We start from the raw sequence: 90,725 nt of genomic DNA, 5'->3' as shown, positions 1-90,725 counted from the left end.
GGCTTATTACGTTCAAACTTAGCCTTAGCCATGTTTATAGTCCTCGTTTACGTCGAACACAATTCTGAGCAAAAACCCAGCATCGACATATCGCCAAAAAAATCAAACACCCAATACTTGAAAAGCAGACTAATAAGCCTGCTTTTTAAATCTTTGTAGAAAATCTACTAAACTGTATCTGGAGCTCTTATCGAGATTTGAACTCGAGACCTCTCCCTTACCAAGGGAGTGCTCTACCACTGAGCTATAAGAGCGATTATCCTTCGATGGAGCGGGAGACGAGGATCGAACTCGCGACATGCAGCTTGGAAGGCTGCCGCTCTACCAACTGAGCTACTCCCGCACTGTGTTGGTATATATACCACTTCAATCGAAGTTAATGGTGGTGAGAGAAGGATTCGAACCTTCGAAACTTTCGTAGCGGAGTTACAGTCCGCCCCCTTTGACCGCTCGGGAATCTCACCATATCACACTTATTTCAGTGTTGTTCTTTACTTCACAACCACACACCTTTAAGATGGTGCCGGCACACGGATTCGAACTGTGGACCTACTGATTACAAGTCAGTTGCTCTACCAACTGAGCTATGCCGGCTCTTCTTAGTGTTTCGTACGTTTCGTATCGGAACGGTGTGCAGTTTAGCAAAACTTCCAAACGATGCAAGCGGTTTTTTTAAAAAAACCGCTAAAAACTTATAAAATCAATCCGTTTGACGATAATTCAACCGCTTTGATCACTGCGCGAGCTTTTATTTGCGTTTCATTCCATTCAGATTCAGGATTTGAGTCCGCAACCAGACCTGCTCCAGCCTGTACATAGACTTTTTTATCTCGGATAACACAAGTACGGATTGCAATCGACATATCCATTTCACCGTGCCACCCTAAATATCCTACTGCCCCACCAAAGACACCTCTTTTTACAGGCTCAACTTCATCAATAATTTCCATTGCACGAATTTTTGGTGCACCTGACAAAGTACCTGCAGGGAAAGTCGCCTTAAATACATCTAGCGCATCAATATCATCACGAACTTCACCTTGTACATTTGAAACAATGTGCATGACATGCGAATAGCGCTCAATCACCATTTGATCAGTCACTTGGACCTTTCCAATTTTAGAAACTCGCCCGACATCATTTCGACCAAGGTCAATCAGCATTAAATGCTCTGCGATTTCTTTTTCATCCGAAAGTAAGTCTTTTTCTAAAGCAATATCTTCTTCTTTAGTTTTTCCACGAGGTCTGGTACCTGCAAGCGGACGTACTGTCGCAATACCATTTTCGAGGCGAGAAAGAATTTCTGGTGATGACCCTACAATATGAAATGGCTTTTTATCTGTAATGGTTTGTCCTTGTACCAAAAATAAATAAGGCGAAGGATTTAAATGACGCAAAGCACGATAGACCTGTAAAGCTTCCCCATCAAAATCAGAAACCATACGCTGGCCCGGAACAACCTGCATCACATCACCTGCACGGATGTATTCTTTAACCTTTTCTATGGTCTCTAGGAATTTTTCTTTGCCGGTAATTGATTCAAAATGTGGAGGTGTATGTGGCTTAGCTTGCAAACTTACTGGTGTAGCCAACAATTGCTCTAATTGATCTAACTTTTGTTGAGCATCTTCATAAGCATTTGGCTGGGTAGTGTCGGCATGAACAATTAAGAATAAAGTATCTTTAAGGTTGTCAAAGACAATAACCGTCTTTGATAGCATTAACCATAAATCTGGCAATGTAATTGGATCAGCCGCAGGGACATTTTTTAAACGTGGTTCTATGTAGCGAACCGCATCATAGCCCAAATATCCCACTAATCCGCCCGTAAAACTCGGTAAGTTTGGTAACAGTTCAGCAGAAGGCACTTTAAACTGCTTCTGGAATTCACGAATATATTGAAATGGATCTTGGCAATCTTGTTGTGTGATTGAACCATCAGCATGCTGTATAGATAGAATACCAGCATTACATGAGAACACCGTCGACTCGCCTAAGCCAATCATAGAATAGCGCGCCCAATTTTCACCGCCTTCGACGGACTCAAATAAATAAGCCTGTGTCTGGTCTTTAAAACGAGCAAAAACAGATAAAGGAGTTTCTGTGTCTGCTAAGCGTTGGCGATAGACTGGAATCGTGTTGTAGCCTGAAGCCTTAAGTTGTTCAAATTGCGCTAATGTAGTCATGAATTCTTCTCTAATATGGTTTCGATTTAAAAGGGTGTTTTTCTAGATTCGATTTAGACACGCCATCGAAAAACCATACGCTTATTCATGCTGATCTCCATTTCATTCATTAGATAATTAACTCAGCCAAACTATCAACAACTTGCTGAGGTTGGCAATTATAGATATTTTCTCCATGATTATAGCCATAGCTAACTACAATACAATCAATTCCCGCGCGACGCGCAGCCTCAATATCATTACTTGAATCGCCAATCATTAATGATTGTGAAGAAGATATTTTTAGACTTTGCATGCAATGCAATAATGGCAATGGATGAGGCTTTCTCTCAGGTAAGCTATCCCCACCAAGTACGACTTGAAAATATGAAGAGAGCTGTAAAGCATCAAGCAAACCTTGGGCAAGTTGTACAGGCTTATTGGTAACGCATGCCATCTGTATATTTAAAGTTTTACAATGTTTTAAAAACTCGGTTACACCAGGATAAATTTGAGTATTTACACAGAGTTCTACACTGTATATATCAATAAATTTCTGTAATAAGAGTTTATGTTGTTCAGAGTCTAATATTCCAAAAATATGAAGTAGAACACTTTCACAGAGTTTTGATGCTCCTTTACCCACCCATTCTCGTATTTGTTTCTCTGTTACTAAAGGCCATTCTAGTTCTTCTAAACTTAAATTCATTGATCGATATAAATCAGCAGCAGAGTCAACTAGCGTCCCATCTAGATCAAATAAAATTAAATTACGTTTATTTAGTTGTGCAACAGACATCTTTTTCTACTCAAAATTAAAAAGGCATGCGTTTAGCATGCCTTGATTGTAAAAGCAGCAACGGATTATTTAAAGAATAACCATGCTAATACAGCTAAAATTACCAAAATAATAATCGTGATTAAACCAACTGAAGCATTTTTCTGTTGCTCCTTTTCTTCAGCAACACGAGAAACTGGCTCATCAAAAGCGATAGGCGTTTGTTGTTGTGCATTGATATCTACACCTTCTGGAATAGGTGCAGGTTTTGGAATAGAAATATTCTGCGGCATACCATCGCGACGAACTTCTACTTCTGCAGCACGCTCTGCAAGGCTCGGCATTCCTTGATCGCTTAAATCTGGAGATGATGTTGTATTTACAGGCTCGGCTTCAATTTCAGGTAATTCTGTGATTGCCTGTGCAGGTGCGAATACAGAAAATTTAAAACTAGCGAACTGAACAATGTCACCATCATGCAGCTGCTTTTCTTGCTCAATACGAATATCGTTTACAAATGTGCCATTCGATGAATTAAGGTCTTGCACCCATAGCGCCTGATCTTTTAAAAGCAATGCAGCATGGCGACGTGAAATCTCAGCAGCTTGTAACAATACATCGGCATCTTGATGACGCCCTACTAACATATCACGATCAACACTAATTTCTTGGCCAGTAATTTCACCAGTAATTGCTTGTAGTTTCCAAGTCATGCGTATATCCCATTCATTTTTTATCAATCATAACATGCTACTACTGTGCTGTGCTTGGGCGCAGTGTCGTTGTTGTTACTGTATTTTTAGTACGATTAACTTCAGGATTAGGTAACTGTAATGTTTGCTTTTGAACTGCTGGCTCTACCGCTACAGGTGTAGTTACCGTCGAGGTTTTTCCACCCGAAGGAACCTGTTGATAATTTTTTGACTGAGGAGCAATACTTGGTGGTGTCATCTTTTGATTATAGACATCATCAACCTGCTCAGGCAGTTTTGCAAAATTGCCATTTTTATCCATAGCCAATTGCAAACTATAAAGCTGGTTATAGCGCTGCTGAGACAAACGGCGCACATCATTTGCATCACCCACAATTGTTGGATGAATAAAAACAAGAAGGTTACGTTTTACATTGCTTCTATTATCTGAGCGGAACAATCGCCCAACATAAGGGATACTGCTCAGCCCAGGTATGCCTTGTCTTGAAAGTGACGTATCGTCCGATACCAAACCACCCAGAACCACTGTCTGTCCATGTTCGGCCAAAACAGCAGTTTTAATGGCACGTTTACTTGTCACTAAGTCAGCTGCTTGTCCACGACTGTCTTGAACAGCAGAGACTTCTTGTTCAACTTCCAGACGAACTGTACCGCCTTCACCGATATGTGGAACAACTTTTAATGTCACACCAACATCTTTTCGCTCAACAGTTGTATAGGGATTAATACCTGTACTATTGGTAGTAACCGATCCCGTTACAAAGGGTACGTTCTGACCGACAACAATATAAGCTTCTTCATTATCCATCGTCACAATGGATGGCGTCGAAAGTAAATTTGATTTGGTATTCGTTTTAAGCGCTTGAATTAATGCACCATAAGCCTTACGGGAATTCTCAAAATTACCCAGAGCCAAAGTTGCCCCATTACCTTTATTGGCTCCCCCAGCGATAGCAGATGCCGCTCCAGCCGAACCACCTGATAAATAACCAGCAGCAATAGAAGATAAACTAGCACCGACATTACTAAAGCTAAGTAAACCAATCCCACTAGATAAATCACCTAGCGCCCATTGAATGCCAAGTTGATCTGCATCATCTCCTGATACTTCAATAATCGCAGCTTCAATCAGAACTTGCTGACGGCGAACATCGAGCTGCTGAATAGCAGATTCAATTTCACGCATCAATTGAGGATCTGCCTTAACCACTAATGAGTTTTGGGCATTATCCGCAATAATGCTCACGCCATTTTGGCTAAAGCTAGAGATACTGTTCTGATTACTATTATTTGAATTACCATTTAGATTAATAGATGGCGTAGAAATTGAGCTACCATTTGAACCAGAAGAATTTGAACTGGAATTCTGGTTATTACCCATCAAATTATTGATCGGATTCGATGTATTAGAAGAACTGTTATTACTATTCGATGAAGAAACGGCCTGTCCCGTCACAAGACCTTGTAAAATCTCAGATAAATTTTTTGCACTTGCATATTTCAAGCGAAAAACTTTTAAACCACCTAAACGGTCCGCCGAAGGTACATCCAGCATTTCAATCATATGGCGAATGCGCTTACGCGTTTCAGGATCGCCCTTTACTAAAATACGATTGGTACGGTTGTCTGCAATAATACGGATACGGGCACCGTTAAAATCTTTAGATGCCCCCGTAGCACTCATCGCCTCAAGTTGGGTAATGATTTCTTCAGCTTGGCTCGATTGAAGACCTATTGCCTCAATATCATTCTGGCCAGTACCATCTAGATTACGAATAATATTTTCAAGTTGATAAATATTGGCCGCACGGTCCGAAACAATCAGCGCATTAGTCCCTGCAATTGCAGCCATATGCGCAAATTGTGGCATTAAAGGACGAAGTGCTGGAATTAAATCATTAGGATTGGTGTTTTCAAGCCAAATGACTCGAGTAACAATCTGATCACCACGCAATTTATTTCGCGAATCGTAAGGAATTCCCGAGTTTTTAACATTGCTATCCGGAACCAATTTAATGGTATTCCCCGAAGGAATTGCTACCACTCCATTCACATTTAAGACCCCAAGAAACAGGTCATAAACTTCATTTTTATTGAGGGGCTTATTCGATATTACTGTGACATTGCCACGCACTCGCGGATCTACTGCAAAGTTTTTACCCGTAATGTCTGCCACTTCATTAATAAATGCAGTTAAGTCAGCATCACGTAAATTGATCTTCCATGTTTGGGCATAGACGCTGCTGCTCACTGTCGCAATCAATGGGGCTGCTGCAAGTAATGCCCAAAGTGGACGTTGATGATTCAATAAAGCCATAACTTGCGATAATTCCTAACTCTTATGGTGACGTGTTATCACTAAAAATTTTGTTGTATGGTCATCACTTGATCACCACGTTTTATTTCTATTTTCACTTGCCCAGCTCGACGAGCCTGTTCAAGTAACTGCACATCCGTTTGTCCCTGCCCAACCGTTTGACCGTTTAAAGAAACAATCCGATCACCCGGCCTTAAACCTAACTTATTTCGAAGCGCTGTGGGTGTACGTTCTGTAACTTCAAAACCCTCAGTAGAGTTCCCACTAACGCCCATGTCACGCAGATATTGTTCACGGTTGCCTTGCATTTGCTGAATAGCCTGTCCTAACGCCTCTTGAGTCGTATTGACAGGTGCCGATGACTGAGGCGCAGTAGTAGCAGGTTGTGAAGCATCTGGTGTCATAGGCTGATATAAACCATTTGGCAACCCTTTAAACTGAAGTTCACGAGTACTTCCATTACCTTGACGCAATATCACGTGATCCCAATAAACTTCCGCCAACTGATAAGAGGTAGAGCCTATTGTTTCTCCCACCCGATATCGATCAGCAATATTATCTAGCTTAATAACAGCCGAGGAAAAACGATTTGGATAACCCAGCATCACACCTTGTAATTCTAGGTTGACATTTTCCTGAGCTGCATTGGCTGAAGGTTCATTAAAAAGCGAAAAAGTACTAATGTTAGGAATTTGTGGCTGCTGCGATCCTAACTCTACCCGATCAAATTGCATCATTTGAGGAGGCGCAATTACCCACCAAAATAATGAAGCTAACTTCCAACACAACCATAAAATCAAAAAGGCAAATACAACCACACTTAACCGGTCTAATTTTTGCCATTGTAGTTGCTGTAATTTCTCAATCCATACTTTCATTAGTTACCCCCTTGTATTAAGGGTTGACGAGAACTAATGACAAACGTATCTAAACCAGCTTTTCCATCATAAGATGGAATATTGAGCAATAATCTTTGCGTGAGCTGCACATCAAGCATCATATTGGCATCTAATAAAAGATTCGCCATTTTTTGACTGCGTTGATCACGTATATCAACTTGCAACTGTCCATTTTGATGCGTTAATTGCCCATTTAAAGAAGGCATATTCATACGGTCTTGACGATCACCGATATTATAAATTAAAGCACCGCCACCCCAATGCAATTGACCATCAACTGCGGCGAAACCCTGCTCTTTTTTATAATTAAACTCAATATCTTTAAGCTGAATACTGTTCGCAGGCCATTGCCAATTTACAATTTGTTTTAATGTTTCAGGCGCGACCTGACCATTCATAGCCTTTACAATTACTTTTTTCCCCACACCATAACCCATTACCCCAGATAATTGGGTATTTCCACTATGGATATCTACGTCAGCAGCGAACCGTAATAAAAATAGGTCTAGAGGTCTAGTTTTCCAATGAATCGAGCCTCTCAACGTACCACGCCGCCAATCTGCTTGGCCTTGCCAGATATTTCCGCTTACATTGTGTAGAGTTTGATTATTCTTTGAAAATTTAGAAATAAGCCACGTCGCTGGGATCTGTAAAATAATAAAAATTAAAAATGCAATGAGGGCAAAAAACCACCACTTCCATTGCTTAGACTTTTTCTTCATTCAGCCTTACCAACATGCAAATTATCGTCCTTATTTTGAGAGTAGCTCCCTAGTCTGACATTATGCATACTTTTTCAACATCGCCAATTCACTTCATATAAAAAAACCAAGCAATCTGGCTTGGCTTTGGTATTAAGACTATAAGTTGAACGTATGACAAAATCATGAAAACTTGGTGCTCATTGAACTAAATGCACATTTGATCTCAACAATTCATTTGAAGAAGAATTTAAACACTCATTTTTCAAATAATATTTATAGCAAGATTTTGAGATATCTTTATAAATAAAAAAGCCAAGCAAATTTGCTTGGCTTTTTAAATCGGCACTACGATTAGATTAAGAAATCTTCTAGTTTTGCGCCTTTTTCAATTTCAGCAACTAACCAGCGTGGTTGTTTACCACGACCAGTCCAAGTCTCTTCAGCATTGTTTTTGTTGCGGTAACGAGGCTCAACAGATTTACGAGTTGTTTTCTTACGTTTTTGAGCACCAAACTCAAGAAGTTGTTCAACACTGAAACCTACATTTTCAGCAATCTCGATAATTTGATTATAAGCATCTTCAATTGCTTGATCTTTTTTACTTGCAATTAAAGCTTCTGCTTCTTCTTGTAAGCGTTTTAACTCTTCAACAGATAATTCACTGATATCCGGTTTCATTAATAAATACTCCAGTCTTACAGACAATTCAAAATAATACAGACAAAATTTAAAAACATAAAATCAAGACCAATATTATTTATAATCTATTCAATAAGCAATAGTTTGAAAGCCGTGTTCATCAGAATAACTAAAAAAATTACCTTTTAATTACATTATCAATTATAAATGAAATATATTTTATTAATATTTATTTAAGATGAATGTATTAAGTCATGTCCTACTGATTTTTCTAGTTCAATAATTTTTTGTTTTATCTCCTGAGGTATTTCACATTTTCGTTCTGTTAATTTATCCATGCATACCAGAACAGCCTCAGCAGTAGCCACGATTTGTTGTTGGGTTTCACTCCATAATATATAGGCCATACGGAATGCGCTATTACGGATCTCTTCCACGCGAACCGCTACTTTCAATACATCGGGATAAAAAACAGGCCTTAAATATTTACACTGACTTGAAGCAACAACGGGATATATTTGGGGGGTTAATATATTTATTGCTTCCATATATAAAATACGTGAGCTTTCAATATATCGATAATATTGTACATTATTGACATGACCAAAAGCGTCCATATCTCCCCATGCGACTTTCTGTTCATATATTATCGGGTAGACAGACAGTTCTTTCATTTTTACCTCATATTTTAAACTTTAAAAAATTTGCATCATTTTCAAAGATTAGATTTAACTGTTTGATTAACACTTCATCTTCTTTAAGCGTAGACTTAATACGTAAATAGCTCATTAAAATATTATCTGGATATAATGTTAATAATGTTTCAGCTTCTGCTTGACGTCCAGTTGCCATATAGACATGCCATTTTGCGAAGGTCAAAACCGGCAGATTCATATATTGATTTTCAAATTGAATAATTTTTTCTTCAACATCAGCATAGTCAGGAACCTGTTTAAGCAGTTGTTGCTGAAACCATAAATAAAATACTTCTGGATCAAACTGCTCTTTTAACAAGTGAAGGGTTAAGGCCGCATGTTGCATACTCATATCTGGCATACGGGCTAATAGTTTTAGCCATAACAACTTACTGCTATAAGGTCGAGTTTGAATTTCAGACTCTAAATCTAAATAACGTTGCTGTAAGGCCTGTAAGTCATCAATAGAAGCTTGATCAAATTGCTGAAGAAGTTGCTGCAACCATAAATCACGGTGTTCCGCATCTAGCAAACCATATTTCATGGAACGTAAATATACCCATGGATGTTGCAGCGCTAATTGCCCCCACAGAGCAGTTAATCTTTGCTGGTAGGCAGTTTCTATTTCTTGTAACCAAGGCGATAACTGATGTTGGTATAAAAATTCGAGATGAGTTAATGCGCGGTCGGCTTCATTTTGAGCTAAAAAGATTTCAATTCGTTGTAACTCTGCCAATTCAAATGCCATAGGTGATGATTGATCGAGAGCAGCTAATGCTTTTGGATAGTCGCCACTTAAAACCAAAAATTTGGCATCAATAATATTTTTTAAAAGTCCTGATTGGGTAAAAACACGTTCAATAAATACACGTTGATCTTCGGCAGCCTCTAATAACCAGACAATACCTAATTGTTCATAGGGGTGAAGGTTTTTAAACTGGAAGATGTTTTCACTTTTTCTTTGTTCACGAGATGAATAACGTTTAATCCATAGCCATACGAGTTGAGCAATAAAACTCATCACTACAAAAGTAAGGGTTAACCCCCAGACATTTGTTTGCAACTGCAATTGTCGCCAATAAATATAAACATACCCCATTCCATAGCCATAACTAAATAAAGCTAATGCTGCAAAGAGTATTAAGCTGATTACGAAATAAACCCACAGGAGGTGTTTCATATATCCTCCTTATGAGCCAATGAGCCCAAGTGTAGAGAGTTTAGGAACTGGCACTACCGATAAATGTGCCACTTTAGCAATACGTTTTTTTAACTGCTGACTGGTTGCATCAGGCATTTCATCTAACTTTTGCATCACCGATTGCAACTCATTTTGATACTCAGTCATTTTTCCTTGATTGAGTGCCTGTTCGGCAATTAACAATCTTAATTGCACTTCTTTCAGCACGACACTTCGACTCATTAAATTAATAGACGGCGTTTCTACTTTTTCTATGCGGAACCATTTTTTCCACCAAGACACAGTCTCGGATTGATCCATTTCAAGTTTAGGCTGGGCTAAGGCTTGTTGAATATTCTTATCAATGTTCTGTAATAAATCATCAATTAATTGATGACGTTGATTTTGAGCCAAAGTGAACTGTTGAACTGCCTGTTTATCCTGCTCAAGCGATTGATTCAAGCTATGCTGCAATGCAGGAGCAATTTCATAGTGCACAAGCGATTGCTGTAACTGGTTTAATTGATCAACCGCATAAATCAATTGCTGCTGATCAATTGCAAATTGAATTAAATCTAACTTTTGTTTAATTAAAACTGTAGGGGCAATACCTATCGGTGGAGCATCTAGTTGAACCACTGAACTAGTTTTATTCCCTGTATTTACGGGTTGATTCTGCAACTGTCGCTGTAAAGCAACTAATTGATCATTTAAATTGGCATAGTGCTGTTCTGATTGCAGCAGACTTTGTTTGAGCTCGGGAACAGTACGAGAAATTTGCCACATATCGTAACTGAGCTTAGCCAACCAAGCTACGCCCAGTAAAATGATGATAGAAACAAGTTTTCTCATATGAATCCTTATAATGCCTGAATGTGATGAATCATCCCCGAAGGCGATAAATTTTCAAGTTGAATAATGTGAAAATGAGCCTGTTGCTGATCGCGATACTCTTTAACAATTTGAAAAAGACGAGGTCCTAAAACCAGATATACACCATCAGGTTGTACATTATTTTTTGAACAAAGCTCTAACCAATATTTCCAGCTGGCCTCACTGGTAATTAAGACCAGCCATTTATTTAAATTATAATTTGAATTCTGTGTCAGGTGTTTGAATGTAGAATATGAAGCTTCCGGGCACTGCCGATGATATAGAACAAAATTTAAAATCTGAATTCCTTGTTGTTGCAAGGTCTCCATCATAAATTGGCGACCACCTTCTCCCCGCCAAAAAGCCACACTACCCGTCTGGTGCATATTGTGCAGAATAGGTAGGTTCAACATTCCCTCAGAGGTTTCAACATCTGGGATATGTGCGTCTATTCCATATTCATTTAGACAATTTGCTGTTGCCTGCCCTACAGCAATCCATTGGATATGTTTTAAATCGCTAATTTTTAAGCCACTTTGTGCTAAATACTCCATGCCCATTTCAACAGCTGTTGGGCTGACAACAACAATAGCTTGCGCCTTAATTAATTGTTGGTAAAGCTGAAGTAAGTGTTCGGAAAAGGGTTTAGCAACGAGTTCTAAAAGAGGTAAAGACTCAACCTGATAACCTTCATTTTGCAAAGCATCTGTTAATTCAGCTGCACGAGAATCAGGTCGAGTATTAATAAACAACATGGTTTAGTAGAGGGCCTTTAATAGTTCACCCGCACCTTGATCAAGTAAATTTCGAGCAAGGTTCTCACCCAATTGCTGAGCATTATTGGCTTCATCTGTCATTTCCGCACGTAATAATGTTTGGCCATCAGGACTTCCAACACGACCTTCGATATGGATTTGACCATTTTGTAGTGTGGCATAACCTGCAATTGGGACCTGACAACCACCTTCAAGATAGGCATTAAATGCACGTTCAGCACGTACACAAACATCTGTTTCTTCGTGTAATAAAGGTTGAATTAAAGCCAATACATCTTGGTCAGCTGCACGGCATTCTAGACCCAATGCACCTTGTCCCACAGCAGGCAAACTAATATCTGGTGTTAAACAATGACGGATACGTTCTGACAAACCTAGACGCTTCAAACCGGCACTGGCCAGAATAATCGCATCGTATTGACCTTCATCTAGCTTCGCTAAACGTGTACCAACATTTCCACGCAAGTCAATAATTTGCAAATCAGGACGTTGTTTTAAAATCTGAGATTTTCGACGCAAGCTTGATGTGCCGACTTTTGCACCTTGTGGTAAATCAGCGAATGTTTCAAAATGATTTGAAACAAAAGCATCTAATGGATCTTCACGCTCACAAATCACTGCTAAGGTTAAACCTTCTGGCAAAGCCATCGGGACATCTTTCATTGAATGTACAGCCAAATCTGCACGCCCATCTAAAAGTGCTGCTTCCAACTCTTTAACGAACAACCCCTTGCCCCCAATTTTTGCTAAAGGCGTATCTAAAATTTTATCGCCCTGCGTGACAAATTTAACCAATTCCACTGTTAAATCAGGGTGAAGCTCCTGTAAACGGGCACGAATATGTTCTGCCTGCCAAAGAGCAAGAGGGCTTTGTCGCGTAGCAATTTTCAAGGTTTTCATAAATTCAAGCATGGGCTGGTCAAACAATACACCCTAAACTTAACTTGATCCCTTAAAATTGCAAGTAAAATCTCGCAAGTCCAAGATCACTCTTTTAAATTTAGAGCTGATGAATTCGCTCTCTAAGCGTAGACAAATGTCGACGGCTCACTGAAAGCCTTTCATCAAGACCTCGTAATCTAACCTGATATTGTCCCGAACTAACCAGCTCTAGCCCATCTAGATATGCAACTGCAACCAACGCGTTTCGATGAATACGAATAAACTGATCTGCAAATTCGGTTTCAAGTTCTTTTAATGTTTCATCTATTAATACACTGCCGTTTTGATGACGCACCGTGACATATTTCTGATCTGCTAAAAAATAATAGATATTCTCAACAGGAATCAGCTCAACGCCACGATAGGTTTTTGCAGCAATTTGATGGCGCTGTGTTTTTAGATCATGTAAAAATTCATGTGGTGGCAAAGCACTTAGCTGTGCTCGAGTAAGCTGTGTCAATTGTCCAAAAGCTTGTTCAAGTTCTACTGGATCAATCGGCTTAAGAAGATATGCTTGAGCCTGAGATTTAAAAGCTTCTAATGCATGCTGATCATAGGCGGTACAAAACACAATCGCAGGCCGAGGATTTAACTGGCTTAACTGTTCTGCACAGACGAGACCATTCATACCTGGCATTTGAATATCAAGTAAGATTACATCCGGTTGATGAAGCCGTGCCTGTTCTAAGGCCTCCTGTCCATGATGAGCCGTTGATACAACTTCATGTCCCATCTTTGAAACTAAACGTGACAAACGCTCCACTGCAAGTGGTTCATCGTCACAAATTAGCACCTTCATTCATCCTCCTTGTCACCGTTAACTTGGTCCATTTTTTTATGGTTAACTCTGACTGACTTATTATTTTGTTTGATATTGATAGCTCATAATAGTGGTATATAAAGCTTCGCCTTTATAAACCTGAAATCTAACGGTGTTCCCATAATACGCTTTCAGGCGCTGCTTAACATTTTCAAGAGCGATTCCATGCCCTTTCCGTGAATTTATTGTATCGTCTGTATATGGGTTGGTAATGACTATACTGACCTGATTTTGCAATATTTCAACCAATACCCCTATGGTTGCTTTACCCATCATTGGTTCTACCCCATGAAAAATACTATTCTCTAACAAGGGTTGTAATGTCAATAAAGGAATAGTGATCTGTTTGAGTTGCACAGGTGAAAGTTCGATCTTCCAATCTACTTTTAAACGCTCCCCCAAGCGAACCTGTTCAATCATTAAATATTGTTTACTGAGCTCGATTTCTTCATGCAGACTCACCAACTTCAATTCTTGGAAGCTCGCGCGAAATAGCCGCGACAAACTAATAAGCATGCTTTCTGCTTTATCTGGATCTATCGTAATTAAACTGACCACATTATTTAGACTATTAAATAAGAAGTGAGGATGAATTCGCGCTTGCATGGCCTGAATACGAGCATTTAATTCTGCATACTGCTGATGCAACCACTGTTCTCTGACATATAAATAACGTAAGCAGAAAGCCCCGAGTAATATTCCATAGCTTAGATATAAAGGTACATTGGTAAAGTAAATGCTCCAGTCCTGTGTTAAAGAAGCATGTTTATTTAAAAGACCAAACTGAAAAAAATTACTCATTAAAGTAGTCAAAACAACAATGCCTTGTAGCATCACAAAACCAATAGCCAAAGCAAACTCTTGACGTAAACTGCTAAAAAAACCTTGAAAGCGTTCAACCAAGGCAAAAAAAGACAATATTACCCAGTTAATAAAAATGATGTATTGAAAAAGTCTTCCCCCACTTAAGGCTTGCCAAGACTGCGCTTCAGCCAATGCCAAGACCAGTGCCAAAACATTACTTGCGATAATTAATTCGAATAAGTGTTGCCAACGCCCGCTTTTCGTAAAAAAATAGGAGGAATTTTGATTTCGGTATGCTGTAGGAAACAACTTTGTTTGTTGAGCTTCGGCAAGTGATATACTCTTTTTTATTTTACTGAGCCACCATGACCACATCTTCAAATCCCCCTAATTCAGTAACCCCAGACCAAACCTCAGGTATGTGGGGTGGTCGTTTTTCTGAAGCGACAGACGCTTTTGTAGCCGAATTTACCGCCTCTGTTCAGTTTGACCAACGTTTTTATAAGCAAGACATCGCTGGTTCGATTGCGCATGCTACCATGCTTGCGAAAGTTGGCGTACTTACAGAAGCAGAACGCGATGACATTATTGAAGGTTTAAGCACCATTCGCTCAGAAATTGAGGCTGGAAACTTTGAGTGGCGCATCGATCTTGAAGATGTTCACATGAACATTGAATCACGTTTGACTCAACGTATTGGCATTACAGGTAAAAAATTACACACAGGCCGTAGCCGTAACGATCAGGTTGCAACTGATATTCGTCTTTACCTGCGCGACGAAATTGATGATATTTTAAAATTATTAGAACGTTTACAAAAAGGCTTGTTAGGCTTGGCTGCCAAAAATGTAAATACAATTATGCCGGGCTTTACACACCTACAAACTGCTCAGCCTGTGACTTTTGGTCATCACTTGCTTGCATGGTTTGAAATGTTGGTACGTGACACTGAACGTCTTCAAGACTGTCGTAAGCGCGTTAACCGCATGCCACTTGGTTCTGCCGCTCTTGCTGGTACAACTTATCCAATTGACCGCGCATACACAGCAGAACTTTTAGGTTTTGAAGCTGTATCTGAAAACTCGCTTGATGCCGTATCTGACCGTGACTTTGCCATCGAATTTAATGCAGCTGCTGCACTGATCATGATGCATTTATCACGTATGTCAGAAGAACTCATTCTTTGGACTTCTGCACAGTTCAAATTTGTGAATATTCCTGACCGTTTCTGTACTGGTTCTTCAATTATGCCGCAGAAGAAAAATCCGGATGTTCCAGAACTTATCCGTGGTAAGTCTGGCCGTGTATTTGGTGACTTAATTAGCTTGCTTACGCTCATGAAAGGTCAACCATTGGCGTACAACAAAGATAACCAAGAAGATAAAGAACCTTTATTTGATGCGATCGATACGGTTCGTGGTTCACTCATGGCATTTGCAGACATGATTCCTGCATTGGTGCCAAATATTGAAATTATGCGTGAAGCTGCGCTTCGTGGATTCTCAACTGCAACCGATCTTGCTGACTACTTAGTGAAAAAAGGCGTTGCGTTCCGTGATGCGCATGAAATTGTAGGTAAAGCTGTTGCATTAGGTGTTGCTGAAGAAAAAGATTTATCTGAGTTAACACTTGAGCAATTACAACAATTCTCTGACCTAATTACAGCAGATGTATTTGATAAAGCCTTAACCCTAGAAGCTTCTGTAAATGCACGTGATCATATTGGTGGAACTTCACCAAAACAGGTTGAAGCTGCGATTGCGCGTGCCCATACACGTTTAGAACAGTTATACGCTTAAGGATAAAACATGAGTCGTCAAGTATTTTGCCGTAAATATCAAAAGGAAATGGAAGGTTTAGACTTCGCTCCTTTCCCGGGTGCTAAAGGCCAAGATTTTTTTGAAAATGTTTCTAAGCAAGCATGGCAAGAATGGTTGCAGCATCAAACTACGCTCATTAATGAAAAGCGTTTAAACGTGTTTGAACCAGAAGCTAAAAAGTTTCTTGAAGAACAACGTGAGAAATTCTTCAATAATGATGAAAGTGTAGAAAAAGCTGAAGGCTGGAAACCAGAATAATCGGTTTGTTTTAGCTTAATCATCATTAAAAAGGCGGGTCTATATACATAGACCCGCCTTTTTTTACGTGAAACTTACACAAACATAAAAAGCCTTACATAGAGAGCACAGGACTCTACATGACATCAAAAAGCGAAGAACTTAATATCACTCTATAGCAAGAAGAACACGATCCCTGTCGTGTTTATGCACTTGATTTTCTGTCCTGAACTTCCCCCCAAAGTTCGGGACATTTTTTTATCTATTATTTTTAAAAATAAAAAAGCCTTACTTGAAACAAGGCTTTTAAATATTTTCAGCTCACGATTACTTTTCGTGAACTTTTGCTTCAATTTCTTCAATTTTGGTATGACGAGCGTCAAAGCCTTTCGCCATATAAATCACCTGCTCAGCAATATTACGAGCATGATCGCCAATACGCTCTAATGAACGTAAAACCCACATCACATTAATCACACGAGCAATATGGCGCGGATCTTCGATCATATAGGTCATTAATGTACGTGTCGCAGACTGATATTCGCGGTCAATGTCAGCATCGGCTAAAAGTACACGTAAAGCTTGATCTGCATCTAAACGTGCAAAAGCATCAAGTGCATCATGAATCATGACACGAACTTGGTTACCAATATGACGTGTTTCCATGTAGCCACGAGGCGAACCACCCTCTTCACACAGATTTTGTGCAATACGGGCTATTTTTGCCGCTTCATCACCAATACGCTCAAGGTCAGTATTGGCTTTGCTCATGGCAATAACCATACGTAAGTCAATCGCTGCCGGATGACGACGTGCTAAAATTAGCGTCAAACCTTCATCAATATCACGTTCATATTGATTGACTGCATTATCTTTAAATTGAACATCAATTGCTAAATTTGCGTCTGTATCAAGTAAAGAATGAATTGCATTGGCAACCTGTTGTTCGACCAAGCCACCCATGGTCATAAACTTTGTGTTTACATCTTGCAAATCTTCATTAAATTGAGAAGAAATATGATGGGTTAACACCGGATTACTTGGACTCAAGGGAAGCCTCCAACATGATGGCGCAGGAATAAAATGATTGAGCATTAAAACACAGCAATCATTAAGTTTTTATGACAAAATTAAATTTCAGATAAAAGCATTTACTTACTGATAGGTTAACCAGCTATTAAGCTCGACCAAATCTTTTTCACCTAATTGGCCTACCGCTGCTTTTAAACGAAGCACATTCAATAAATAGTCATACTGAGCATTAAGATAATCCTGTTTTGCAGAAAAAGCATTACGTTGGGCCAATAAAACATCAACCATACTTTTCAAGCCTTCGTTATAACTCGCTTTTGAGGCTTGAGAAACTAAAGAAGAGGAATCCATTGCGGCCTTTCTTGCTTCAAGTTTGGCTTGATCTGTGTCCACCTGCATAAAGGCACTTTTCACATCGACATTAGCACGGCGAATGGCTGCATCAAGTTGTGCCTGCGCTTTACTGGCTTCTACAGTGGCTTTTTTAATTGATGTTCGGGTACGTCCACCATTGAATAAATTCCAGTTCATTTCTACCCCGACCTGATCAAATTTTCCGTCAGTCGAAATGAGTGTCTCTGGTGTTTGTTTAGTATAGCCATAGCTTGCTACAGCATCTATTTGAGGATAAAGCGCGGCCTTTTCTACACGGCGCTGATCTTCACTATATTTTTGCTGTAAACGGGCTTGCTGGATCTTTAAGTTTTTTTGCTGGGCCAAAGAAAGCCAGTCATTAAGTTCTGCCGGATAAGGCTTTTGAAAATTAAAATCACTTCGCAGTACAGCAAGTTTATCTTGATAAGAACCAATATATTCAGAAAGCTGCTCTTGGGCCAAAAGTAATTGAACATTGGTTGAAATACGATTGGCTCTGGCATTTTGATATTGAGCATTTGCTTCACTCACATCACTACGCGCCACCAAACCTTCTTTGAGTTTGGCATTCATCATATTGAGCTGTTCAAGCAAAGCTTTTTCTTCTTGTAAATATGCAACACTCAACGCCTGCTGACGCAACACATTAAAATAGGCTTCTGCCACATTTAAAACATGATCTTGTTTTTGCAGTCTTAAAGTTATTTCACTTAAGGCAACCGAAGTTTTAACTTGCTTATAACCTTCCCAAGCATCCATTCGAAATAGTGGCTGGCGTGCAGTGAGAGTCGCTTGTCGAGTCGTTGACGTGTTACTTACCAAAGCATCTGACAGGCCTTCTTGATCAACACCCGGAAAGTTTGAACGTTTTACAGTTTGTCGATTACGGGTAATGTTTCCAGACAATGTGACGGTGGGTAATAACGCTCCCGTTGCCAAGCCTAAATTTAGTTGATCTGCTTCATATTGTTGTTGATTGGCTTGCCATGTCGGGTCATTTTGTTTTGCGCGCTCATACGCTTCAACCAAATCTAGAGCAAAACTCGAAGATGCAAAACTCCAAAGGCCAACAGCGACCATTAATTTTATTTTCATTGTTCAAATCAACGATAAAACTTGTCCTTAAGACTAAGAAAAATTCTAATCAAACTCAAGCCATTAAAAGTTTTAGTTTTTTAAGAGTCCTTAGTTTTTGACAAAACCAAAATACAAATAAAAATCAAAAACATGCCTATCCACCCCACCCATGAAACATGCTCACCCACCAGAACAATCGCAAAAATCGCAGCGACTAATGGTTCAAATAAAGTTAAGGTGGTAGCCTTGCTAGCATTTACTGTTTTTAGTCCAAAACCGAAAAGTAAATAACCCAAAAACATAGGAATTAGCATCATATAGCCAGCCACAAGTAGATTGGTTGAGCTTTGCAATAACCCTCCACCTGTAACTAACAAAGTAGGCAATAAAATAACTGCTCCACCACCCATAATCATGCCCATTGCAGCTTTAGCTGCAACACCCCGATCTATTAATCTTTTTGCAGCCCATGAATAAAGTGAATAAGTTGTAGCAGCGACCAGCCCAAGGAAAATACCGAAGAATTTATTCCATTGATTTGTACTCTCTTGAACCGCATGACTTTCGCCCATCGACAACATCGTTACGCCAAGTACCCCACACACAAAACTTAGAAACCAGATAGCCGATAAAGCTTTGCGGTCAAAGAATCGTTCTAAAATTGCTGCGATCAATGGAGCAGTACCAATTGAAACCACGGTACCAATCGTAATGCCCGCATAATGCATCGAGGAATAAAAGGCCAAAGGATAAATACCAACCGCGGCTATACCTAACAGCAATATTGAAAGATTTTTTCTTATGAATTGTCGGTTTTCCCGAATTGCTCTTGAAGCGACCAAAGCTTGTAAAAGACCTCCTCCACCCATCGCTACAGCGCCAATAGCAAGTGGGCCAAGTGTCGGTGCAAATGCTGCGGCCGTACCAGTTGTTCCCCACAAAACGGAAGCAACTAAAATCGCAATTGTGCCTCCATAGCTACTATTTTTAATGAGGCTAATCATGTGGACATTCTCTATTTAAAATGTCTTCAGCCATTTGTTTTGCCAAGAGGAGTTGACGACTGTTGCCTTCTAAGCCTGCTCGTGCCATAGAGCCTTCTAAAAGAAAAGAAAGCTGTGTCGCCACATAGTTAACACGCTGTGAGTCTGGTATTAATTTTTTTAAATGCTCAGCAACAATAGCCTCGACTTCTTCTTTATGCTGTCTTACAGAGCTTCGCCCTGTACTATTCGCCGGAAACTCAGCCGCAGCATTCAATAACCCACAGCCTCGAAACCCTTTTTCATAGGCAAATTCTGCATGGTCTTGATAGGCATCAAACACAGCCAAAATAGCTTCTTTCGCTGTTTTTGTTTTTTCTAAACGTGTTTGATAGAGATCAAGCCACTCTTGATGTCGTGCAGCAATGTAGGCATCTACAAGATCACCTTTTGAAGAAAAATTATTATAAAGCGACATCTTAGCAACATCTGCTTTAGCCGTAACCGAGTTAATGCCCGTTGCAGTAATGCCATCGTTATAAAATAAGGTTGCCGCTGCATCGAGAATTTTCTGTCTTGCTGTTTTATCATTCATAGTTTTAATTTAAGTAGACCGACCTACCCAATAATAAAGATTTCTAACAATGATGCAATCTTTTTAAGCGTTATAATTTGAGCAATATTAATTTCTATAAAAGTACTATGATGAAAAAAGTTCTAATGATGAGTATGTGCAGTGCACTACTTTTAGCTGGATGTAATAAAACATCAGAGCAAGATCAGCCTGTGTCTAAAGAGCAAAAAACAACTGAACAAAAGGCTACTCAAAAACAAGACAGTAGCTGCTTACAGATCATGGCTGCCATGCAGAAAATCGACCAAAACAGTAAAATAGAAGATTTAAATCAAATTAATGAAAAGCTTAAAACTTGTGTTCCCTCTTTAAAAAATGAGGAACAGCTTAAGCTGATTAATGCATCAACTGCCATGTATCAACGTTTTCTTAAACAAGACTACACTGACAAAACAGCTAGAGCTTTTGAAGCATTTGGCTATGCTGTTTTAGAACAGAAACAAGACCTTAAAAAGGTCATTCAAATTCAGAAAAAACTCTTCGTCCAACTTAGCCCGCGTGATCAATATTTACTTCAACATGAAGGTCAAGCCTACATTGAACTCCTTTATCAAGGTGAAGGCATGTTTACCTATCGACGTCAGCCAAACTATTTAGTTGATGTTTTTTCTAAAGCCTTACCAGCAGACCAAAAAGAGTTCTTAACGCGTATGGCGAAAGACAATCAAAATATTTTTTATAACGATGGTGCGTTGGCTATTTCTTGGAAAGAGCTCACTGAACGCGCATTGTTTTGGGAAAAATTTATTCAAAAATATCCAAAGAGCCTCTTTATTAGTGATGCCAAATTCCTCTTTAACGAATATCGCTATTTTATTTTCTTTGGCTTAGACAACACCCCTGTGTCAGATGAATATGCCCCGAACACATGGTTTGATAAAGATGCGCTTCAACAAATTCGGTTTCTCTCTACACAAAATGAGTCGAGTTTAGCGAAACCTGCTCAACTATTTCTTAAGTTTATTGCCACTCCTGTAGCGGAACGCAATAAACAATTTAAAATAGATTTAACTGATAAAAATGGTGATAAAAAATCAAATTATCAGATTACGCATGAACAACTTGAGCAGTTATTGAAATTTGATTCGCCATGGAACACTGAAGTCTATCGTGACTGCCATTTAGATGCGGTTTGTATAGATACAAATTGACAATGCCAGCCAACCTAAAACATGTTAGTCTGTAATTCGCTTGACGGAGCGCGAGTAATAGCTCGCTGAGATTGTGTAAACTCCGTGTTATCGCAACACAAGTTTGATCACAAGTACCGTTGAACCTGATCAGGTTAAGACCTGCGTAGGAATCAAGCCATCTGAAAACTTAAAGCCCCCAATTTATCTCGTAAAGATAAATCCGCCATCGTTTTTGGTCGTGCTTGATTCGTTGATGTTATTCATAAGGATCATGTGATGAACCAGTTAACGAATCTCTCTTCTGCTGAAATTTCAGCACAACATGAACAAGATGCAAAAGATTTAACTCGCATCTTACCCGCTTCTAAAAAAGTTTATATTGAAGGCTCTCGTCCTGACATTCAGGTACCAATGCGAGAAATTTCTTTAACAGATACTCCAACTGGTCTTGGCGGCGAACATAATCCCCCTGTTATGGTCTATGACACTTCAGGTGTTTATACCGACCCAAATGTTCAAATTGATTTAGATAAAGGTTTACCTTCAGTTCGCCAAAACTGGATTGAAGAACGTAATGACACCGACGTACTTTCTGGCTTAACTTCAAAGTTTGGTCAAGAACGTTTAAAAGACATCCGCACCGCTGATATTCGTTTTGCCCATATTCAAAATCCGCGCCGCGCTAAAGCTGGCAAAAATGTCACTCAAATGCACTATGCCAAGCAAGGTATTATCACACCTGAAATGGAATATATTGCAATTCGTGAGAATCAACGCCAGCGTGAAGGTATTGATATGCGTCAACATGCTGGACAAAATTTCGGTGCAAAAAACTTAAAAGAAATTACACCTGAATTTGTTCGTCAAGAAGTTGCTGAAGGTCGTGCGATCATTCCTGCCAACATTAACCATCCAGAACTTGAACCAATGATTATTGGTCGTAATTTCTTGGTTAAAATTAATGCCAACATTGGTAACTCAGCACTTGGTTCTTCAATTGACGAAGAAGTTGCCAAAATGACTTGGGCAACTCGTTGGGGTGCCGACACCATTATGGATTTGTCGACAGGTAAAAACATTCATGAAACACGTGAATGGATTATTCGTAACTCACCTGTTCCAATCGGTACCGTACCTATTTATCAAGCGCTTGAAAAAGTTGATGGTGTTGCAGAAGACCTAACATGGGAAATCTTCAAAGACACACTAATTGAACAAGCTGAGCAAGGCGTTGACTACTTCACGATTCACGCAGGTGTATTGCTTCGTTACGTTCCACTTACAGCAAACCGTTTAACAGGTATTGTGTCTCGTGGTGGTTCAATCATGGCGCAGTGGTGTCTAGCGCATCATGAAGAAAACTTCTTATACACTCATTTCGATGAAATCTGTGAAATCATGAAAGCTTATGACGTTTCATTTAGCTTAGGTGATGGCTTACGTCCGGGTTGTATTCAAGATGCAAATGACGAAGCACAGTTCAGCGAACTTAAAACACTCGGTGAACTCACTCATCGTGCATGGGAACATGATGTTCAAGTCATGATTGAAGGCCCTGGTCACGTACCAATGCACATGATCAAAGAAAACATGGACCTTCAGCTAGAAGTGTGTAAAGAAGCCCCATTCTATACGCTTGGCCCTTTAACGACTGATATCGCTCCGGGTTATGACCACATTACCTCTGCAATTGGTGCAGCCATGATTGGTTGGTACGGCACAGCAATGCTTTGCTATGTCACACCAAAAGAGCATTTGGGTTTACCAAACAAAAAAGATGTTAAAGATGGGATTATTACCTACAAGCTTGCAGCACATGCCGCCGATCTTGCGAAAGGACATCCGGGTGCGCAGGTGCGCGATAATGCCTTATCAAAAGCACGTTTTGAGTTCCGTTGGGATGATCAGTTCAACCTAAGCTTAGACCCTGATACAGCACGTAGTATGCATGATGAAACCTTACCAAAAGAGGCTCATAAATCTGCACACTTCTGCTCAATGTGTGGTCCAAAATTCTGTTCGATGAAAATCACTCAGAATGTACGTGACTATGCCAACAACCTCACCAATAACGATTCAGAGGTTGAAGAAGGCCTCAAAGCGATGAAAGAGGTTTATCAGGAGCAAGGTCAAAAACTGTATCATAAAGTGTAAATATTCAAAAAAAACACTTGCCTAGCCCTGATTCTCGGTTAGGATGAAATAAATAGATTTCGTCCTGACCGAATCATGAGTATTGTTGAACGTCCAAGTTATACATCTAAAGATGTCGAAGTAACATCACGTGAATCTTTATTCCGTGGTTTTATTCAAGTTGAAAAAGTCAGCCTTCGACATCGTCTATTTAATCAACCTGAATATACTCATGTATTGCAACGTGAACTCGTTCATCGGCCTGAAGCAGCTGGTGTACTCCTCTACAACGATCAAAAACAACAGTTTGCATTGATTGAACAGTTCCGTGTTGGGGCTTTAGACGACTCTCAATCACCATGGCAACTGGAAATCATTGCAGGCGTGTTAGATGGTGATGAATCACCAGAAAGTTGCATTCGACGAGAGAGTCTTGAAGAATCAGGTTGTGAAGTTCAGGATTTAGAGCACCTATTTAGCTTTTATCCGTCAGCTGGTGCTTGCTCAGAGTTATTTCATCTCTATGTTGCCGAAACTGAATTGCCCGCTAAAGGTGGTATATTTGGCGTAGATGATGAGGGTGAAAATATTCAATTGCACTTATTTAATTATAGTGAAATCCAGACTCTACTCAACAGTGGACGTTTAAGAAATGCTCCTGTCATTATGGCATTACAATGGCTGGCCCAACACGGCAAAACGATAATAAATCCGAAGAGGTAGGACGGTGACTTTTCAAGTCTCAACACTTTCACAAAAAGACCATGTCATTATACAAATTACCGATACCCACTTATTGGAGTATCCACATTTAGAATTTGTGGGTATGAATCCTGAAGAAAGTTTTCATGCCATTATTCAGCAAATACGAAATAAACATCCTGAAATTGATGCCATCGTCCATACGGGTGATCTGGCTCAAGCACCGACGCCTATTACCTACAAACGTTATATTCAATATATGCAAACGCTTGGTCTGCCTTTTTTTCAGACCTTAGGTAATCATGACAATGTTGACCATTTTCCATTGCATAAAGAGAACCATCAGGAACCGGTGGTAATTGGCTTAGGAAAATGGCGCGTTATTTTATTAAATAGTGCGGTAAAAGGTCATATTGATGGGCATCTATCAGAAGAACAACTAGAGAAATTAACGGCTTTACTCGAAGAGTTTGCAGACAACCCGATTCTGTTGGCTTGTCATCACCATCCTTTTGCCATGAAGTCAAAATGGATTGATCATCACAAGCTACAAAATTCTAATGCTTTACTGAATACATTGGCGCCGTTTAAAAATGTGAAAGCTTTAGTCTGTGGTCATGTTCATCAGGATTCCATAAACATTTGGCAAGGGGTCGAATTTTTCTCGACTCCATCGACAAGCGTTCAGTTTAAACCGTTTAGTAATGATTTTGCTTTAGATCAAAATGCTCCCGGCTACCGTTACATTCGTCTAAAAAACGATGGTAGTTTTGAAACAGAAGTCTTCCGTCTTGAAAATTTTCAAGGCCATATAAATACCGATATTTCAGGCTATTAGGTCTATTTCTTATATGCTTATATATAATTATGACTGGGGTAAACACGTTTTGAAAATATTTACGGGGCGGAATGACTATCATCTTGCAGGAAAAATCTATATGATGACGACCCGATGGGAAAATCCCATCGATGGTTTTCTATAAAAACACTTGCATATCACCATATTTTTTGCGTATAGATAATACGTGTATGATGAGGAATGCCCTATTATGGCGAATGACAACCACAACCAAGTTTTGGATGAACATACAGAAGTTGTAGTGGAAGGCGACAAAGCTTCTGCAAAACGTGCACGTAAAGTGAAACCTAAAACATCTGACATAGGCACAACTGCAAGTTTATTTGGTATTGCACCTTATCAACCTAAGAAAAATGAAGAGTACATGTCTGAAGGACAGCTCGAGCATTTCCGACAAATTCTGCAAGCATGGAAAGCTGAATTAATGTCTGAAGTTGATCGTACGTTAAATACGATGCAAGACGAATCAACTGCACTGCCAGATGTAAACGACCGTGCGACCCAAGAAGAAGAATTTGCAATTGAATTACGTACACGTGACCGTGAACGTAAGTTGATTCGTAAAATCGAACAATCTATGGAAGCAATTAAAAACGAAGACTACGGTTTCTGTGAAACATGTGGTATCGAAATCGGTTTACGTCGTTTAGAAGCACGTCCAACTGCAACTTTATGTATTGATTGCAAAACTTTGGCAGAAATCAAAGAGAAGCAAAATAACGGTTAATATGACCGCTGTAGCTACTCAAGAGAAGCCTAGCTTTTCATACTCAGGCCGGTTTGCGCCCTCGCCAACCGGCCCTTTGCATTTTGGATCACTCATTACTGCTGTTGCCAGCTATTGCGACGCAAAAGCCCATCAAGGCAAATGGCTGGTTCGTGTCGAAGACACAGATATCCCTCGTATTTATCCCGGCAGTGAGGAGCATATTCTCACCTCACTCGAAGCCTTCCAGTTCGAACCCGATGCCGAGATCATCTTTCAAAAAAACCGTTTAGATATTTATGAAAGCGTATTAGACCAACTTAAGAAAGAAGGTCTGATTTATGCATGTCAATGTACGCGCAAAATGCTCGGATCAAATGCAATCTATGCAGGTACTTGCCGTGATCTCAATCTTGATTTTCAAGGTCAAGCGATACGGGTAAAAGTTCAAAATCAGCAGATCTGTTTTGATGATCGATTGCAAGGAATTCATTGCTCCAATCTACAACACGATCTCGGAGACTTCGTCCTTAAGCGCCGCGATGGGATTATTAATTATCAACTTGCCGTGGTCGTGGATGATTATCTACAAGGTATTACCCATGTCGTTCGAGGCGCAGACTTATTAGATAACACCGAACGTCAGATCTGGCTGGGACAGCTTCTAGGTTATCCTAAACTGAGCTATATGCACCTTCCCCTCGCCATGAATGATCAAGGACAAAAGCTCTCTAAACAAAATCTTGCGCAAGCACTCGACTTATCAAAAGCGCCTGAACTACTCCAAAAAGCAATACAAGCCTTAGGACAAGCTAAGGTTGATCTAGATCAACCTAGAGTGATGCTAAGGCAGGCTGTAGCGCAGTGGAATGTCGATTTAATCCCCCATGGGCAAGAGCTCAGCGGAACATATCTATAAATAATAAAAAAAGCCCGATATCAAATCGGGCTTTTTTAAACTTCTAAATACTCAATTAGAAGTTCGACTCTTCTCGTTCTGGGTTGACTTCTTGGGTTGAAGCATCAATCTTTAAGATTAAGCTAATCATCGCAGCACACATCATTAAAGACGTACCACCATAACTAATGAATGGCAAAGTCAAACCTTTAGTCGGCATCAAGCCCATATTCATGCCTGCATTTACCAAGATCTGGAGCAAGAAAATAATGCTAATACCGTAAGCTAAATAGCCTGCGCGAAGGTAATGATGTTTCAAAGCACGGTGACCAATTTTGATACAACATGCTAGCATCAAGAAAGACAAAGCAATGACAATGGAAATCCCTATGAAACCAAACTCTTCACCTAACACTGCCAACATAAAGTCAGTATGCGCTTCAGGTAAATAAGATAGTTTTTGTACACTATGCCCCAAGCCTGTACCAAACCATTCACCTCGACCAAAAGCCATTAAGGCATTTGATAACTGATAACCCACACCTAACGGATCTGCCCATGGGTCGGTAAACGAAATCAAACGTTGGAAACGGTAGGGTTCAAATAAGATCAAAAACACAATACCCGTGACAATCGCACCAAGCATGATTAAGAACTGAGTTGGAGGCGCACCAGCTAAAAAGAACACCCCAACCATCATCATGACAATAACGACCGTTGCCCCTAGGTCAGGCTCAGCAATAATCAAACCGACTGTGATTGCCATAACCCCACTTAAACGCAATAAGCCTTTCCAATGAGTACGAACCTCTTTGGCACGGCGTACAACGTAGTCTGCGGTAAAAATTGCCATCATGACTTTGGCAACCTCGGTTGGCTGCAAGGTAAAGCCACCAATCTTAATCCAACGCGTAGATCCGTTGACTTCCGAACCCACCACCAAAGCAGCAAGCAACAGAACCATGGTTAATAGCCACAGCGGAAAGGTATTTTTAAACCACGTATTAAGTGATATCCGATAGGTCAAATAAGCCACTACACCTGCAGCGACAATCGAAATACCATGACGAATCACATAGTGAAACGGGTTTTCATGCATATATTCAGCATAGGGCATCGAAGCAGATGCAACCATCACTGAACCGATACACAATAATGCAACGACACAGAAAATCAGGACATTACGTGGCGTCACTTCCGCTGGCCATTTAGGCAATATCCGTTCATACCAATGATTGATTTTCTGGATTGTGGTCTGAGCTAAGCCTGCCATACTACATTCCTAATCATGTTTTCTTTAAACCAACGAATTGACGCAGGCAACAAACTGCTGACCACGATCATTATAACTTTTAAACATATCAAAACTTGCACATGCTGGTGATAACAACACCACATCTTCAGCTTGTGTTTCACGTTGAGACAGCTCTACAGCTTCTTTAAGCGTTGCTGCATGTAAAATTTTGGTTGCACCTTGAATGGCTTGTTCAATAACCGGAGCATCCTCACCAATCAATACCACAACTTTGCCATATTTTTCGATAGAAGAACGCAATGGAGCAAAATCTTGACCTTTACCTTGTCCACCTAAAATCAGGGCAACCTTACCTTTTTTAACCTCAATTGCAGCGCCTAAACCATCAATCGCTGCAAGCGTAGCACCAACGTTGGTGCCCTTGGAATCATTGTAATAACGTACATCATGTACAGTTCTCACATACTCACAACGATGCTCTAATCCTTTAAATTTTTTTAAAGTCTCAAGCATCGATTCCATAGGCAGACCAATTGCTTCACCTAATGCTAGGCAAGCTAAAGCGTTAGCTACGTTGTGCATGCCTTGAATATATAAATCCGAGCTTTTAATTAAACGCTGCAAACCGCGTGCAAGCCAAAGCGTGCCATCACCATCTCTTAAAACACCATATTGATTTAAATCTGGTGCATTTAAACCAAAGCTTTGCATTGGTGTTGTATCTGGAACAAGAGGACGGCTTAAAGCATCATCACGGTTAAATACTACTTTTTTAACACCTTGGAAAATACGGTGCTTTGCTTGATGGTAACCCAACATATTGCCGTGACGGTCTAAATGGTCTTCACTCATATTTAGAACCACAGCAACTTCAGCATTCAAGTGAGACGTGGTTTCCAACTGAAAACTTGATAGCTCAAGTATAATTAATTCAGGTTGATCTTTTAATAAATCTAGAGCTGGGCGTCCAAGATTGCCACCCACAGCAACTTTCTTACCTGCATCTTTAGCCATTAAGCCAATTAAGGTCGTTACTGTACTTTTCGCATTAGAGCCAGTGATCGCAACAATAGGCATATCAGTTGCACGGCGTAATAATTGAATATCCCCTACTACCGATATCCCCTGAGCAATAGCGGCCTGAATTTCTGGTAATTGTGGTGCAAGGCCCGGGCTTAAAATAATTTCTTCTGCTTGTAATAATAATTCTTGGTCAAGTTGACCGAAACTTGTCTTTACTCCCGCCGGAATCTGATCATGCCCCGGCGGCGTAAGACGAGAGTCTGTTACTGCAACTTGGTAGCCTTGTTCATGCAGGAAATTTACAGCAGAAACGCCTGAGATTCCCAAGCCTGCAACAACTTTTAACCCACCACGTTGTATTAACATTTTTGCCCCACAATTTATCAATCGACAGAATGGCAAAAATGTTAGCACTTTGCTGTTTTGAATGCTTTTTCAGTTTGAACTTTATTCATCTTTTTTTGTGTCAGTGCGTAAAAAAGCCATCAATATGATGGCTTTTTAAACGAAACAAGAAATGGTGAATTTACTGCCATTTAATTGGCTTAATTTCTTGAACTGTATTGCTAGGTTTATCTTCGCTTGAACAGCCACAACCTCCAGCACAACCAAAGGTCATTTTTGGTTTAAGCCATTTTGCCAAAGTCGTCCAACCTTGCTTTTCGCAAAATAGAGAGAGTGAAGAAAAGACTGAGTTTGCTGTTTTTGGAAATACTTTCTTAAAAACAAATACAGCACTCCAAATCACTAAAACCGCAATGATCAGATATTGAACCATATACAACCTCCTTTATTGCTTTAACCCCAGTAGTGGGAAGCAATTTGATAGGTAACAAACGATGCAAAATAAGCTAAACCAAACAGATATGCAGTCATAGCTGCAACATGTTTCCATGAACCTGTTTCACGGCGTACCGTTGCTAATGTTGCCAAACAATGTGGGGCATAAATGAACCATACTAAAAGTGATAAACCTGTTGCCAAAGACCAACCTGTTCCATCTGCACTAATCAGATGCGACAGACCTTGTGCCACAGCATCGTCATCTGTTGCAGACAAGGCATAAACCGTACCTAATGCAGCCACCACAACTTCACGAGCTGCCATCGCAGGAATTAAAGCAATACAGATTTGCCAGTTAAAACCAACCGGAGCAAATAAAGGTTGGATAAGATGCCCAAGCATACCCGCAAAACTATAATCTATAGCAGGTAATGTCGCTCCTTCTGGCGGTTGTGGGAAAGTACACAAAAACCAGAGCAAAATAGAGAGCGCAAAAATAATTCCACCAACGCGTTTCAAGAAGATCTTTGCACGATCCAACAAACCGATTCCCACACTTTTTAAATCAGGGAAGCGATAACTTGGTAGCTCTAACAGTAAAGCATGCTGTGACTTATCTTTTTGCAAAAACTTCATTAAAAATGAAACACAAAGCGCACTCACTATACCAGCCATATACAGACCGAAAAGTACCAAACCTTGTAGGTTGAAAATACCCCATACTATTTTCTCTGGAATAAATGCAGCAATCAGCAAGGCATATACAGGTAAACGTGCCGAACAAGTCATTAAAGGTGCAACCATAATGGTCGTAAAACGATCACGAGGGTCACTAATACTACGCGTTGCCATAATTCCCGGTACTGCGCAAGCAAAGCTTGAAAGTAAAGGAATGAAAGCACGGCCACTTAAGCCAGCTTGGAACATTAATTTATCAAGCAAAAATGCTGCACGCGGTAAATAACCTGATTCTTCGAGTACTAAAATGAAGAAGAACAAGATCAAAATTTGTGGCAAGAACACCACTACGCCACCAGCACCCGCGATAATTCCGTCAACCACCAAACTATGCAGTAGTGGCTGTGTAATCACACTTCCTATGACTTCACCCAGCCAACCGAAGAAGCCTTCGATGCCATCCATGAAGGGAGCTGCCCATGCAAAAACTGCTTGGAACACAATAAACATCATGATAGCAAGGCTAAGTAGACCTAAAACTGGATGTAAGAAAATTCGATCTAGAAAATCAGTACGCTTATCTCCCTGATCAACATAATGAACCACATCTTTAAAAATCATATCGATTTTTTGATGATGAGTCCCAGTTAAACCACTAAGTTCAGTCTGTGGCACACTGTATTTTTCTTGATCAAGAGCATGTAATAAATTTTCAATACCCGCATTACGGACGGCAACAGTTTCAACAACGGGCACACCCAAACGCTGGGAGAGCTTTTGAGTATTAATTTGGATGCCACGACGACGCGCTTCATCCATCATATTCAGTACAAGTAAAATCGGACGACCTAGCTCGATCATTTCGAGCACCAGTCCTAGATGCAATTTTAAATTAGTGGCATCAACCACACATAAGAAAGCATCTTGCTGACCTTCTTCTGCAATTTGACCTAAACAAACGTCACGGGTAATAGCTTCATCAGGACTGGTCGCATTAAGACTATAGGTACCCGGTAAATCAAGTACACGTACTGCTCGGCCTGAAGGCAACTGAAAATGACCAACCTTACGCTCAACCGTTACACCCGCATAGTTTGCAACTTTTTGTCGAGTTCCAGTTAAATGGTTAAAAAGAGAGGTTTTACCACAGTTAGGGTTTCCCACAAGGGCAATACGTAACGCATCACTCATGCGGGTACTCCTTCTTCTATTTGAATTTCAATTTTTTCCGCTTCTGCTTTACGTAAAGCGAAGCGAGTAAAGCCAATTTGGATCAAGATCGGATCACCACCAAAAATACCCTTGGTGATCACTTCCACTCGTGTGCCTGGTACAAAACCCAGACTTTCCAAACGAATTGCGACCAAATCTTGTTCGGACTCTACTTCTATCCGATTCACTTTGGTGATGGTCGCCGCTTGCTTCACTTTTAAAGCTGATAAACGCACCGCATCCGATCCTAAACCTTTTTTAATAGTATACATATAAATGAGAATAATTACCAAATAAGGTTAAATTTCACTTCTTATTCAGTTTAATCGACAAACCTTAAAGTTTCTTTTACAGTACAGAAGTTTAGAGGATCTAGTGTATGTTGAATAAAAAACCGCGTATTCCAAGCCCTGTTCAAATTCCTGAACATTTAAGCTTTTTACAAGGTTTTCGCGACTATCTGGTTGCTCAGACAGTCAGTCCACATACACGTAACGCTTATTTATCCGACCTTATTCAATGCAGCGATCTTCATAAAAAATCGGCTCTTCCAGAGTGGACAAGTGATGATATTGCAGATGTTTTGATTGAGTTGACTAAAGTCGGAAAAAGCCCGCGTTCGATCGCCCGCTGCTTATCTGCCCTACGCCAGTTTTACAAATTTTTACGTGAACAGAAACTACGAAGTGATAATCCTGTAGCAACCCATCATTCTCCAAAAATTGGCAGAGCCTTACCCAAAGATCTATCAGAGGAAGATGTCGAAGCACTGATTCAGGCTCCTGATATTGATACGGCACTCGGTTTACGTGATCGGGCAATGTTTGAAGTACTTTATGCCTGCGGTTTACGTGTTTCAGAACTACTTAACTTACGCCTAGAACTCATTAATTTAAAACAAGGTTATTTACGAATTACCGGTAAAGGTAATAAAGAGCGTTTGGTCCCGTTAGGACAGTTTGCTTGTGAATGGGTAGAACGTTACTTGCATGATGCTCGGCCTCAACTCTACAAAAGCGCGACGGACTATCTCTTTTTAACTCAACATGGCGGAATTATGAGTCGTCAAAACTTCTGGTATGCCATTAAGCGTTACGCCTTACAAGCCAATATTCAAGCTGAACTTTCGCCTCACACCTTACGTCACGCCTTTGCAACACACTTGCTCAATCACGGTGCGGACCTACGCGTAGTACAAATGTTACTAGGTCATAGCGACTTATCCACTACGCAAATTTACACCCATGTGGCACAAGTAAGAATGCAACAATTGCATGAAAAACATCACCCTAGAGGTTAACTTATTATTTGAAATACGCCTAACAATCACTTGATTTCGTTCACAAAGGTTAAGAAAGTTTTAACAATACACGCTAGATTTTTTGTTATGCTTAGCAGCTTCTGACTATAAATACTGATGAAATAAGGGTTATCTATGTCTTTTACCCGATCTCAACTTTTTCTTGCCTGTGCGTTGGCTTCTAGCCTGTTATTCAGTGCTTGTTCTAAAGAAAACAAACCACAAAAAGAAGATGCGCTCACTGCGACCGCACCTGCTACTGGGGAAGCTTCAACCATTATTGAACGCAATGCCAAACAGCGTTTAATTGAGACTTTGCAAAAACAATTTAAGAATGCAAACATCAATGTCAAAATTTTAGATATCAAGCCAACTGAAGTTCCTAATCTATATTGGGTAAATCTCGAAGGCATGACATCGGTTTATACAACCAGTGATGGGAAATATTTAGTTCAAGGCGATGTGATCCGTTTAGGCGGTAAAGAACTTCACAATATTGGTGATAGCCTCCAAGCATCGGAAAATAAAAAGCACCTTGCGGCTTTAAAAAATGAAGATTTGATTGTCTACCCAGCTAAAGGTAAGGCTAAACACGTGATCTATGTATTTACTGATGCAAGCTGTCCTTATTGCCATAAGCTACATGAGCATTTACCTGAAATTAATGAAAAAGGGATTGAGGTACGCTATATCGCTTGGCCACGCGGTGAACAGTTTATGCCGACTATGGAAGCTGTATGGTGTAGTACAGATCGTAAAGCTGCCTTTAACCAAGCCGTACAAGGTATCAATATCCCACCTGCTCAATGTAAAAACCCTGTTCGAGAACAATATCAACTTGGTTTAAACATGGGTGTAAATGGAACACCAGCGATTTACAATGTGGATGGTGAGTACTTAGGTGGATACCTAACACCAGATGAATTAATTAAACGTCTGGATAAATAACACCCTTTAAGTTGATGAATGATTAATCATCTATCACTTTTAAAAAGCGCTGCTCTTACTGCAGCGCTTTGTTTTTCCAAGAATTAATATTTAACCAACCTCTGTTTAAAGACTGATCTACTCTTCTTTTCCAAACATCGCACTCTAATTCATTGAACGAGCACTAAAAGCGCTAGAGTCTGGCGTTTTTTTTAGCTATGATCTAGCTTCAACTAAATGATTAAATGATGATATGGAGTGTGACGTGAAACCAGTTCGCCTGGCAATACTCGGTTTAGGAACCGTAGGTGGAGGAGCCCTTAAACTACTACAAGAAAATGCCGCTGAAATTAAACGTCGCACCGGTCGAGAAATTCAAATTACCCACGTTGGAACCCGCCGCCCTCGTCCTGATCTTGAATTGGAAGGGATTAAACAAAGCGCCGATTTACTTGACATCGTTCGTCAACCAGACGTTGATGTAGTTGTAGAAGTTATGGGTGGGATCCACCCTGCTTACGAAATTATTATGGAAGCGATCAAACACGGCAAACAAGTCGTGACTGCAAACAAAGCACTACTCGCTGAACATGGCAATGAATTATTTAAAGCAGCAGAAGACAATGCTGTGCAAATTGCTTATGAAGCAGCAGTTGCTGGCGGTATTCCAATTATTAAAGTTATCCGTGAAGGTCTAGCTGCAAACCATATCGAATGGTTGGCAGGTATTATTAATGGTACAGGTAACTTTATTCTGACTGAAATGCGTGAGAAAGGTCGTGCATTTGATGATGTATTAAAAGAAGCTCAAGAACTCGGTTATGCAGAAGCAGACCCAACTTTTGACGTTGAGGGTATTGATGCTGCGCATAAGCTTACAATTTTAGCGTCTTGTGCGTTTGGTATTCCTCTTCAATTTGATAAGGTTTATACCGAAGGTATCAGCAAAATTACTGCACAAGATGTGAAATATGCAGAAGATCTTGGTTTCCGCATTAAACATCTCGGTATTGCACGTCGTGCTGAAAAAGGTATTGAGTTACGTGTTCACCCAACACTTATTCCAGATGAACAGCTTATTGCGAATGTAAACGGCGTTAAAAATGCTGTTTTAGTTCAAGCCAATGCCGTAGGTCCAACACTCTATTACGGCGCAGGCGCAGGCGCAGGTCCTACAGCTTCTGCGGTTGTTGCCGATGTTATTGATATTGTTCGCGACATCTCTTACACCGAAGACGGCGCAGGAACAATTCCTCAGTTGGCTTTTGAAGCATTAACCAATGTGCCTATTTTAAGCCGTGAAGAAATGACCACAGGTTATTATATTCGCTTAAATGCAGAAGACCAAACTGGCGTACTAGCAGATGTGACGACCATCTTAAGTCGCGCTGGAATTAGTATTGATGCGATTATGCAACAATCTCGTTTAAAAGACCTTATTCCAATCGTGATTCTGACCGATCCAATCGTTGAATCTAAAATGGATGATGCTCTTGCACAAATCCAAGCATTACCTGCAATTCGTGGCGAAATCGTAAGAATTCGTTTAGAATCGCTCGATAGTTAATCAGGTTGAGGGAAAGATTCCCTCTCCCGCTTCACCTCTAATTGGAACACCATCATGTCTAATGCCAATCGTTATACTGGTCTTGTAGATCGTTATCGTGACCGTTTGCCAGTTTCGGCAACTACTCGTGCTATCTCTTTGGGTGAAGGCAACACCCCACTCATTAAACTTGAGAATATTCCACGTATTATTGGCAAAGATGTTGAAATTTATGTGAAATACGAGGGCTTAAACCCAACTGGTTCATTTAAAGACCGTGGTATGACCATGGCTGTAACCAAAGCGGTTGAAGAAGGCTCTAAAGCGATTATCTGTGCTTCTACTGGTAACACTTCTGCTGCTGCTGCTGCCTATGCCGCACGTGCAGGTATCAAAGCATTTGTTTTGATTCCAGAAGGTAAAATTGCGATGGGTAAAATGGCACAAGCGATGATGTATGGTGCGATCACTATGCAAATTCGTGGTAACTTCGATGATGGTATGCGTCTTGTAAAAGAAGTCGCTGATCAAGCGCCTGTAACGATTGTAAACTCAATCAACCCTTACCGTTTGCAAGGTCAAAAAACCATTGCTTATGAAATCGTTGAAGCTTTAGGCCGTGCACCTGATTACCACTGCTTACCTGTAGGTAACGCAGGTAACATCACCGCTCACTGGATGGGTTATACCGAAGCTGTAGCAAACCAACCTGCTGATCAGTTTGAACAAGTGATTTATGATGCAGCTACTGATCAATTCACTGGTCCAAAACCAGAAGGTTTACCAACCATGGTAGGTTACCAAGCTTCTGGCGCAGCTCCATTCTTACGCGGTGCTCCAGTTGAAAGCCCTGAAACAGTTGCAACTGCAATCCGTATTGGTAACCCACAAAGCTGGAACCATGCAAAAGCTGTAGTACGTGACTCTAAAGGCTGGTTTGATGAACTTCAAGACAGCGAAATTTTAGAAGCTCAACGCTTACTTTCTATGTATGAAGGCGTATTTGTTGAACCTGCATCTGCTGCTTCTATTGGTGGTGCGATTCGCGATATTAAAGCGGGTAAAATTGCTGAAGGTTCTGTAATTGTATGTACAGTAACTGGTAATGGTTTGAAAGATCCTGATACTGCAATCAAACAATGTGCTGATGCGGTTATGTTGTCAATTGATGCAACAATGGACCAAGTAAAAGATTCGATTTTATCTAATATGTAAGATCTGATTTTTCAAAAACGGCTGTTCAACACAGCCGTTTTTTTATGGAAAAATTTTAAACGCCATAAAAAAAACGCTTCTTGATAGAAGCGTTTTTTAGAATATTGAGCTTAAATACGTTTTGGTAAATTACTTAACCAACCCAATAAGTTAGTTGCATCATTATTACGTGCCTGTGTACTTGGCTCGCCCAGCAATACAATAACTGCCGGACGCGAGTTTACAGTCGTGTGCATCACAACACAGCGACCTGCTTCATTAATATATCCAGTTTTTGACAGGTTAATGTTCCAACCGCCATTACGCACTAGGGCATTGGTATTATTAGATTTCAATACACGATAACCCAAATTAAAGTCATAAGTCGGTGTAGTTGAGAATTGACGAATCAAACCATATTGAGATGCGGTACTTACCAAAATACCTAAATCACGTGCCGAAGATACATTACGTGGATCTAGACCAGTTGATTCATAGTAATGAGTCGAATTCATACCCAAAGCACGAGCTTTAGCATTCATTGCAGCTACGAATGCAGGACGACCACCTGGATAAGTACGGGCTAAGGCAGCTGCTGCAGGGTTTTCAGATTTCATTAAAGCAAACAGAAGAACTTCTGCACGGTTCATCTTGTCGCCAACACGAAGTGTTGAACTTGAGTTTTTCCCACCAGCCCCAGCAAAGTCAATTTGCTCAAGTGTAATTTCTTCAGACATGTTTAAACGGGCATCCGCCGTTACAACCGCTGTCATCACTTTTGTAATAGATGCAATTGGCACAGAAGCGTTAGTATTTTTACTGTAGAGCACTTCACCAGTTTGCGCGTCCATTACAAGTGCAGCTCGAGCGCTTACACTCGGCTGGGCATTGTAACCAGACGTATCACGGATTGGAGCAACTCTAGGTGCAGATGCTACAATTTTCGGTGCGCTACTACCACGTAAAGTTGTGGTTACCGATGTTGAACCTTGCGGAGTAGGTTCATCATCTTCATCATTTAAAAATTGGCTAGCATCAGCTGAAGACCAATTTAAGCTTGCAGTACCACTATTCCCTGAGGACGGGTTATTGACGAGTTCTGCAAAGCTTGTTGAACTCAAACTAAGCAAAATAGACATGCTTAGCACATGCATTAAAGACTTTTTAGAATTTTTCACGGCACAATACTCGACTCAGGGTGATACACATTTGCGCTTACTATAATTATGCCTTACATTTGAGGTATAAGGTATAACGCTTTTACCGACACAATTGTGCACAACTATTCGCTCACTATATAAGAATAGGATTGCTAATTTTGTCATTCCATTGCAAGCTAATTTTGCTTTATGTAACAAAAAACTTGTTTTTTGAAAGAAAGGAGGTCTTCTTGATTACAGTTTTAGTTGTGGATGACCATGAACTTGTACGTACAGGCATCTGCCGTATGTTAGAAGATCATGCCGATGTAGAGGTCATTGGACAAGCCGAATCGGGTGAAGAAGCAATTGCTATTGTTCGTCAGAAACATCCTCAAGTTGTGCTACTTGATGTCAACATGCCAGGCATCGGGGGCGTAGAAACAACACGTCGTTTGCTGCAAACTGCACCAGATACAAAAGTGATTGCAGTCAGTGGTTTAGCAGAAGAACCTTACCCTTCTCTTTTGCTTAAAGCAGGAGCTAAAGGTTACATCACCAAAGGTGCTCCAATTACAGAAATGGTTCGTGCAATCAATAAAGTGATGCAAGGTGGCAAATACTTTAGTGCCGATATTGCTGAGCAGTTAGCGAGCTCATATTTATCCGATACTCAGCAATCACCTTTTGATTCTCTCTCTGAACGTGAAATGCAAGTTGCAATGATGGTTGTAAATTGTATTAGCGCTCAAGAAATTGCAGACAAACTTTTTGTAAGTGTCAAAACAGTGAATACTTACCGCTACCGTATTTTTGAAAAGCTAGCCATTGATAGTGACGTTAAACTAACTCATCTTGCGATTCGTTACGGTCTGATCAAACCTTAATCAGACTTACATGCAATTTCCCATAAACTCATCCTTGTCCCATACGATATTTCGTTTGGGCACGTGGTATGGTTTATATCGCCTTATTATTGCGGTTAGCCTGAATATTATTTTGGTTTTAACCGATGCTCAAATTGACACTAGTCTACAACAACCCGCTTTATATTCTTATACACTACTCGGCTATTCGCTCTTAAGCCTTCTTCAACTTTTATGCTTTAAGTTTATTGCCACTCAGGCAACAAAGCAGCTCATTTTATTTTTTGTAGTTGATATTATCTGTCTGAGTTTACTTACATTTTCTGTAGGTGAACCAAATTTACAACTCAGCTTGCTCTATGTTATTGCCATATTTACTTCAGCAATTTTACTTAGCGCAAGAATGTCGCTGGTCATTACATTACTTGCAGTTATTGCGGTTATTTACCAACGCTTCGTTGGCAGTTTATTTGACTACAATAATTTAAATACGATTGGTAACAGCGCCTTATTGGCTTTCTTGTTTTTCGTGGTACACGGCATCGGACAAATTGCGGTCCAGCGCTTTAAGTTACTTGAGGCACTGACTTTCCACCAATCAATAGAACTCTATCAATTACAAAATATTAACCGCTATATTTTGGAACAAATTGAAGAGGGCTATTTAGTTCTAGATGAAAACTACAACATTGTTTTAAGCAACCCAGCAGCATGTTCACTTTTAGGGATTCCACCTCAATTTGCCAGTGAAAAATATCCCTTAGCTAAATGGCATGCTGACTTATTTGAAATTCTTAAGTTTGATAACCTAAAAGAAGGTGACCGATTTATTTTTGAGTCTCGGCTTTCGGCCTACTCTATTAATATTAAAGTGCAGCATCTTTTAGTACCACAACAAGCGTTGACGCTACTCATTTTACAAGATGCGCAGCAAATTAATCAGCAAGCTCAACAACTCAAACTTGCCGCTTTAGGGCAACTCTCAGCAAGTATTGCCCATGAAATCCGTAATCCTCTTGCAGCGATTGTGCAAGCAAATGAACTACTTAAAGACAGTGATTTAGAACAACAAAATACTTTACGCCGTATGATTGGCAAGCAAACCAAACGCATTGATAGTATTGTTCAAGACACGTTAGGGCTTGCCCGTAGTGAAAGAACATATCCAATCCAGATTGAATTAAACGACTTCATAAAAACGTTATTAGATGAAGATTTATCTGATGTTAAACATGCGATCCAGCTTAAAAGCTCTGATTTATCTTTAAAGATATTGTTTGATGAAAAGCAGCTCAGACAAGTGCTGATTAACCTTGTTAGAAATGCTTTACGACACAATGCACCCGACTCGCCCTATGTTCTGATCAATATTCACTCACAAACAAATAAAATTTATATTGATGTGATCGATTACGGTGAAGGGGTTTCAAAACGTGATATATCTCAATTATTTAAACCATTTTTTAGTACCGAAATTAATGGAACTGGTTTAGGATTATATTTGTCTCATAGTTTTTGTGAGGCAAACCATGCAAAGCTCACTTATGTAGAGCAAAAACAAGGGGCATGCTTCCGAATAGCGTGCCCAATAATATATTGATTTTTTTATTAGGTTTTTGGGGAAATGGCAGAACAGCAACCACTCGTTTTGCTTGTAGACGATGAAGAAGATTTGTGCCTGTTAATGCAAATGACTCTTGCACGAATGGGGATTAAGACACATCTTGCTTATCGGGTTGAACAGGCCAAACAACTCTTTACTCAGTTTCATTACGATGCATGCTTGACCGATTTAAATCTACCTGACGGTAGTGGTTTAGAATTGGTTAAACATGTTTCTCAAACTTACCCCCACACCCCCATTGCAGTTTTAACTGCATACGGAAATATGGACATTGCAATTGCTGCATTAAAAGCGGGAGCTTTTGATTTTGTCAGCAAACCGATTAACCAAATTCATTTAGATCAGTTGTTAAAAAAGGCGCTTAACCAGCCAAAACCAGAGCATGAGTTTGGTGAAACAACATTAGAAAATGACTTATTAATTGGGCGTTCACCACCTATACAAAACTTACGGACAGCTATTAAAAAAATAGCCCGCTCCCAAGCGCCTGTATTTGTTACAGGCGAGTCTGGTACGGGTAAAGAAGTTGTTGCCAATCTTATTCACCGCTTAAGCAACCGCAGTGAAGGACCATTTATTGCTATTAACTGTGGAGCAATCCCAACTGAGCTCATGGAAAGTGAACTTTTCGGGCATAAAAAAGGGAGCTTTACTGGCGCGACTCAAGATAAACAAGGTCTTATTTTATCGGCACACGGCGGCAGTTTATTTTTAGATGAAATTGCCGAATTGCCGTTAACTATGCAAGTTAAATTGCTTCGCGCAGTACAAGAGAAAAAAATTCGCCCAGTAGGTTCTGATCAGGAAATTGATGTTGATTTTCGAGTAATTAGTGCGAGTCACCAAGATTTAGATTTGTTAGTCCAACAAGGTAAATTCCGTCAGGACTTATTTTTCCGTATTCATGTTATGGATATTATGTTGCCGCCACTGCGTGACCGTGGTGGAGATATTTTGCTATTGGCCAACCATTTTATTCAAAAGGTTTGTACGGAATGGGGAATTTCAAACAAGCAATTAACGGCGAGTGCTGAAACTTATTTATTACAGCAAGACTTTCCGGGTAATGTGCGTGAATTAAGAAATATGATTGAACGAGCTATTACTTTAAGTGAGGATGAATGTATTGATTTAACACATTTAGCACCTCCTCTTAGAGGTAGTAGTGTGAGCCCGCAAATCGTAACGAAACAATTAAATCAAACACCAAATGTTCAGACTCATCCAAAATTTCCAATGGAAGGTTTAGAACGCTACTTAGAAAATATCGAAAAAGATATTTTACTGAATGCATTAAATATGACGCATTGGAATCGCACTTTAGCAGCTAAAAAGCTGGGAATGACATTCCGTTCTTTGCGCTATCGACTCAAAAAGTTTGGCTTAGATACCGAAATGGGAGAGGAAGTATAAAAATTACTTCCTCTTTAGGAATAAATCTGCAACGCGCTCTAAATATACGTCTTCTTTCATTTCTGCGGGCAGTGGAAAGGTCTGGTTAGGTTGAATACCCTGCCCTTCAATCATATTGCCATTGGGCGTGTAGTAGTGTGAAACGGTCATCTGTAGAGCTGCTCCACTTGGTAAAGGAAATAGCTTTTGTACTACGCCTTTTCCATAGCTTTTTTCACCCATCACCCAAGCACGTTGGTGTTCTTTCATGGCCGCAGTAAAAACTTCTGCTGCAGATGCAGAGCGGTGATTAATTAATATACCCAGTTTTATATTCTGGAATTCATTGCCCGGTAGCGCCTGAAACTGCTGGTTACCTTCCGAACGGCTTTTGGTTGAAACAATAATTCCGTTATTTAAAAATAAATCTGCCGACTCAACCGCTGCCGATAACAACCCACCCGGATTGTTTCGCAAATCGATTAAAACAGCCTTTAAACGTTGAGAGCTATTTTCTTCAATTAATCTTTTAATTTCATTAGCAGTGTCTTGCTGGAATACTCTAATTTTTAGTACGAGTACCTGATTATGTAACATTACAGGTTCTATATCGGTTTCTATTTTTTTATTACGGACTAAGTTAATATTTCCGCTGAGTTCTTCTGCTTGTACTTGAAGTGTACTTCCGATAGAACCGTAAAGTAGTCCAAGCACCTGATCTTGGTTTAAATTTTTTAAATCTTGGTTATCAATTTTGAGAATCGTCTGACCATTTCGCAAACCTAATTTATAGGAATCAGAACCTGTTTTAAGATCACGAATCATCCATTTATGGAGATGTGATTCAGGGGTTAAGGCGAAATCAACTGAAGCAAGATCACCTTCGGTATATTGAATCAGTTGGCGATATTCTTCTGCCGACAAATAACGCGAATAACGATCCAACCCACTTACCAAACCTTTTATGGCTTGTTGAAACAAGGCATCGTCAGACTTCACGTCAACATAGTTATCTCGAACGATTCCATAGATTTGCACAAACTGTTGAATCGATTCAATCGGCACCTCTGCATAGCTATGTTCCGGTTCTTCCGAATCAGGGTGCAAAGGTGACATTTTTTCTTTTACAACTGGCGCTGCAAAAGTAAATTGGCTGCAACACAGCAACATACTTACAATAAGTTTTTTATATTTAATGTGTTGCAGCATCCAATCACCTTTAACTTATGCAGATAGTGTAATCAGATTACGTCCTTGCATTTCGGCAGGAACAGGAATCTGCATTAAATTGAGAATTGTCGGTGCTACATCTGCAAGCACACCACCTTCTGCAATTGTTGCTTGTGTTGGGCCAACATAGATAAATGGTACAAGCTCAGTTGTATGTTGAGTATGTACTTGTCCACTTTCGTAATCTTGCATTTGTTCAACATTACCATGGTCAGCAGTAATGAGCATATGGCCTTTTTTCGCCATGACTGCTTCATAGACACGACCTAAGCAAGTATCAACCGCTTCAACCGCTTTAACCGCAGCATCAAACACACCCGTATGACCGACCATGTCGCCATTCGCATAGTTCACAACTAATAAGTCGTATTCACCCGAATTAATTGCTTGAACTAACTCATCAGTGACTTCATAAGCACTCATTTCGGGTTTAAGGTCATATGTCGCAACGTTTGGAGATGGAATTAAAATACGCTTTTCACCCGGATATTCATCTTCACGGCCACCACTAAAGAAGAACGTTACATGCGCATATTTTTCAGTTTCGGCAATACGTAACTGAGTTTTACCTAAAGAAGATAAATATTCGCCCAATGAATTTTTAAGGGCTTCTGGCATATATGCAACTGGTGCATCAATGCTTGCTTGATAACGCGTTAACATCACAAATTTAGAAAGGTTTGGTACAACTTTACGTTCAAAACCAGCAAAGTCTTTTTCTACAAATGCGCGAGTAATTTCACGAGCTCGGTCAGCACGGAAATTCATAAATACAACGCTATCACCATCTTGAACTTTAGCGATATCACCAATACGAGTCGCTTTTACAAACTCATCATTTTCATTGGCTGCATAAGCTAGCTCTAACCCTTCAACTGCAGTTTGTGCAGTACGAAGTGCTTCACCTTCGGTTAACAAACGGTAAGCTTGCTCAACACGATCCCAACGGTTGTCACGGTCCATTGCAAAGTAGCGACCAATCATAGTTGCGATACGGCCTTGGCCCGGATATTGAGCAAATAATGCATCTAGTTTTTCTAAAGATGGTTGAGCACTGCGTGGAGGTGTATCACGACCATCAAGGAAAGCGTGTAAATAAACTTTTGCACCGCGTTTTAATGCAAGCTCACACATCGCCACAATATGATCTTCATGTGAATGGACTCCACCTTCTGAAAGTAGTCCCATAATATGGACAGCACCACCAGCAGCTTTGGCTTTTTCAACAGCGTCGATCAACACTTCGTGTTTGAAAAAGTCACCAGTACGGATATCTTTAGTAATACGGGTAAAGTCTTGATATAACACACGGCCAGCCCCAAGATTCATATGGCCGACTTCAGAGTTCCCCATTTGACCATCAGGCAATCCAACATCTTCACCTGAACCAGAAATTAGACTATTCGGATGCTTGGCTTTCATTGCCGCCAAATTTGGTGTTTTTGCTGCAAGAAAAGCATTATCTTCAATCGCTTCACGGTGTCCAACACCATCCATAATGACCAGAACGTGAGGGATCTTGCCAGCAGTTGCATCCGTCATAATCAATTTCTCTTTTGTCTACAATTTCGTCACAATATCTTACCGAATTTTCGGTCAAGACTCTATTTATTCCTATGGCTTTCACCAATATCCGCGATTGATGAAAACCATAAATATCATTTATTACTAACGAGCGCGGTAAAGCAAATAACTTCCCGCACCAAACATTAACAAGATAGGTACAAGTACGAACCATGCTGGAGATGGAGAATAAACCAAGCTCGCATAGCCCAAAAAGTCCTGTAAATAATAGAAACTCAAACCAATAAACAATGCGATCACCAAACGGAAACCCATCGATTGTTGGCGTAATGGTCCAAAAATAAAAGAACACGCTACGAGTACTAACGCGATAAGTGAAAATGGCGAAGCAACTTTTTGCCAGAAAGCCAATTGGTAAGTCTTTGGCACCTGACTATATTCATCCATATAACGCATAAAGCTAATCAGTTGGCTTGGTGATAGATCTTCAGGATCTAAAGTCACCATATGCACATATTTGGGCTGTAATGCTAAAGCAAGCGATTGTTCTTCATGATCAGTTTTGATGGCATTTCCTGCCGCCAAAATGTCCATTTGTTCAGCTTTTTTCAAAGCCCACTGACCATTTTTAATAAACTGTCCTTGCTGAGCATTAATTAATGATTGCAAGTAATAGTTCTGGTCAAAATCGACCACTTGAATGTCTTTTAAGTTACCCTGCGAATTAGCATAATCGATATAGATAAAGCGCTGCCCTTCACGGGACCAATACCCTTTAACTTCACCTAAAGCAGCTACTGAACGATGGCTTTTAACACTTTGTGCTTTTTCATTGGTATAAGGGATAACCCACTCACTTAAAGCAAACGACAAAATAATAAGCAGTAAAGCTGAGCGCATCACCCAACCGACAATACGCCATAAGCTAACACCCACTGAACGCATAACAATGAGTTCACTACTTGTTGCCAATGAACCTAACCCAATCACAGCCCCAATCAAGGCAGAAATAGGTAAAATTTCATAGAGATAGCGAGGAGCTCCCCACAAAACATAGATGAGAGCCTGCCATGCGTTATAGTCTGGTTTAAGCTCACCCAACTCGCCAAGATATGTAAATAAGACCTGTAGAATGGACAAAACAACTGTGGTGCCAAACATCGCAAGCGCAGTGGTTTTCGTCACATATTTGGCGACTATTCGACGTGCTAACATTATAATTTCACTCGCTTGATCTGTTTCTTGATTTTTGGTCCTAACTTTTGCTTACGTGAGAATAAGGCGGCAGCAACACCGTAAACAACTAACACGGCAGGATAAGCCCAAATATCGAGTTCTTCTTTACTAATACGAGTCTTGATTGCAATCATTAATACGATCAGACTGGAAAAAATAAAAATCGCCGGAATAAGACGGTAATAACGGCCTTGTCGTGGACTCACCTCAGACAATGCCACTGATAGCATTAACGCAATAACAATGGTAAATGGCCCAAATAAACGCCATCCCAACTCACTTCTAATGACTGGATCATTCGTTTTTGAAAAAAGTTTTGTTGTTGATAGAGCCTCTACATCGCCACTTTCAAACTTAACGTCTTTGTCATTTTCTAAACGTAGACGATAAGACTGAAACTCTGCTTGTGTATATTTTGGTTGTCCCGGGAATATTTCATAACGACGGCCTTGTACCAAATCAACGACATTGGCGGTGTCATTTGCAACTTCTACTCGAGTCGCTTCTTTTGCCAAAATCATAACATCTGGCTTATCTTCTTTAGCAGCACGCTGATAAAAGAAAATGTCTTTCAAATTCTTTCGGTCTTCTGACAATGAACCTGCATAGATCGTATATGGACCAGAAGAAATAAATTCTCTTGGCCGAACCAAATCGAAACCTGTACGCACTGCTTGTGTAGTTGTCAGCTTTTCAAACTCACGTAGTCCCCACGGCGTCATCCAAAGCATCAGCACAGACTGACACACCATATAAACAAGGGTCATTGGAATGAGTAATCGCGCTAATTGATGACGGCTTACACCACTACCATTCAATACAGCCATTTCATGGTCAACATATAAACGACCAAACACCAACATTAAACCAATGAAAAGACCCAGTGGTAAGATGAGTGTTAAAAATTCAGGTAAACGATATCCAATGATGCTAAACAAGATACCGGCATCTAAACGCCCCTGCGCCGCCACACCAAAGTATTTGATCAGACGACCACCCATCATGATTAGGGTCAGTAAAGAAATGACCACCAATGAGGTAGAGACAACTTGCTTGACGAGATAACGCCGAATAATCAAAGTAATACTTCCAAAAGGCTAATCGGGACGTGTGCTAGTTTACCCGAATGTTAAAAATATAAAACCGCACATTGCAACGCTATGCTTGAAAGTGTTTCAATGTTTTAATCCAACATAACTTTCTATAGGCAATCACGGCAGCCATGAAATTTACAACTTATACAACTTTTCCCGAACAGACATCTAATGAATCTTTGTGGGTTTTAGTTGATTCAGAACAGCTACAAAGCAACATCAACACATATCAAATCAATAACCTAGAAAGCGTCCTTACTGCCACCCAATTCAAAGGCAACTTCAATGAAACTCTGCCTTTATTCGGTCAGATTTCAAATCAACCTCATAGCCAATTACTTGGCTTAGGAAAAACAACCGAACTTCAGGCGGTTAAGCTCGCTAAACTTGCCCAAACCATTATCAAATCGACACAAAATAAATTTAAGCATATCGCGATTGATATTGCTGCGTTACCTGTCGAATACCATTATTTATTCGCTTTAAGCTTAACTCAAGCAGCTTATGGTTATGATGAGTTTAAATCGAAAAAAAATGAATTTGTGTTACAACAGGTTGATTTAATTAGTTCAACGACTAGCCTCGATGAAAAACAACTGGCTTTAGTGCATGCCGTACAGTCTGGTCAGTCGTATGCACGTGACCTCGGAAACCGTCCAGGTAACATTTGTTTCCCTGAATATTTAGCAGAACAAGCATTAGCTTTAGCTGCAGAATTCCCTGACCTACTCAAAGTTACTGTCTTAAATGAGCAGCAAATGGCTGATTTAGGCATGTATGCTTTTCTTGCAGTCAGCAAAGGATCTGAACGTCCGGGTCGTATCGTAACACTCGAATACCAAGCTGGAATCGATCAAGCGCCTGTTGTGCTGGTTGGTAAAGGCGTTACTTTTGATACAGGCGGCATTTCTTTAAAACCAGGCCTCGGCATGGATGAAATGAAATTCGATATGTGCGGAGCTGCCTCTGTTCTAGGGACTATTCGTGCACTATGCGAAGCGAAACTTCCGATTCATGTCGTTGGAGCAATTGCAGCCGCAGAAAACATGCCTTCTGGTAAAGCAACTCGTCCGGGCGATATTGTGACAACCATGAGCGGCCAAACTGTTGAAATCTTAAATACCGATGCAGAAGGCCGTTTAGTACTGTGTGACACATTGACCTATATCAAACGCTTCAATCCGGCAGTTGTGGTCGATATTGCGACCTTAACAGGTGCATGTGTAGTCGCTTTAGGTAAAGTGCTTAGTGGTTTGTTCTCACCTGATGATGCTTTAGCAGCTGAACTCCAACAAGCGGGTGAGCAATCATTTGACCGTGTATGGCGTATGCCAGTGATTGAAGATTATCAAGAATTACTTGATTCACCATTTGCAGATATTGCAAACATTGGCGGTCCATACGGCGGTGCGATTACGGCAGCTTGTTTCCTTGAACGCTTTACACGCGAGTATCGCTGGGCTCATTTAGATGTAGCAGGAACAGCATGGTTATCTGGCCCAGCTAAAGGCGCAACAGGGCGTCCAGTACCATTACTCATGCAATTTTTAGCGAATCGTGTAAATACGAATGGCTAAAGTTAGTTTTTATCTGTTTGAAACCAGTGAAGAACGGCAAGTCGATAGTGCTTGCCGTTTATGCCGAAAGATTTTACAGAAGCATCCTAAAATCTGGTGGTATTGCCCAGATGTGCAGCTACAACAAACTCTTGATGAAAGATTATGGGATTTCGACCCTGTAAGTTTCATTGCGCATGGGATTGATCAAGCTGAAGCTGCTGTATGTATTTCGGCTAAACAACCGCTTGAACAAGGCTTGTTAGTATTTAATTTTAACAATCATGCACTTGAACAAGTTGAGCATTTTAGCCACATTATAGAAATTGTTGAAAATAATGAAACAGCCAAGCAAATTGGTCGAGAAAAATTTAAAATGTATCGTCGTTTGGGTATAGAACCGCGGACCTTTAAATTATAACGCGCTAAAATGTAAATACTGTTGAACAAAGGAGAAGCATGGTGGCATTAAATGTCGGGCAAGATTTTAAAAAAAGATGGTTAAATGCGCCTGAAGCTGTCCGTCATGCCTATCAACAAGATCTGGCACGTATTTGCGACTTATTAGAACCTCAAACTCCGATTCAGCTTTGGGTTTTAAATGACGAAAAAGCGCAGTTAGAATCACAGCAAAAAATTGAAAAAGCTTACGCGGACCTTAAGGCAGAGCTGATTGAGCAAGCACGTATTCGTCGTCAGCTTGCTTTAGAGAAAGCACTTGCTGATAAACGAGCATTAGAAGCGGCATATGCTGCCGAATTGCAAGCCGATGAAGTTCGTCAATTTAGTGAACAGACTGAAGCACTTCAAACCATCCGCAGTCAGTTAGAACAAGAAGTTGCAGAGCAAACTGCGCGTTATCAGAAAAACCCCGAAACACCAGCAGTCAATTACTCTTCTGGCGTAAAACTTAGTATTACTGATGACCAAATCTTATCTGAGCTTGAAAGTTTACGCATTCGTTTAGAACTTGAAGCTGAGAACTTAATTGAAGAGTCTGTAACGGCTTTCCGAGCCAAACTACAGTCGGCAGCTCAAGAAGAAATTGAATATATCTTAAAAAATTCTAAGTTTTCTGATGAAAAATAGAAAAGTAAACTTTTAAAAGCCTCTTTGTCATAAAACTGACACTTATGTGTCACAAAATAGACACAAATATTATTCTTATAGATCAAATGATTATAAGAATAAAAAGTAGTGTTTTTAAGATAATTAATGAGGGTAAGAAATGGACATTCCGCATCAGATTTCAAAGCAACTTGAGCAGCTTAATCAAGGCGAGCAATGGACATTTTCAGCACAAGAACTTTATATGAGTCATAACGACTTTAATTCGCTCTCAATCTTGCTGACACGAGCATCAGAAAAAGGGGACTTTACGATTACTCGTACCCAACATCATAAAGCTTGGGTCGGCACACATTCAGTTACTCTCACCAAGCATTAATTTTTCAAAAATAAAAAACCGGAACATGTGTCCGGTTTTTTATTTTAATGAACTAGCTTTTATTTTAAAAAACCATTCTCAGCTAAAAAAGCCATACTAATATTTGACTCGGTTTTTTGCTCGGCAGTTTTATCGCCCAGCAATAATCGCTCGATATAACGTGCTAAAACATCAACTTCAAGATTTACTTTACTGCCTACTTGCCACGTTCCAATATTGGTACGTTCTGCGGTATGCGGAATCAGATTCAAGCTTAAAATATTTCCACGTAAGTGGTTAATCGTTAAGCTAATTCCATCGACGGTTACAGAACCTTTTTCCGCCAAATATTTAGCAAGTTCTGCTGGTGCTGTAACTTCATAATAGATTGAACGAGCGTCTTCTCGTACTACGGTAATTTCACCTACGCCATCAACGTGACCACTTACAATGTGCCCGCCAAAGCGCGTTGTCGGTAACATTGCCTTTTCAACATTGACACGTTGCCCAACTTTCCAGTTACCCAAAGTCGTTCGATTTAAACTTTCACGAGAAACATCCGCTGCGTACCAGTTATCGCCCCATTCAATCACTGTGAGACAAATACCATTGGTTGCAATCGAGTCACCCAAATGTACATCAGACATATCCAGATCAGTCTGAATCCGTAAACGTACATCGCCACCTACACTTTGCAGGCTTTCAACTTTTCCTAAACTTTCAATGATGCCTGTAAACATGGCTCAATCTCCAAATCTTTTTACACTGCTTAAGTTGCAGCGCTTACCAAAGTGCGAGCTGTGTACTATTACCTGAGGTATCTACACCACCTAGCTCGGCGAAGTGGTAAAGCTGGCCTAATAACTGACGTAATGGTGGTCCTGACTTGGCATGAGTATCAGTAATCACAATAAACTCAAGTACGCGTGCACGTTCAGACTGTCGTTGTTTACTCACTCGATAACGCGGAACATCTTGTGTTAACAAGGTGACTTTGCCCCGCTCCAGATTAGCCATAAGCAAATCTTTCGGCTCGATATTACCATCAGTTGAATAACTGGTCAGAATATAGCGCGCATTGATGGTTGAAAGTAATTTCTCATATGCATCTTTTGCATGTTTAGAAGAGTTATATGGGCTTGGACGCTCTTTACGCCATGCTCTATCAATACCACTCTTATAACCTTTGGTATCTGGTGAAGGTAAATCCACCTGATCCCATAAAGTTAATGCATTTAAAACGTGGTAATTACTACTATATGCGTGTTGGTTATACGGTGGATCAAGATAAGCAACATCGACTTCAAAACCACTCATTTGATTGGCTAGATGTTGTGAATCTACACACCACATTTCAGCAGCCGGACGTTTACGATCACCAATCTCGCAAAAACGGCTCGGTGTTAACCAAAGTAATGACTCAATTCGCTCTAACGCAGTTTGAGTACGTCCGCCCCACCCTTGGTGGAAACTTTTAAATACGCCACTCGTATTACTAACAAAACTGGCTGAATAGAGCAATGGCGCAAGTAAAGCACTCATCTCTACATCATTAATTGCACCTTGTGCCTGCCATGTTGCAATCTGCTGGCGAATTGCATCGATACGCATACCATTACGACGTTTAAAGAATAAACGGTCACGAGTTGGATCGTATACATCATCGTTACGTGGACAAAGGTTATGCGTTACCCAACCTTTAACTTCTGGTAAACGATTTAAATAATCGATTGCCTTTTGATAGCCACCCAATTCTTTAAAAGCAGGTGCATCTACACAAGCTAAAATCGCATGATTTAAAGCATGACTATAAGGTTCCCAGTCATTCGCAATCACACGGTAACCATTTTGACGTGCTAAACGAGATACAACGCCACTGCCGGCAAAAAAATCGGCAAAAATCGGTGGATTCTTTTTCTTGCTATTCAGCGTCCCTGTAATTTCAAGGGCTTCTAAAATTAGATGGAGCAATCGGCGCTTATTACCCAAGTACGGTACAAGCTGATGGAAAAGATATTCGTCTGTCGTACGGGCTGCATGACGACGTTTGTGATAAACCGAAGGCTCTGAATTCATACTTTCTCTTGCGTAGGGATTAACCTTAAGCGTATATCTTGATCAATTTGTGTCACATCAAGAAGTGTAAAACGAAGTTGCTCTGCCATATATTCAAATTCTGCATTGAACATGGCTCTTGCACTTTTCCCCAATAATGTCGGGGCAATATAACTGATCAATTCGTCCACCAAACCTTCTTGCAAAAAGGCAGTAGACAATGTTGCGCCAGCCTCAACCAACACATCATAAATTTGATGTTGCTTAGATAGGGTCTGTAACAGCATTTTTAAAGGCTGAATTTCTAATTGTATCACGCCTAAATCAGCAAGTTCTTGACGATACGGCCCCATCACCATCACAGCTTCAGGATTCTCTAAGATCTTAGCGTTAAGTGGCAAACGTCCTTGGCGATCTAAAACAACACGTTTTGGCTGCGCAACCGTCTCGATATCAATATTATGGAGTGAACGCACGTTAAGCTGACAATCATCGGCAATCACAGTTTCAATACCTGTAATCACTGCTCCAGAAATCGCACGCCAATGTTGTACATCTTGACGAGCAGCAGAACCGGTAATCCACTTCGACTCACCTGACGCCATTGCGGTACGCCCATCTAAACTTGAAGCGACTTTTAAACGTACATAAGGCATGCCTGTAGACATTGCTTTTAAAAAGCCTTGATTAAGTTTTGATGCTAAATCTTCACAAATGCCAACTTCTACTTCAATTCCGGCATTTTTTAAAATCTGAACACCCTTACCCGCAACCAGTGGATTTGGATCAGGACAAGCGACCACCACTTTTTTAACTTGGGCTTTCACCAATGCTTCGGCACAAGGAGGGGTTCTGCCATAGTGCGCACACGGTTCAAGCGTAACGTAAGCTGTTGCGCCTTGCGCATGTTCACCCGCCTCGCGTAAGGCAAAAACCTCAGCGTGTGGTTGACCTGCTTTAGGATGAAAGCCTTCACCAATTAACCGATCATCTTTGACAATCACACAACCAACATTTGGATTAGGCTTGGTCGAATAGAGTCCTCGTTTGGCAAGTTCAATGGCTTGCTGCATCCAATACTGATCTTGTTTCAACTCAGACATAAAAATCTCAAATGATTAATGTTCACGTTGCTGCATTTGCTCAATTTGACGGCGAAACGCTTCAACATCCTGAAAATCTTGATACACAGAAGCAAATCGGACGTAAGCAACATGGTCAAGGGCAAATAAAGACTGCATGACAATTTCGCCAATTGTTCTAGATTTCACATCACGCTCACCTAAACGGCGAATCTGCAACTGAATATCACTTAAAACTGTTTCGATCTGCTCTTGTGTGACTGGACGTTTTTGCAACGCATGCATTAACGAACGGCGTAATTTGGCCTCATCGAAAGGTTCATTTTTTCCATTCGATTTGATCACACGGGGCATTACCACTTCATAGCTTTCAAAAGTGGTAAAACGTTCACCGCAACTTACACACTCACGACGTCGACGAATCTGACAGCCTTCGGCGGCTAAACGTGAATCGATGACTTTACTATCTGCGGCGTTGCAAAATGGACAATGCATAGCGGATTTATAGGGTCGATTACTTTGACCTAGTGTAGCAAAATTTCTACACTTACAGAACCAGCATTCTATAAGACAAAAAAACAGTCCTGAGCAAGATCAAAACATCGCTTTGATCACAGCGCAAGACTGTTCTTTTAAGACAGCAGATTATTAATGATGATTATTCAATACGTTCGCCATGTTGGCTTAAATCGAGACCCATGCGCTCATCATCAGCATTCACACGGATACCAATCACAAGATCAATCACTTTAAGAATAACGAAAGTCGCGATACCGCTGTAAACCATGGTTGCCAATACGCCTTCAACTTGCACCCACAATTGGCCAGCGAATGTTGGAGCTAATGCAACGTTGGCTGCTTTAATAATTTCATCACTGTAGAATACGCCAGTTAAAATCGCACCGACAATACCACCTACCGCATGTAAACCAAATGCATCCAAAGCATCATCGGCTTTAAGTAAGCGTTTAAGTGCAGTAATACCCCAGAAGCACACGACACCACCGATAAGACCCATGACTAAAGCACCGCCTACACCGACAAAACCTGCAGCAGGTGTAATCACTACCAAACCAGCTACCGCACCAGAAGCACCACCTAATACAGATGCTTTGCCACGGATCATACGTTCAACAACTAACCAAGAGAATGCAGCAGCGGCAGCAGCAACTTGAGTCACTAAAATTGCCATACTTGCACGAGCACCAGCGCCTAGAGCACTACCACCGTTAAAGCCGAACCAACCCACCCAAAGTAAGCTTGCGCCGACTACAGTTAAAGTCAGGTTATGCGGAGCCATAGATTCACGGCCAAGGCCAATACGTTTTCCAAGCATGTAAGCAGCAACTAGACCTGCAACACCTGAGTTGATATGTACAACTGTACCACCAGCAAAATCTAATGCACCTGCTTTAAATAACCAGCCATCTGCAGCCCACACCCAGTGAGTAATTGGTGCGTAAACAACGAGCACCCAAACTGCAATAAACACCATGAAAGCTGAATACTTCATACGGTCTGCAATAGAACCGCTAAGGATCGCCACTGTAATAATGGCAAAAGTCATTTGGAAAATAACAAAGAGACTTTCAGGAATTGTCCCACTTAATGCATCAAACGCTACCCCGTTTAGCATTGCTTTAGACAAATCACCAAAAAATGCACCTGTGCCAGAGAACGCGATTGAATAACCAGCAATCACCCACAGCAAACTTACCAAGATTGCAGCTGAAAGGCTGAACATCATCGTACTTAGTACATTTTTTTTACGTACCATACCGCCGTAGAATAATGCCAATCCCGGAATGGTCATTAATAGAACCAATGCGGTTGAAACTAAAATCCAAGAGGTATCACCCGTATCAAGAGTAGGTGCCGGTGCTGGAGCTGCCGGAGTTTCAGCAACTGGTGCTTCTGCAGTAGTTACAGCAGCTTGAGATGTTGATGCAGCCGCAACTTCCGATGTTGGCGTTGTTACAGCTTCTTCTGCCCAAACGGCAGTACCACCCAAAAGAGCGCCTGATAGACTGAGCGCCATAAGTATTTTTTTCATTCGTGTCCCCCAACCTCATTTGCGAGTTATTTTCTACTCAGCAAGCTTTGTGCCAATTTAGACAGCATCCGGTCCAGTTTCACCCGTACGAATACGGATTACTTGTTCCAGGTTAGTCACAAAAATCTTACCATCGCCGATTTTTCCAGTGCTTGCTACACGGGTAATTGATTCAATTACCGCATCAACCATTTCATCACTAATCGCAATCTCGATTTTTACTTTAGGTAAGAAATCAACCACATACTCCGCGCCACGGTAGAGTTCTGTATGTCCTTTTTGACGACCAAAACCTTTAACTTCAGTTACGGTAATCCCTTGTACACCAATGTCAGAGAGCGCTTCACGCACATCATCCAATTTAAACGGTTTTACAATTGCAGTTACAAGCTTCATGTTTGTTTCCTTCGGCTTCTTTTCACCAGTAAGGTTTTATGTTCAATTTTCATGCCAATATTTCAAAGGTTGAGGGAAATGAATCTTTTGCATGAACTTTCTTTATAACCTATTTAGTGAACAAGATGTAGATGAGCTATTAAAAATAAAATGAATTTTCAGTATTGCTGAGTGCTGTTTTAATGTTCTATTTGCACTAAAAGAATTGAAGCCTGTATACAATGTTCAAGCAGTGTTAAAATGTAAACTATAAGGTAATACAACACTTTGGATATTTCATGCTAGAAACATTACTACAGGCCATTTTGGAACAAATTGATGAGCCTAAAAAAGATTTGGAAAAAAATTTACGTGCATTATTAAATGAAGCGGTCGAAAAGTTAGACCTTGTTTCCAAACAAGAGATTGACCGTCAAAAGACTGCACTTCAATCAGCCAATCAACGTTTAGAAGAGCTACAAAAACAAGTCAGTCTGTTAGAAGAAACTTTAAAGAATAAAAAATAAGCACCAACGTAGCGCATTTATACTTTACAACGATTAAAAATGAAGCACCACAATGGAACAATAAGATGTCTTTTTCTAAAATTTATACACGGGGACTTTTAGGTTTACATGCACCTTTGATTGAAGTTGAGGTACATGTAAGTCAAGGCTTGCCTTCTCTTACCATTGTCGGGCTAGCAGAAGCGGCGGTAAGAGAAAGTAAAGATCGGGTTCGCTCGGCCATTATTAATAGTGGATTTCAATTTCCAACTAAACGGCTGACCATTAACCTTGCACCAGCAGATTTGCCCAAAGATGGGTCACGTCTAGATTTACCGATTGCCGTAGGCATTTTAATTGCGTCTGGTCAGCTCCCAGAAAACTGTGCCGAAGATTTTGAATTAATTGGTGAATTAGCGCTCGATGGTCATGTAAGGCCAGTGTCAGGTACTTTAACTTTGGCCATGGCGTGTCAACAAGCCAAGCATAAGATGCTTTTTCCCCTTGATAATGGTCAAGATATTAGCCACTTACCTGACCTTGAATGTTATCCGGTGAACCACTTAAAAGAAGTGTGTGAACATTTTCTGGGCACAAAATCGCTATCTTTGATTGAACCTGCAACGACTTCAAACCAAATGCCCTATAAATTTGATCTGGCAGATGTGAAAGGTCAGCTACGCCCACGTCGCGCACTAGAAATAGCTGCCGCAGGAGGTCATTCTCTGCTCTTTAAAGGGCCACCAGGTACAGGTAAGACTTTACTCGCTTCACGCCTTCCTTCAATTTTACCGCCGCTTTCCAATCAAGAAACGCTTGAAGTTGCGAGTATTTATTCTATTTCAAATACACCGCATACGTTTGGCCAGCGCCCATTTCGCGCGCCCCACCATACAGCATCAGCGATTGCACTGGTTGGGGGCGGTTCACATCCTAAACCGGGTGAAATTACTTTATCTCATTTAGGTGTGCTCTTTTTAGATGAACTTCCAGAGTTTGATCGCAAAGTATTAGAAGTCTTGCGCCAGCCGCTTGAGTCAAAAGAAATCATTATTTCACGTGCAGCTCGGCAAATTACCTACCCTGCAAACTTCCAACTGATTGCAGCGATGAACCCTTGCCCATGTGGTTATGCGTTTAATCAAGACAGCCGTTGCCAATGTTCACCAGAGAGTATTAAACGTTATCAAAACCGTATATCGGGGCCGTTACTCGACCGTATCGATTTACATATTGATGTACCGCCTTTAAAAGCTCAGGAACTGCAAGATCCAACACCTGCTGAAGACTCTACGGCTGTAAGACAACGTGTGATTTATGCTTATGAACAACAAATGCAAAGACAAGATTGTTTAAATCAAGCACTTTCACCAAAACAACTAGAACAATTTGCTGTTCTAGATAATACGTCGCAACGCATGATTGAAATGGCTCAGCAACGTTTGAATCTGTCGGCTCGTGCTTATCATCGTGTTTTACGAGTAGCTCGTACCATTGCCGATTTAGCTAGAAGTGAGATGATCCAAAGTCCTCATCTTACAGAAGCGCTCTCTTATCGAGGCAATCATTCTTAAGATAAAACAGCGGATTATGAGTCCGCTGTTCTTTTATTAAGAGCTTCATTTAAAGTCTCAATTAAGGAAGTAATTTCTTTCTCTGATAAAGCAGCAAAGCCAAAACGGATACAATGATTGGTACATTCTTCCTGTTTAAACTTATGCTCTGTATCAATGTTAAATTCTTTTAATTTTATAAGCTGATCTTGAGTAAATGGTTTCTGGAATTTAACCCACAAAGCCATTCCCCCAGCGGGTGGCTGTATATGAACACTCTCTGCAAAAATTCGATGGAACTCAGCTAAGGCATGGTCACGGCGTAGTTGATATATTTTTTTCATTTTACGGATATGCCGCTTGATTTCACCTCGCTGCATTAAGTCCGCCAACGCAAGTTCAGTAATATTATTACCTTGTCGATCAATTAACAGAATATCTTCAGTAATGGATTGAATAATTGGTGACGATGCCACGATGTAACCCAAACGAATGCCAGGTGCAAAAACTTTAGACAATGAGCCAATATGAATGACTAATTCAGAATGAGGCAAACTAGCTAAGGGTGGCATAGGCCGACTGTCATAGTGGAATTCATGATCATAGTCATCTTCAATAATATAAAAGCCGTATTTTTTTGAAAGCTCTAAAAGCTGAAGACGGCGAAACATGATCATGGTGACAGTTGTAGGATATTGATGATGCGGAGTTGTATAAATGGCAGCAACTGCGTGCTCTTGTAAAATCCGTTCTAAATCTTCAATGACAATACCTTGTTCATCTAATTTAACAGAAACCACTTGAAAGCCATTTGATTGAAATGCTTTAAAAGCAGATGGATAATATAATTCCTCAACGACAATAACGCCCTGCCGATTAGGTAATGCTCGAGAGGCAAGAAAAATTCCCATCTGGCTACCACGTACAATACAAATCTCATCTTCGGCAACATTCATAAAACGTTCCATCGACAACATTTGTTGTAAAGCCTGTCTTAGCTCAACCATACCTCGCGGGTCACCATATCCCATGTACTGGTTTTGTGTAATTTTAATCAGTGCGTGACGATAGGCCCGTGAAAATAATTCGTATGGAATCAGTCTCGGATCTGGCACACCATCGTTATGTGGGCGTTGAATCACTTTTTGAATGATTGGTTTATCATTAACTTTTCGCTCAGATACTGGCTCTATTTGAAGCTGTTTTTCTGGCAAAACATCCGCCACAAATGTGCCTTTTCGGGGACGGGTCACAAGCCATCCTTGTGCTTCTAATTCTTCATAAACTGCTTGAACGGTTTTCCGATTAATTCCTAGTTCTTTTGACAGGCTACGAGACCCCGGCAGCATAGTCCCCTGCACTAAACGGCCACTTAAAATTTCCTGACTAATCAAGTTAGTCAGTTTTAGAAAAACCGTTTTTTCTTCTCTTTCATCGATACGGAAATGTATTTGCCAAGGTCTTAGCATATTCGCCCCATCTGGACCATATAACTTATAAAAACTGGATGTATTGATTCATCCAGTTGTTTTCTATTCTGCCTTCACCTACTTAATTTGGTCAACTGGACTGGAGAAGAGATGAAGACTGCTGCTGTAAACAAACAAGACCTGATGCAACACGCACAGCAAGACATGCAAAAGTGGATTAGCGACTCAGATTTAACTGACCGCCAAAAGCTTGCATTGACTTGCCGTATTTTATTTGACCATGGGCATGATGCTGGTTTAGCAGGTCAAATTACATGTCGTAGTGAAAATAAAGATTCCTTTATTACCCAACGTTTCGGTTTAGGCTTTGATGAAATTACTGCCTCAAACTTGCTTGAGGTGAATCAAGATTTAGAACCCATCAATCAAGAAGGTATGGCAAACCCAGCCAACCGTTTTCACACATGGATTTATAAGGAACACCCAGAGGTGAACTGCATTATCCACACGCATCCTACCCACGTAGCTGCCCTGTCGATGTTACAGATACCACTCATGATTTCCCAAATGGATGTCTGCGCACTTTATGAAGATTGCTCATTTGTAGGTCATTGGCTGGGTGTCCCTGTGGGTAATGAAGAAGGCATTTTAATTTCTTCTGCGCTGGGTAAAAACCGTGCCGTTTTGTTGTCTCACCATGGCCAACTGGTTACAGGAAAAACTATTGAAGAAGCATGCAACTTGGCGCTTTTAATTGAGCGTGCAGCTCAACTGCAACTACTAGCCATGTCTGCCGGACAAATCCAGCCCATCCCACATGCTTTAGCAACAGAAGCTCATGACTGGGTTTCTACCGATAAGCGCAACAAAGTGAACTTTGCTTACTACGCACGTAAAGCTTTGAAAAAACATTCTGACTGCATTTAAAAAAGAGACTTCGAACATGAAACTAAACGGGATTATTGGCTACCCTGTTACCCCATTTTCTGATGACAACAACGTTAACCTTGTTGTTTTAAAGGAAATGCTAGATTTACTTATTAAAAATGGCTGTGACGCGATTGCACCTTTAGGTAGTACTGGCGAAAGCGCCTATCTTGAATGGGATGAGTGGTGTTTAGTCGCGAAAACTTCAATTGAAAGTATTAATAGACGCGTGCCTGTCATTATTGGAATTTCAGAGCTCACGACTGATCAAGCCATCAAAAAGGCGAAAATCGCACAAAGCTATGGTGCAGATGCACTTATGGTAATTCCTATATCTTATTGGAAGCTAACAGACCAAGAGATTTTTGAATATTATCAAGCGATTGCTCAATCAACGAATTTGCCGATTATGATTTATAACAACCCTGCAACTAGTGGTGTTGATATGTCTCCTGAATTAATCGTGCGCATGTTTAACAACATTGCAAATATTACGATGGTGAAAGAAAGTAGCGGTGACATTCAGCGTATGCATAAAATTCAAGAACTCTCAAAAGGAGAACTTCCGTTTTATAACGGCTGTAACCCTCTAGCTTTAGAAGCTTTATGTGCTGGAGCAAGTGGTTGGTGTACAGCAGCGCCAAACTTATTAGGCCAAAGACCTCAACAGCTCATTAAACATGTAAAAAATGGTGAGTTAGAACAAGCTCAAAAGTCATTTTACCAACAACTTCCTCTACTACGCTTTATTGTAAATGGTGGCTTACCTAAAACGATTAAAGCAGGTTTGCAGCTAAAAGGTGTCTCTTCAGGTTCACCACGTAAGCCTCTGTCCAAAGCTGCGGATATTGAGCTTAACCAATTAAAACAGCTACTTTCTGAAATAGAAAACTAATAAAAAAGCGGGTTTATTTACCCGCTTTTTTTAAAACTCAAACTTAGAATGTTTTAGTTAAACTAAACACTAAACCTGTATCGTAAGGTTTTTTACCAGCATCAGTCATGCCAGAAGTGCTAATGTCTGTACCAACAACATCTAGCTCAGCGACAATACCTAAAATGTTATAGTTTACGCCGACTTTATAATCGATATAGCTATCGTCTTCACCTGGCCCACCTGCAACTACAAGTAAAGAATCTTTGTTTTTGAGTTTGTTATAACCAACTGAAGCAAGTCCAGTAAATCCTGTATCTGCAATTGGTGCTGAATAACCAACGTTGAAATACCAGAACTCGTCAGAGTGACCCCAGTAATCGTTAGAGTAGTTCACACCTACACTAAGTGCATCGCCTTTAAACAAAGAGTCTGCAAACGTTAATTTCCCGTAAAACTCAGTAAAGTCAAAACCAGTATCACCGTTGTATGGGTTAGTAAATTTTGAGTCAGAACCAATATAACCATAATGGATCACACCAACATCATAAGTCGGAGCCAATGTGTCTGACAGTTTTAAGGTGTTGGTATAACCTAACGAGATATCAGTTTCAGTTGAAACACCAGGTGTATTAAAGTCAACGCTTGAACCCCAAAGCGCAACATAAGCACCCGACTTATGAGAAAAAGTAAAACCACCTTGAATGGCTGGGTTATTTGATGATTGAGTCACACCACGGAAGCGATAGTCTGTGGTCGCTGCCACACTACCAGTTGCCGTGATTCCGTAAAAAGATGGTGCATCTTCAGCCATAGCCATGGTTGAGCCTGCTGCAAAGATACTAAGGCTCAAGGCCTTAAGTGCAAATTTCATCATTTTGATCTCCCCCACAATGAATGCACGATTTATATGAATGAAACAAATTGTGTTGATTAAGCTTTAGCAATTGCTGTGCCAAGTACAAATTTGCTATCGATGCACTTCACTAATTTTGAGATCAAATTTGTTCTACAATTAAGATACTGCTTATTTTTCAAAAATATATATTTATAAAAAACAATAAAATAAAACAAAATTATTGTAGTATTAAAAACAATAAACATACAAAAACCCCTTATCGGAAATTAATCATCGAGAGGGGAAGTATTCATTTGATGTACGTAAACTCTCTATTTAAATCTAGAGTCGGGCTATAAAAAGTCCGTAAATTTTTTGAAGGCAGTACTTGTAATGGTCTGTGAGTGAGCATTTCTACCAGTTAAAGTTCTTTATTCATTTCTAATTTAAAACTGATGAACCATTTTGGGTCTTTTTTAAGCAACAATATGGATAAAAAGAGTAATGCACAAAATACAAGCAATGTATTGCACTAAATTTGATCAACCCAAACATATTCTATTGACCAACTGTTAGTGATCTATTTTTGTACATTCCATTTTTAAAATAACGTTATATAGTAACAATTTAAAGAATACAAAAATAAAACTGAGTAAAAAAGAAACTTAAAATAAGATTAAAAAGTAAACATATCCAACAAAAAAGAGTAAAAAATGAACACAAGAATCAACTATTTTTTGATCTAAAAATAAAAAATAAATGGGAAAAATCCACTAAAAAATAAATTACTTTTTTTATTTTAAACAATATATTAAGTATAAAAGAGCAAGCACAAATTTAGTAAACAATCCCTAACACATTAATTAAATCCTGCATAGCATATATAAAATAAAATGAACAAAAATATATCTTTTTTATAGATTACTTATACAATTGATGGAAATCCTAGGCCCTGAACAATAACAAGGCACAGGATTTATCGTTTTTATGAGGTTCTTTAAATATGCTAAAAGCACAAAAACTTACATTAGCAGTTCTCATTTCTGCGGCAATAATTTCCTCAGCTCAGGCAAGCGAGCAAAGTGAGGCAAAAGGATTTGTTGAAGATGCGAACGGTTCTATTCTCTTCCGTACAGGTTACATCAGCCGTGACAAAAAAAATGGCGTAGATGACACCAGTTCATTTGCTCAAACAGCAATCGTAAATATTGAATCTGGCTTTACTCCTGGTATTGTTGGCTTCGGTGTTGGCGTTGTTGGTGATGGTTCATTTAAAATCGGCGAAAATAATAACGCTGGTAATAATATGATTCCACGCGAAACATTGAACGGTAAAGAAAACTCTGGTGATGCTTATGATCACTGGGCTCGTGGTGGTGGTAACGTAAAAGCGCGTTTCTCGAATACAACAGTACGTTACGGTACTCAAGTACTTGATTTACCTGTTCTGGCAAGTAACACTGCTCGTTTAGTGCCTGAGTATTTCACAGGTACATTGTTAACCAGCCATGAAATTAAAGATTTAGAAGTAATTGCTGGTAAATTCACTAAAAACCAATATTCTGACCAAGTTAATACCGACGGCCGTCGTCTTGATCGTGCAATTGTTTGGGGTGGTAAATACAAGTTTGATGATAATTTGAATGCATCTTACTATGGTTTAGATAGTAAAGATAAACTTGAACGTCACTACGTTAATGTAAACTATAAACAACCATTGGCGAATGACAGCTCATTAACTTATGATTTCAGTGGTTATCACACTAAGTTTGATGAAGGCGCTTCTACTTATTCACAAACTACTGATGACCTATCTAATCGTAAAAACAATATTTGGGCAATCTCTACAGCCTATAATACTGGTCCACACAACATCATGGTTGCTTACCAACAAAACAGTGGTAATGTCGGTTATGACTATGGGGAAAATGCTGACGGTGGCCAAAGTATTTATTTACCAAACTCTTACCTGTCTGACTTCATCGGTAACGATGAAAAATCTGCACAAATCCAATACAGTCTTGATTTTGGTAAGTTAGGTGTATTACCTGGTCTAAACTGGACGACTGCATTTGTATACGGTTGGGACATCAAAGTTAAAGGTTTAACTGATGATGCTGAAGAACGTGAATTCTTTAACCAAGTGAAATACACAGTTCAAAGTGGTTTCGCTAAAGATGCAAGTCTTCGTATTCGTAACTCATACTACCGTGCAAGCGATGCTTATCAAACCAATGCGTACATTGGCGATACCAATGAATGGCGTATCTTCCTTGATATTCCTGTGAAATTATTCTAATTCACAAATCTATCAAGCATAAAAAAACCTACGTCTGGCAACAGATGTAGGTTTTTTATTAAGCTCAGAATATCAATTGAGAAACTCTGAGCTTATAAATTAAAGCTTATTTAGCAGCTTCAATTGCTTTTAATACTTCTGCTTTAGCAACATCAGCACCTTCCCAACCACTGATTTTTACCCACTTACCTGGTTCTAAATCTTTATAGTGACTGAAGAAATGCTCAACTTGGCTAATCAATAACGGAGGAAGATCTGTATATTCCTTAACGTCTTTGTAAAGTGGAGATAATTTTTCGTGTGGAACAGCGATTAATTTCGCATCAATACCACCGTCATCTTCCATATTTAATTTGCCCACTGGACGGCAACGAATTACAGAACCAGCAGCAACAGGATGTGGAGTTACAACAAGTACGTCTAATGGGTCGCCATCTTCAGACAAAGTATTTGGAACATAGCCATAGTTCGCTGGATAGAACATTGCTGTACCCATGAAACGGTCTACAAACAATGCATCAGAATCTTTATCGATTTCATATTTAATTGGTGCTGCATTTGCAGGAATTTCAATGATGACATAGATGTCATTTGGCGCATCTTTACCTGCTGGGATATTGCTGTAACTCATATCAATACTCTTTCGTTATGAAGTCAGATGTAAAATCCACTCGATTATAGCGTGGATATCATCAAAATGATGCCGATTATACAATGGGCCCATGCGAAAGTAGATATGAATGATGACAGAATGACACTCAAGTCAGTTTTATCGTGACCACTAATAAGAAGATTGGGCACAATATAGATAAGAACCAAACAATCGAACGTAAAGTTGCCCAGTTACTTAAATAGCAGATCCCATAAATAACTCTTAAAATAATATAAGCCCAACCTAATCTCAGAATGAAATATTCTGGAACAACCATATATTCAGCCATCAAAATAGCCGTTAAAAATAAAGGTAGGCTTTCAAAGCTATTTTGTTGTACAGCATTCGCTCGAGCGGCAAGGCCTGTCGTTTTAGCAAAAAAAGCTCTCGGATTTTGATTATCGGCAGGCTGAAAACCACCTGTAAACTTTGCAATTACGGTAAATGCGTATGGCAGCAAACATGCCACTAAAATAATATAGATAATGCCGCTAATGCCCTGCATAGTGCCATCCATCACTGAAAATACTGTTGATCATGCTATCATAACATTGCATTTTTACCTGAAATTTTATGCAATCACTTGTCATCACTCATTAATAGGACCATGTATGCAACAACCTGATCAAAAAGAATTGTTTGACGTCTTAGACAAGCAAAAACAGAATCAACTTCAGGTAGATCGTATATTAAAAATCGTGCTTCCTATTGTCGCTTTTTTATTGAGTGTAATTTGTGCAAATCTGAATTGGCAATCGACGCTTGGTACCTTTGTCATATTAACAATTACTTTTATTGCAGTCGGTATTAAACGACTTACTTTGTGGCACTGGTTAATTGTGATTGCTCTATATTGCCTAGCAGATAATTATTTAAGTTATGGTCAGCTCGATTTAACTCATCTACGCTTACAACTTGGCACAATGCTTGTTTTTGTTGGAATGGTTGGAATTGGTCGCCCTTATATAGACCGCTGGTTTATGAAAAGCCATAAAATATAGAAACAAAAAAAGCGCCCTAAGGCGCTTTTTTATTAACTTATTAGGTTGGTTTACGTAAGTCTTTACGTAAAATTTTGCCTACATTTGATTTTGGTAATTCATCCATAAACTCAACATAACGAGGGCGTTTATAGCCTGTTAAGTTCTCTTTAGCAAAGTTCAAAACTTCTTCAGTCGTTAAGCTTTGATCTTTTTTCACGATAAAGAGTTTAGGCACTTCACCTGATTTTTCGTCTGGAACACCAATTGCAGCCACTTCCAATACTTTTGGATGTTTAGCAATAATTTCTTCAATTTCACTTGGATAAACGTTAAAGCCAGATACCAAAATCATATCTTTTTTACGGTCTACGATTTTAACGTATCCACGGCTGTCCATTACACCAATGTCACCTGTACGGAAGAAACCATCTGCTGTCATGACCTTAGCTGTTTCATCCGGACGGTTCCAATAGCCTTTCATAACTTGAGGACCACGGATTGAAATTTCACCTTGTTCTCCCAAAGCAACTTCATTACCGTCATCATCTAAAATAGCAACTTCTGTTAAAGGCAATGGAATACCAATGGTGCCGCTAAATTCGGTAGAAGCTGGTGGGTTCGCAGTCGCTACTGGAGAAGTCTCAGACAAGCCATAACCTTCGATAATGGTTGTACCAGTAATTTTCTTCCAAGCTTCTGCTGTAGAAGGTAAAACTGCCATACCGCCACCCATCGCCATTTTTAAATTGCTATGGTCAAGTTGTTTGAATTCTTCATTATTCACTAAAGCATTAAATAATGTATTTACTGCTGGGAAGAATGATGGCTGATATTTACGTAATTCATTAATCACAGCCGGTAAATCACGTGGGTTCGGAATCAAGATATTTGCCTGACCTTTATACATACCGTACATTGCGCAAACCATGAACGCAAAAATATGATAAAGCGGTAATGCACAAACAATACGGTCGCCTTTAGCACCATCATTTGCACCAAATTTACTTTGGAAGATACCGTCACATTGTAAAAGGTTGGCAACCAAATTACGGTGAGTCAGTTCCGCACCTTTTGAAACACCTGTAGTACCACCCGTATATTGAAGCACCGCAGTATCACTTAAAGTTAAACTCGGGCGCTTATAATTACTCGGACTTTCTTTATTTAATGCTGTATTAAATTTAACGTACCCTGGAATATTCCAAGCAGGAATTTGCTTACGTACTTTACGCAATACAAAATTTACTAACGTACCTTTAAGTGTACCCAGCATATCTCCTACTGTGGCAACCACAACATGCTTCACAGGAGTTTTACCTAAAATGCTTTGATACACACTAGCGAAGTTTTCGATAATCACGAGTACTTCTGCACCTGAGTCATTTAACTGATGCTCGAGTTCACGTGCTGTATAAAGTGGATTAACATTCACTAAAACTAAGCCTGCACGTAACACTGCTAATGCAACTACAGGATACTGCAACACATTCGGCATCATCACTGCCACACGAGTTCCTTTTGCTAACCCCAAATTTTGCAAATAGGTCGCGAACTTACGACTTGCAAGTTCTAACTCGTTAAATGACATCGCTTTATCCATAAAGATAAAGGCATCACGAGAACCAAATTTTTGGAAATTACTCTCAAAAATATCAACAAGAGAGGTATTTTCCGCAGGCAATGCTACTGTTTCTGGAATCCCTGTTTTTTGGTATTCTGCAAACCAAATCTTTTCCATAATGCCATTATCTCCGATTCGTAATCCTTAGTAATAACTGTTATTCAATGCCCCAGCTATTCTTTAGCTTCTTGGTGCCAGAACATATTTAAAACTTATTGGCACATTCATGACACTTTCGAACAAGATTATGAGACAGAAGTTTTGACAATTTGACCCTGTCAAATTTTGTGTATGGAGTACAAATTACGCACTCCAAATTGCTGTCCTTTTAATCATTATTCCATACCAACAAGTTCAGTTCATTGCTTGAACATGTTGCCATATATAGCGTATTTATGTTGCCCGACGCTAGCTTTATCTCTGAATCAACAGTTTATTTGCTTTTTGATATCCACGTGGTAAGAGGTGACCTTTTGAAGCACGTTTACCCATGTATTTTTGTAGATCCTCACCTTTTAATTTTAGATGTTGTTGACCTGCAACCACCTGAATTATTTCATCTAAGTTCAAGGTTGTCATGGATAAAATCTGCTCTTTCGCTTCAAGTTGTATCAACTTATTACCTTTACCCTTATTTAAGTTTGGCAGTTCTGACAAATCAATAATTAAGAGTCGACCTGCAGAACTAAGCACAGCTAAATGTGTCATGTTTTGGGCAGGTATTAAGGGTAAAGCTGTTGATTTTTCAGGTACCGACAAGAAGCTTTTTCCTGCCTTGGCATTGGTATCTAACTGTTTGACTTGAGTTTTAAAGCCATAACCTGATGAGCTAGCAGCAATAAGTTCTGAGTCTTCATCATCTAAATAGACCTGAATAAACGATACTCCACTTGCAGGAGCAAGTTTCGAACTTAATGGCTCACCTAAACCTCTTGCTGATGGCAAGCTGCTAATAGGTAATGCGTAACTACGCCCTGTCTCATCAAGGAAATAAATTCGTTGATTGGTTTTACCCACCGCATGACTTAGATATTGGTCGCCAGCACGATAGTTTAAATTCTCTGCATCAACATCCGCACCTTTTGCAGCACGGATCCATCCAGCTTCAGATAAAACCACCGTTACTGCTTCAGCTGGCATTAAATCCTGTTCTTTAATTTGAACAGCTTCAGCACGCGCGACAATTGGAGAACGGCGTTCGTCACCAAACTTTTTCGCGTCTTCTTTTAATTCACCAATAATCAGGTTCTTTAAAGATTCTGGATTTTCTAATTGTTCACGAATAATGGCAGCTTTTGCAGCAAGCTCATCTTGTTCATGACGGATTTCCATCTCTTCAAGTTTTGCTAAATGACGTAACTTGAGTTCTAAAATTGCTTCTGCCTGTATTTCATCAATTTTGAAATGTTCCATCAATACAGGTTTAGGCTGATCTTCTTCACGAATAATACGAATCACTGTATCAATATCAAGATAAGCAATTAAAAGACCTGCCAAAATATGTAGGCGTTTTTCAATGCGGTTTAAATGATATTCTAAACGGCGAGTTACCGTTTTTTTGCGGATTTCAATCCACTCAAGCAAGATACGGCGAATCGATTTAACTTGAGGACGCCCGTCCTCACCAATCATGTTTAAATTAACACGGTAGCTTGATTCTAAATCGGTGGTCGCAAATAAGTGGCTCATCACCGCTTCCGCATCAATGCGGTTAGAACGCAGTACAATCACGAGTCGTGTTGGATTTTCATGATCCGACTCATCACGCACATCCACCACTAATGGCAGCTTTTTGGCCTGCATTTGGTCGGCAATTTGAGTAATTACCTTAGAACCCGATACTTGATACGGCAATTCGGTAATCACGATTTCATTTTTTTCGATGGTATAAACCGCTCGCATGCGGTAACTGCCACGACCAGTCGTCTGGATTTTGAGTAATTCTTCTGGCGGCGTAATAATTTCAGCTTTTGTTGGTAAATCTGGCGCTGGAATATATTCAGCCAATTTTTCATCTGATGTTTGCGGGTTACGAATTAAGGCAATTGTTCCTTTAATCACTTCACGCAAATTATGTGGCGGAATATCGGTCGCCATACCCACCGCAATACCAGTTGTACCATTAAGTAGAATATTAGGAACTCGTGCTGGTAACGTAATTGGTTCTTTTAAAGAACCATCAAAGTTATCTTGCCATTCACTCGTGCCTTGTCCTAACTCACTTAGTAATAACTCACTGTAGGCAGAAAGTTTTGCCTCGGTATAACGCATCGCAGCAAACGATTTAGGGTCATCTGGTGAACCCCAGTTCCCTTGACCTTCAATTAAAGGATAGCGATAACTAAATGGCTGAGCCATTAGCACCATGGCTTCATAACATGCCGAATCACCATGCGGATGATATTTACCGAGTACGTCACCGACAGTACGGGCCGATTTTTTTGGCTTACCACTGCTTTTTAAGCCCAACTCGCTCATGGCGTAGACAATACGGCGCTGTACAGGTTTTAAGCCATCACTGATATGTGGCAATGCACGGTCCATGATGACGTACATGGCATAATTCAGGTAAGCCTGTTCAGTAAATTCGGCTACAGAGCGGTTTTCTGTCGCTTGATGCGCAAGGCTGGTCATAGTCAGCTTATCTTCCAAATCAGTCGTTATTTTAAGTGAGTCTTATGCTAAGTGGGCTATGTTACAGACACAAGAGGGACTCTGTCACCTAAGCGTCAAATTATGTCTCATCTCTCTATATTTTTAGTTACTTGCTATAAAGTTAGGCAAAACTAGAGACCGATCGACTCTAGTCTTTTACCTTGGGTTTCTTCACCTAATATTAAAATTACAGCTGCAACCAAAAGTAAAACAATAGTGAACATCATAAAAACATGGCTAAACCCATTTTTGGAAACCATCATATGAGTGACGACTATCGGTGCCAAAATTCCACCTAAACGGCCCATTGCCGATGCCCAGCCCGAACCGAAAGCCCGAATATTGGCTGGATATTGCTCTGGTGTATAGGTGTATAACACTCCCCATGCACCCAAATTAAAGAATGACATGAGACAGCCCCAAAACATAATGCTATTTACACTATCGGCTTGTCCAAAGAAATATGCAGATAAAGCACAAAAACCGATAAATGCAGCGAGTGTAATTTTTCTACCCAATCGCTCCACAAACCATGCTGCTGCCAAGTAGCCGGGTAGCTGCGCTAAAATCATCAACAAAACATATTCAAAAGATTTAACGATGTCATAGCCCTGTTTCACCAATAAGCTTGGTAGCCACGTAAAGATACCGTAGTAGGAATATACAATTCCAAACCAGATGAGCCAAAGCATTAAACTTCTGCGAGCAAATTGACTACTCCACAGTTGTTTAAAAGAGACTTTTTGTCGCATGGCAACAGGCACGACTTCAATATGGTGAACAATTTGAACACCTGCTTGAGCTTCTAATTTTTGAACTAATGCATGTGCTTCTTCAACACGTCCACGGTTAATCAGGTACGGTATCGATTCAGGGAGTTTTTTCCAAATCACTAAAATATAAATTAGTGGAAGGCCTCCCATAAGAAAGGCAATATGCCAACCAAATTTAGGAATAATAAAATAAGAAATGAGTGCCGCAACTAGCCAACCCAAACCCCAAAAACTTTCGAGTAGTACGATAAAACGACCACGTACATGTGCAGGTATATATTCACTTACCAATGTCACTGCAACAGGTAACTGTCCCCCAAGTCCAAGACCAACAATAAAACGGAAAATTAATAACCACTTTAAGTCTGGAGCAAAAGCACATAAGGCTGTCGCGATGCTATAGATCGCCATAGTCACTGCAAATATTGTCTTACGACCAAAGCGGTCTGCTAAAGCCCCTGAGCAAACAGCCCCAATAGCCATTCCTACAAAACCAATACTCACAATCCAACCGCTTTCGGCTGGTGTTAATGCCCAGTCTTTCACAAGCGTTGTCATGATAAAAGCAATGATTCCTGTGTCCATCGCATCAAACATCCAACCTAAACCAACCACCCACAATAATGTGTAGTGAAATTTGCCGATTGGAAGATTTTGTATACGTGAAATCAGGTCCATAGGAAAAACTCTACTGGAAAGAATAAGTGAGCAAGCCAATATATTTAATTGTTATAGCATGCCCACATGGAGTTCTGCAGGATTAATGTTCGTCGGTTGAAGAAGCCGATTCTGCATCATCATCTTTATAAATAAATTTCGGCATTTCCAATCCAAAATAGATCGCAATCAGGCGTAAGGTAAAACCAAACACCAAAGTTGAAATGACGGTTAACTCTAAACTTAATCCTAAATCCTGACAAACCCAGTAACAGATGACTGCGACAAAAGAAATACTCGCATAGAGTTCACGGCGGAAAACAAACGGAACATCGTTACATAAAATATCACGTAAAATACCACCAGATACTCCTGTCAGCACCCCCGCTACTGCCGATACGACAAAACCATGCCCCATTTGTAAGGCAATCTGGCAGCCAATAATCGTAAAGCCAATTAGACCTAAAGCATCGAGCACCAAAAAGATGTTATGTAAGTGACGCATCCATTTGGCAATAATGATTGTGACAAATGCAGCACAACAAGTGAGCACCAAATATTCTGGATGTTTTACCCAAGTTAAAGGATAGTGACCTAGCAATACATCACGCACCGAACCACCACCTAAAGCAGTCACACAGGCAATCAGTACGACACCGAACCAGTCCATACTCCGTCGACCAGCAGACAATGCACCTGTCATGGCTTCCGCAGTAATCGCAATAATATAAATAACGGTGAGTAACATCGCCCTTTCCCTCAGGCCAAACGGTGGGCGTATTTTAAGATAAACTTACAGAAATTGTGCACAGCATTGCTTAAATTTTTTTCCTGAACCACATATACAAGGTTGTTTCATGGTGACATGCATATCGACCGTTGGGTCGAGAAAAAACCATTGTTGCTGGTGAGATACAAAATGTGAAATCTCATGGTGTATTTGGGCTTTTTGTCCATCATGATAATGGGCCTTGAACTCAACCTGTGCATGAGTTTTATCTAATTTCTCGTTGGCGTTAACTACCTCTAAACCTAACCATTGATTTTGTTTACTCCACTCTGCAAGAGCCTCTTTATCAAGTGCTGTTTGCTGACCTAAAGCAGTCGTTTCTACAATATAATCAATTTTTTGTAATGCAAAAGCGCTATAGCGTGAACGCATAAGCTGCTCTGCCGTTAGTGCTTTTGCTGTGCCTAAATGTAAAGGCTCACAACATTCTATATAGCTGCCTTTCCCACATGGACAAGTTTGTTGGGTCATTTGGTGTTTCTCAAATAAAAAAATAGCTCAGAGTTGAGCTATTTTATGATGTTTCTAAACTTAAAACGTCATTTAATCTTTTGATTCATCTTGTTCGATCGAAACAATATGAACTTTCTCGATTTTATGACCTTCCATCGTAATCACTTCAAAGCGATAACCGTCCGCCTCAACAGCTTCACCATTTTCAGGTAAACGGCCTAAATGGAATAACAAGTAGCCTGACAAAGTTGAATATTGTTCACTTTCATCAACCAAGTCACGACCTAATAAAAGTGATACGTGACGAATGTCAGTTGAACCTTCAAGCATTAACGAACCATCTGCCAAGCTTTCAGCAGCAGCATCTAACTCATCTTCATCCGGGAATTCACCCGCAATTGCCTCTAAGATATCGATTGGCGTTGCAATACCTTCGATTGAACCATATTCATTTAGAACAATTGCCATTTGTAGAGGTGCTTGGCGTAGTTGCTCCATCACCATGAGTACCTGAGCATTTTCATGCACAATCACAGGTTCACGTAGATGCTTTTGGAAATCAATTACACCTGTTTCAATAAAGTTGTTTAAAACTTTATGCGTAAGTGCAATACCCTCAATATTATCAAGCTCACCGCGTGCGACAATTAAACGAGAGTGTGTCATCGACATTAAACGTTCTTTTAACACTTCAGGTTCATCATCTAAGTCAATCCACTCAAGTTCAGGACGTGGAGTCATAACAGACTTTACTGGGCGCTCTGATAAGCCGAGAACGCCTTGTACCAACACACTGTGATAAGCACCATTGTCTTCGTCAAAAACCTCATCTGCAAAAGCTTGCGTAGCCAATACATCTTCTTTATCAGAAGATTGAGTATCTGAAGAACCACTGTTTTTGCTGCCTAACATACGTAAAACAGCAGAGGCTGTGCGATAACGCAGGTCTGTCGTAGTAACCAGCTTTTCCTGATTGCGGCGCATGCTCTGATTGATCATTTCGACTAAAATTGAGAAGCCAATTGCAGCATATAAGTAACCCTTCGGAATATGGAATCCAAAGCCTTCCACCACCAAAGAGAAACCGATCATCATCAAGAAACCAAGACACAGAATAACGACTGTTGGGTGCTTATTGACAAAGTCCATGAGTGGTTTTGATGCCCACAACATGATTCCGACAGCAATAACAACAGCAACCATCATTACTGATAGCTCTTTCACCATACCTACAGCTGTGATTACACTGTCTAACGAGAATACAGCATCAAGCACAACAATCTGGACAATGACCATCCAGAATGCAGCATGTACGGGATTATCTTCCTTATGAAGTTGTTTCCCTTCCATCCGCTCATGCAATTCCATGGTGCCCTTAAAGAGTAAGAACACTCCACCGAATAGCAAAATCAAATCACGACCAGAGAATGGATGATCAAAAATATGGAAGAGTGGTTCAGTCAGTGTCACGACCCAAGCAATCGAGGCTAAGAGTACAAGACGCATTCCCAAGGCAAGCATTAACCCGATTATACGCGCCTTGGATCGTTGCTCTGGCGGTAGTTTTTCGGCCAAAATAGCGATAAAAACGAGGTTATCGATCCCCAATACAATTTCAAGAACGATTAAAGTTGCTAAACCCACCCACGCAGAGGGATCAGACATCCATTCAAAGATCATTGATCCTGCTCCTGTGTTGTTTGGCTTTTATCTTTATGTGGCAACACAACGGGTGCGCCTATACAAAAGGAGGAAAATGTTTTTTTAAGACAAGAAATTAAAACGGAGCGACTACAACCACTACCCATATTTGTTCATATGTTGTTAAACGAATTTTTAGTATAGGCAAGATTTAACATAAATTCATCACTTTTATTTGTTCATAACTAGCATTCACCAAACCCATACAAAACATGAATCTTTCTTATAAATCTGCTTATAAAGTTGTCATATCTTTTGCTTAGTGTAGACAAGAAATATGAACGTGATAAGGTAAAAATAAAACAATGAATAGCGTATTAACAATGGCAGTAAATGATTCACCAATAACAGCTGTAAAAACAAAGCAACCTCTTATTGCATTATATTGTGGTTCACGTGCAGGAAATAAACCAATCTATCGGGAGAAGGCAATTGAACTGGCTCATGGAATTGCTGAACAAGGCTTTGGTTTAGTCTATGGCGGTGCCAGTATCGGTTTAATGGGACAAGTCGCAGAGAGCGTTCTTGCAAACGGCGGAGAAGCTGTCGGTGTGATCCCTGAATTTATGCTTGATTATGAAGTCGCACATGCTGGACTCACCGAACTACATGTCGTAGAAACCATGCATGAACGTAAAGCCATGATGGCAGAACGCGCAAGTGCATTTATTGCATTACCAGGTGGTTTAGGAACATTCGAAGAAATATTGGAAATAGCCACTTGGGGCCAACTCAATCAACACCAAAAACCCATGATTTTATATAACGTAAATGGTTTTTATAACGCACTTATTGCCCAATTAGACCATGCAGTTCAAGAAGGTTTTCTTCCCCTTCAGCATCGAGCTAAATTAATTGTATGTGAAGACGTTGATCAAATTTATAACGTCATTAAAAACTTAAAAATGCCAAAAAGATTTGTTGTGTAATTCTCTAAAGAATAAAAAAGAGCCTCTCAGGCTCTTTTTTATTTATAGGCCTTTTTCAACCTATTTATTTTAAATTAATTTGATAAATTGCCGTACTGCCACTAACTTCATTACCCACTACTAATAATGGTTGACCATTTGGCGAGTTTTTTGCAGAAATAAATATTAAACCCTCTGGACCTAAGTCACCTTGTTTTGTCATATCGGTTTCTTTGAAATTTCGAGTCGTAAAATATTCAACAAACTGCGGCTTATGCGGAGTAGTAATATCGTAGACCATGATACCGCTTACTCGCTCTAATCCAATAAAGGCATAAGTTTTTTTGCCAATCGTCCCAACAGTAACGCCTTCTGGTTCTGGTCCCTTACCTGTACTACGGCTATCAAAGGTCACTTCTTCATGATCACTATTAAAATAATCAGGGAACAGCTCAGCAATTTTACGCTCAAATTCACTACCAGAGTCCCAAACTAACTGCCCTTTAGTATTCCAAATACTAAATGAACGTCCACCATACGCATAAAGTTTGTCATAGGTTAAATAACCATCAGCATCTAATTTAGGTGAACCGTCATTATTGGTTTGGTAGCCTTTGGTCCAAGTGACTTTTAAACGGCCTAGCTGATTATCTTCACGGCACCCAGCAGCATCGGTTGCAGTTGCACCACAATAGCCAAAAATTGCTGGATTCAAACGTGCGCCTTTTACGCCCGCTACAATTTTTTGTAGGTGTGCAGGATAATCTCCATCTGTATTAAATCCTTTTTTCTTGAATAAATCTTTTACACGAATTTCTTCAGCAAAACCTTTGGTAATATCCCCTGTAAAATAGGCATCCTCATCGGATAGCCATTCACGGGCATCACCCTCGTTGGCAGTTACCAGATAAGTTTCACCATTAGCCGTATAATGCGCAATTGAATCTGGTTGATACATGCCCACCAGACCTGTCCATGGCTGAATATTAATTTTACCAGTTGGGTTACCATTGCTATCTTGTGGACCATCGCGATCACTAACATCTAATGCATTTGCTGCAATGCCATAATCCTTATAACCGAGTGGATAAAGCTCCATCACTTTTTGTTGAGTTAAATCGATTTGTGCCAATGCATTATTTTCTTGTAATGTGACCCAAGCAGTTTTACTATCATCCGAAACAGTAATGTATTCGGGTTCTAAGTCCTGTGCGACAGTCGCATTTGGTCCAAAAATACGGACACCCTTTTCTAGCAATGCTGCCTTTTGATTATTCCATGCTTTAAAATCAGCAATAACTGCTTTTGGCTGCTGAATATTACTCACATCAATAATACTGACTGAACCTTCTGGGTCGACAGAATAATCATCATTAGGCTCAGCTTCATTTGCAACCAAGACTTTCTGACCATCTGGTGTAAAAGTCAGCATATCCGGCAGCGCGCCTACCTCAACCTTACTAATAAAGCTAAGATCACTGGCTTTAAAAAATACAACAATACCAGGATCAGTTTTGACTTTTGCTTGTACGGCTAAAGCGACAATACCATTATGTACTGCAACACTATTTACCTCTGAATCTGCTAAATATAGACGAGCAGATAATTCTTTAATATGGACTGGGTTTTCAGGTTTAGAAGCATCTAAGACATCAACCAATCCTTTTTGCGCATTTACTACAAATAGGCGTTTACTTTGTGGATCATAAGCAGGGATTTCCGCTGCACTTTGAACAAAAATACCTGTTTTATATCGTCCTAATAAACTTAATTGAATATTATTTGGAGTGATTTCCGTTTCTGTTTGGCTTACGGTATCGTCACTATCATTACAAGCGCTTATCCCCACAGATAAAATTGCAACGAGCAATGCTGTAAACTTAAATTTCATTTTAATATCCATAGCTTATTTTAAATTGATTAATTTATAAGCACACCATTTAATTCTGATGACATTTCCATGTGAATTTCATCCCAATAGGCTTCTTATTACTTTTGCTTCTTTTAGCTCCAATTTGTTTTACACTAGACCAAAACGTTAATTTTCAAATGTTATGAATGCCACGCCGACTCACCAAGCCTTGCAACCCGAATATCGCTTACTCGTTCTTTTGGTTTCCATTGGCTTTTTTATGCAGGCTTTGGACACAACGATTGTAAATACCGCTATTCCTGCAATGGCTCATCATCTAAATGAAAATCCTTTACGCATGCATAGCGTAGTCGTGGCCTATGTATTATCGGTTGCTGCTTGTATCCCATTGAGTGGATGGTTAGCAGACCGCTTTGGTGTTAGAAATATTTTCTTGTCGGCAATCGTGATCTTTACTCTTGCTTCTTTAGGTTGTGGTCTTTCACAAAGTCTTAATGAGCTGTTATTTTTCCGCGTTATCCAAGGTGTAGGAGGAGCCTTACTACTTCCTGTTGGCCGATTATCACTTTTAAAAATTATTCCTCGAACTCAGTTCTTAGCTGCAATGAGCTTAATGAGTCTAGCGGGTTTACTCGGACCTTTGGCCGGCCCAACTTTAGGCGGCTGGTTAGTTGAAGTTGCAAGTTGGCACTGGATTTTCCTCATCAATATTCCTATGGGCATACTTGGCATATTAATGACACTAAAAGTCATGCCAAATGTAAAAGAACCTTCAGTCAAAACATTTGATTTAGGTGGCTTCATCTTATTAGTAGTGGCAATGATTGGATTGTCTTTAGGGATTGAACACTTAGCTTCACCTGAATATTCAAAATGGTTCAGTATTTCGCTATTAGTGGTCGGAATAATCGCAACATTTTGGTACGCATATCATTCACATACTCATCAAAATGCATTATTCCGTAGCCGACTCTTTAGAAATAAAATTTATGCGATTGGTATTTTAGGTAATTTCTTTGCTCGCTTTGGTGGTAATGCCTTACCTTTTGTTTTACCACTCATGCTACAGGTTGCTTTTGGTTTTGAACCCTTCATTGCAGGTTTAATGATGATTCCATTAGTTTTAGGTTCATTATTTTCAAAACCAATTGTCAGACCTATTATTCAAAAAATTGGCTATCGACGTTTTTTACTAATTAACACAACGTTAGTTGGGTTATGTATTGCCTCTTTTTCAATCATGACCGTCGATACTCCAACTTGGTTTAGAGCTTTACACTTTTTCTTATTTGGCACATTAAATTCATTGCAATTCGTTGGAATGAATACATTAACTTTGAAAGATTTGCCTCAACAAGATGCGAGTAGCGGTAATAGTTTCCTATCGATGATCATGATGCTATCAATGAGTATTGGTGTTGCACTGGCAGGTACCCTCATTAATATTTTTACCAATTATTATGGTCCAGACCATGTGACTACAGCATTTCATGTCACTCTCATTTGTCTCGGTTGTATCAATGTCATTACTGCATGTATTTTCTGGCAAATTCCAAAGAATACGCCTGTGTAAGCGTTTGCATTTTTAGCATGGTTTCTCGCTTGTGAATCACGCTATGATGTCAGCTTCATATTTTGAATGAGTTTTGCATGACCAAACCGGCTAAAACCTTTTTCACAGCACAGCACAATACCCTAATCGGAATTGGCTTAGCTTTTGTTATGGGAATTTTGGCTTATTTTGGTCTGTTCTATCAGCAAAAAGCCGTTGCACAAGATTATCCAGTTCAAGGCTTCGATGTTTCTCACCATCAAGGTGATATTAACTGGAAAAAAATATCACCAGAGAAGTTCCAATTCGTCTATTTAAAAGCGACAGAGGGTGGTGATTATAAAGATTCAAAGTTTCAAGAAAACTGGCTCAAAGCACGTGAGCAAGGCTTTCATGTAGGTGCTTATCACTTTTATCGTCTATGTCGTGATGGTAAAACGCAAGCAGATAACTTTATTGCGACGGTACCTAAAAAATCAGATGCCCTTCCACCCGTCATTGATCTGGAATACGACAGTAACTGTATTAATACTTACACCAAAGAACAGTTAATTAAAGAAATTGGCATCATGCATGACCGCTTAAAACAGCATTATGACAAACAACCCATCTTTTATATTTCTAAAACTTTTTATCACATTGTCTTAGTTGGGAATTTTCCTGAGACTCCTCTTTGGGTACGTGATTATGAGAGTAAACCTGAACTCAAAGATAAGAGAAAATGGCTCTTTTGGCAGCATAGTAATCAGGGTAAAATTGTAGGGATAGCCAAGCCTGTTGATCTCAATGTTTATGAGGGATCGGTCAAGCAATGGCAACAATTTTTACAGCAGCAAGGCATCGTGAAAGCACAATAATATGCGCAAAATCATTCATATCGATATGGATGCCTTTTATGCATCAGTCGAGTTACGGGAACGTCCTGAATTACGACATCTACCCGTTGTTATTTCATCTCATCATCCTCGAGCTGTAATCGCTGCTGCATCCTACCCTGCCCGTGAATTTGGTTTACGTTCAGCTATGTCAATGAGTCAGGCAAGAAAACTATGCCCTCAAGTCGTTATTATTGAGCCAAATTTTGAAAAATACCGTACGGTTTCCGCTCAAATTCACTCGATCTTTCAGCAATATACGCTACTTATTGAGCCTTTATCTTTAGATGAAGCTTATTTGGATGTCACTGATAATTTAAAACAGATTGCAAGTGCAACTGAAGTTGCCATGCATATTCGGGAAGATATTTTTAGGTTAACGGGACTGACTGCATCGGCAGGTGTGGCACCAAATAAGTTTTTGGCAAAAATCGCTTCGGACTGGAATAAACCGAATGGTTTATGTGTAATCAAACCTTCGCAAGTTGCTACTTTTATTCAAGACCTTCCGCTTAAAAAGATTCCTGGCGTAGGTAAAGTCACTCAGGAAAAATTACAACAGCTTCAGTTACATACGCTGGGCGATTTACAAAAAATTGAAGAGGCAGTTTTAGTTCACCACTTTGGTAAATATGGACAGCAACTCTATCTATATGCTCAAGGCATTGACCACAGACCTGTTCAAGCTGAAAGAGCTCGCCAACAGATTTCGAAAGAGACAACTTTTGATAGTGATTTTACTTTGGCTCAATGCCAGCCCTATTGGCAGGGATTAGCCGAAAAAGTCTGGCAAACACTAGAGAAAAAACAGCTCAATGCTCGAGGTGTGAATATCAAACTTAAACTTAAAAATTTTCAAACATTACAGCATAGTAAAAGCTTTAAAAGACCTATCCAGTCGCAACAAGACTTAATCCAAGTTTTATTTTTATTATTAAATGAAATGCAAATCCCCGAACACTTCCAGTTTCGCCTGATTGGTATAGGTGTTTATCAATTACAGACCCAAGCGGAAGACTTCCAGCTTAACCTTTGGTAATTGACTACTTTTCACTCAAAAGAGTAACTTTTGAACAAAATAGACTCCCTTTTACTCAAACTTTAGAGTAACCTAATCCACGCATATTCATTACCCATGTATTTGCAACATGCCAAAGCAACCTTTACTTTCGGCATATCGTCCTGTGATTGGCGTGACGACCAAATCCGAATATTGCAGGGCTCTTCTGATACATGGCTTAGATATCCCTTCATCACAATAAACTACTGAAATATCATTCTACTTGCTTGCACCGGCCTAGCAACTCTTCATAAAATCAAAACTATTAAATAAGGCCACTTTAGAGCATTTTTATGACGGTAAAGCGTTTACACGTTACTTCACGCTACTGCGAAGTCGCGATTTCAGGTAATTTGGTCCACTTAGCTGGGCAACTCGCAGATGATACAAGCGCAGATGTTACAGGGCAGACTCAACAAACTTTAGACAATATTGATCGTCTATTGGCAGAAGCTGGAACAGATAAAACCCATATTCTTTCTGTCATAATTTTCCTAAAAGATATCGAAAAAGACTATACAGCAATGAATGCGGTTTGGGATGCATGGATTAGTGAAGGACACCCTCCAGCACGCACATGTGTAGAGTCAAAACTCTATGCGCCAGATGTGCTTGTAGAAATGACGGTTGTTGCGGTACTTCCTTAATTATTATTGGTTTTAATCAATAAAAAAACTGAGCAATCTCTTGGATGATGTTGCTCAGTTTTTTAATGGCTTTAAAGTCTCTAATGTCGGCATATTATTAAGATCTTCTTTAAAAGAGCTCTCCAATCAATTGCTATAGTGACTAATTCTTAAGACTTCACAAAAGCATTTGACATTCTTTCTAGCTGTGGCGTTGCATGCAAAGTCGCCAATTCTGATTCAGGACTTAATAAATCTCTTCTTAAATCATGATAATCAGGCACACCACTATAATGCAGCACACGATAGCCAGCTAATTGTAATAAACGACGTTCATATTGTTGATGCGCTCGGCGTAACCCATTTTCCCCCAGAACAACGACTACAACCACTTGATAATTTTGGTCAAGCACAACAAAATCAGCTGCCATATTTTGATATTTACGGCGTGTATGCGCGTATTTTGTAGTTAAAAGAGCATCAAAAGATACATGTGCTAGTACTGTAAATTTGGGCAAAACAGTTTGTAGTCTGGTTAAGGTCATTTGCTCATTACTAGTTAATACTGCACGGCGCTTCAAGGCACTATCATGTTGATGCCTTCGCGAAAGACTTTTCACGGCCATCACAACAGCCAGAAATAATAATAAGATCGTGATTAAATAGTACATGGGTCCAATCCTTTAGGTTTTTTATAATGATTTTGCTAGATCACACTTTGTTTTAATTGATAACGACACAGCCGTTTTTTTAAAAGGTTCACTTAGTAATTTCACTTGTAGTTATCAAGCTTGGCTTAAATTTAGCCACCCTCACATTATTTATAATCATAGAGTCTTCAACAATCAAGTGCAGCTCGTCAGATTTTTGGCATTTATCATTATTCTTTACGTTTTTTGTACTTTAAATCTTCAAAAATCTCACTATACGATTTAAATAATCATATTTAAAACAAAACAGGCTCTGTTGAAGAGCCTGTTTTATCATTATCCGCGAGCTTTTGATTTTGGTTTACTTTTACCCCCAAACGGTCTTTTTTCTCCTGTTTCACGAGGAGGCAAGCCCGTGTGCTGAGTAAGCACCTGTCCCTTTTGTGGACGCTTCTGATTTGAATGATTATTCGTTTGCTGGTTATTTCGTTTAACCGAATCACCTGCCGTAGACGAGTTTTTCTTACGGGCAGATTTATATTCCCCTTCTGTGCCTTTTGGCTGATAAGTTGGAATTAAATGCTGCTTCGAATTACCAATTAAATCGGCACGGCCCATTTCTTTTAAGGCTTCACGAAGTAATGGCCAGTTGTTTGGATCATGGTAACGCAAGAATGCTTTATGCAGACGACGCCGTTTTTCACCTTTTACAATATCAACTTTTTCAGTATAGCGAGCTACTTTAGCAAGCGGGTTTTTGCCCGAATAATACATGGTTGTTGCAGTTGCCATTGGTGATGGATAGAAAGTCTGTACCTGATCGGCACGGAAACCATTCTTCTTCAACCAAATTGCAAGATGCATCATGTCGTAATCTGAAGTGCCCGGATGCGCAGCAATAAAGTAAGGAATTAAATATTGCTCTTTTCCTGCTTCTTTACTGAAACGGTCAAACATTTGTTTGAAACGATCATACGTACCAATACCCGGCTTCATCATTTTTGATAACGGGCCTTGCTCGGTATGTTCAGGAGCAATTTTTAAATAACCACCAACATGGTGTTGTACCAGCTCTTTCACATATTCAGGGTTCAATACTGCAAGGTCATAACGTAAACCCGAACCAATCAGAATTTTCTTCACACCTTTAATTGCACGTGCTTTACGGTAAAGCTGCACTAATGGCGCGTGATCGGTATGTAAGTTTTGGCAAACACCCGGATAAACACAAGAAGGTTTACGACAGTTCTTCTCAATTTCAGGGTCTTTACAGTGCAAACGGTACATGTTTGCTGTTGGGCCACCTAAGTCAGAAATAATGCCGGTGAAGTTCGGCGCTGTATCACGAATTTTTTCAATTTCACGTAAGATCGAATCTTCAGAACGGTTTTGAATAATACGCCCTTCATGCTCTGTAATTGAACAGAATGTACAACCGCCAAAACAGCCACGCATAATGTTGACCGAGAATTTGATCATATCAAATGCAGGGAAACGCGCGTCACCATAAGTAGGATGTGGCAAACGTGCATAAGGTAAATCAAACACATAATCCATTTCCTCTGTAGTTAGAGGAATTGGAGGTGGGTTAATCCAGACATCGCGTTCACCATGGCGTTGAACAAGTGCGCGGGCATTACCCGGATTAGTTTCAAGGTGCAAAATACGGTTTGCATGCGCGTAAAGCACTTGATCATTCGCTACTTCTTCAAAAGAAGGCAAGCGAATTACCGCCAACTCTCGTGGTGGTAATTTGTGTTTAATTGCTTTTGATGGTGCTGGCTTTAATTGAACGATTTGAGTGTCGTCATCGAGTTTGTCGCCTTCACGCACAATCGGATTTGCAACAATCTCTTTTTGGAAGTTTTGATACTGAGCTAAAGAGTTACCTTTTTCTTTTTCAACCTCACAGCCATCGATATCTTCTGTCATGACATATGGGTTAATAATTGGATCAACACGCCCAACTGTATCTACATCATTACTCGCAACTTCAACAAACTTTGCTTTTGATGCTTTATTATGTTTATTAATAATAAATGCCGTACCACGAACATCAGTAATCTCGTGGATTTTTTCACCTTTAGCCAAACGGTGCATCACATCAATAATGGCACGCTCACCATTACCATACATGAGCAAATCGGCTTTTGAGTCCATCAAAATCGAACGACGAACTTTATCTGACCAATAATCGTAGTGCGCAATACGACGTAAACTGCCTTCAATACCACCTAATAACACTGGTACGTCTGGAAAGGCTTCACGACAACGTTGGCAATAAACTGTTGCTGCGCGGTCAGGACGTTTATTTGGTTCATTGTTTGGAGAATATGCATCATCAGAGCGGATTTTACGATCTGCCGTATAACGGTTAATCATCGAATCCATATTACCTGCAGTCACCCCCCAAGCAATCGTTGGCTTACCTAAAACGCGGAAGCTTTCAACATTGGTCCAGTCTGGCTGCGCAATAATTCCGACACGGAAACCTTGTGCCTCAAGCACACGCCCAATCACACCCGATACAAATGATGGGTGGTCAATATAAGCATCACCACAGACTAAAATAAAGTCACACGCATCCCAGCCGAGTTGGTCCATTTCTTCTCGTGACATCGGCAAAAATGGCGCTGGTTCAAAACACGACGCCCAATATTTGTCGTAATCAAACAACGCTTTTGGCGCAGTTTGCATGGTGTAGGCAGTAGACATGGCTTGCGAATCTCGGCTAGCAGATGAAGGAGAGACATCTAAAGATGAAAGCCGATCATTTTAACATGAATTTCATTCATTTTCCCTGTTTATAAAACATGCGAAAACAACAATATAGAAATTAATTTGATTAAAGTTTATTCAATATTTTATTCTAGGAATAAATACGGCGGAACAAAATCCGCCGCGGTTTTAATTTTTTTATTTATAGCTTAGAACAAAGCTTTTGGCAAACGAATCTGAATAATCTCATTATCGTCAGCTAATTTTGCGTTACGTCCTGTCGACCCTGGGAAGTTATTATCATTGAAAACCGTAAGCGTTGTACCATTTTCAATAATCACATCTTCAATGGTTTCAAATGGGAAAGCAAAAACCTGCCCCGTACCAATATCACCCTCTCTAGCTGTGCCATACAACAAATTCGGGTTAGCGATTTTAATTAAATCGACTAAATCTTCACGGCCTACTAGCTGACCTGACTCATTTAATTTAATACGAATTAATTTTTTATATCCGCCTAAATTATTCTGAGTTGCATCACGTTCAATAATAATGCCTTCTTTATCATTAAAGAGTTGGAAGTCACCAATATTGGTTGCCTTACTGTCTAACTGGAACCAATAATATTGCCCTGTATATGCTTTTTTCTTCACATCAAATTGAGAAATCAATAATTGTCTTTCCGTTTCTCGAATTGATTTAATTGGCTTTTCTATAAGAGGGTAAAGATACTGCCCATCTGGCGAAATTGCCATCCCTTCAAAACCACCACTTTGCTGAACTAGAGGCTCTACAAAATTAATTTGCGCTTTATTAAATTGATTCTGTGGTGAACGTAATTCTTGAGTCGGATTTAACGGATTTGGCAGAGCAACCGGTGCATCTAATAACACACCATCTGCTGAAAAATGAAGTAAATAAGGCCCAAACTCATCTCCAATCCAGTAAGTCCCATCGCTAGTACGTTGCATAGATTCTGGATCAAAATCAGCGCCCGTTAATAAACGCTCAGCTGTATCACCATTGACAATATTAAATGGAATTAATTTATTCGGATCACGCAGTTGGATAAAGCTTTGTACAGTAACTTGGCTCGTGCCCTTAGTTTTAGTTTTGAAATCAGGCTTTATTTTATAAATACGAAGTAAAAAGTCTGCTGAATTATCTTGGGTACCAAAACCGTTATCGGCCATTGCCATATAACTGCCATCTTCATTTTTTAATGCAGCAGAAAACCCCTGTACAGGTTGACCTTTAAATGGAGGATAAATTCCATTTGCACCTTTTACATATGCCCCTGAGTTTGGACCAGCAGCATAAGTTTCTACAGGTAACTTGGCAAAGGAAATTAAGGTAGGTTCGGTAATGTTTTCAGTAGGTGCAGTTTGTTCTTTGTCGTTATCATCATTACATGCCGCCAATCCTAAACTGGCAAAGCATAATAATGCCGCTAATGTTTTTTTGCTCATGGTTTTATACAGTTGGTAAAAAATTAAGCAAATTTAATCAAGCTTATATGAAGTTTTTACTTCAAAAATATGAAATCTTTATGGCGAAAATATGACAACCCCAACTATTCAATACAAACACAAACTAAGTAGCTTCATTAAAAAGAATTAAAGTTTCGTTGGCTGATATTCTCCAGCAATTGCTGCTTTTAAAAAGTTCTGGAAGGTTGGGCATTCCATATGATTTTCAGCAGGACATACAGCCGCATGTTCTAATCCTTGGCTGATAAAATGCAATCGTTTTGCCATTTGCTCTAATTGTTGAGCTTTATCTTTTAATTTTTGCCGATCAAGTTCAGGCTTACCATCTTGTCCAAACATTGTTGCGATTTCATTTAAAGAAAAACCCGCAGCACGACCTAAAGTAATTAATGCCAGTTGATCAAGCACTTGTTTGCCATATTGTCGACGTAAGCCTTGCCGCCCTATCGATTTAATTAGTCCTTTCTCTTCATAAAAACGTAACGTAGCCGTTGTGACTTTTGCCTTCTTAGCGACTTCACCAATATCCATAATACCCTCTTGACTTCAAGTGAACTTTAACTTGCACAATAAATTTATCACGTTTCATACGTATAAAAGCAAGGTTTCAATATGAATCTCTCAACATTGTGCTTACAAGCTTTATGTCTTGGTATTGGTGCAACAGTCATTATGGATATATGGCTGTTAATACTAAAATTATTCAAAATTCCGACCTTAAATTTTGCCTTCCTCGGCCGTTGGGTTGGTTGGATATTTCAAGGGAAACTCATCCATCAATCTATTGCAAAAAGCCCTCAAATTAAGGGTGAATATTTATTGGGTTGGATTGTTCACTATAGTGTTGGGATTATCTTTGCATTGAGTTTTCTTTTCATTGTCGGCTCAGATTGGCTTATTCATCCTCAGTTTTACTCAGCTCTAATGCTTGGTGTAGTCACTGTTCTCATTCCATTTTTTATTATGCAACCTGCGATGGGTAGTGGCTTTGCTTCATCAAAAACACCCCATCCTTTTTTGAACTGTCTAAAAAGTTTAATGAACCATAGTGTTTTTGGTTGTGGCTTATATCTCACTGCAAAACTATTTCAAATTTAAATAAAAGGAGACTGCTCATGAAGACTGTTGCCATCATTTACCATAGCTGCCAAGGTCACACCCAATTTATTGCTCAGCAAATTCAAACTGGTATTTTGAGCCATAAAAATATGAAAGCAGATTTACTCAATGCAGAAGATATTATTAACAACCCAGAAATTCTTATCCAATATGATGGCTTAATTTGGGGTTCTCCCACATATTTAGGTGGTGTTTCTTCCAAGTTAAAACAACTCATGGATGCAACTGGTCCATTATGGAAAAAACAGAGTTTTAAAGGAAAATTAGCAGCTGGGTTTACCGTTTCCTCTCTTCCTGCTGGTGATAAACAATCGACGCTCATTTCGATTTTTACCTTTTGTATGCAACACGGCATGCTCTGGGTTGGTAATCCAATTCTGCCAGAACAACACCAAGGTGTTGTCTATGCACAAGCAGCTAACCGTCTCGGTTCATGGTCAGGCTTAATGGCTCAAGCTGAACATGGCAGTAATGCAGATGGTTTTGATGAAGGAGATATTAAAACAGCTCAACAATTTGGAGAAAATTTTGCATTGACCTTAAATGCTTATCAAAGAATATCAAACCATGAAAGCACAGAGACGAGTCGAAATAATATTTAAGAAAGTTTAAAAAGTAGGTCTGTAAGCTTAAACCTACAAAACTTGCGGTGATTTGCGGATATCCAGCTTTATCATTTTTTCATAATATATGAATCATAGAGAGACAGGATGTCTCATTGAAGAAGAATAAGAACGCAGGAAGCGGTAGTTGACAGGAGTTAGCTACATAAAGCTGAATACGAAGAAACCTCGACAGGATGTCGGGGTTTTTTCATTTCAATTATACAAAATTCTTACTTTATAGATGCGCTGAGCAACAGAACTTATATTGATCTGATAAGAATGGCTGAATACCATCATTTCATTTGAAATTTGATTATTGGTTTTGTATTTTGCTTACCTCATCTTTAGCTCAAGATCATTTTGAACCATCACAATTACACCACCTTAGCCTCAAATTTTTTATTATTGCATTGATGACAATAATGACAGGGTGTACAAGCTTAGGACCTAATAGTGGCTCATTTTCTTGGCGCTCAAATAAACTCTCGTCTGGCTTACAAAAAGCGTATTCTGTTCCAGCGAGCACAGCCAATCGGCTATCGCCAATGATTATTCAAAGTGCTGACCAATATAATGTCCCCCCTCTTTTACTCGCAGCAGTCATCAGGCAAGAGTCTAGTTACAATAGTAATGCTCGCTCTCCTACTGGCGCCGTCGGTTTAACTCAAATTATTCCAAGTTATTGGCAACAAACTTGTGCGGGGAATTTATATGATGAAACCACTAATATTCAATGTGGTGCTTATATCTTAAATCACTATTATCAGTCAGCGGATAGTTGGTTCAAGGCAACAGCTTATTATAATGTGGGCCCAACTGGATATGAGCGAAGTTTCTGGACACGACACAAAGCGAAAAAATACGCTCGATCTGTGAAGCGTCATCAGAAAGCTTTAAAAAGTGCATTATAAATTAAGGTTAAATAAAAAAAGCCCATCTATTAATGGGCTTTTTTTATATAATTAATTTTATTCGTCAAATAAACCTTCAAATAAAACAGAAGATAAATAACGTTCGCCACTGTCTGGAAGAATAACAACTATTGTTTTACCAGAATTTTCAGGACGTTCCGCAATTTTAGCAGCAGCAGCCAATGCAGCTCCGCTCGAAATGCCAACCAGAATACCTTCTTGAGTTGCACAATTTCTTGCCCACTGAATTGCTTCCTCACTACTCACTGGTACAACTTCATCAACAAGATCTAAATCAAGATTTTTTGGAATAAAGTTCGCACCAATCCCCTGAATTTTATGGGGTGCAGGAGTAATGTTCTCACCATTTTTGATTTGAGTAATAATTGGAGACTCAGCAGGTTCAACAGCTACTGAGTATAATGGCTTATTTTGGACTTGTTCAAAATAACGTGAAATACCCGTTATCGTACCACCAGTACCTACGCCAGCAACTAAAATATCAACTTGGCCACCTGTTGCTTGCCAAATTTCTGGACCAGTTGTGTCCACATGAATTTGTGGATTGGCTGGGTTTTCAAATTGTTGTGGCAAGAAATAAACATCGGGCTGTTCAGTTGCTAATCGTACAGCTTCATCAACCGCACCTTTCATTCCTTTCGCAGGTTCAGTTAAAACTAAATTGGCACCTAAAGCTTTTAATACTTTTCTACGTTCAAGACTCATGCTTGCTGGCATAGTTAAAGTAATTGGATAACCCTTTGCTGCCGCAACAAAAGCCAATGCAATCCCTGTATTACCACTAGTTGGTTCAACAATATGCATGCCTTTTTTTAACACACCACGTTTTTCTGCATCTGCAATAAGTGCTGCTCCAATACGACATTTCACAGAAAAGGCAGGATTACGACTTTCTACTTTTGCTAATACAGTTGCGCTAGTTTTAATTAATCGATTGATGCGAACTAAAGGAGTATTACCAATAGCTTCTGCATTATTTGAATAGACTGCGATACCTAAATTATTGGGTGTTGGGAATTGCTGATCGGTAGACATGTTATATCCTTATTAGATTTGGAATGCTTCTGAATCATTATAGGCTTGTGGACCGAAGAGAAAAGTAGAAAAGATAAAAAATTATAAAAAATAAATATTTTTCAATATTTTAAGTATAAATAATAAAATTAGATGATCCTTCTAATTCAATGCATCATGACCAAAAAATAACGAGTAAATAAGCATTAATCTTTTGCTCGTTATGGCTCATCTAGAATTTGCTCTAATCTCTTTTGGTAATTATTCAAAAAATCCTTTGTTACTCGGAAATGTTCCGTTTCTTCATAGCTCACCTGTTTAATTCCCGATTCCGAAAACTGATAAATTTTTGCATTTGGGTACGCCAGAAGGATAGGTGAATGTGTTGCAATAATAAATTGGGATTGTGCCTGACATAAACGATCTAAAACTGATAGCGTTGTCATCAGCATGGTCGGCGATAAAGCGGCTTCTGGTTCATCCAAAAGATATAAACCTTGTCCTTTTAATTTCATGGTTAATAGCTTTAAAAAACCCTCCCCATGAGAATGTGTATGTATATCTCCACCGTAACCCACCAGATAATCTATTTCTTTCATATAAGTTGCCACGTTATAAAAACTTTCGGCCCTTAAAAAATAATAGTCTCGAGGCTTTTTATAGCTTTTGATTGTGCGCAGTGATTGATATAAAACAGAACTGGTAGTTGCCGTATTCAGTTGAACATTGCGTGTACCCCCTTCTTCCGAAAAGCCTAATGCCAGTGCCAGCGCTTCGAGAATAGTGGACTTGCCAGAACCATTTTCTCCAACGAAAAATGTAACATCAGGATGAAATTCAATATTTTCAAAATCATTTACTGCTGGAATAACATAGGGATAGCTGGCCCAATCCAAGCTCTCTGAAGCTTTCAGCTTTATGGCTCTGATATAAGGTTTTTCTTGCATAATGCTATTAGAAATCTATTTTCATTCTATAGCATAGTGAATTTTGAGTAGCAATAACATGCTTACGCAGTTCTCAACGTCTTAATTTGACGCTTTTCTTATCCATAAAAATTCCACTTTGAAACAGTTGAGCCAAGAATAAGCTCTTTTCCCGTGCACAAAAAAACACCCCCACTCAAA

General features: G+C 39.8%; 84 protein-coding genes, 4 tRNA genes, 1 pseudogene and 1 riboswitch. Of the genes and pseudogenes, 33 read left to right on the top strand and 56 right to left on the bottom strand.

All coding sequences use genetic code 11. The features are described 5' to 3' along the window. Positions 1–179: 179 nt before the first annotated feature. The 18 genes from AWW73_RS03040 to AWW73_RS02955 form a co-directional block, all read right to left on the bottom strand. Positions 180–254, bottom strand: a tRNA-Thr gene (locus AWW73_RS03040). A gap of 13 nt (positions 255–267) precedes the next feature. Further along, a tRNA-Gly gene (locus AWW73_RS03035) sits at positions 268–343 on the bottom strand. Positions 344–380: 37 nt separating this feature from the next. Then, a tRNA-Tyr gene (locus AWW73_RS03030) sits at positions 381–464 on the bottom strand. Between the two features lie 54 nt (positions 465–518). Continuing rightward, positions 519–594 (bottom strand) — tRNA-Thr (locus AWW73_RS03025). 98 nt (positions 595–692) lie between these two features. Further along, complete coding sequence (trpE, locus tag AWW73_RS03020; RefSeq protein ID WP_031947181.1) at positions 693–2,186, bottom strand: anthranilate synthase component I; 1,494 nt, start codon at positions 2,184–2,186, stop codon at positions 693–695. A 109-nt stretch (positions 2,187–2,295) separates the two neighbouring features. Then, a complete protein-coding gene (locus tag AWW73_RS03015; RefSeq protein ID WP_061874301.1) occupies positions 2,296–2,964 on the bottom strand; it encodes a phosphoglycolate phosphatase in 669 nt (222 codons plus the stop codon). 65 nt (positions 2,965–3,029) lie between these two features. Beyond that, entirely contained in the window at positions 3,030–3,656 is a 627-nt protein-coding gene (locus AWW73_RS03010; RefSeq protein ID WP_062848704.1) for an FHA domain-containing protein, read from the bottom strand. Positions 3,657–3,696: 40 nt separating this feature from the next. Next, positions 3,697–5,973 carry a type II secretion system secretin GspD gene (gene gspD / locus AWW73_RS03005; protein ID WP_016144130.1) on the bottom strand — a complete coding sequence of 759 codons (2,277 nt, stop codon included), beginning with the start codon at positions 5,971–5,973 and terminating at the stop codon, positions 3,697–3,699. Positions 5,974–6,014: 41 nt separating this feature from the next. Continuing rightward, a complete protein-coding gene (locus AWW73_RS03000; RefSeq protein WP_016144129.1) occupies positions 6,015–6,851 on the bottom strand; it encodes a type II secretion system protein N in 837 nt (278 codons plus the stop codon). Next, complete coding sequence (gene gspN / locus AWW73_RS02995; protein WP_062848703.1) at positions 6,851–7,594, bottom strand: type II secretion system protein N; 744 nt, start codon at positions 7,592–7,594, stop codon at positions 6,851–6,853. Before gspN ends, AWW73_RS03000 begins: the two co-directional genes overlap by 1 nt. 333 nt (positions 7,595–7,927) lie before the next feature. Further along, positions 7,928–8,254: an H-NS histone family protein gene (locus AWW73_RS02990; protein ID WP_000801427.1), complete on the bottom strand. Its 327-nt coding sequence runs from the start codon at positions 8,252–8,254 to the stop codon at positions 7,928–7,930. Positions 8,255–8,448: 194 nt separating this feature from the next. Next, on the bottom strand, positions 8,449–8,889 hold the full coding sequence (locus AWW73_RS02985) for an acyl-CoA thioesterase (RefSeq protein ID WP_031947174.1): 441 nt from the start codon (positions 8,887–8,889) through the stop codon (positions 8,449–8,451). Positions 8,890–8,896: 7 nt separating this feature from the next. Beyond that, positions 8,897–10,090, bottom strand: coding sequence for a hypothetical protein (locus AWW73_RS02980; protein WP_062848702.1), 1,194 nt, complete (start codon positions 10,088–10,090; stop codon positions 8,897–8,899). A gap of 9 nt (positions 10,091–10,099) precedes the next feature. Beyond that, complete coding sequence (locus AWW73_RS02975; protein WP_062848701.1) at positions 10,100–10,942, bottom strand: hypothetical protein; 843 nt, start codon at positions 10,940–10,942, stop codon at positions 10,100–10,102. A gap of 8 nt (positions 10,943–10,950) precedes the next feature. Beyond that, positions 10,951–11,718, bottom strand: coding sequence for a uroporphyrinogen-III synthase (locus AWW73_RS02970; RefSeq protein ID WP_062848700.1), 768 nt, complete (start codon positions 11,716–11,718; stop codon positions 10,951–10,953). Positions 11,719–11,721: 3 nt separating this feature from the next. Beyond that, positions 11,722–12,639: a hydroxymethylbilane synthase gene (hemC, locus tag AWW73_RS02965; protein ID WP_205630318.1), complete on the bottom strand. Its 918-nt coding sequence runs from the start codon at positions 12,637–12,639 to the stop codon at positions 11,722–11,724. Between the two features lie 100 nt (positions 12,640–12,739). Then, positions 12,740–13,480, bottom strand: coding sequence for a LytR/AlgR family response regulator transcription factor (locus AWW73_RS02960; protein WP_016144122.1), 741 nt, complete (start codon positions 13,478–13,480; stop codon positions 12,740–12,742). A 60-nt stretch (positions 13,481–13,540) separates the two neighbouring features. Then, the gene (locus AWW73_RS02955; RefSeq protein ID WP_062848699.1) at positions 13,541–14,680 is read right to left on the bottom strand and encodes a sensor histidine kinase; all 1,140 of its coding nucleotides are present in this window, start codon (positions 14,678–14,680) and stop codon (positions 13,541–13,543) included. Here AWW73_RS02955 and argH point away from each other — a divergent pair. Further along, a complete protein-coding gene (gene argH / locus AWW73_RS02950; protein ID WP_002121138.1) occupies positions 14,671–16,104 on the top strand; it encodes an argininosuccinate lyase in 1,434 nt (477 codons plus the stop codon). The genes AWW73_RS02955 and argH overlap by 10 nt on opposite strands. A gap of 9 nt (positions 16,105–16,113) precedes the next feature. Further along, positions 16,114–16,383 carry an oxidative damage protection protein gene (locus AWW73_RS02945; protein ID WP_000089995.1) on the top strand — a complete coding sequence of 90 codons (270 nt, stop codon included), beginning with the start codon at positions 16,114–16,116 and terminating at the stop codon, positions 16,381–16,383. Between the two features lie 306 nt (positions 16,384–16,689). Here the strand turns inward: AWW73_RS02945 and phoU are convergent, their stop codons facing one another. The 4 genes from phoU to AWW73_RS02925 form a co-directional block, all read right to left on the bottom strand. Then, a complete protein-coding gene (gene phoU / locus AWW73_RS02940) occupies positions 16,690–17,412 on the bottom strand; it encodes a phosphate signaling complex protein PhoU (RefSeq protein WP_013199117.1) in 723 nt (240 codons plus the stop codon). A 105-nt stretch (positions 17,413–17,517) separates the two neighbouring features. Continuing rightward, positions 17,518–18,864: a multidrug efflux outer membrane protein AbuO gene (abuO, locus tag AWW73_RS02935; protein ID WP_016142433.1), complete on the bottom strand. Its 1,347-nt coding sequence runs from the start codon at positions 18,862–18,864 to the stop codon at positions 17,518–17,520. 80 nt (positions 18,865–18,944) lie between these two features. Continuing rightward, positions 18,945–19,850 carry a DMT family transporter gene (locus AWW73_RS02930; RefSeq protein ID WP_062848698.1) on the bottom strand — a complete coding sequence of 302 codons (906 nt, stop codon included), beginning with the start codon at positions 19,848–19,850 and terminating at the stop codon, positions 18,945–18,947. Next, complete coding sequence (locus AWW73_RS02925) at positions 19,843–20,424, bottom strand: TetR/AcrR family transcriptional regulator (RefSeq protein ID WP_061874312.1); 582 nt, start codon at positions 20,422–20,424, stop codon at positions 19,843–19,845. The genes AWW73_RS02930 and AWW73_RS02925 overlap by 8 nt, the downstream gene beginning before the upstream one ends. Before the next feature lie 107 nt (positions 20,425–20,531). On the opposite strand from AWW73_RS02925, the gene AWW73_RS02920 reads away from it, so the two are divergent. The 6 genes from AWW73_RS02920 to gluQRS all read left to right on the top strand — a co-directional run bounded on the left by AWW73_RS02920 (position 20,532) and on the right by gluQRS (position 26,915). Continuing rightward, entirely contained in the window at positions 20,532–21,614 is a 1,083-nt protein-coding gene (locus AWW73_RS02920) for a hypothetical protein (protein WP_202968036.1), read from the top strand. 34 nt (positions 21,615–21,648) lie between these two features. After that, positions 21,649–21,783: riboswitch (TPP riboswitch) on the top strand. Positions 21,784–21,872: 89 nt separating this feature from the next. Beyond that, positions 21,873–23,750, top strand: coding sequence for a phosphomethylpyrimidine synthase ThiC (gene thiC / locus AWW73_RS02915; RefSeq protein ID WP_005079439.1), 1,878 nt, complete (start codon positions 21,873–21,875; stop codon positions 23,748–23,750). A 75-nt stretch (positions 23,751–23,825) separates the two neighbouring features. After that, on the top strand, positions 23,826–24,452 hold the full coding sequence (locus AWW73_RS02910) for an NUDIX domain-containing protein (RefSeq protein ID WP_016144116.1): 627 nt from the start codon (positions 23,826–23,828) through the stop codon (positions 24,450–24,452). 4 nt (positions 24,453–24,456) lie between these two features. After that, on the top strand, positions 24,457–25,269 hold the full coding sequence (gene cpdA, locus AWW73_RS02905) for a 3',5'-cyclic-AMP phosphodiesterase (RefSeq protein ID WP_062848697.1): 813 nt from the start codon (positions 24,457–24,459) through the stop codon (positions 25,267–25,269). Positions 25,270–25,480: 211 nt separating this feature from the next. Further along, positions 25,481–26,017 carry an RNA polymerase-binding protein DksA gene (dksA, locus tag AWW73_RS02900; RefSeq protein WP_002121205.1) on the top strand — a complete coding sequence of 179 codons (537 nt, stop codon included), beginning with the start codon at positions 25,481–25,483 and terminating at the stop codon, positions 26,015–26,017. 1 nt (position 26,018) lies between these two features. Continuing rightward, positions 26,019–26,915, top strand: a complete 897-nt coding sequence (gluQRS, locus tag AWW73_RS02895; protein WP_062848696.1) for a tRNA glutamyl-Q(34) synthetase GluQRS — start codon at positions 26,019–26,021, stop codon at positions 26,913–26,915. 55 nt (positions 26,916–26,970) lie between these two features. Here gluQRS and ftsW read toward each other — a convergent pair whose 3' ends face one another. The 5 genes from ftsW to AWW73_RS02870 form a co-directional block, all read right to left on the bottom strand. Then, on the bottom strand, positions 26,971–28,167 hold the full coding sequence (gene ftsW / locus AWW73_RS02890; protein ID WP_062848695.1) for a putative lipid II flippase FtsW: 1,197 nt from the start codon (positions 28,165–28,167) through the stop codon (positions 26,971–26,973). 24 nt (positions 28,168–28,191) lie between these two features. Continuing rightward, positions 28,192–29,538 (bottom strand): UDP-N-acetylmuramoyl-L-alanine--D-glutamate ligase, encoded by a 1,347-nt coding sequence (gene murD / locus AWW73_RS02885; protein ID WP_062848694.1) that lies wholly within the window; start codon positions 29,536–29,538, stop codon positions 28,192–28,194. A 160-nt stretch (positions 29,539–29,698) separates the two neighbouring features. Next, positions 29,699–29,950: a DUF6587 family protein gene (locus tag AWW73_RS02880; RefSeq protein ID WP_016144111.1), complete on the bottom strand. Its 252-nt coding sequence runs from the start codon at positions 29,948–29,950 to the stop codon at positions 29,699–29,701. A gap of 20 nt (positions 29,951–29,970) precedes the next feature. Next, a complete protein-coding gene (gene feoB / locus AWW73_RS02875) occupies positions 29,971–31,824 on the bottom strand; it encodes a ferrous iron transporter B (RefSeq protein WP_062848693.1) in 1,854 nt (617 codons plus the stop codon). Then, positions 31,821–32,081 (bottom strand): FeoA family protein, encoded by a 261-nt coding sequence (locus AWW73_RS02870; protein WP_031946450.1) that lies wholly within the window; start codon positions 32,079–32,081, stop codon positions 31,821–31,823. The genes feoB and AWW73_RS02870 overlap by 4 nt, the downstream gene beginning before the upstream one ends. A 143-nt stretch (positions 32,082–32,224) precedes the next feature. Between AWW73_RS02870 and xerD the strand changes: the two genes are divergently transcribed. From xerD to thrC, 4 genes are all read left to right on the top strand, one after another. Beyond that, a complete protein-coding gene (gene xerD / locus AWW73_RS02865) occupies positions 32,225–33,145 on the top strand; it encodes a site-specific tyrosine recombinase XerD (RefSeq protein WP_031947160.1) in 921 nt (306 codons plus the stop codon). A 135-nt stretch (positions 33,146–33,280) separates the two neighbouring features. Further along, the gene (locus tag AWW73_RS02860; RefSeq protein ID WP_062848692.1) at positions 33,281–34,093 is read left to right on the top strand and encodes a DsbC family protein; all 813 of its coding nucleotides are present in this window, start codon (positions 33,281–33,283) and stop codon (positions 34,091–34,093) included. 244 nt (positions 34,094–34,337) lie between these two features. After that, on the top strand, positions 34,338–35,639 hold the full coding sequence (locus tag AWW73_RS02855; protein ID WP_016142448.1) for a homoserine dehydrogenase: 1,302 nt from the start codon (positions 34,338–34,340) through the stop codon (positions 35,637–35,639). A gap of 54 nt (positions 35,640–35,693) precedes the next feature. Next, complete coding sequence (gene thrC / locus AWW73_RS02850; protein ID WP_002048893.1) at positions 35,694–36,833, top strand: threonine synthase; 1,140 nt, start codon at positions 35,694–35,696, stop codon at positions 36,831–36,833. A gap of 110 nt (positions 36,834–36,943) precedes the next feature. On the opposite strand, the gene pbpG is transcribed toward thrC, so the two are convergent. Next, positions 36,944–37,990 carry a D-alanyl-D-alanine endopeptidase PBP7/8 gene (pbpG, locus tag AWW73_RS02845; protein WP_016144106.1) on the bottom strand — a complete coding sequence of 349 codons (1,047 nt, stop codon included), beginning with the start codon at positions 37,988–37,990 and terminating at the stop codon, positions 36,944–36,946. A 212-nt stretch (positions 37,991–38,202) separates the two neighbouring features. Between pbpG and gacA the strand changes: the two genes are divergently transcribed. The 3 genes from gacA to AWW73_RS02830 are packed head-to-tail and all read left to right on the top strand — an operon-like array spanning position 38,203 to position 41,854. Then, positions 38,203–38,838, top strand: coding sequence for a response regulator transcription factor GacA (gacA, locus tag AWW73_RS02840; RefSeq protein WP_002121174.1), 636 nt, complete (start codon positions 38,203–38,205; stop codon positions 38,836–38,838). A 10-nt stretch (positions 38,839–38,848) separates the two neighbouring features. Continuing rightward, positions 38,849–40,417: a sensor histidine kinase gene (locus AWW73_RS02835; RefSeq protein WP_062848691.1), complete on the top strand. Its 1,569-nt coding sequence runs from the start codon at positions 38,849–38,851 to the stop codon at positions 40,415–40,417. A 24-nt stretch (positions 40,418–40,441) separates the two neighbouring features. After that, positions 40,442–41,854 (top strand): sigma-54-dependent transcriptional regulator, encoded by a 1,413-nt coding sequence (locus AWW73_RS02830; RefSeq protein WP_062848690.1) that lies wholly within the window; start codon positions 40,442–40,444, stop codon positions 41,852–41,854. Between the two features lie 3 nt (positions 41,855–41,857). Here AWW73_RS02830 and AWW73_RS02825 read toward each other — a convergent pair whose 3' ends face one another. The 4 genes from AWW73_RS02825 to lptF form a co-directional block, all read right to left on the bottom strand. Next, positions 41,858–43,042, bottom strand: a complete 1,185-nt coding sequence (locus tag AWW73_RS02825; RefSeq protein WP_062848689.1) for a S41 family peptidase — start codon at positions 43,040–43,042, stop codon at positions 41,858–41,860. Between the two features lie 15 nt (positions 43,043–43,057). Beyond that, a complete protein-coding gene (gene gpmI / locus AWW73_RS02820) occupies positions 43,058–44,605 on the bottom strand; it encodes a 2,3-bisphosphoglycerate-independent phosphoglycerate mutase (RefSeq protein WP_016144102.1) in 1,548 nt (515 codons plus the stop codon). Positions 44,606–44,731: 126 nt separating this feature from the next. After that, the gene (lptG, locus tag AWW73_RS02815; RefSeq protein ID WP_016144101.1) at positions 44,732–45,802 is read right to left on the bottom strand and encodes an LPS export ABC transporter permease LptG; all 1,071 of its coding nucleotides are present in this window, start codon (positions 45,800–45,802) and stop codon (positions 44,732–44,734) included. After that, entirely contained in the window at positions 45,802–46,902 is a 1,101-nt protein-coding gene (lptF, locus tag AWW73_RS02810; protein ID WP_025470533.1) for an LPS export ABC transporter permease LptF, read from the bottom strand. The genes lptG and lptF overlap by 1 nt, the downstream gene beginning before the upstream one ends. Before the next feature lie 143 nt (positions 46,903–47,045). Between lptF and AWW73_RS02805 the strand changes: the two genes are divergently transcribed. From AWW73_RS02805 to AWW73_RS02790, 4 genes are all read left to right on the top strand, one after another. Then, positions 47,046–48,494 (top strand): leucyl aminopeptidase, encoded by a 1,449-nt coding sequence (locus AWW73_RS02805; RefSeq protein WP_031947155.1) that lies wholly within the window; start codon positions 47,046–47,048, stop codon positions 48,492–48,494. Beyond that, a complete protein-coding gene (locus AWW73_RS02800; protein WP_057105148.1) occupies positions 48,487–48,894 on the top strand; it encodes a DNA polymerase III subunit chi in 408 nt (135 codons plus the stop codon). The genes AWW73_RS02805 and AWW73_RS02800 overlap by 8 nt, the downstream gene beginning before the upstream one ends. 38 nt (positions 48,895–48,932) lie before the next feature. Continuing rightward, positions 48,933–49,562, top strand: coding sequence for a cell division protein BlhA (blhA, locus tag AWW73_RS02795; protein WP_081409468.1), 630 nt, complete (start codon positions 48,933–48,935; stop codon positions 49,560–49,562). 139 nt (positions 49,563–49,701) lie between these two features. Further along, positions 49,702–49,920 (top strand): hypothetical protein, encoded by a 219-nt coding sequence (locus AWW73_RS02790; RefSeq protein WP_031947153.1) that lies wholly within the window; start codon positions 49,702–49,704, stop codon positions 49,918–49,920. A gap of 59 nt (positions 49,921–49,979) precedes the next feature. Here AWW73_RS02790 and AWW73_RS02785 read toward each other — a convergent pair whose 3' ends face one another. From AWW73_RS02785 to glnK, 6 genes are all read right to left on the bottom strand, one after another. Then, positions 49,980–50,639, bottom strand: coding sequence for a riboflavin synthase (locus AWW73_RS02785; RefSeq protein ID WP_062848688.1), 660 nt, complete (start codon positions 50,637–50,639; stop codon positions 49,980–49,982). 43 nt (positions 50,640–50,682) lie between these two features. Next, complete coding sequence (locus AWW73_RS02780) at positions 50,683–51,975, bottom strand: DNA adenine methylase (protein WP_002121221.1); 1,293 nt, start codon at positions 51,973–51,975, stop codon at positions 50,683–50,685. Beyond that, positions 51,972–53,057: a bifunctional diaminohydroxyphosphoribosylaminopyrimidine deaminase/5-amino-6-(5-phosphoribosylamino)uracil reductase RibD gene (ribD, locus tag AWW73_RS02775; protein WP_062848687.1), complete on the bottom strand. Its 1,086-nt coding sequence runs from the start codon at positions 53,055–53,057 to the stop codon at positions 51,972–51,974. The genes AWW73_RS02780 and ribD overlap by 4 nt, the downstream gene beginning before the upstream one ends. Positions 53,058–53,072: 15 nt before the next feature. Then, entirely contained in the window at positions 53,073–53,531 is a 459-nt protein-coding gene (nrdR, locus tag AWW73_RS02770) for a transcriptional regulator NrdR (protein ID WP_000543541.1), read from the bottom strand. A gap of 163 nt (positions 53,532–53,694) precedes the next feature. After that, the gene (locus AWW73_RS02765; RefSeq protein WP_062848686.1) at positions 53,695–55,089 is read right to left on the bottom strand and encodes an ammonium transporter; all 1,395 of its coding nucleotides are present in this window, start codon (positions 55,087–55,089) and stop codon (positions 53,695–53,697) included. A 57-nt stretch (positions 55,090–55,146) separates the two neighbouring features. Next, complete coding sequence (gene glnK / locus AWW73_RS02760; RefSeq protein ID WP_000780326.1) at positions 55,147–55,485, bottom strand: P-II family nitrogen regulator; 339 nt, start codon at positions 55,483–55,485, stop codon at positions 55,147–55,149. A 278-nt stretch (positions 55,486–55,763) separates the two neighbouring features. Between glnK and AWW73_RS02755 the strand changes: the two genes are divergently transcribed. Both AWW73_RS02755 and AWW73_RS02750 read left to right on the top strand, forming a co-directional pair. Further along, on the top strand, positions 55,764–55,991 hold the full coding sequence (locus AWW73_RS02755; protein ID WP_002121136.1) for an accessory factor UbiK family protein: 228 nt from the start codon (positions 55,764–55,766) through the stop codon (positions 55,989–55,991). 65 nt (positions 55,992–56,056) lie between these two features. Then, complete coding sequence (locus tag AWW73_RS02750) at positions 56,057–57,544, top strand: YifB family Mg chelatase-like AAA ATPase (RefSeq protein ID WP_062848685.1); 1,488 nt, start codon at positions 56,057–56,059, stop codon at positions 57,542–57,544. A 14-nt stretch (positions 57,545–57,558) separates the two neighbouring features. On the opposite strand, the gene pdxR is transcribed toward AWW73_RS02750, so the two are convergent. Then, on the bottom strand, positions 57,559–58,992 hold the full coding sequence (gene pdxR / locus AWW73_RS02745) for a MocR-like pyridoxine biosynthesis transcription factor PdxR (RefSeq protein ID WP_062848684.1): 1,434 nt from the start codon (positions 58,990–58,992) through the stop codon (positions 57,559–57,561). Positions 58,993–59,103: 111 nt separating this feature from the next. Between pdxR and AWW73_RS02740 the strand changes: the two genes are divergently transcribed. Both AWW73_RS02740 and AWW73_RS02735 read left to right on the top strand, forming a co-directional pair. Continuing rightward, complete coding sequence (locus AWW73_RS02740; RefSeq protein ID WP_062848683.1) at positions 59,104–59,880, top strand: aldolase; 777 nt, start codon at positions 59,104–59,106, stop codon at positions 59,878–59,880. Positions 59,881–59,896: 16 nt separating this feature from the next. Next, on the top strand, positions 59,897–60,775 hold the full coding sequence (locus AWW73_RS02735; protein ID WP_062848682.1) for a dihydrodipicolinate synthase family protein: 879 nt from the start codon (positions 59,897–59,899) through the stop codon (positions 60,773–60,775). A gap of 43 nt (positions 60,776–60,818) precedes the next feature. Here AWW73_RS02735 and AWW73_RS02730 read toward each other — a convergent pair whose 3' ends face one another. Further along, entirely contained in the window at positions 60,819–61,631 is an 813-nt protein-coding gene (locus AWW73_RS02730; protein WP_031947143.1) for a TorF family putative porin, read from the bottom strand. 964 nt (positions 61,632–62,595) lie between these two features. Here AWW73_RS02730 and AWW73_RS02725 point away from each other — a divergent pair. Continuing rightward, a complete protein-coding gene (locus AWW73_RS02725) occupies positions 62,596–63,891 on the top strand; it encodes an OprD family outer membrane porin (RefSeq protein ID WP_062848681.1) in 1,296 nt (431 codons plus the stop codon). Between the two features lie 106 nt (positions 63,892–63,997). Here AWW73_RS02725 and ppa read toward each other — a convergent pair whose 3' ends face one another. Next, positions 63,998–64,522: an inorganic diphosphatase gene (ppa, locus tag AWW73_RS02720; protein WP_002121243.1), complete on the bottom strand. Its 525-nt coding sequence runs from the start codon at positions 64,520–64,522 to the stop codon at positions 63,998–64,000. A 127-nt stretch (positions 64,523–64,649) separates the two neighbouring features. Further along, positions 64,650–65,048: an MAPEG family protein gene (locus tag AWW73_RS02715; protein ID WP_004795212.1), complete on the bottom strand. Its 399-nt coding sequence runs from the start codon at positions 65,046–65,048 to the stop codon at positions 64,650–64,652. A 106-nt stretch (positions 65,049–65,154) separates the two neighbouring features. Here AWW73_RS02715 and AWW73_RS02710 point away from each other — a divergent pair, with 106 nt between their 5' ends. Next, on the top strand, positions 65,155–65,544 hold the full coding sequence (locus AWW73_RS02710) for a hypothetical protein (RefSeq protein WP_016144086.1): 390 nt from the start codon (positions 65,155–65,157) through the stop codon (positions 65,542–65,544). 40 nt (positions 65,545–65,584) lie between these two features. Here the strand turns inward: AWW73_RS02710 and AWW73_RS02705 are convergent, their stop codons facing one another. The 6 genes from AWW73_RS02705 to AWW73_RS02680 form a co-directional block, all read right to left on the bottom strand. Then, on the bottom strand, positions 65,585–67,264 hold the full coding sequence (locus tag AWW73_RS02705; protein WP_031947141.1) for a long-chain-fatty-acid--CoA ligase: 1,680 nt from the start codon (positions 67,262–67,264) through the stop codon (positions 65,585–65,587). A gap of 297 nt (positions 67,265–67,561) precedes the next feature. After that, positions 67,562–69,781: a DNA topoisomerase IV subunit A gene (gene parC / locus AWW73_RS02700; RefSeq protein ID WP_062848680.1), complete on the bottom strand. Its 2,220-nt coding sequence runs from the start codon at positions 69,779–69,781 to the stop codon at positions 67,562–67,564. 152 nt (positions 69,782–69,933) lie between these two features. Then, positions 69,934–71,253, bottom strand: a complete 1,320-nt coding sequence (gene niaP, locus AWW73_RS02695) for a niacin transporter NiaP (protein ID WP_062848679.1) — start codon at positions 71,251–71,253, stop codon at positions 69,934–69,936. 82 nt (positions 71,254–71,335) lie between these two features. Continuing rightward, positions 71,336–71,980 carry a trimeric intracellular cation channel family protein gene (locus AWW73_RS02690; RefSeq protein WP_016144082.1) on the bottom strand — a complete coding sequence of 215 codons (645 nt, stop codon included), beginning with the start codon at positions 71,978–71,980 and terminating at the stop codon, positions 71,336–71,338. 45 nt (positions 71,981–72,025) lie between these two features. Further along, entirely contained in the window at positions 72,026–72,493 is a 468-nt protein-coding gene (locus AWW73_RS02685) for a YchJ family protein (RefSeq protein ID WP_062848678.1), read from the bottom strand. A 72-nt stretch (positions 72,494–72,565) separates the two neighbouring features. Next, positions 72,566–74,155, bottom strand: coding sequence for a TerC family protein (locus AWW73_RS02680; protein WP_062848677.1), 1,590 nt, complete (start codon positions 74,153–74,155; stop codon positions 72,566–72,568). 326 nt (positions 74,156–74,481) lie between these two features. Between AWW73_RS02680 and AWW73_RS02675 the strand changes: the two genes are divergently transcribed. After that, on the top strand, positions 74,482–75,105 hold the full coding sequence (locus tag AWW73_RS02675) for an LOG family protein (RefSeq protein ID WP_016144079.1): 624 nt from the start codon (positions 74,482–74,484) through the stop codon (positions 75,103–75,105). A gap of 64 nt (positions 75,106–75,169) precedes the next feature. Here AWW73_RS02675 and AWW73_RS02670 read toward each other — a convergent pair whose 3' ends face one another. Then, positions 75,170–76,975 carry a choice-of-anchor I family protein gene (locus AWW73_RS02670; protein ID WP_062848676.1) on the bottom strand — a complete coding sequence of 602 codons (1,806 nt, stop codon included), beginning with the start codon at positions 76,973–76,975 and terminating at the stop codon, positions 75,170–75,172. Between the two features lie 163 nt (positions 76,976–77,138). Here AWW73_RS02670 and mdtD point away from each other — a divergent pair, with 163 nt between their 5' ends. The 3 genes from mdtD to dinB all read left to right on the top strand — a co-directional run bounded on the left by mdtD (position 77,139) and on the right by dinB (position 80,423). Beyond that, the gene (gene mdtD, locus AWW73_RS02665; protein WP_057104799.1) at positions 77,139–78,530 is read left to right on the top strand and encodes a multidrug transporter subunit MdtD; all 1,392 of its coding nucleotides are present in this window, start codon (positions 77,139–77,141) and stop codon (positions 78,528–78,530) included. A gap of 77 nt (positions 78,531–78,607) precedes the next feature. Then, positions 78,608–79,366 (top strand): glycoside hydrolase family 25 protein, encoded by a 759-nt coding sequence (locus AWW73_RS02660; RefSeq protein ID WP_062848675.1) that lies wholly within the window; start codon positions 78,608–78,610, stop codon positions 79,364–79,366. 1 nt (position 79,367) lies between these two features. Beyond that, positions 79,368–80,423, top strand: a complete 1,056-nt coding sequence (dinB, locus tag AWW73_RS02655) for a DNA polymerase IV (protein WP_031947132.1) — start codon at positions 79,368–79,370, stop codon at positions 80,421–80,423. Positions 80,424–80,481: 58 nt separating this feature from the next. Here the strand turns inward: dinB and AWW73_RS19135 are convergent. Further along, positions 80,482–80,544, bottom strand: a pseudogene (locus tag AWW73_RS19135) (hypothetical protein); the annotation flags it as partial. Positions 80,545–80,737: 193 nt separating this feature from the next. On the opposite strand from AWW73_RS19135, the gene AWW73_RS02650 reads away from it, so the two are divergent. Further along, complete coding sequence (locus tag AWW73_RS02650; RefSeq protein WP_062848674.1) at positions 80,738–81,091, top strand: RidA family protein; 354 nt, start codon at positions 80,738–80,740, stop codon at positions 81,089–81,091. Positions 81,092–81,240: 149 nt separating this feature from the next. Here AWW73_RS02650 and AWW73_RS02645 read toward each other — a convergent pair whose 3' ends face one another. From AWW73_RS02645 to AWW73_RS02630, 4 genes are all read right to left on the bottom strand, one after another. Further along, on the bottom strand, positions 81,241–81,741 hold the full coding sequence (locus tag AWW73_RS02645; RefSeq protein ID WP_062848673.1) for a DUF2726 domain-containing protein: 501 nt from the start codon (positions 81,739–81,741) through the stop codon (positions 81,241–81,243). Between the two features lie 315 nt (positions 81,742–82,056). After that, the gene (locus AWW73_RS02640; RefSeq protein WP_031947130.1) at positions 82,057–84,435 is read right to left on the bottom strand and encodes a YgiQ family radical SAM protein; all 2,379 of its coding nucleotides are present in this window, start codon (positions 84,433–84,435) and stop codon (positions 82,057–82,059) included. Between the two features lie 212 nt (positions 84,436–84,647). Continuing rightward, positions 84,648–85,907: an esterase-like activity of phytase family protein gene (locus tag AWW73_RS02635; protein ID WP_062848672.1), complete on the bottom strand. Its 1,260-nt coding sequence runs from the start codon at positions 85,905–85,907 to the stop codon at positions 84,648–84,650. A 147-nt stretch (positions 85,908–86,054) separates the two neighbouring features. Then, positions 86,055–86,459 carry a helix-turn-helix domain-containing protein gene (locus tag AWW73_RS02630; RefSeq protein WP_062848671.1) on the bottom strand — a complete coding sequence of 135 codons (405 nt, stop codon included), beginning with the start codon at positions 86,457–86,459 and terminating at the stop codon, positions 86,055–86,057. Between the two features lie 81 nt (positions 86,460–86,540). Here AWW73_RS02630 and AWW73_RS02625 point away from each other — a divergent pair, with 81 nt between their 5' ends. The 3 genes from AWW73_RS02625 (at position 86,541) to AWW73_RS02615 (ending at position 88,563) form a co-directional block, all read left to right on the top strand. Beyond that, positions 86,541–87,026 (top strand): DUF2938 domain-containing protein, encoded by a 486-nt coding sequence (locus tag AWW73_RS02625; RefSeq protein WP_062848670.1) that lies wholly within the window; start codon positions 86,541–86,543, stop codon positions 87,024–87,026. Between the two features lie 17 nt (positions 87,027–87,043). Next, on the top strand, positions 87,044–87,649 hold the full coding sequence (locus AWW73_RS02620) for a flavodoxin family protein (RefSeq protein WP_062848669.1): 606 nt from the start codon (positions 87,044–87,046) through the stop codon (positions 87,647–87,649). Between the two features lie 305 nt (positions 87,650–87,954). Continuing rightward, the gene (locus AWW73_RS02615) at positions 87,955–88,563 is read left to right on the top strand and encodes a lytic transglycosylase domain-containing protein (RefSeq protein ID WP_081409467.1); all 609 of its coding nucleotides are present in this window, start codon (positions 87,955–87,957) and stop codon (positions 88,561–88,563) included. Between the two features lie 57 nt (positions 88,564–88,620). Here the strand turns inward: AWW73_RS02615 and cysK are convergent, their stop codons facing one another. Beyond that, entirely contained in the window at positions 88,621–89,619 is a 999-nt protein-coding gene (cysK, locus tag AWW73_RS02610) for a cysteine synthase A (protein ID WP_062848668.1), read from the bottom strand. 200 nt (positions 89,620–89,819) lie between these two features. Next, on the bottom strand, positions 89,820–90,545 hold the full coding sequence (locus AWW73_RS02605; protein WP_062848667.1) for an AAA family ATPase: 726 nt from the start codon (positions 90,543–90,545) through the stop codon (positions 89,820–89,822). Positions 90,546–90,725 lie beyond the last annotated feature (180 nt).

It is taken from the genome of Acinetobacter lactucae (genome assembly GCF_001605885.1).
GTDB classification, from domain to species: domain Bacteria; phylum Pseudomonadota; class Gammaproteobacteria; order Pseudomonadales; family Moraxellaceae; genus Acinetobacter; species Acinetobacter lactucae.
Note: the sequence above shows the minus strand (reverse complement) of the source record. Positions and strands in the feature narration are given on the sequence as shown.

Bases quoted from the DNA above. Each gene is read 5' to 3' on its own strand.
- trpE (WP_031947181.1), bottom strand. From the start codon at position 2,186: ATGACTACATTAGCGCAATTTGAACAACTTAAGGCTTCAGGCTACAAC.
- AWW73_RS03015 (WP_061874301.1), bottom strand. From the start codon at position 2,964: ATGTCTGTTGCACAACTAAATAAACGTAATTTAATTTTATTTGATCTA.
- AWW73_RS03010 (WP_062848704.1), bottom strand. From the start codon at position 3,656: ATGACTTGGAAACTACAAGCAATTACTGGTGAAATTACTGGCCAAGAA.
- gspD (WP_016144130.1), bottom strand. From the start codon at position 5,973: ATGGCTTTATTGAATCATCAACGTCCACTTTGGGCATTACTTGCAGCA.
- AWW73_RS03000 (WP_016144129.1), bottom strand. From the start codon at position 6,851: ATGAAAGTATGGATTGAGAAATTACAGCAACTACAATGGCAAAAATTA.
- gspN (WP_062848703.1), bottom strand. From the start codon at position 7,594: ATGAAGAAAAAGTCTAAGCAATGGAAGTGGTGGTTTTTTGCCCTCATT.
- AWW73_RS02990 (WP_000801427.1), bottom strand. From the start codon at position 8,254: ATGAAACCGGATATCAGTGAATTATCTGTTGAAGAGTTAAAACGCTTA.
- AWW73_RS02985 (WP_031947174.1), bottom strand. From the start codon at position 8,889: ATGAAAGAACTGTCTGTCTACCCGATAATATATGAACAGAAAGTCGCA.
- AWW73_RS02980 (WP_062848702.1), bottom strand. From the start codon at position 10,090: ATGAAACACCTCCTGTGGGTTTATTTCGTAATCAGCTTAATACTCTTT.
- AWW73_RS02975 (WP_062848701.1), bottom strand. From the start codon at position 10,942: ATGAGAAAACTTGTTTCTATCATCATTTTACTGGGCGTAGCTTGGTTG.
- AWW73_RS02970 (WP_062848700.1), bottom strand. From the start codon at position 11,718: ATGTTGTTTATTAATACTCGACCTGATTCTCGTGCAGCTGAATTAACA.
- hemC (WP_205630318.1), bottom strand. From the start codon at position 12,639: ATGAAAACCTTGAAAATTGCTACGCGACAAAGCCCTCTTGCTCTTTGG.
- AWW73_RS02960 (WP_016144122.1), bottom strand. From the start codon at position 13,480: ATGAAGGTGCTAATTTGTGACGATGAACCACTTGCAGTGGAGCGTTTG.
- argH (WP_002121138.1), top strand. From the start codon at position 14,671: ATGACCACATCTTCAAATCCCCCTAATTCAGTAACCCCAGACCAAACC.
- AWW73_RS02955 (WP_062848699.1), bottom strand. From the start codon at position 14,680: ATGTGGTCATGGTGGCTCAGTAAAATAAAAAAGAGTATATCACTTGCC.
- AWW73_RS02945 (WP_000089995.1), top strand. From the start codon at position 16,114: ATGAGTCGTCAAGTATTTTGCCGTAAATATCAAAAGGAAATGGAAGGT.
- abuO (WP_016142433.1), bottom strand. From the start codon at position 18,864: ATGAAAATAAAATTAATGGTCGCTGTTGGCCTTTGGAGTTTTGCATCT.
- AWW73_RS02930 (WP_062848698.1), bottom strand. From the start codon at position 19,850: ATGATTAGCCTCATTAAAAATAGTAGCTATGGAGGCACAATTGCGATT.
- AWW73_RS02925 (WP_061874312.1), bottom strand. From the start codon at position 20,424: ATGAATGATAAAACAGCAAGACAGAAAATTCTCGATGCAGCGGCAACC.
- AWW73_RS02920 (WP_202968036.1), top strand. From the start codon at position 20,532: ATGATGAAAAAAGTTCTAATGATGAGTATGTGCAGTGCACTACTTTTA.
- thiC (WP_005079439.1), top strand. From the start codon at position 21,873: ATGAACCAGTTAACGAATCTCTCTTCTGCTGAAATTTCAGCACAACAT.
- AWW73_RS02910 (WP_016144116.1), top strand. From the start codon at position 23,826: ATGAGTATTGTTGAACGTCCAAGTTATACATCTAAAGATGTCGAAGTA.
- dksA (WP_002121205.1), top strand. From the start codon at position 25,481: ATGGCGAATGACAACCACAACCAAGTTTTGGATGAACATACAGAAGTT.
- gluQRS (WP_062848696.1), top strand. From the start codon at position 26,019: ATGACCGCTGTAGCTACTCAAGAGAAGCCTAGCTTTTCATACTCAGGC.
- ftsW (WP_062848695.1), bottom strand. From the start codon at position 28,167: ATGGCAGGCTTAGCTCAGACCACAATCCAGAAAATCAATCATTGGTAT.
- murD (WP_062848694.1), bottom strand. From the start codon at position 29,538: ATGTTAATACAACGTGGTGGGTTAAAAGTTGTTGCAGGCTTGGGAATC.
- AWW73_RS02880 (WP_016144111.1), bottom strand. From the start codon at position 29,950: ATGGTTCAATATCTGATCATTGCGGTTTTAGTGATTTGGAGTGCTGTA.
- feoB (WP_062848693.1), bottom strand. From the start codon at position 31,824: ATGAGTGATGCGTTACGTATTGCCCTTGTGGGAAACCCTAACTGTGGT.
- xerD (WP_031947160.1), top strand. From the start codon at position 32,225: ATGTTGAATAAAAAACCGCGTATTCCAAGCCCTGTTCAAATTCCTGAA.
- AWW73_RS02860 (WP_062848692.1), top strand. From the start codon at position 33,281: ATGTCTTTTACCCGATCTCAACTTTTTCTTGCCTGTGCGTTGGCTTCT.
- thrC (WP_002048893.1), top strand. From the start codon at position 35,694: ATGTCTAATGCCAATCGTTATACTGGTCTTGTAGATCGTTATCGTGAC.
- AWW73_RS02835 (WP_062848691.1), top strand. From the start codon at position 38,849: ATGCAATTTCCCATAAACTCATCCTTGTCCCATACGATATTTCGTTTG.
- AWW73_RS02830 (WP_062848690.1), top strand. From the start codon at position 40,442: ATGGCAGAACAGCAACCACTCGTTTTGCTTGTAGACGATGAAGAAGAT.
- AWW73_RS02825 (WP_062848689.1), bottom strand. From the start codon at position 43,042: ATGCTGCAACACATTAAATATAAAAAACTTATTGTAAGTATGTTGCTG.
- gpmI (WP_016144102.1), bottom strand. From the start codon at position 44,605: ATGACGGATGCAACTGCTGGCAAGATCCCTCACGTTCTGGTCATTATG.
- lptG (WP_016144101.1), bottom strand. From the start codon at position 45,802: ATGTTAGCACGTCGAATAGTCGCCAAATATGTGACGAAAACCACTGCG.
- AWW73_RS02805 (WP_031947155.1), top strand. From the start codon at position 47,046: ATGAAATTTACAACTTATACAACTTTTCCCGAACAGACATCTAATGAA.
- AWW73_RS02800 (WP_057105148.1), top strand. From the start codon at position 48,487: ATGGCTAAAGTTAGTTTTTATCTGTTTGAAACCAGTGAAGAACGGCAA.
- blhA (WP_081409468.1), top strand. From the start codon at position 48,933: ATGGTGGCATTAAATGTCGGGCAAGATTTTAAAAAAAGATGGTTAAAT.
- AWW73_RS02790 (WP_031947153.1), top strand. From the start codon at position 49,702: ATGGACATTCCGCATCAGATTTCAAAGCAACTTGAGCAGCTTAATCAA.
- AWW73_RS02785 (WP_062848688.1), bottom strand. From the start codon at position 50,639: ATGTTTACAGGCATCATTGAAAGTTTAGGAAAAGTTGAAAGCCTGCAA.
- AWW73_RS02780 (WP_002121221.1), bottom strand. From the start codon at position 51,975: ATGAATTCAGAGCCTTCGGTTTATCACAAACGTCGTCATGCAGCCCGT.
- ribD (WP_062848687.1), bottom strand. From the start codon at position 53,057: ATGTCTGAGTTGAAACAAGATCAGTATTGGATGCAGCAAGCCATTGAA.
- nrdR (WP_000543541.1), bottom strand. From the start codon at position 53,531: ATGCATTGTCCATTTTGCAACGCCGCAGATAGTAAAGTCATCGATTCA.
- AWW73_RS02765 (WP_062848686.1), bottom strand. From the start codon at position 55,089: ATGAAAAAAATACTTATGGCGCTCAGTCTATCAGGCGCTCTTTTGGGT.
- glnK (WP_000780326.1), bottom strand. From the start codon at position 55,485: ATGAAGCTTGTAACTGCAATTGTAAAACCGTTTAAATTGGATGATGTG.
- AWW73_RS02755 (WP_002121136.1), top strand. From the start codon at position 55,764: ATGCTAGAAACATTACTACAGGCCATTTTGGAACAAATTGATGAGCCT.
- AWW73_RS02750 (WP_062848685.1), top strand. From the start codon at position 56,057: ATGTCTTTTTCTAAAATTTATACACGGGGACTTTTAGGTTTACATGCA.
- pdxR (WP_062848684.1), bottom strand. From the start codon at position 58,992: ATGCTAAGACCTTGGCAAATACATTTCCGTATCGATGAAAGAGAAGAA.
- AWW73_RS02740 (WP_062848683.1), top strand. From the start codon at position 59,104: ATGAAGACTGCTGCTGTAAACAAACAAGACCTGATGCAACACGCACAG.
- AWW73_RS02735 (WP_062848682.1), top strand. From the start codon at position 59,897: ATGAAACTAAACGGGATTATTGGCTACCCTGTTACCCCATTTTCTGAT.
- AWW73_RS02730 (WP_031947143.1), bottom strand. From the start codon at position 61,631: ATGATGAAATTTGCACTTAAGGCCTTGAGCCTTAGTATCTTTGCAGCA.
- AWW73_RS02725 (WP_062848681.1), top strand. From the start codon at position 62,596: ATGCTAAAAGCACAAAAACTTACATTAGCAGTTCTCATTTCTGCGGCA.
- ppa (WP_002121243.1), bottom strand. From the start codon at position 64,522: ATGAGTTACAGCAATATCCCAGCAGGTAAAGATGCGCCAAATGACATC.
- AWW73_RS02715 (WP_004795212.1), bottom strand. From the start codon at position 65,048: ATGCAGGGCATTAGCGGCATTATCTATATTATTTTAGTGGCATGTTTG.
- AWW73_RS02710 (WP_016144086.1), top strand. From the start codon at position 65,155: ATGCAACAACCTGATCAAAAAGAATTGTTTGACGTCTTAGACAAGCAA.
- AWW73_RS02705 (WP_031947141.1), bottom strand. From the start codon at position 67,264: ATGGAAAAGATTTGGTTTGCAGAATACCAAAAAACAGGGATTCCAGAA.
- parC (WP_062848680.1), bottom strand. From the start codon at position 69,781: ATGACCAGCCTTGCGCATCAAGCGACAGAAAACCGCTCTGTAGCCGAA.
- niaP (WP_062848679.1), bottom strand. From the start codon at position 71,253: ATGGACCTGATTTCACGTATACAAAATCTTCCAATCGGCAAATTTCAC.
- AWW73_RS02690 (WP_016144082.1), bottom strand. From the start codon at position 71,980: ATGTTACTCACCGTTATTTATATTATTGCGATTACTGCGGAAGCCATG.
- AWW73_RS02685 (WP_062848678.1), bottom strand. From the start codon at position 72,493: ATGACCCAACAAACTTGTCCATGTGGGAAAGGCAGCTATATAGAATGT.
- AWW73_RS02680 (WP_062848677.1), bottom strand. From the start codon at position 74,155: ATGATCTTTGAATGGATGTCTGATCCCTCTGCGTGGGTGGGTTTAGCA.
- AWW73_RS02675 (WP_016144079.1), top strand. From the start codon at position 74,482: ATGAATAGCGTATTAACAATGGCAGTAAATGATTCACCAATAACAGCT.
- AWW73_RS02670 (WP_062848676.1), bottom strand. From the start codon at position 76,975: ATGAAATTTAAGTTTACAGCATTGCTCGTTGCAATTTTATCTGTGGGG.
- mdtD (WP_057104799.1), top strand. From the start codon at position 77,139: ATGAATGCCACGCCGACTCACCAAGCCTTGCAACCCGAATATCGCTTA.
- AWW73_RS02660 (WP_062848675.1), top strand. From the start codon at position 78,608: ATGACCAAACCGGCTAAAACCTTTTTCACAGCACAGCACAATACCCTA.
- dinB (WP_031947132.1), top strand. From the start codon at position 79,368: ATGCGCAAAATCATTCATATCGATATGGATGCCTTTTATGCATCAGTC.
- AWW73_RS02650 (WP_062848674.1), top strand. From the start codon at position 80,738: ATGACGGTAAAGCGTTTACACGTTACTTCACGCTACTGCGAAGTCGCG.
- AWW73_RS02645 (WP_062848673.1), bottom strand. From the start codon at position 81,741: ATGTACTATTTAATCACGATCTTATTATTATTTCTGGCTGTTGTGATG.
- AWW73_RS02640 (WP_031947130.1), bottom strand. From the start codon at position 84,435: ATGTCTACTGCCTACACCATGCAAACTGCGCCAAAAGCGTTGTTTGAT.
- AWW73_RS02635 (WP_062848672.1), bottom strand. From the start codon at position 85,907: ATGAGCAAAAAAACATTAGCGGCATTATTATGCTTTGCCAGTTTAGGA.
- AWW73_RS02630 (WP_062848671.1), bottom strand. From the start codon at position 86,459: ATGGATATTGGTGAAGTCGCTAAGAAGGCAAAAGTCACAACGGCTACG.
- AWW73_RS02625 (WP_062848670.1), top strand. From the start codon at position 86,541: ATGAATCTCTCAACATTGTGCTTACAAGCTTTATGTCTTGGTATTGGT.
- AWW73_RS02620 (WP_062848669.1), top strand. From the start codon at position 87,044: ATGAAGACTGTTGCCATCATTTACCATAGCTGCCAAGGTCACACCCAA.
- cysK (WP_062848668.1), bottom strand. From the start codon at position 89,619: ATGTCTACCGATCAGCAATTCCCAACACCCAATAATTTAGGTATCGCA.
- AWW73_RS02605 (WP_062848667.1), bottom strand. From the start codon at position 90,545: ATGCAAGAAAAACCTTATATCAGAGCCATAAAGCTGAAAGCTTCAGAG.